The organism is Paenibacillus sp. DCT19, from assembly GCF_003268635.1.
In the GTDB taxonomy this organism is placed as follows: domain Bacteria; phylum Bacillota; class Bacilli; order Paenibacillales; family Paenibacillaceae; genus Paenibacillus.
In genome coordinates, this window is sequence record NZ_CP029639.1 from 3527593 (window position 1) to 3642935 (window position 115343).

Annotated in this window: 96 protein-coding genes, 12 pseudogenes and 1 riboswitch (2 of these 109 only partly in view); of the genes and pseudogenes, 46 read left to right on the top strand and 62 right to left on the bottom strand. The window is 42.6% G+C overall.

What is annotated here, in order from left to right; translation table 11 throughout:
• The 3 genes and pseudogenes from DMB88_RS16125 to DMB88_RS16135 all read left to right on the top strand — a co-directional run.
• Positions 1-79: the end of an SDR family NAD(P)-dependent oxidoreductase gene (locus DMB88_RS16125; protein ID WP_128102182.1), read on the top strand. It extends 689 nt beyond the left edge of the window; 79 of the gene's 768 nt are visible here — the last part of the coding sequence; its start codon lies beyond the left edge, outside the window; it ends in the stop codon at positions 77-79.
• A 213-nt stretch (positions 80-292) separates the two neighbouring features.
• A pseudogene (gene poxB, locus DMB88_RS16130) lies at positions 293-2019 on the top strand (ubiquinone-dependent pyruvate dehydrogenase).
• Positions 2020-2382: 363 nt separating this feature from the next.
• Positions 2383-3138, top strand: a complete 756-nt coding sequence (locus DMB88_RS16135; RefSeq protein ID WP_128102183.1) for an SDR family NAD(P)-dependent oxidoreductase — start codon at positions 2383-2385, stop codon at positions 3136-3138.
• Between the two features lie 139 nt (positions 3139-3277).
• Here DMB88_RS16135 and DMB88_RS16140 read toward each other — a convergent pair whose 3' ends face one another.
• The 4 genes and pseudogenes from DMB88_RS16140 to DMB88_RS16155 form a co-directional block, all read right to left on the bottom strand.
• Positions 3278-4456: an MFS transporter gene (locus DMB88_RS16140; protein WP_128102184.1), complete on the bottom strand. Its 1179-nt coding sequence runs from the start codon at positions 4454-4456 to the stop codon at positions 3278-3280.
• A 211-nt stretch (positions 4457-4667) separates the two neighbouring features.
• Positions 4668-4951: pseudogene (locus DMB88_RS16145) on the bottom strand (ArsR/SmtB family transcription factor).
• 218 nt (positions 4952-5169) lie between these two features.
• Positions 5170-5535 (bottom strand): ribosomal protein L7/L12, encoded by a 366-nt coding sequence (locus DMB88_RS16150; protein WP_128102185.1) that lies wholly within the window; start codon positions 5533-5535, stop codon positions 5170-5172.
• Positions 5536-5571: 36 nt separating this feature from the next.
• Positions 5572-6759 carry a cytochrome P450 family protein gene (locus DMB88_RS16155; RefSeq protein WP_128102186.1) on the bottom strand — a complete coding sequence of 396 codons (1188 nt, stop codon included), beginning with the start codon at positions 6757-6759 and terminating at the stop codon, positions 5572-5574.
• A 168-nt stretch (positions 6760-6927) separates the two neighbouring features.
• Here DMB88_RS16155 and DMB88_RS16160 point away from each other — a divergent pair, with 168 nt between their 5' ends.
• From DMB88_RS16160 to DMB88_RS16210, 11 genes and pseudogenes are all read left to right on the top strand, one after another.
• Complete coding sequence (locus tag DMB88_RS16160; RefSeq protein WP_128102187.1) at positions 6928-7905, top strand: aldo/keto reductase; 978 nt, start codon at positions 6928-6930, stop codon at positions 7903-7905.
• 249 nt (positions 7906-8154) lie between these two features.
• Positions 8155-9254: pseudogene (locus DMB88_RS16165) on the top strand (AAA family ATPase).
• On the top strand, positions 9242-11650 hold the full coding sequence (locus DMB88_RS16170) for a DUF5682 family protein (RefSeq protein WP_128102188.1): 2409 nt from the start codon (positions 9242-9244) through the stop codon (positions 11648-11650). Before DMB88_RS16165 ends, DMB88_RS16170 begins: the two are co-directional and overlap by 13 nt.
• Positions 11635-12837 carry a VWA domain-containing protein gene (locus tag DMB88_RS16175; protein ID WP_128102189.1) on the top strand — a complete coding sequence of 401 codons (1203 nt, stop codon included), beginning with the start codon at positions 11635-11637 and terminating at the stop codon, positions 12835-12837. Before DMB88_RS16170 ends, DMB88_RS16175 begins: the two co-directional genes overlap by 16 nt.
• A gap of 72 nt (positions 12838-12909) precedes the next feature.
• Positions 12910-16461: a DUF4132 domain-containing protein gene (locus DMB88_RS16180; RefSeq protein WP_128102190.1), complete on the top strand. Its 3552-nt coding sequence runs from the start codon at positions 12910-12912 to the stop codon at positions 16459-16461.
• Positions 16462-16465: 4 nt separating this feature from the next.
• Entirely contained in the window at positions 16466-18256 is a 1791-nt protein-coding gene (locus DMB88_RS16185; protein ID WP_128102191.1) for a hypothetical protein, read from the top strand.
• On the top strand, positions 18243-18524 hold the full coding sequence (locus tag DMB88_RS16190; RefSeq protein ID WP_128102192.1) for a hypothetical protein: 282 nt from the start codon (positions 18243-18245) through the stop codon (positions 18522-18524). Before DMB88_RS16185 ends, DMB88_RS16190 begins: the two co-directional genes overlap by 14 nt.
• 244 nt (positions 18525-18768) lie before the next feature.
• Positions 18769-19284: a sigma-70 family RNA polymerase sigma factor gene (locus DMB88_RS16195; RefSeq protein WP_128102193.1), complete on the top strand. Its 516-nt coding sequence runs from the start codon at positions 18769-18771 to the stop codon at positions 19282-19284.
• A 38-nt stretch (positions 19285-19322) separates the two neighbouring features.
• The gene (locus DMB88_RS16200; protein ID WP_128102194.1) at positions 19323-20690 is read left to right on the top strand and encodes a DUF4179 domain-containing protein; all 1368 of its coding nucleotides are present in this window, start codon (positions 19323-19325) and stop codon (positions 20688-20690) included.
• 228 nt (positions 20691-20918) lie between these two features.
• Positions 20919-23423 (top strand): WG repeat-containing protein, encoded by a 2505-nt coding sequence (locus DMB88_RS16205; RefSeq protein WP_128102195.1) that lies wholly within the window; start codon positions 20919-20921, stop codon positions 23421-23423.
• A 78-nt stretch (positions 23424-23501) separates the two neighbouring features.
• Positions 23502-24038 carry a hypothetical protein gene (locus DMB88_RS16210; protein WP_128102196.1) on the top strand — a complete coding sequence of 179 codons (537 nt, stop codon included), beginning with the start codon at positions 23502-23504 and terminating at the stop codon, positions 24036-24038.
• 229 nt (positions 24039-24267) lie between these two features.
• On the opposite strand, the gene DMB88_RS16215 is transcribed toward DMB88_RS16210, so the two are convergent.
• Together DMB88_RS16215 and DMB88_RS16220 are read right to left on the bottom strand one after the other, a co-directional pair.
• Positions 24268-24603, bottom strand: coding sequence for a ferritin-like domain-containing protein (locus DMB88_RS16215; protein WP_254438202.1), 336 nt, complete (start codon positions 24601-24603; stop codon positions 24268-24270).
• A gap of 131 nt (positions 24604-24734) precedes the next feature.
• Positions 24735-25181: a CBO0543 family protein gene (locus DMB88_RS16220; protein ID WP_128102197.1), complete on the bottom strand. Its 447-nt coding sequence runs from the start codon at positions 25179-25181 to the stop codon at positions 24735-24737.
• A 435-nt stretch (positions 25182-25616) separates the two neighbouring features.
• Between DMB88_RS16220 and DMB88_RS16230 the strand changes: the two genes are divergently transcribed.
• The 5 genes from DMB88_RS16230 (at position 25617) to DMB88_RS16250 (ending at position 29180) form a co-directional block, all read left to right on the top strand.
• Positions 25617-26774, top strand: coding sequence for a DKNYY domain-containing protein (locus DMB88_RS16230; RefSeq protein ID WP_128102198.1), 1158 nt, complete (start codon positions 25617-25619; stop codon positions 26772-26774).
• A 53-nt stretch (positions 26775-26827) separates the two neighbouring features.
• Entirely contained in the window at positions 26828-27040 is a 213-nt protein-coding gene (locus DMB88_RS16235) for a hypothetical protein (RefSeq protein ID WP_128102199.1), read from the top strand.
• A gap of 151 nt (positions 27041-27191) precedes the next feature.
• Positions 27192-27932 (top strand): type I methionyl aminopeptidase, encoded by a 741-nt coding sequence (map, locus tag DMB88_RS16240; protein ID WP_128102200.1) that lies wholly within the window; start codon positions 27192-27194, stop codon positions 27930-27932.
• A gap of 165 nt (positions 27933-28097) precedes the next feature.
• Positions 28098-28718, top strand: coding sequence for an NAD(P)-dependent oxidoreductase (locus DMB88_RS16245; protein WP_128102201.1), 621 nt, complete (start codon positions 28098-28100; stop codon positions 28716-28718).
• Between the two features lie 21 nt (positions 28719-28739).
• Positions 28740-29180 carry an Imm26 family immunity protein gene (locus DMB88_RS16250; protein ID WP_251382085.1) on the top strand — a complete coding sequence of 147 codons (441 nt, stop codon included), beginning with the start codon at positions 28740-28742 and terminating at the stop codon, positions 29178-29180.
• Positions 29181-30069: 889 nt separating this feature from the next.
• On the opposite strand, the gene DMB88_RS31285 is transcribed toward DMB88_RS16250, so the two are convergent.
• The 4 genes from DMB88_RS31285 to DMB88_RS16265 form a co-directional block, all read right to left on the bottom strand.
• On the bottom strand, positions 30070-30186 hold the full coding sequence (locus DMB88_RS31285; RefSeq protein ID WP_254438651.1) for a hypothetical protein: 117 nt from the start codon (positions 30184-30186) through the stop codon (positions 30070-30072).
• 65 nt (positions 30187-30251) lie between these two features.
• Positions 30252-30626, bottom strand: a complete 375-nt coding sequence (locus tag DMB88_RS31290; RefSeq protein ID WP_254438203.1) for a hypothetical protein — start codon at positions 30624-30626, stop codon at positions 30252-30254.
• A 57-nt stretch (positions 30627-30683) separates the two neighbouring features.
• A complete protein-coding gene (locus tag DMB88_RS32065) occupies positions 30684-31352 on the bottom strand; it encodes a helix-turn-helix transcriptional regulator (protein WP_128102202.1) in 669 nt (222 codons plus the stop codon).
• 35 nt (positions 31353-31387) lie between these two features.
• Positions 31388-31681 (bottom strand): cupin domain-containing protein, encoded by a 294-nt coding sequence (locus DMB88_RS16265; protein ID WP_128102203.1) that lies wholly within the window; start codon positions 31679-31681, stop codon positions 31388-31390.
• A 123-nt stretch (positions 31682-31804) separates the two neighbouring features.
• On the opposite strand from DMB88_RS16265, the gene DMB88_RS16270 reads away from it, so the two are divergent.
• The 3 genes and pseudogenes from DMB88_RS16270 (at position 31805) to DMB88_RS16280 (ending at position 35194) form a co-directional block, all read left to right on the top strand.
• Entirely contained in the window at positions 31805-33274 is a 1470-nt protein-coding gene (locus DMB88_RS16270; RefSeq protein ID WP_254438204.1) for a glycoside hydrolase family 1 protein, read from the top strand.
• A 24-nt stretch (positions 33275-33298) separates the two neighbouring features.
• Entirely contained in the window at positions 33299-34684 is a 1386-nt protein-coding gene (locus DMB88_RS16275) for a PTS transporter subunit EIIC (RefSeq protein ID WP_128102205.1), read from the top strand.
• A 64-nt stretch (positions 34685-34748) separates the two neighbouring features.
• Positions 34749-35194, top strand: a pseudogene (locus DMB88_RS16280) (PTS glucose transporter subunit IIA).
• Positions 35195-35462: 268 nt separating this feature from the next.
• Here the strand turns inward: DMB88_RS16280 and DMB88_RS16285 are convergent.
• The 9 genes from DMB88_RS16285 to DMB88_RS16325 all read right to left on the bottom strand — a co-directional run bounded on the left by DMB88_RS16285 (position 35463) and on the right by DMB88_RS16325 (position 46006).
• Positions 35463-35795 (bottom strand): hypothetical protein, encoded by a 333-nt coding sequence (locus DMB88_RS16285; RefSeq protein ID WP_128102206.1) that lies wholly within the window; start codon positions 35793-35795, stop codon positions 35463-35465.
• A gap of 498 nt (positions 35796-36293) precedes the next feature.
• Positions 36294-36839 (bottom strand): sugar O-acetyltransferase, encoded by a 546-nt coding sequence (locus tag DMB88_RS16290; protein ID WP_128102207.1) that lies wholly within the window; start codon positions 36837-36839, stop codon positions 36294-36296.
• 561 nt (positions 36840-37400) lie between these two features.
• Positions 37401-37931: a hypothetical protein gene (locus tag DMB88_RS16295; protein ID WP_128102208.1), complete on the bottom strand. Its 531-nt coding sequence runs from the start codon at positions 37929-37931 to the stop codon at positions 37401-37403.
• Positions 37928-38425: an SGNH/GDSL hydrolase family protein gene (locus DMB88_RS16300; RefSeq protein ID WP_128102209.1), complete on the bottom strand. Its 498-nt coding sequence runs from the start codon at positions 38423-38425 to the stop codon at positions 37928-37930. The genes DMB88_RS16295 and DMB88_RS16300 overlap by 4 nt, the downstream gene beginning before the upstream one ends.
• On the bottom strand, positions 38380-39417 hold the full coding sequence (locus tag DMB88_RS16305; protein WP_128102210.1) for an SGNH/GDSL hydrolase family protein: 1038 nt from the start codon (positions 39415-39417) through the stop codon (positions 38380-38382). The genes DMB88_RS16300 and DMB88_RS16305 overlap by 46 nt, the downstream gene beginning before the upstream one ends.
• 698 nt (positions 39418-40115) lie before the next feature.
• Positions 40116-41681 carry an extracellular solute-binding protein gene (locus DMB88_RS16310; RefSeq protein WP_254438205.1) on the bottom strand — a complete coding sequence of 522 codons (1566 nt, stop codon included), beginning with the start codon at positions 41679-41681 and terminating at the stop codon, positions 40116-40118.
• Positions 41682-41738: 57 nt separating this feature from the next.
• Positions 41739-42617 (bottom strand): carbohydrate ABC transporter permease, encoded by an 879-nt coding sequence (locus tag DMB88_RS16315; RefSeq protein ID WP_062834731.1) that lies wholly within the window; start codon positions 42615-42617, stop codon positions 41739-41741.
• A gap of 15 nt (positions 42618-42632) precedes the next feature.
• Positions 42633-43547 (bottom strand): ABC transporter permease, encoded by a 915-nt coding sequence (locus DMB88_RS16320; protein ID WP_254438652.1) that lies wholly within the window; start codon positions 43545-43547, stop codon positions 42633-42635.
• A 140-nt stretch (positions 43548-43687) separates the two neighbouring features.
• Complete coding sequence (locus DMB88_RS16325; RefSeq protein ID WP_128102212.1) at positions 43688-46006, bottom strand: glycoside hydrolase family 95 protein; 2319 nt, start codon at positions 46004-46006, stop codon at positions 43688-43690.
• A gap of 439 nt (positions 46007-46445) precedes the next feature.
• On the opposite strand from DMB88_RS16325, the gene DMB88_RS16330 reads away from it, so the two are divergent.
• From DMB88_RS16330 to DMB88_RS16340, 3 genes are read left to right on the top strand one after another with little or no spacing between them, the layout of a single operon-like run.
• Entirely contained in the window at positions 46446-47456 is a 1011-nt protein-coding gene (locus DMB88_RS16330) for a cache domain-containing protein (RefSeq protein WP_128102213.1), read from the top strand.
• Complete coding sequence (locus tag DMB88_RS16335) at positions 47453-48019, top strand: hypothetical protein (protein ID WP_128102214.1); 567 nt, start codon at positions 47453-47455, stop codon at positions 48017-48019. Before DMB88_RS16330 ends, DMB88_RS16335 begins: the two co-directional genes overlap by 4 nt.
• Complete coding sequence (locus tag DMB88_RS16340; RefSeq protein ID WP_128102215.1) at positions 47959-48747, top strand: AraC family transcriptional regulator; 789 nt, start codon at positions 47959-47961, stop codon at positions 48745-48747. The genes DMB88_RS16335 and DMB88_RS16340 overlap by 61 nt, the downstream gene beginning before the upstream one ends.
• Before the next feature lie 117 nt (positions 48748-48864).
• On the opposite strand, the gene DMB88_RS16345 is transcribed toward DMB88_RS16340, so the two are convergent.
• Positions 48865-49998, bottom strand: coding sequence for a glycoside hydrolase family 88/105 protein (locus DMB88_RS16345; protein ID WP_128102216.1), 1134 nt, complete (start codon positions 49996-49998; stop codon positions 48865-48867).
• A gap of 42 nt (positions 49999-50040) precedes the next feature.
• Positions 50041-50931, bottom strand: a complete 891-nt coding sequence (locus tag DMB88_RS16350) for a pectinesterase family protein (RefSeq protein WP_128102217.1) — start codon at positions 50929-50931, stop codon at positions 50041-50043.
• A 71-nt stretch (positions 50932-51002) separates the two neighbouring features.
• On the opposite strand from DMB88_RS16350, the gene DMB88_RS16355 reads away from it, so the two are divergent.
• The gene (locus DMB88_RS16355) at positions 51003-51887 is read left to right on the top strand and encodes a helix-turn-helix domain-containing protein (RefSeq protein ID WP_128102218.1); all 885 of its coding nucleotides are present in this window, start codon (positions 51003-51005) and stop codon (positions 51885-51887) included.
• Here the strand turns inward: DMB88_RS16355 and DMB88_RS16360 are convergent.
• The 4 genes and pseudogenes from DMB88_RS16360 to DMB88_RS16375 form a co-directional block, all read right to left on the bottom strand.
• Positions 51884-53446, bottom strand: a complete 1563-nt coding sequence (locus tag DMB88_RS16360) for a glycoside hydrolase family 43 protein (protein ID WP_128102219.1) — start codon at positions 53444-53446, stop codon at positions 51884-51886. The two genes, DMB88_RS16355 and DMB88_RS16360, sit on opposite strands and share 4 nt — an antisense overlap.
• A gap of 326 nt (positions 53447-53772) precedes the next feature.
• Positions 53773-54529 (bottom strand): annotated as a pseudogene (locus DMB88_RS16365) (SDR family NAD(P)-dependent oxidoreductase).
• Between the two features lie 65 nt (positions 54530-54594).
• On the bottom strand, positions 54595-55491 hold the full coding sequence (locus tag DMB88_RS16370; protein ID WP_254438206.1) for a transketolase family protein: 897 nt from the start codon (positions 55489-55491) through the stop codon (positions 54595-54597).
• A pseudogene (locus DMB88_RS16375) lies at positions 55469-56581 on the bottom strand (hypothetical protein); the annotation flags it as partial. The pseudogene DMB88_RS16375 and the gene DMB88_RS16370, both read right to left, overlap by 23 nt.
• Positions 56582-57316: 735 nt before the next feature.
• On the opposite strand from DMB88_RS16375, the gene DMB88_RS16380 reads away from it, so the two are divergent.
• The 3 genes from DMB88_RS16380 (at position 57317) to DMB88_RS16390 (ending at position 61747) form a co-directional block, all read left to right on the top strand.
• Positions 57317-57928 (top strand): TetR/AcrR family transcriptional regulator, encoded by a 612-nt coding sequence (locus tag DMB88_RS16380; protein ID WP_128102220.1) that lies wholly within the window; start codon positions 57317-57319, stop codon positions 57926-57928.
• A gap of 86 nt (positions 57929-58014) precedes the next feature.
• On the top strand, positions 58015-60243 hold the full coding sequence (locus DMB88_RS16385; protein ID WP_128102221.1) for an MMPL family transporter: 2229 nt from the start codon (positions 58015-58017) through the stop codon (positions 60241-60243).
• A gap of 421 nt (positions 60244-60664) precedes the next feature.
• On the top strand, positions 60665-61747 hold the full coding sequence (locus tag DMB88_RS16390; protein WP_254438207.1) for an IS110 family RNA-guided transposase: 1083 nt from the start codon (positions 60665-60667) through the stop codon (positions 61745-61747).
• 116 nt (positions 61748-61863) lie between these two features.
• Here DMB88_RS16390 and DMB88_RS16395 read toward each other — a convergent pair.
• The 3 genes and pseudogenes from DMB88_RS16395 to DMB88_RS16405 all read right to left on the bottom strand — a co-directional run.
• Positions 61864-62246, bottom strand: a pseudogene (locus tag DMB88_RS16395) (aldo/keto reductase); the annotation flags it as partial.
• Between the two features lie 483 nt (positions 62247-62729).
• Entirely contained in the window at positions 62730-63023 is a 294-nt protein-coding gene (locus tag DMB88_RS16400; protein WP_128102222.1) for an IS3 family transposase, read from the bottom strand.
• Between the two features lie 668 nt (positions 63024-63691).
• Positions 63692-64258: a TetR/AcrR family transcriptional regulator gene (locus DMB88_RS16405; RefSeq protein WP_164848706.1), complete on the bottom strand. Its 567-nt coding sequence runs from the start codon at positions 64256-64258 to the stop codon at positions 63692-63694.
• 113 nt (positions 64259-64371) lie between these two features.
• Here DMB88_RS16405 and DMB88_RS16410 point away from each other — a divergent pair, with 113 nt between their 5' ends.
• On the top strand, positions 64372-65421 hold the full coding sequence (locus DMB88_RS16410; RefSeq protein ID WP_128102224.1) for a sugar phosphate isomerase/epimerase family protein: 1050 nt from the start codon (positions 64372-64374) through the stop codon (positions 65419-65421).
• A 185-nt stretch (positions 65422-65606) separates the two neighbouring features.
• Here DMB88_RS16410 and DMB88_RS32070 read toward each other — a convergent pair whose 3' ends face one another.
• The 6 genes and pseudogenes from DMB88_RS32070 to DMB88_RS16435 all read right to left on the bottom strand — a co-directional run bounded on the left by DMB88_RS32070 (position 65607) and on the right by DMB88_RS16435 (position 69033).
• Complete coding sequence (locus DMB88_RS32070) at positions 65607-65717, bottom strand: IS3 family transposase (RefSeq protein WP_128102225.1); 111 nt, start codon at positions 65715-65717, stop codon at positions 65607-65609.
• Between the two features lie 113 nt (positions 65718-65830).
• Positions 65831-66097: pseudogene (locus tag DMB88_RS32075) on the bottom strand (IS3 family transposase); the annotation flags it as partial.
• Positions 66046-66363 carry a helix-turn-helix domain-containing protein gene (locus tag DMB88_RS16425; protein ID WP_174715296.1) on the bottom strand — a complete coding sequence of 106 codons (318 nt, stop codon included), beginning with the start codon at positions 66361-66363 and terminating at the stop codon, positions 66046-66048. The pseudogene DMB88_RS32075 and the gene DMB88_RS16425, both read right to left, overlap by 52 nt.
• Positions 66364-67041: 678 nt before the next feature.
• The gene (locus DMB88_RS16430) at positions 67042-67932 is read right to left on the bottom strand and encodes a KAP family P-loop NTPase fold protein (protein WP_254438208.1); all 891 of its coding nucleotides are present in this window, start codon (positions 67930-67932) and stop codon (positions 67042-67044) included.
• Positions 67933-67943: 11 nt separating this feature from the next.
• Entirely contained in the window at positions 67944-68087 is a 144-nt protein-coding gene (locus DMB88_RS31295) for a hypothetical protein (protein ID WP_254438209.1), read from the bottom strand.
• A gap of 511 nt (positions 68088-68598) precedes the next feature.
• Positions 68599-69033 (bottom strand): PadR family transcriptional regulator, encoded by a 435-nt coding sequence (locus tag DMB88_RS16435; protein ID WP_164848708.1) that lies wholly within the window; start codon positions 69031-69033, stop codon positions 68599-68601.
• 529 nt (positions 69034-69562) lie between these two features.
• Between DMB88_RS16435 and DMB88_RS16440 the strand changes: the two genes are divergently transcribed.
• Both DMB88_RS16440 and DMB88_RS16445 read left to right on the top strand, forming a co-directional pair.
• Positions 69563-70846, top strand: coding sequence for a cytochrome P450 (locus DMB88_RS16440; protein WP_128102227.1), 1284 nt, complete (start codon positions 69563-69565; stop codon positions 70844-70846).
• 270 nt (positions 70847-71116) lie between these two features.
• Positions 71117-72476, top strand: a pseudogene (locus DMB88_RS16445) (IS1182 family transposase).
• A gap of 141 nt (positions 72477-72617) precedes the next feature.
• On the opposite strand, the gene DMB88_RS16450 reads toward DMB88_RS16445, so the two are convergent.
• The 8 genes from DMB88_RS16450 to DMB88_RS16480 all read right to left on the bottom strand — a co-directional run bounded on the left by DMB88_RS16450 (position 72618) and on the right by DMB88_RS16480 (position 83280).
• The gene (locus tag DMB88_RS16450) at positions 72618-75269 is read right to left on the bottom strand and encodes a glycosylhydrolase-like jelly roll fold domain-containing protein (protein ID WP_128102228.1); all 2652 of its coding nucleotides are present in this window, start codon (positions 75267-75269) and stop codon (positions 72618-72620) included.
• Between the two features lie 114 nt (positions 75270-75383).
• Positions 75384-76955 carry a type 2 periplasmic-binding domain-containing protein gene (locus tag DMB88_RS16455; RefSeq protein ID WP_128102229.1) on the bottom strand — a complete coding sequence of 524 codons (1572 nt, stop codon included), beginning with the start codon at positions 76953-76955 and terminating at the stop codon, positions 75384-75386.
• Between the two features lie 62 nt (positions 76956-77017).
• A complete protein-coding gene (locus tag DMB88_RS16460; protein WP_128102230.1) occupies positions 77018-77887 on the bottom strand; it encodes a carbohydrate ABC transporter permease in 870 nt (289 codons plus the stop codon).
• A gap of 2 nt (positions 77888-77889) precedes the next feature.
• Positions 77890-78795 carry an ABC transporter permease gene (locus tag DMB88_RS16465; protein ID WP_128102231.1) on the bottom strand — a complete coding sequence of 302 codons (906 nt, stop codon included), beginning with the start codon at positions 78793-78795 and terminating at the stop codon, positions 77890-77892.
• A 152-nt stretch (positions 78796-78947) separates the two neighbouring features.
• Complete coding sequence (locus tag DMB88_RS16470; RefSeq protein WP_128102232.1) at positions 78948-80531, bottom strand: response regulator; 1584 nt, start codon at positions 80529-80531, stop codon at positions 78948-78950.
• A complete protein-coding gene (locus DMB88_RS32080; protein WP_368028197.1) occupies positions 80509-81156 on the bottom strand; it encodes a sensor histidine kinase in 648 nt (215 codons plus the stop codon). Before DMB88_RS32080 ends, DMB88_RS16470 begins: the two co-directional genes overlap by 23 nt.
• Positions 81153-82358, bottom strand: a complete 1206-nt coding sequence (locus DMB88_RS32085; RefSeq protein WP_368028198.1) for a sensor histidine kinase — start codon at positions 82356-82358, stop codon at positions 81153-81155. The genes DMB88_RS32080 and DMB88_RS32085 overlap by 4 nt, the downstream gene beginning before the upstream one ends.
• 643 nt (positions 82359-83001) lie before the next feature.
• Positions 83002-83280, bottom strand: coding sequence for a hypothetical protein (locus DMB88_RS16480; protein ID WP_128102233.1), 279 nt, complete (start codon positions 83278-83280; stop codon positions 83002-83004).
• 183 nt (positions 83281-83463) lie between these two features.
• Between DMB88_RS16480 and DMB88_RS16485 the strand changes: the two genes are divergently transcribed.
• From DMB88_RS16485 to DMB88_RS16505, 5 genes and pseudogenes are all read left to right on the top strand, one after another.
• Positions 83464-83706: a spore gernimation protein GerQ gene (locus DMB88_RS16485; RefSeq protein ID WP_128102234.1), complete on the top strand. Its 243-nt coding sequence runs from the start codon at positions 83464-83466 to the stop codon at positions 83704-83706.
• A gap of 11 nt (positions 83707-83717) precedes the next feature.
• A complete protein-coding gene (locus tag DMB88_RS16490) occupies positions 83718-84104 on the top strand; it encodes a spore coat protein (protein ID WP_095357838.1) in 387 nt (128 codons plus the stop codon).
• Positions 84101-85236, top strand: a pseudogene (locus tag DMB88_RS16495) (zinc-dependent alcohol dehydrogenase). Before DMB88_RS16490 ends, DMB88_RS16495 begins: the two are co-directional and overlap by 4 nt.
• A gap of 31 nt (positions 85237-85267) precedes the next feature.
• Positions 85268-85468, top strand: a complete 201-nt coding sequence (locus tag DMB88_RS16500) for a hypothetical protein (protein WP_128102235.1) — start codon at positions 85268-85270, stop codon at positions 85466-85468.
• Between the two features lie 11 nt (positions 85469-85479).
• Positions 85480-85776 (top strand): spore coat protein, encoded by a 297-nt coding sequence (locus tag DMB88_RS16505; RefSeq protein WP_128102236.1) that lies wholly within the window; start codon positions 85480-85482, stop codon positions 85774-85776.
• Between the two features lie 163 nt (positions 85777-85939).
• On the opposite strand, the pseudogene DMB88_RS16510 reads toward DMB88_RS16505, so the two are convergent.
• Positions 85940-86826 (bottom strand): annotated as a pseudogene (locus tag DMB88_RS16510) (LysR family transcriptional regulator).
• A gap of 117 nt (positions 86827-86943) precedes the next feature.
• Between DMB88_RS16510 and DMB88_RS16515 the strand changes: the two are divergent.
• The gene (locus DMB88_RS16515) at positions 86944-88332 is read left to right on the top strand and encodes an MFS transporter (RefSeq protein WP_128102237.1); all 1389 of its coding nucleotides are present in this window, start codon (positions 86944-86946) and stop codon (positions 88330-88332) included.
• A 213-nt stretch (positions 88333-88545) separates the two neighbouring features.
• Here the strand turns inward: DMB88_RS16515 and DMB88_RS16520 are convergent, their stop codons facing one another.
• Together DMB88_RS16520 and DMB88_RS16525 are read right to left on the bottom strand one after the other, a co-directional pair.
• Positions 88546-89955, bottom strand: a complete 1410-nt coding sequence (locus tag DMB88_RS16520; protein WP_128102238.1) for a glycoside hydrolase family 1 protein — start codon at positions 89953-89955, stop codon at positions 88546-88548.
• 17 nt (positions 89956-89972) lie between these two features.
• Positions 89973-91832, bottom strand: coding sequence for a glucose PTS transporter subunit IIA (locus DMB88_RS16525; RefSeq protein ID WP_128102239.1), 1860 nt, complete (start codon positions 91830-91832; stop codon positions 89973-89975).
• Positions 91833-92044: 212 nt separating this feature from the next.
• On the opposite strand from DMB88_RS16525, the gene DMB88_RS16530 reads away from it, so the two are divergent.
• Positions 92045-92980, top strand: coding sequence for a LysR family transcriptional regulator (locus tag DMB88_RS16530; protein ID WP_128102240.1), 936 nt, complete (start codon positions 92045-92047; stop codon positions 92978-92980).
• Between the two features lie 333 nt (positions 92981-93313).
• On the opposite strand, the gene DMB88_RS16535 is transcribed toward DMB88_RS16530, so the two are convergent.
• The 7 genes and pseudogenes from DMB88_RS16535 to DMB88_RS16565 form a co-directional block, all read right to left on the bottom strand.
• Complete coding sequence (locus DMB88_RS16535; RefSeq protein ID WP_128102241.1) at positions 93314-93742, bottom strand: NUDIX hydrolase; 429 nt, start codon at positions 93740-93742, stop codon at positions 93314-93316.
• A gap of 74 nt (positions 93743-93816) precedes the next feature.
• Positions 93817-93927, bottom strand: a riboswitch (TPP riboswitch).
• A gap of 117 nt (positions 93928-94044) precedes the next feature.
• Positions 94045-94878 carry an SDR family oxidoreductase gene (locus DMB88_RS16540; protein ID WP_128102242.1) on the bottom strand — a complete coding sequence of 278 codons (834 nt, stop codon included), beginning with the start codon at positions 94876-94878 and terminating at the stop codon, positions 94045-94047.
• Between the two features lie 40 nt (positions 94879-94918).
• Positions 94919-95599 (bottom strand): TetR/AcrR family transcriptional regulator, encoded by a 681-nt coding sequence (locus DMB88_RS16545; protein WP_128102243.1) that lies wholly within the window; start codon positions 95597-95599, stop codon positions 94919-94921.
• A 78-nt stretch (positions 95600-95677) separates the two neighbouring features.
• Positions 95678-96073, bottom strand: coding sequence for a hypothetical protein (locus DMB88_RS16550; RefSeq protein ID WP_128102244.1), 396 nt, complete (start codon positions 96071-96073; stop codon positions 95678-95680).
• Between the two features lie 25 nt (positions 96074-96098).
• Positions 96099-96917, bottom strand: a complete 819-nt coding sequence (locus tag DMB88_RS16555; RefSeq protein ID WP_128102245.1) for an oxidoreductase — start codon at positions 96915-96917, stop codon at positions 96099-96101.
• Between the two features lie 180 nt (positions 96918-97097).
• Positions 97098-97312, bottom strand: a pseudogene (locus tag DMB88_RS16560) (aldo/keto reductase); the annotation flags it as partial.
• A 229-nt stretch (positions 97313-97541) separates the two neighbouring features.
• Positions 97542-97679: a paeninodin family lasso peptide gene (locus DMB88_RS16565; RefSeq protein WP_128102247.1), complete on the bottom strand. Its 138-nt coding sequence runs from the start codon at positions 97677-97679 to the stop codon at positions 97542-97544.
• Between the two features lie 340 nt (positions 97680-98019).
• On the opposite strand from DMB88_RS16565, the gene DMB88_RS16570 reads away from it, so the two are divergent.
• The gene (locus tag DMB88_RS16570) at positions 98020-98454 is read left to right on the top strand and encodes an Rrf2 family transcriptional regulator (RefSeq protein WP_128102248.1); all 435 of its coding nucleotides are present in this window, start codon (positions 98020-98022) and stop codon (positions 98452-98454) included.
• 58 nt (positions 98455-98512) lie between these two features.
• Here the strand turns inward: DMB88_RS16570 and DMB88_RS16575 are convergent, their stop codons facing one another.
• From DMB88_RS16575 to DMB88_RS16605, 6 genes are all read right to left on the bottom strand, one after another.
• A complete protein-coding gene (locus DMB88_RS16575; protein ID WP_128102249.1) occupies positions 98513-98875 on the bottom strand; it encodes a VOC family protein in 363 nt (120 codons plus the stop codon).
• Positions 98876-99576: 701 nt separating this feature from the next.
• Positions 99577-100536: an NAD-dependent epimerase/dehydratase family protein gene (locus tag DMB88_RS16585; protein WP_128102250.1), complete on the bottom strand. Its 960-nt coding sequence runs from the start codon at positions 100534-100536 to the stop codon at positions 99577-99579.
• Between the two features lie 37 nt (positions 100537-100573).
• Positions 100574-101764: a glycine C-acetyltransferase gene (locus DMB88_RS16590; protein WP_128102251.1), complete on the bottom strand. Its 1191-nt coding sequence runs from the start codon at positions 101762-101764 to the stop codon at positions 100574-100576.
• Positions 101765-102288: 524 nt separating this feature from the next.
• Positions 102289-104676 (bottom strand): ABC transporter ATP-binding protein/permease, encoded by a 2388-nt coding sequence (locus DMB88_RS16595; RefSeq protein WP_217363745.1) that lies wholly within the window; start codon positions 104674-104676, stop codon positions 102289-102291.
• A 104-nt stretch (positions 104677-104780) separates the two neighbouring features.
• A complete protein-coding gene (locus DMB88_RS16600) occupies positions 104781-105467 on the bottom strand; it encodes a response regulator transcription factor (protein ID WP_128102253.1) in 687 nt (228 codons plus the stop codon).
• On the bottom strand, positions 105445-106902 hold the full coding sequence (locus DMB88_RS16605; RefSeq protein ID WP_128102254.1) for a sensor histidine kinase: 1458 nt from the start codon (positions 106900-106902) through the stop codon (positions 105445-105447). The genes DMB88_RS16600 and DMB88_RS16605 overlap by 23 nt, the downstream gene beginning before the upstream one ends.
• Positions 106903-107469: 567 nt before the next feature.
• On the opposite strand from DMB88_RS16605, the gene DMB88_RS16610 reads away from it, so the two are divergent.
• Positions 107470-108657: a winged helix-turn-helix domain-containing protein gene (locus DMB88_RS16610; protein ID WP_128102255.1), complete on the top strand. Its 1188-nt coding sequence runs from the start codon at positions 107470-107472 to the stop codon at positions 108655-108657.
• A 55-nt stretch (positions 108658-108712) separates the two neighbouring features.
• Here DMB88_RS16610 and DMB88_RS16615 read toward each other — a convergent pair whose 3' ends face one another.
• Positions 108713-109165: a MerR family transcriptional regulator gene (locus DMB88_RS16615; RefSeq protein WP_128102256.1), complete on the bottom strand. Its 453-nt coding sequence runs from the start codon at positions 109163-109165 to the stop codon at positions 108713-108715.
• A 179-nt stretch (positions 109166-109344) separates the two neighbouring features.
• On the opposite strand from DMB88_RS16615, the gene DMB88_RS16620 reads away from it, so the two are divergent.
• The 5 genes from DMB88_RS16620 to DMB88_RS16640 all read left to right on the top strand — a co-directional run bounded on the left by DMB88_RS16620 (position 109345) and on the right by DMB88_RS16640 (position 113228).
• A complete protein-coding gene (locus tag DMB88_RS16620; protein ID WP_128102257.1) occupies positions 109345-110226 on the top strand; it encodes an SDR family NAD(P)-dependent oxidoreductase in 882 nt (293 codons plus the stop codon).
• A 314-nt stretch (positions 110227-110540) separates the two neighbouring features.
• Positions 110541-111377 (top strand): alpha/beta fold hydrolase, encoded by an 837-nt coding sequence (locus tag DMB88_RS16625; RefSeq protein WP_128102258.1) that lies wholly within the window; start codon positions 110541-110543, stop codon positions 111375-111377.
• Positions 111378-111677: 300 nt separating this feature from the next.
• A complete protein-coding gene (locus DMB88_RS16630; RefSeq protein ID WP_128102259.1) occupies positions 111678-112139 on the top strand; it encodes a nuclear transport factor 2 family protein in 462 nt (153 codons plus the stop codon).
• Positions 112136-112717: a TetR/AcrR family transcriptional regulator gene (locus DMB88_RS16635; protein ID WP_128102260.1), complete on the top strand. Its 582-nt coding sequence runs from the start codon at positions 112136-112138 to the stop codon at positions 112715-112717. Before DMB88_RS16630 ends, DMB88_RS16635 begins: the two co-directional genes overlap by 4 nt.
• A gap of 31 nt (positions 112718-112748) precedes the next feature.
• Positions 112749-113228, top strand: a complete 480-nt coding sequence (locus tag DMB88_RS16640; RefSeq protein ID WP_128102261.1) for a DinB family protein — start codon at positions 112749-112751, stop codon at positions 113226-113228.
• Between the two features lie 94 nt (positions 113229-113322).
• Here DMB88_RS16640 and DMB88_RS16645 read toward each other — a convergent pair whose 3' ends face one another.
• The 3 genes in view from DMB88_RS16645 to DMB88_RS16655 are tightly spaced (at most 28 nt apart) and all read right to left on the bottom strand, a layout consistent with a single transcriptional unit that may run on beyond the window.
• Entirely contained in the window at positions 113323-114306 is a 984-nt protein-coding gene (locus DMB88_RS16645; RefSeq protein WP_128102262.1) for a glycoside hydrolase family 43 protein, read from the bottom strand.
• Positions 114307-114334: 28 nt separating this feature from the next.
• The gene (locus DMB88_RS16650) at positions 114335-115183 is read right to left on the bottom strand and encodes a carbohydrate ABC transporter permease (RefSeq protein ID WP_128102263.1); all 849 of its coding nucleotides are present in this window, start codon (positions 115181-115183) and stop codon (positions 114335-114337) included.
• A gap of 1 nt (position 115184) precedes the next feature.
• A protein-coding gene (locus tag DMB88_RS16655) for a carbohydrate ABC transporter permease (protein ID WP_128102264.1) crosses the window boundary here: on the bottom strand, positions 115185-115343 show its end. Its footprint extends 738 nt past the window's final position; only the last 159 of its 897 coding nucleotides appear in the window; the start codon falls outside the window, past its right edge; it ends in the stop codon at positions 115185-115187.

Here is a 115343-nt window from a genome sequence, read left to right on the forward strand (position 1 = left end):
TCTTGCGTCCGATCTTTCCTCATTTATTACAGGTGCATACATACCGGTTAATGGTGGCAATGTAATGCCTGCGATCTAATCCATCTATTACGTGCACATAACAGTCAAATAAAGCATTTCATCCCCCAATCCGTTTGTCCTATGACAGACGGATTTTTCTTATTGTATTCACTTATAATATATCTATACATACATATAAATTTGATTCGATATTCAAAACATTGGGGTATAAGAATAGGTATATTCATGACGTGGAAGCCTAACTCAAAATAAGCAATTAAAGGAGATCATCATGAAGAAAACAATCGCAGACGTTCTTGTCGAAGCCCTATTAAATGCCGGTATCAAGCGGATCTATGGCATTGTTGGTGACTCTCTTAATGCTGTCCTGGATTCGATCCGCCGATCAGGTAAAATCGAATGGATTCATGTTCGACATGAAGAAGTCGCCGCCTTTGCAGCTGGTGCAGATGCCGAAGTAAGCGGTAGTATTGCTGTGTGTGCAGGTAGTAGCGGCCCGGGAAACACACATCTAATCAATGGTTTATACGATTGTCATCGCAACCGTGTGCCGGTACTTGCCATTGCCGCCCACATTCCGAGCGACGAGATCGGGAGTGAATACTTTCAGGCCACTCATCCAGAATATCTGTTCCAAGAATGTAGTCACTATTGTGAAGTCATTACCACAGCCAAACAGATGCCTCGTTCATTAACGATGGCTATACAGACGGCAGTCGCTCGTTCAGGTGTTTCGGTTGTTGTGTTACCGGGGATGTAGCGGCTCTAGAAGCGGCAGATCTTCCTGTTCCTGAACATGTATACCATCCGACTAATCCTATCGTGTATCCTTCTGAGCCTGAACTAATCAAGCTTGCGGAATTCCTGAATCAAGATAAAAAAATAACATTGCTCTGCGGAGCCGGCTGTGCAGGTGCTCGTGAACCATTAATGGAACTATGCGAACGTCTTAAATCACCCATGGTCATTGCGCTACGAGGCAAGGAATACCTTGAATATGACAATCCGTACTCCGTCGGATTAACGGGGCTGATCGGATATTCTTCCGGCTATCATGCGATGATGGATTGTGATGTACTTTTGATGCTGGGTACAGACTTCCCGTATCGTCAGTTCTATCCTGAGGATGCAACGGTATTACAGGTCGACATTCAGTCCTCGCATCTTGGACGGCGTACGAAGCTCGACTTCGGTGTCTGTGGTGATGTGAAATCAACGATTGAAGCCTTATTGCCATATCTAACTAAAGAACACTCTGACAAACATCTGAAGAAAAGTGTTGATCGCTATGTCAAAGTACGTAAAGAGCTGGACGAGCTAGCCACTGGCAAACCGGGTAAAAAGCCAATCCATCCTCAATACTTAACGAAGATCATTAGTGACGCTGCAGCTGAGAATGCCATCTTCACCTGTGATGTAGGTACGCCTACAGTGTGGGCTGCTCGATATATTGAAATGAGCCGTAATCGCAGGCTGCTTGGTTCATTTAACCATGGCACAATGGCTAATGCGCTACCCCAAGCGATTGGTGCTCAAGTTGCGAATCCAGGTAGACAGGTCATCTCACTATCCGGGGATGGTGGTATCGCAATGCTTATGGGCGATCTATTAACGCTGAAGCAGCATAACCTGCCGATTAATGTGGTTGTATTCAACAATGGTGCACTGAGTTTTGTTGAACTGGAGATGAAGGCTGCTGGTTTTCTAGAATCGGGGACGGAACTTGTAAACCCTAACTTCGCTATGGTTGCACAGGCGATGGGTATAGAAGGAATCCGAGTGGAAGATCCGGCCGAGCTTGAAGGAGCAGTCCAGCGTGCACTTCAGCATGATGGTCCTGTCCTGATCGACGTTGTCGTGAATCGTCAGGAGCTCTCGTTGCCACCGAAGATTAATATTAAACAGGCTGAAGGATTCACGTTGTGGATGATGAAAGCTGTGCTGAATGGTCGCGGCGATGAGCTGATTGAACTAGCCAAGACTAATCTGCTACGGTAAGTAGCGCAGAGCTTGCAGAGAAGTGATATGTACCTTAACTAAGCTAACAGCTGAGTTTGCTAGAAACATATTTCTTGTTCCATCTCTGGAATAATTACAGGACTGATTGCTTGTTAAAAGGGAGTTAGCCATGCTTCGCATGAGTGTGGCGCTCCTTGTTTAATCACGTTGTATATGTCTATATTATCGTGCATCATATTATTTAAAATTGTTTTTATTTTGTAAGTCCTATAAAATAAATATTGTCAGATAGGATTATGTGTCTTTTTGACATACATATGTTGCATGATGTGTTACTAGCTGCTTCATATTCATTTATTGAATCCAACGACAAGATAATACACACACATGGAGGAGATCAGAATGAGTCATACAGGAAAAGTAGCCATTATCACTGGAGCAGGAAGTGGATTGGGACAGGCAGCTGCATTGAAGCTCGCTGAGAAGGGTGCATCTATTGTGGTCGTTGATCTGGTTGAAGCGACAGGCCAAGAAACGGTGAAACAGATTGAGGCGTTAGGCGGCAAAGCGATCTTTGTTCAAGCCGACGTAAGTAAGGCAGTAGATGTAGAAAACTATGTGAAGAAGACCGTCGAGGAATTCGGACGAATTGATATGTTCTTTAATAATGCGGGTATCTCGGGACCTGGCGTCAAATTAATCGAACATACGATTGAGCAATTCGATCAAATTATCGATATTAACCTGAGAAGTGTATTTTACGGTTTGAAATACGTGATTACTGAAATGCTCAAAACAGGCGGAGGTGCCATTCTTAACACTGCCTCTACAGCGGGAATTGTAGGCGTACAAGCCGTTGCTCCTTATGCAGCAACGAAGCATGGAGTCGTTGGATTAACACGTACAGCCGCAATCGAATATGGCAAAGATAACATTCGTGTCAATGCGATTGCACCAGGTACGATTGAAACTCCTATGGTTGTTCAGTTTGGTAAGGATAATCCGGAAGTGTTCAAAGCAACCGTGGATAGCATTCCATCCGGACGCTTAGGTAAGCCAGAGGAAATTGCGAACCTGGTTGCGTTCCTCCTTGGTGACGAAGCTCCTTATATTAATGGTGCTGTATATCCAATTGATGGAGCTGTAACTGCTCAGTAAGTTATCAAATATAATCTTACGTGCACCGTATATATGTTTGTTAAACACTAACATGATGAATACATAGAGGCATCTGTCTAACTGACAGTGCCTCTTTGTTCTTTGTATTCGGAAATGAGAACAGAAACTTTACTAGTGTTTAGGTAGCTTCAGGCGTACTCTCTTTAGTGTTAGAGGAAGCAGCATGATAGGAGATCATCATGATAACAATTGCCACAACTACACCAACAGCTCCAATCCACGTAATGGATTGGATGGAAATCTGACTGACTGCGATACCACCAATTCCAGCCCCAGCAGCCATCGCGAGTTGCATTACTGAACTATTTAAGCTCAACATAATACCAGAGGATTCAGGCGCCATCGTAACTAGTTTATATTGTTGTGTAGGTCCCGATGACCACGCAGCAAAAGACCATAACACCAATATAATAAGTAGAGCAATTGTTGATTGAGAACTGAAATTCAGTGAGATTAAACTCACGATGTGTAATGACATTCCTAGTAGAAGAGTACGTTTTACACCCCAACGATCTGTACTATAACCACCAATCTTAGATCCAATTAAACTGGCAATGCCAAATGCAAGTAAAGCTGAGCTAAGCAAGGTTTCATTCATATTAGCAACGGAAAGCAAGTATGGAGAGATGTACGTATAAGCGATGGAGTAACCACCTAACCAGAAAAATGTTACGAACAGTGCAAATAAGATACGTGGTTGCTTCAACAAAGCTAATTGTTTTTTCAACGGTATAGGTGCTTCCCCTTCAGATGATGGAATGGTCAATGCAATAACGATCATAGCGAGAATACCTAGAACAGAGATCCCTACAAAAATCAGCTTCCAGTCCCATGATGCAGCAACTAATCTGCCTAAAGGCACACCTATAATAAGAGATCCCGTAAATCCTGTAACAACTGTTGCGATTGCACTCGCTTGTTTCCCTTCACTTGCAATTTTGGCCGCAACCGTTAATGCAGTTACAACAACAACTCCAGCCCCAAGCGCCATGAATACCCGAGCAACAACAAAAAGTCCAAATCCAGGTAGGGCATAAGCAAATAGATTTGCTAGTACAAATAAACCAAGGGAATAGATGAGTAACTTACGTCGGTCAATCCGAGATGTCAGAGCCACAAGTAAGGGCGTACCTAATGCATATACAAGTGAAAAGATTGAAATAAGTTGCCCTGCAGCAACGAGTGAAATGTTCATGGTATCAGCAATCCGATCAAGAATACCTGCGATGACATATTCAGATGTTCCTACAAGAAAGCTAACCAGAGCTAGAACATAAATTTTCCAAGTGTTAGACATAAAAAAGATTACCTCTTTCTAATATAAATTTATATTTTTAGAAATATAGAAATAACTGCAAAAGAGAAGCCATAGATAACTACCATGTTGGCATTATATTCTTGCTTACTATGCTTACGGTTGATCGCTTTCCACTCTATTATTGCAGTAGTAATAGTGTTGAAATGATTGTTTTATATTTCTAGAATTATAGAAATAATATCTAAAAATTTTAAGTCTTTATAAGATAAGGAACAAACTTCTGTGCAGTCTCTGTATTCAAGCTGTAGTAAATATACGTGCCTTTTTTTGAGAAGTAAGCAGACCACAATCATACAATTGTTTTAAATGGTGGGACAAGGTGGATAGAGCAACTGTAACAAGACGATTTTCTAGGTCTGCCGGACATAGATTGCTTTCATTAGACAGAATCTGAATAATTTTGTACCGTGTCTGCTCTCCTAAGGCTTTATGAATTTTGACAGCCTGATCAATTTCATTAGTGTATTGTTGCATTTTCATGCTTCCTTTCATCTTTATTTCTTATTTCTAAAAATATTGAAATAACTGTACCATAGCTTGAATCAAAAGTAAACTCCCAGCTCAGATGGAGACTACTCCGTTAAAGTTAAACACCTTTTAACCGGAATGGATCCATCTTGCGGGGGAGTTTACTTTTGAAACATTGATGAGTGGAATTCCACAGCTAATTAACTACATCTCGGCCAAGTCTCTTAACGATCCAAGGATTCTACATAATCTTTGGCTTCTTTAAGAGATAATCCTCTAGCTTCACGAAGTCGCTTGATTGCCTTAATTTTCTGATCCTTCTGAAGCAGGGAGAGCAGTTCCTGATCTAATTCCGAAGGCGCTGCGTCTATTGTCGAAGATGAAGCAGTGAACGACGATGATGAACCTTGCTGCTGAGATAAGGATGAGGTTAATGGAGCTGAAACATTTGACGGCACACCGGCACCATTTTCCAAACGCTCAACATCTCTTTTCAATTCATTCACCTGCCGCTGTAAGCTGGCCATCCGGACTAGCGAGATTAACATGAATAGCAAAAATACGATGAATATCATTGTGTTCATTTCCATGATGCTGTGCCTCACTTTCAATTAAAACAAGGATTATTAGAGTTGTAACGGAATCTCTTTCACTCCGCGGACGATCATCCCGGGTCTCCATTCAAGCTGATCCACGTCAGCTTGAAGCTGCATATTAGGGAATCGACGTAGGAGTGTCATCACAGCGATCTCCCCCTCCAGACGGGCTAATGGAGCCCCAAGACAGAGATGAATTCCTTTTCCAAAAGCTAAATGTGGACTCTTCTCACGCGTGATGTCGAATACGTCTGCATCTTGGAATTGCTGCTCATCTCGATTCGCAGAATCCAGGGCAACTATCACAAGCTCACCTTGAGCAATATGTTGACCACGGAACTCTATATCCTCTAATGCCCAGCGCGATGTGCTAAATTCAACAGGTCCGTTATAACGGAGCATTTCTTCAATGGCTTGATGAATCAGCTCGGGTTGTTCAATAAGAAGGTCTCGCTGACTCGGGTGTTCTAATAAAGCTAGGATACCATTGCCAATGAGATTAACTGTTGTCTCATGTCCAGCAATAATGAGTAGCGCAACAACGCCTAACAGCTCGTTCTCTGTTAACTTTTCACCAGCTTCTTCCGCAACGACTAATTGACTGATGAGATCATTCCCAGGCTCTTTACGCACCTTATCAAACCAAGCATTTAGATATTCAATAAACTCTTGGGCATGCTGTTCAAACATCTCGGCGTGCTCAGAGCTCGTTGCATCAATGATTGTGTTCGACCACATCCGGAATTTATCCTGATCTTCCAGTGGAACACCGAGGATTTCACTAATCACGATGATGGGTAGCGGAAAAGCATAATCATCAATCAGGTTCATTTGATCCCTGGATTCTAGCTGATCGAGTAGATTGTCTGCGATAGATTGAATATGATCTCTCATACCTGCAATCCATTTGGGAGTGAACGCTTTCTGCACAAGTCCACGTAAACGGCGGTGATCCGGCGGATCGGAGAATAACATATTATTGACAAAAATGCTCTGGTTCTCAGCTCCATACCGTTTAGCCACATCTTTACTCAGACGTGAATCTTTCAGGATCTCAACAGCATCATCATATCGCGTAATGATCCAGCCGAACTCACCACTCGGGAACATCACTTTATAGATCGGATCGTTCTTTCTAAGATTTTCATATACGGGATAAGGGTTCTGTGTAAATTCTTTAGTAAAAAACTCCGGTTGAGAAGATTCATTCATGTTCAAATTGTAAATCTCCTTTCATCTACAAGCTTGAATTGTGATATTCTTGTTTAAGGAATTACAGGGAAGTTTTGCTCTTTCATACATAAAGTTTGATTCATGTATATATTCCATATTGAAATGCTGAAACCTGTCTTCAACTATAAAAATGTAACGGAGGCGAAATGTAACATGTCTAATCCTCAATTACCACTGCATCATCATCATATCCCTGCAAGTCCTCTTGTCCTTGGCTGTATGCGGTTTGGAGGCGAGTGGGATGGGCTCCCGATTACCGATGATCTAGTCTACGAGGGACACCAGGCCGTAGAAGCAGCACTTGAGATTGGCATTAATCATTATGATCTGGCGGATATTTATACACGAGGCAAGGCGGAGCATGTGTTTGGACGTATATTAACAGAGTCAGCCGGCTTAAGGGAACAGATCATCATTCAATCCAAGTGTGGCATCCGTCTCGTTGGTGATGATGATGGCCCCCAACGTTACGATTCATCAGGTTCACATATCCTGGCCAGTGTGGATGGTATCCTTCAACGTCTCGGTGTCGATTATTTGGATATTTTACTGTTACACCGTCCAGACCCGCTTGCACACCCGCAAGAGATTGCAGAATCCTTGGCTAAGCTCCATCATTCCGGTAAGGTAAGGCACTTCGGTGTTTCCAACATGGGCTCAGAGCAGATTCGTCTCCTGCAGTCCTATAGCAACATACCTTTTATCGTGAATCAGCTTGAGATGAGCTTAGATAAAATTGGTTTTGTCGAAGCTGGGGTTACCGTGAATCGCCCTCAAGCGCTTCATAATGTATTTCCTTATGGAACAATGGAGTTCTGTCAATCGGAGCATATTCAGCTCCAAGCTTGGGGTGCACTTGCTCAAGGACGTTTTACAGGAAGAGTGGTTGATGGGCAACGCCCAGAGATTGAAGCTACAGCTCAACTTGTTGAACGTATGGCGAAGGAACGTGGTGTTACATCCGAGGCTATTGTACTTGCATGGTTGATGAAACACCCTGCGGGTATCCAGCCTATTATCGGCTCGATCCGACCAGAGCGTATTAGAGCCTGCAAGGATGCGGTTCAAACCGAACTAACACGCTACGATTGGTATGAACTGTACTCGGCTTCTTGTGGACGGAGGATGTAGAACGTAGAATATAAAATTTAGAGTGAAAGATAGAGAGAGTTGTGAGCACAGGTTATTGCCTGTGCTTTTTTGGTGGATTTAAGTTCACATTTACACTCCTACCCATGTCCATGGACTTATATAAGAAGCCAGAGATGAAGGACGTTCCAACCATTTTTACCGTTTTCTACGGTGGTTCAGCGCATGCTGTGATAAAATGCCTATTATAAGAACATACGATCTGTTTATTCGAGAGGAGATATCTTGACGATGGAGATGCTTAAACCACCCGCCGAGACATTATATGAAACTGAATTACGGGCACTACGAGAAGAAGACACAGGGAAACGTCCTCCGCATTGGTTGTTATCTCCCGTATACGTCAGGGATTTTATTATAGGCAGGGATAAACCCGCCATATTGAATGGCGAAGAGATTCCCATTACACGTAAATTTTACGGTAATGATGTATTAATCGAACGGGCAGTCGTCACACTTGCGGGCAACCGAGGGTTAATGCTAGTAGGTGAACCCGGTACAGCGAAGACCATGCTTAGCGAATTACTATCCGCAGCAATCTCAGGGACGAGCTTAAATACGATTCAAGGCACAGCAGGCACCACAGAAGATATGATTAAGTATTCATGGAATTATGCCATGCTGCTTGACAAAGGTCCATCAGAAGCCGCCCTTGTACCGTCACCACTATATAATGGAATGAAGAAAGGGATCATCACACGTTTTGAAGAGATTACCCGTTGTCCAGCAGAGGCACAGGATAGCTTGATCAGTATCCTCAGTGACAAGGTGATGAGTATTCCCGAACTGGATGGTGGCGTTCTGTTTGCGCAATCCGGATTCAACGTTATCGCTACTGCCAACATACGGATAAAGGTGTTAACGAGATGAGCGGTGCATTGAAGCGTCGTTTCAATTTTGAAACGATCAAACCGATCAGCAATGTCAAAATGGAAGCCAAAATTATTGAGTCACAGGCTCGGAGCCTATTATTACATAGCGGTGTTGATATTGATATCAATACAGACGTGGTCGAACTGTTAGCCACAACTTTCATGGAGCTTCGCACAGGATTAACACGAGAAGGGTACAAGCTCGATACACCACAAGCAACGATGAGTACGGCTGAAGCCGTGTCAGTCTATGTTCAGAGTGCGATGACATCCTATTATTACGAAGATAAAGATATCGCTTTAGATCGCCTTGTTCAGAACATGCTTGGAACGATTGCTAAGGAAAATGAAAAAGATCTTTCGATTCTCAAATCCTATTTCTCGAAGATTGTGAAGGAACGAGCTAGGGATGAAGGAATCTGGAAGGATTATTATGAGGAGAAAAAATGGATCGGTTAGAAGAGGTTCGGCAGCAAGAGCTTGAACATGTCGAGACGTTGTTTGATTCTCAGGTGTACAACCTGAACAATGACACGATCTATTTTCCTATACGTCATCATAGTCCAGCGTGTTCTTATCATTTGCTACGATTAATAAAAGAGTATAAGCCGGATACCATCCTCATTGAAGGACCGGAGAGCGGTAATCCTTATCTTGAAGTATTAAGTGATGAAGCTACCATTCCACCGATTAGCTTGTATTACACCTATGAGACGGATCAAACGAGAGAAGCCTGCTATTATCCCATGCTGCGATATTCACCCGAGTATGTAGCTCTGAAGGAGGCCTCACGGCTTGGCATCCCAGCTCATTTCATTGACTTGGATTATCATCATTTCTCGAAACCGAGAGAACAAGAGCAACAGCACGTATCCGTTCAGGATGAAACATTGCTTGCAGGATCTGACTTTATTCTTCGGTTGTGCCACAAAACGAATTGTCGTAGCTTCGATGAATTGTGGGAGAAAGTATTTGAGATTGCAGGGCTTGAGAAAACAACGCAAGCATTTGTGCAGGATGTATTTACCTATTGCACACTATCTCGTATGTGTTATTCAGATGAGCAACTGCAACGTACAGGGGATCTCGCAAGAGAAGCTCATATGAAACAACGTATACAAGAGGCTAAGCTGGTATTTGACCGTGTGCTGGTGATTACGGGAGGGTTCCATACCTATGGGCTTGTTATGCCAGACACGAATTCAACCAGCTCCGATAACGCTAATATATCCCGATCTTCTCTCAAGCCCGAGACGGAACCCTTGCGGAAGCAAATGTATCCGATGGTTTATACATTCGCTGAAGCGGATCGATTAAATGGATATGCAAGCGGGATGCCTTATGTCAATTATTACGAACAGATCTGGAATCACATCCTTCGTCATAACCAGTCACCCTATCATGCAACGGCTGTGGAGGTTTTATCTAAACTTACACGCAAGCTTCGTGAAAATCATGAGTATGTATCTACAAGCGATGCAATTGAAGCTTATAGCATGATTCAGGGACTCGCGTCACTGCGTGGCAAGAGAGAAGGCGGAGTTTACGAGTTGATGGATGGTGCATTATCTGCTTTTGTAAAAGGTGAACTTACGTTAGCTACAGATAAACCGCTACAAGAGCTTCAACATGTGCTAACCGGGGATGTCATCGGCGCGGTTGCACCGAACCAATATAGTATTCCGATTGTTGAAGACTTCAAAGAGCGCTGCAATGAGGCTAAGCTCCAGCTTCGAACGACGGGCCAACACAAGAAAGTGTTAGATCTGTACGCGAAGCCTGAACATCGCAAGCTCAGTCAATTATTTGAATGTACGACGTATCTAGTCCCGGACTTTGCCAGACGTCAGGCAGGCCCGGATTGGGTTGCACAGCGTGATATGAATTTGGTTCGAGAGACGTGGGTGTATGCATATTCCTCCAGAGTCGAAGCACGTTTGATCGAAAATTCGCTATATGGAGGGACGATTCAGGAAGCGGCAACACGGAAGATGGAAGAAGCGATGAGTGACATTCCAGACCATCATAGCGGGGAGCTTGCGAGAGCGATGCTGCAAGCCATGCTGATGGGATTACAAAGTACCTCAAAACAATTGGTTGAGAAGGTGCGAAGTGCGCTCAGAACGGATGGTAACTTCCTATCCTTGTGTGCCAGTCTTCGAATTCTGCACCGTATTCATCAGCATCGCAGACTCCTTGGTCTATTCGAGGATCAGCAGTTGCCTGCTATGGTGCTCGAAGCATATAACAACGCTGTGGACAAGCTGTTACATCTCTCTAGAACGAACCCCGATGAGCATGAAGCAATCATTCAAGGGTTGAAGCTGCTTGCTATGCTGGCAGAATCCTCGGAGGAACGTTATCTAGATGACACATTCAGAATACATCTGAATGAACTATTAACGGATCATCAGCTTCCTGCTCAATTGGAAGGCGTATGTATTGCCATTTCTTCAGGACTTGGTGATCGGCCAAGGCATGAAATTGTAGAACGAGCACGTGGTTATATCCATGGGGCTCCGGAACAGATGCGCCAGACTGCTCTTTATTTGCAAGGTGTATTTGCCATAGCTCGTGATGCCTTCTTATATGAAGATGAACTATTACATGAACTAAATCTTCTAATTGAGCAGCTCCCACTGGATGAATTTATGAGTATGGTACCTGAGCTGCGGCTCGCGTTCACCTATTTCACACCGATGGAGACGGGTCTCATCGCTGATAGAGTCGCAAGTCTGCACCAAGTTCAATCCGAGGAATTAGGGCGAGCCCCAATAGATGAACAACTACTACAAGCGGCTAGATCATGGGATGAAGCGATGCGAAAGGAGTTTGGCGCATGGAAGCTGACCTGAATAAAGAGGTATCGACAAACGATGAGCTGCATGGTGTTGACGGATCTAAGGAGGTACGCAATACAACCGAGACCATTAACCGCTGGCGACTCATTCTTGGTGATTCAGCAGAGGAAGGTTTGTCTAATAACGAAGCGTTTGATTCCAAGAATTTTCATTATCACGAAGTTGATGAGATTCTAGGTTATTTGTATAACCGTGAGTATGGTGAGGAACAAGGGTACCGCAAAACAGGTGGACAAGGTGCTTCTGATCTGACGGTGCCCAAATGGCTTCATAAAGTTAGAGAGCTCTTTCCTAAAACGACGGTCGAAATTCTCGAAAAGCAAGCACTTGACCGTTACGGCTTAACGGAGTTATTAACCGACAAGAAGCTGTTAGAATCCCTTGAACCAAATATGAATCTGCTCAAAAACATCATGCAGTTCAAAGGTCGAATGAAGGGCGATGTACTTCGTAGTGCCAAAGAAATTGTGCGCACCGTGGTTGAGGAGCTTCGCAGTAAGCTAGAATCTCAGACCCGGGCTAGCATCCTAGGGAAACGCAGTCGTTACACATCTAGCTCGGTACGATCTTTGCGTAATCTGAATTTCAAACGAACGATCACCCGGAATTTGAAAAATTACGATAAAAATAAACGAAGATTCGTAATAGATCGTCTGTACTTTGACGGTTCGACACAGAACCATAACAAGTGGGACATTATCATTGCTGTCGATGAGAGTGGAAGTATGATGGACTCCGTCATCTATAGCTCGGTTATGGCAAGTATTTTCTATCGCTTGAATGCACTTCGTACGAAATTATTTATATTTGATACCCAGGTCGTTGATCTAAGTAACCGATTGGAAGATCCCGTGGATGTTCTCATGAATGTACAGCTTGGTGGGGGAACGCATATCGCCAAAGCATTAAGATACGGTGAGACGTTAATTGATAACCCTGGCAAAACGATCTATATTCTCGTCAGTGACCTGGAAGAAGGATTCCACATCAACCACATGTACCAAGCGTGTAAAGATATTATTGATGCGGGCTGCAAATTGCTCGTGCTCACAGCACTTGATTTCAATGGAGACTCAGTCTACAACAAACATGCCGCCCAGACACTCACGAATATGGGTGCGCATGTTGCAGCCATTACCCCGAATGAACTAGCCGATTGGATTGGCGAGATTATCACGTAAAAATGCTTGCAGGATAACATAGAACCACATCACGTTTGTTGTTGGTAAACTCAACCTTAAGGAGGAATAAATATGATTACAGTTGATCGCGGAGTTGAAGGTTTAGTCGAAAAGTTTGCAGTGATGTGCTCTCAAGACTATTCACTCAAAACAGACCGTAGTGATGAAATTATTGAATATGTTATGGGTCGTACAGACAAGTTTCCTGAGATGATGGGGAAATCAAGCCATTATGTTTATTATACGATTGATATGTTAACCAAGCTTGGTAAAAAGGATGACGGAGATGTGTTTTTCCGTGCAGGAGCTATAGTGATGCATTTGGAATCGAGCTATGCTAAACGTAATTCGTGGCGAACGAGTGCGTTTGAAATTTGTATTAGTGCGGCATTCTCACCGTATGGATTAGCTGGAAGAAGTCAGACTCCTGATCGTATGGATCAGTTAGTGCAACGATTGAACAAAATCAAGCAATTCGCTGGTGAAGAGGAAATCCTTGAAGAATTGAATGGCAGATTGAAGCGTGCACAGTGGCTCTTAAATAACAAAGAGAATCAGGGTAACTATCAGGATATCCTGCAAGCACTCATGTTATTACAACTGTACTCCAAGCTAAGTGACACTGCATCTCATGCTGCCCAGGTGCAACAATATAAGCAATCTCTGCCACCACTATTGCAATATGTGATGGAAGATGATTCGAAGAAGCTGCGGGATGAACTACATACATTAATTGAGCCTGCAATCGTGCGTCATATGCAAGGAAAGCATCACAGCTCTGCCAAAATACTGAAGGATGAGCCTATACAGCAAAAGCGCAGTCAGCTTATAGCTAAGTATTATCCGAATACTGAACTCTCTTCCAAAGAACAAGGCTCACATAGTGAGTTTCATCAAATGATGATACTGCTCAGCAGCGCTGTGCTGTATCTGATTAACATACATGGAGGCAAACAGCGATTCCTTGAGGCTGAGACAGAGACGGGAGCTGTTTTGCTAGATACCATCCAACGGTTACATGAAATATATCCTCTCGAAATTCGTCAGTTTTTGCTCGGCTTGGACTCCAGACCGAAGAATGCAAATGCGCTGCTTGAAGGACTGGTCTCCTTAAAGGAGCCTTACCAGTTGATTGAATTGTTACGTGATGAACTCAATGCATACATGATATCTTGGAATACGCTACATGCGGCTATTGTGAGTCAGCCTGAGCAAGCAGCACGAGCGTATGAGATCATCAAGACTCCTTTCCTCAAAGCGGTCATTCAAAAAATAATGGAAGATAACGGATTGGCATTAGCTAATCCTGAAGCGACGATGGAGGAGGCTGTGTTCAACGCTCTTCGTCAGCCTTTGGATGGAGGAAGACAGGGGCTTGCGATTGCCCGGTATTTAAATGGTGAAACGTCACTAGAAGAATATTGGGAAGATCCAAACAGTCGCGGACTGTTTAATCATCTGAATCGGGATCGAAAACGAATTAACAATCTGATCAGCATTAGCTTTCTGCCACTTGATTCGGAAGCGATGCGCCGGTTCGCCATCTTGACGACTCATCCGGATTGGACGCTGGATATTATCTCGGATATGTATAGTTCTTATGCTTTCAGTGGTGAGAAGCTGCTGCAACGTTATGGACAAGACCCTCAGGTGAAGCGTGAACAATTGCTTACTAGCCTGTTCTCGCTTAATGGGATGACGGATTACAGCTACAAATCGATGCCACATGATGAATATCGCCGTATCATTCAGCAGAATTTGGATTATGCGCTCTCACAATATAAAAAGCTACCTACAGATACGCGCATTTTGATACTTGAAATTGCTTTTGAACAACGTGACGAGCTTTCGAAGGAACAGCTGGCTGAGGCAATTCGTGCCGGACTACAGGATTCTTCCAAAAAAGCAACGAGTACTGCGTTAGCTGAATTCAACCGTATACCGGATCAAGAATTATATACGTTGATATATCGCTCAGAGAAAAAAGCAGCAATCAAAGAGATGGCTCTATCTGCAATCCGATCACTGGAAAACAGCAAGGCATTGTACGAGGAACTGTTCAAGAGCGAGAAATCGGCGGACTGGAAAAACCTTATTCAAATCCTGAAAGAAACTGCAGATCAGAGTCCAGAGTTTGCACACGCTGCGCTTGCTGAACAAGCAGATACCAAAAAGCTATCCAGACTCGGATGGTTATCTCTGAAAGATTTACCTGCACTAATCCGTTTAGAGGACAATCAGCCGCTAGATGACCGCATCAAACAGTATGCCTTGATACAATCGGTTGAACATACATCTGCTCCGAATGAACGACTTAATGAACTTCGCGAATATATTAGCGAGGAATCGTTGGCACGTTTTGTGAATGAGTTACTTCATGTGTGGATTCAAGATAGCGCTCCTGCGAAGGAGAAATGGGTGATGTACCTTGCAGCACTCTTTGGTGATATTCAGATTGTGAATATATTGGCTTCCCAGATCAAGGATTGGACTGAAAATAGTCGGGGTGCAATTGCGGCAGATGCTGTAAAAGTACTTGCTTACCTGAAAGAGCCTTCTGCTCTGATGGCAATTGACAAAATTAAACGTAGTGTGAAGAATCGTCAGGTTAAAGGTGCCGCAGAGGAAGCGTTACAGCTTGCAGCCGACAACCTGGGACTCACTTCGGAGCAACTGGAAGATCGATTGGTTACAACTCTCGGATTCGATGAGAATGGTACGTTACAGCTCAGTTACGGGGAGCGGTCATTCCTCATCAAGGTGAGCAGTGATCTGCAGGTCGTCGTGCTGAATGAAGAAACAGGCAAATCCGTGAAAAGTCTGCCTGCTCCAGGGCAAAAAGATGATGCTGAGCTTGCTGCTAAATCAAAGGCACGCTTTACACAGTTGAAGAAGGAACTTAAATCCATGGTTAATATTCAGGCACAACGACTTGAAGAGTCATTGTCCAAGCAACGTCTATGGTCTGCAGCGGACTGGAAAGACCTATTCGTTCGCAATGTCATCATGCGTAAATTCGCTGTTGGTCTGATCTGGGGAACGTATAAAGATGGAGAGCTTGTAGACACGTTCCGTTATATGGAAGACGGCACATTTAATACGGTGGACGAGGACGAATACGAGCTTGCTTCGACTACACGTGTTGGACTCGTGCACCCACTTGAACTTGAGGCAACTACGTTAGAAGCATGGAAGACACAACTAGAGGATTATGAGATCAAACAACCGTTTGAGCAGCTGGAACGTGAAGTACATGTCGTTGAGGATGATGACAAAAATAAAGTTGAATATGAGCACTTGCCAGAAGCCGAATTCTCGCCAACTGCTCTGCCAAAAGCATTGGAGAAGTACGGATGGATCAAAGGTCCAGCACAGGATGGTGGCTGGTATCATGAATTTTACAAGGAATATGGAGACCTCGTTGCAGAACTACAGTTCAGTGGCACTAGCATCACGTATTATGATGGGTTGGAAGAGATTACACTTGAAGGGCTACACTTCTTCAAGCCGGAGAATAACAGATCCTATTATTATGGCAATAACAAAGCCATTCCGCTCGGACAGATATCTGGACGCATATTTAGTGAGACCATCTATGATATTTTGAGAGCAACGGGGCGTTGATCAGGTGAGTTCATTTGAACAGAAGTTTCGGATATTCTCCAATCGATGTACCGAAGATTATTTGATTCGATATGCGAATAAAGGGTTGTATAAGCGATCTTTAAAAGAGTTGGATAACGGTGTAACGGTAGACTATACATGGAACGAAACATCCGTCAGTTGTGAGCTAAGTGAAGGGTCAACGTGTACGCTGGAAAATACGCTGGATCATTGGCAATGTTCATGTCCATCCGATCAGATCTGCAAGCATGTGTTAATTTCAATTCTCTATTATCAGCGGGAGCATGTGACAACAGACATAGAGAATTCGAGTGTACAAAGTGAAACAGAAGGCGTAACCGGCGTAACTCAGGCAGGAGTAACTCAGGAAAGTGAACTTGTTGAAATTAGTGCAGATCAAGCTTCATCGTCTATAGCAACAGTGTCTAGATTCAGCTGGATGCTTGAAGCTGATCTTACGAAACTGATTAAATCGCTGAGTTCTTCCGTCATTGAAGAAGTGCTGTTCCGTTTAAGGTATCCTGAAGCCATTAAAGTGTTGGAAGAATCGCTTCTTACGGTATACCTTGTGAGACAGAACATTGAAGTGTCATTTACGGAGGAGCCCAGTCTCGCCAAAGCTCTGTGCAAAGTGAAGCAAACAGCTGGAAATATAGCCAAGCTAGAAGCATTGCTTCGATACAGGATGCAACAAGGGATAGATGACACTGAATCTCTAAATACCAAAGCATTTGACCTAAAGTTCTCCCTACAGACGGTTAAAGAATGTCGTATTATCCTGGCTGATATGCTCAAAACAGGACTCGCACGGCTTCCTGAGTCCTATATAGCAGAGTTAGAGACGCTAGCGATCACAGCCCATAGCGGTAATTTGCCAGATATTGAGCGTAGCTTACGCGGCATTCAGGGAGAGCTACAGTTGTTTTTTAACCGACATGTGCGCTTCTCTATGCCCACATTGCTGAACCGAGTAAGTAAGCTGTACCTTGCACTTCACGTCCTTGAACAGGAAAAGGCGTCAGCCATTCAACAAAGCCAGCTTATTGGTCGATTCCGCAGTAAATATTATACAGTGCCGGAGCTGCATTTGTATGGAATCGGAGCAGATGCATGGGAGACACGTTCAGGCTACCGAGGCATCACATATTACTTCTGTGGGCTGGACGACCAGCAGATCTATACGTATAGCGATGTCAGAGCCACTTATTATGAAGATCAAGAGTTCTCTTATACAGAACATTATGGATCTTACATTCCATGGCTACCTCAAGTGACATTTCGTCAGTTTGCGGGCGAAGAAGTGCAATTTAACGCTGTCAAAGTCAATGAAGAACGCAGGCTATCTTCTGGAGAGGGAGCTAAGCTTACGATTCTCCCTCGGTCAGAAGTAGAGAATGTGAATTTAGAGTGGCTGGTTCAGGAAGCTTCATCAATTCTAGGTTATGATTCACAGGAAGTTAGCTTGTTCTCTGCTCCTAAAGAGCAACTTGCTATGGTTAAGGTCTCGCGCATTTTGGAACATCACTTTGAACCGAGTACACAGGATCTTATGCTTACGATGTTGACAGAAGCAAGCGAAGAACTCGTTCTGACATTACCTTATGCCTCGGATTGGGAAACGACGATTAAACGGCTGGAATCAGGCTATGGCGCGGCAGCTCTGGAGCATTTCTATGCCTTTGTTCGAGTAGAGCAACAGCAGATCGTCCCCATCAGTTTTCTGAAAGGAAACACCGTATTCAGTCTTAAGCTGGATCTGGGTTATGGAAGGATGAAGAGACTTGGAAGACTATAATTACCTCATGCAGAGATTCGAGAGTTGGTTGGAAGAGTTGTTATTGCGAGGTTTATCCCAGTTTAGTACCCGAGATCTAGATGTGCTGCAACCGCTGGCGGAGGAATCATTGCAGTTGCAGATGACGTTTTTACACGAGCTGGTTGAACATGTAATTCGGGAAGGGCGCCGGGTGGCTCTCGGAGAAGGCGATGAAGATGTATTGTTTTATCAGTTTTGCCGTCTGACCCAATATGTACAGCTTAGTATTAAGCAAGACAGCGTATAGAATAATAGTGGAGCTTACCTGAGCGGATATAGAGTATGATGCATCTGAGCATGTAGCTATAATCTATCAATGAATTTTATACGTTATAGAAACATATTAGAAGATTTGCAGTTGGCTCTTACCACTGCAAATCTTTTTTTATCATTTGTGTAAGTAAAAGACAATTTCCAATCGAATATAGTAAGGTCAGTACATATGGAAGTATGCTATCTCAACAGGACGGGAAGGGAGGGAGTCTGTCGTCGTGAACGAAGAACAGATTAGACATGCCATAGCAAGCGGTGATGCTGAAGCGATGGAATGGGTGATGAACCATTACGCTGGTTTGTTATGGAAAATCGTACATTCTATTCTCTATCAGGCATCGACTGAAGATATTGAAGAATGCGTAGCTGATACATTTTTTACATTTTGGCAAAATCCAGATGCATTTCAATCCGGCCGAAGTAGTCTCAAGAATTATCTGGCAACGATCGCCAAACATAAAGCGATTGACCGCTATCGAAAACTAAGTCGCAGATCAGAGCTTACATATGAAGAAGAGATTCATGCGCAGCATTCGGAAGACTTGCTCATCCAGGTGATTAGTAAGGAGAACGATGTGGAGCTTAAACAAATGATAGAGTCTTTTCCAGAGCTAGAACGTGAGATCATGAAGCGTCGATTTTACGATGGGCAACGCCCCATGAAATATCGAAGGCATTATCTCTGCACGTCAGGCAAGTTCACAATAAGCTGTATCGCTCCAGACAGCGCTTGAAAACATGGTGGATTAATAGGAAGTAGGGAGGCGACACGATGAAAGCATCCAACCAACCGTTCACGGAACAAAATCTTGCTAACATTAAGCGACTGTTCTATGAAAAAGTAGCGATGAATGAATCCGGAACGGATAAACCATCCGCTGTATCTCATGATTTCCCCATAACTCTAACACAGACCAGAACTCGGAAAAAAAGGGTTCGTAAAGCGATATTAATCCCTGTTACTGCTGCACTTTCCTTATGCCTGGTGACGGGGGCTGCTGCTTCTGTGGGAATGATAGATTTATCTTCAGTTCTACATTTTCTGGGCGAAGATCGTTTAAGTATTCTGAAGCCTGTGCATCAGGTCAGTGAGGATCAGGGGATTCGGATGGAAGTTATTGGTGCAGCTAGGGACGGGAACACCACGGAGATCTATGTTGCGCTCACTGACCTAACAGGGCATCGCATTGACAATACATTGGATATTTATGATTTCAGAGTATCTGGAGGAAGGGCAAATAACGCACAGGTTGTGCATTACGATGAATCGAAGCAAACAGCCATCGTTCGTTTTCTCATTCAAGGAAAAGTCAGCGCACAACGAATTACGGTTCGCATTAATACGATGATGTCAGGCGCAGCACGTAATGATGATTATCGTGTGCCTGTGGACTGGGACAAATTACTGCAAGAAAAGAACACCGCAAGCTACGATATTCTGGATAGAGAAACTGATTCTATCAACGGAGTCGGCGGTGAAGCCGGTAATGAGTTGTGGGAGATCGGCAAGATTCCTGTACTCCATCAAGATGTAACCCAGATCCATGTAGAGGGAATGGATTGGATGCACATTTCGAATATTGGCTTTATTGATGATCAGTTACACATTCAGACTAATCCAGACAAGGAGATCGGGGAGTACAATCATGGTCACTTCTACTTTACGAATGAGCAAGGAAAAAAGCTTGATATACCCGAATACTCCATTAGCTACGGGCATTATATGAAGGATGGCGTGGGATATGGAGGAGACTATATTGAGTACGTGTATGATCTATCTGCTCTGTCCAAAGCTGGTCAATTGCATCAGTTAAAGCTTAAGGGGAGCTTCACCAACATCACAGAAGTCTTGAAGGGAAACTGGACAACCACGTTTGACCTCAAAAAGGATGCTGTACGCAAAGTGGGAGCTATCCAGCTTTCTGATCCAGACGGTTCACAAGTTCCGATCTCTATTCAACTTTCTACCATCGGAGTTACTCTTACAGGAGAGAAACTAGAGAAGATTCCACTGAATGATCTGCGTATGGAGATTTATCTAAAAGACGGTTCGCGACTTAATGCCGTCTCCGGTTTTATTAGTCTGGATCAGGATCTCCTCAAGTGGATATCCCATCAACAATCCCGGTGCATGATGTGACTCATCTGCTTATCAATGGACAGAAGGTACCTCTGCAAGATGAATGATGAATCTAAATGAAGAAGAAGAATAAACAGAGAAGAATGTGTAGTCGTATCATAAGTTGATCAAGCTTGTTCCTCATCGTCTATGTAAACGTGGAAGTAAGTTATGGAAGTGAATTTCATGTCATATCCCTGTAGATGACGCATACCATTAGGCGAATGCGGTCATAAGGGAGGAACCAAAATGTCTATAAGCGAGCCGCTACTTGTTCAGATTGTCCATCAACATATCCCGGCTGGTGCAACAGTCGTCACAATTGATAAACCGGTGAAACATCCCGCCATTTATGCTGCTGACCTGACGGGAGATGGTATCCCAGAAATTGCTACAGTCTATCAGTTGAATGGTGAACTATACCTACTCGTTCTGAAGTTTTATAACGGTCAATGGATCAAGATGTCGCTTACCAAAGGACTGGGATATCGGGTTACGTTACTCACGGCTGCGCCAGTTACATCTACCTCTAGAAATAATCTTATTGTAGGGTGGCAGCTAGGTGCAATCTGGTCGAAGCTGGCTGTATACGATTGGACGGATTCTGGCTTAAAGGATCTATCACCAGAAGATGTCGTATTTAGCCATGCAGAGATTATTGATATGCCAGGACAGCATGGACGAGATGGCAAAGTAGAAATTGCACTATGGATTCATGATACAGGCGAAGCTTACCGGGTAGATATCATCCGCTGGCAAAATGGGAAGTGGGTATCTGCACCGGACGTCTATCCCTACTATTTCCCCAAAGTGGTGCAATATTATGAGAAGCTGACGCAGCATTATCCAGACTATATTTTCTACTGGAGTTATCTCGCAGACGCACAATATAAGGCAGGCATGTTCCCAGCTGCACTGGCTTCTGTCCAGAAAGCATTAAGCTTCACTGACCCCTATCCATCCAAAGAGGCATTACTTGCTCTTGAGAAAAGCATTAAGCAAGCCATGGAAAGTGGCAGTCATGCGCGCGAGGTCACGTGGTTATATCCCGTTTCCGTTAGAACCGTACATGGGACTCGGTGGGGGTACATGGATGAACAAGGTCATATTCGATTGGAGCCTGTACTAGACGATGCGCGTGATTTTCAACCGAACGGTCTGGCCGTTGTCGTGCAAAATGGGAAAGCTGGCGTCATTAATTTGAATGGACAATTTGTCGTTCAGCCACTTTACGATAGTATTAATTCGTATGTGGAAGGTCGAGCGATCGTTATCGATGCCCAAGGTTTCAAAATGATTGATGAACAAGGACATGTCTTGACCCGACGAGCCTATCCATTTATTGCGGATCTATCTGATGGTCGTGCTTTATTTTACGATACGGACAGCAGCACAGGCGGTGGAACCAGCAAATATGGTTATCTAGATCAATCAGGTCAAGAGGCCATTAAGGCACAGTTCCAGTCAGCCTATGATTTTCAGCAAGGGAAGGCCGTCGTGCAGATTAAGGAGAATGAGTATGCGTTAATTGACCTCAACGGTAACAGACTCGCAACGTATCCTTACCCGTATGTCGGCCCACTAGGCGACGGAATGCTTGCATTCCAGAAGGAGACAGCAGGCAAATATGGATATATCGATGAACGTGGCAATATTATCATTCAGCCCCAGTTCAGCACAGCACTTCCGTTTCATAACGGGCTTGCCATTGTTAACACCTCAGCGGACTACAAATCAACTTATGGTGTAATTACTCGGCAAGGGCAATTCGTCATTCAGCCAACCTATAACGATATTCGAGAGCTGGGAGAGCAGCGATTTGCGCTTGGTCAAGCGATTGATCCCGAACAGCCTTACATTGGTTCCTTGTATGCAATCGCGGATGAATCTGGGAAGTTACTCTCGCCATTCACGTATCGGGATGTGGGACAGTTTAAACAGGGATTACTTTCCGCGTCAGATGGCAAACGCACCTATTTGCTAGATCGCAGTGGTCAGCCCGCTCCAGGATATCCTCAGGTGGAAGGCTCGGGTACGCTTGAGGTTGTAGCTCCGAATTTGATCAAAGCATTTGTCGACCAACGTTTATCCTATGTGAATCGAAGCGGACAGGTGATATGGAAACAAAATACGATCGTGCCGCTCCATCCACCGTACCGTGTGCGTGAGGAAAAGTATAAGCCTAACCCGGATTATTTAGTTTATTATCCGCAAGTTGAAGGGATGGCAGATCAAGCCGCACAGCTTGGGGTGAATGCCAAACTAAAATCCTTATCACAGGTTAAGCCTATTCCTGCGGATCAGAAGTTAGATTATTCCTATACGGGCGACTTTGACATTACCTTCTACAAGCAGCAGTTACTTCAATTACAGCTCACAGGGTACAACTATCCGTTTGGTGCGGCACATGGCATGCCTACGATGATATACGCCATTATTAATCTAACGAATGGACGTATGTATGAGCTCAAAGACTTATTTAAAACAAACAGTGACTACGTCAAGGTTCTAAGTCGAATTGTAGCTGATCAGATCAAGAATGATCCACAATATTCGTATGTGTTTCCTGATACGTATGAGGGCATTAGCCCAGATCAGCCGTTCTTTGTGACAGCAGATGCACTGCATCTGTATTTTGCACCTTATGAGATTGCACCTTATGCCGCTGGATTCCCAACCTTCAACATTCCGTTTACCCAGATCAAAGATATCATCAATACCGAAGGCGAGTTCTGGAAGGCTTTCCATATGTAAATCCGTCCCATTCGCACAGGCAAGTCGTCCACCCAACGCGTAAACTGAAGTAAGTTCAGTGGAGCGAGGTGAAAATGCATGGCTAAACCAAATACAATACGCGTAAAGGCAGAGCGATATAAAGATCGTCCTGTATGTGTGACTCTCCATAATGGTGAAACGTATATTGGCTACATTAGGGATGTGAAACATGGAGGCGTGGTGATTGCCGGGGGAGGCAAGATATCGCACACTGGGGCAACCGACGGGAAATCCCATTCCGCCAAGCGTAGCAAAGTTAATCGCAGTAATGGTAAGGGTGTTCGTTCTAACAACCGCCGTAAACGGGTAAACAGCACAGGCAAGGCTTCCAACTATACGCGCACTACTTCAAACGCGCAGGTCTCATCCTTCATGCCAATGATGGGTTCACTAATGGGTGGGTTAGGAGGAGCGACTTCGGCTGGGAGTATGCTAGGCGGAGGTATGCGTCTGTTCGGTATGATTCAACGCTTCGTGCCAGTCGTGAAAATGGGCTACGGCATGATCAAATCCATCCAGCCATTTATGGGTGCGGTGCAGGGTCTAATGGCTCCTCAGTCTAACCCATCCGAAGCTGAGGCGGAGGAGGAATAATATCACATTCAAGCCCCGAGGAAGGAATAACGTAGCCTAAGGGGCTTCTCTTCTTTTTCATATCTTTGATTACATCATGCTGGAAATCCTTATCTCGGTAAGTTGTATGTTATTAAATTGTTGTATTTATCGGCATGTTTTTGTTCATCGAGTATAATTCCCCATACTGTATCCTTGTAAATTCCATAAGGCAGACCAAACCATATTTTTCGATATCTCTCAACAGCGCTTAATTCCCTTGAAAAGCAGTCTGCAGACCACTCAGATAAGAATCAACCGGTTCAGCCGTGGCCTGACTCTCCTGACCAATGTCCTGACCCGTTAAATCTTTATACATTTCTCTAAACATCTGATTATGTGCACGTTCATCATTTCGAATGCTCGTAATAATCATAGCCTGGTTCGCATTGGGAGCAAGCTTGATGAGAGCATCATAAAATAACTCATCACTTTTTTCCCCTTGAACTGCCATCTTCATTAATGCAAGAGCTTCATTCGCAGATGTTGCCCAGATGGGTGTAAAGCCTTGCCTGTAATAATAGTGCGCCGGATATGCCGTATACATAAGAAACCTCCCCAAAAACTTAATATGGGTTACGATATGCACGAATGCCTATGAGGGTTAATCATGAAGGGATTGATTATTTGTTTGGCTAAGTCCCAGTCTGTACAGGACAAGAGTTTTATCTGTAACCTTTACTTCAAAAAGAGATGTGCAAACACTTTGCTATAGGCATATGCGAGTACAAACGGCAGAAAATAAGAGCAGAACGTCCAAAAGATATTCCACCCATTAAAATAAACAACGTGCCCCATGATCTTGGCGATCCATTCAATTAATGTTAGGGTAGCTGCTGCCACAAGGATCGACGGCCAAGGCTTTTTCTTATGTACAAGAATATAGTACATCATTAGACAACCGGCCATCGGATAGATGCCTAAGTCCATCGGAAGAGCTGCATAGGATTGGTTCCTCGTGTTGGGAAGGATGTTCCAGAAAAAATTAAAGCCTACGCTGTTAATGCATGCTGAAGTGGCTATCCCGAGCGGATAATAAACGAAAATTATTTTAAATTGTCGCCTTAATATCCACCCACCTATAATAACAGGGATAACAAATCCCACAATAATATTAACTAGCATGCAAATCCCCCTTATTAATGACGATTTTCAATGATCTCAATGATCATCTCAAATGCAAATGTTAATGACTTAATTTCGCTTATTCTCTTGAAGTAGGCGGTCGACCTTATCCGTTAGGAGTTTTAATTTTTTGTCATAGTGCTTGTATGTAACAAAACCAATGATTGCTTTGACAACAAAAAAGAGTATTGCGGCAACGACGATTAAAACGTAATTATGTGCAACATGTCTGAGCCATTCGTTAATCGTATTGATGTGGTTCACCTCCCTTTACAACATGTTTAATTTGGTTAAGATGCCCAAAACAAATCCAAGTCATTCATTTTACGATAAATGGTTTTACTTTTTTTGCTTCTCTAGCTATACCGTTTGCCGAACAATTACAACCAGGTATAAAATGAGAATAATAACCAGTTTTTCTATGGGAGGTTGAAGATGACGAGCAACTTGTTTGTAACCGAAGCGAACCGTGTTTTGTTGAAGCAAGAAGAGGGGGAGCCTACACCGATTAAGGGCGGGATCACGAGTGAAGGCTTCTCCATCATTCATAGTTTCTATCGAGGATGGATCCCATTTGGCTATCTACGTGATGTTCAGGGTGTGTGGTGGTTTGACGGCCGCAAGACGAAAGCAACTTTGGTAACTAGAGATGTGGAACAATTCCAGGTACTGGGCGATGATTACGGGTTAGACGCCAAGCATGTTTATCTGGAGGACAAGCTAATCCCCGAATCGAATGCGGCAAGCTTCGAATTACTGCCAGGCTCGCCTTATTTTGCGAAAGACAAGCATCGACTGTATGTAAAGAGCGGAGATCGGTTTCATACGTGGGATGATATTGATGTCGATACCGCCGTGGCTCACATGGATTACTGTACTGATAAGGATCATGTGCTGCATTTATATCATTCGTTATCCTACGCTAATGGCAGTAGAGGTGAATTGCTCGCTTGGCTACAGGAAATTTATCCGCATGTACATGGGTGGTGGCAACCCGACTATAACGAATCAGAACATGGAGCAGAACAGATACAAGGCAATTGGTACAGGACAGATCAAGCAGTCTTTTATTGTGAGGAGATTGGTGGTTCTGGTCGGAGTCGGAATGAAACTCGGCAAATATATAATCTGGTACGCGGTGCAGATTCGGCATCGTTCGAAGTGTTAGATGATCAGTATGGTCATGATGCGGCAGGAGTCTACTGTACTTGGAGAAAAGTTAGCGATGCTGACCCACAAACATTCGAAGCGCTAGGCGGTTTGTTTGGGAGAGATGCTCAGAACATTTTCTATAATGGATATGCTGTCGTTGGAGCCGATCGTGACACATTTCAATGTTTGTTACCATCGGGGTCATTGGGGCTTTCGAAAGATAAAAATCATGTGTACCACGCACAGTTCGTTCGAACAAGTAGACCGTTTGGTCATCCGGATTATATTCTCGAACCAATGCCTGGCGCTGACGCGAAGAGCTTCACGATCTTGTCAGACAATGGAAGCTGGACAGTCGATCAAGATCACGTATATCAGTGGGGAAGCTTGGCTAAGAAGCTTGACCGTGCTAGCTTTACTTTTTTGTTTAATCAAGGGTAGAGAGCTGGGCTTACGACAAGCATGGGCTATACAATGCTAATGGTCGGCGTACAGTGAAGGGAATCCATGGTGAGACTTTCCAAGCGTTCAATCGTTATTGGGGGAAAGACGAGCACAACGTATTTTGCTTCATCACTGGTAGCGTACAGCGGGCAGCGGATGCAGCGACGTTCATCGTGACGGACGAGATCGGGGGAGCGGAGGACGCTAATTTTATTTATGTCATCAAAGACGATGGAACAATTAAAAAATCAAAGAAAAAATAGCGAGGAATAACACATAACCATTGATAAAAAAGTTGCGAAGCAGTGCCCCTTTAGATATGATGGTGTAATGCGGTGTTTGGGTGACATTACCTGAGTTAAGCCAATAACATATAATGATGAATCGATGATAAAAGATAGTGAGGTCTGAATAATGATTGCAAAAACAGAAGAAGATTTTAATGGATTGAAGGCAATTGGTAAGATCGTAGCGATGATTCGTGATGAATTAGTACAAAAAACCGTTCCTGGCATTACAACAAAAGAGCTTGATGATCTTGCGGGTGAGCTATTTGAAAAAGAAGGCGCCATTTCCGCTCCGAAAAGTGAGTATGATTTCCCTGGATTTACGTGTATCAGCGTTAATGAAGAAGTAGCTCATGGTATTCCCGGAGAACGTGTAATTCAAGAAGGAGATCTCGTGAACATTGATGTATCTGGATCGAAAAATGGTTATTTTGCAGATACAGGGATTTCTTTTGTCGTAGGTGAAGGGGATGATGTACGTACTAAGGTCTGTGAAGTGGCTAAACTGGCATTCGAAGCTGGTCTGAAAAAAGCAAAACCGGGTTCCAAAAAAAGCGGGATCGGTAAAGCTGTATTCCAAACGGCAAGGCAGAATGACCTAACGGTTATCAAAAACCTCACAGGACACGGAATTGGACGTACAATACATGAAGCTCCTGACCACATTTATAACTATAACGATACTTCGGATGATGAGTTGTTAAAAGAAGGTATGGTTATCGCATTTGAACCGTTTGTCTCTACCTTGGAAGAAGAAGTATTCCAGAAGCAAGATGGCTGGACATTTGCAACAGAGAAAAGTCATGTCGCTCAAATGGAGCATACCATTATCCTTACAAAACAAGGTCCAATTATCATTACACTTTAATATCGTCAATTGCATATCTATGTTCGATGATGTACAGGGTCGATTCCGTCCAGGAATCGGCTTTATTTTATAGTAATGATTATTTATAAGTTGCCCAATAGAATCGATATTAGTTATTTTGCATTAGCATCTAGTCAAATAGTCAGAATTCAGGAGGTTTTTCTTATGCACATTGTAATTCTTGGGGCAACTGGGCGAGTAGGAAGGCATATCGTTGATCTAGCGCTTATGGATGGACACCATGTCACTGCATTGGTTCGGAGCCCAGATAAGTTGAAGCTTGAAGATCGTAATCTAACTATGGTTCCTGGTAATGCACTAAATCAAGAGGATCTTGCACATGTCATCAAGGGGACAGACGTCGTGATTAGTGCATTGAACACAGATGGAACAACCACGCTGTCTGAGAGTATGCCACTCCTCATTGAAGCTATGTATATTGAAGGCATTCAACGTATCATAACGATCGGAACCGCTGGTATTCTGCAAAGTAGGATCTCTCCGGATCTTCTACGATATCAATCTAGTGAATCTAAACGGAAATCAACTCGTGCAGCAGAGGAACATCATCGTGTATATACATTGCTTCAACAATCTAAACTGGACTGGACGATCGTCTGTCCTACATATTTACCAGATGGAGAACGTATCGGTACGTATCGGGTTGAGCGGGATGTTTTGCCTGAAGGCGGCGTTGAAATATCTGTTATGGATACAACAGAATTCGCTTACAAGCAGATCACGGATCATTCGTATATCAAGTCTCGTGTGGGAATTTCTTATTAACGCTATAGAAAGGGGGATCGAATGATGAAAAGTATAAAACGTAGGAGAATAAAACTTGGAGAGGTGTATGCCATTGATTTGCCTAACGGCAAAGTTGCTTTTGGCAGAAGGTTCAAGGATACATGTATAGCTATTTATAGTTACATTGGGAGTTCCTATGAAGATACACCCCAGGAAGAGGATTATCAATTTGTAATAGGTGTGTATGATGATGTGTTAAAGTCAGGTCAATGGCCTGTCGTTGATCACCGTCCGTTTGCAAACGAAGAAGAAGCCTGGCCACCTCCGATGTGCGTCATCGACCAGTTGTCAGGTGAATATTCGTTGTACCATAAGGGTGAAATGCGACATTCGAGTCAGCAGGAATGCAAAGGCTTAGAAATCGCTGCTGTGTGGGAAGCGTATCACATTGTGGATAGAATAACAGGCAATGATAAGTGGCATAAAAATCCTTTAAGTTAAGATAGTTACGTAGAAGGGAGGTTGCAAATTACTATATAAGAAAGTTGAATAAGTACGTATAACATAAGGTGAAATATAAGAAAGTATATGTATGGAATACCATTAGCATATTTAACCATACAAAATGAGAAGAATCACGAGGGTTATATATGCCGATAGACACATTTATCCATATATTACGACCGAAATTTCAGATTTAATGGATGCCGATGCCGATCGATATTGTAAAAAAACTGATTGTGGATTGAAGAAGTAATAATATCAAGGAATTACAATAAAATGCATGAAAGTATTAACCGGTCTAAAAACTAATTAGTAAACCTATAGCAAGTTAAGTTTAAGTGATTTGGATAAATTGAGAAGAACTTATGAAATGACAACGAATTATGCATCAATGAAAGAAAATATCAGAAGTCGATCAATCAGTAATTGAAGAACGAAGAAACAAAAACACACTCCAAGCGTGCTTCATTGTTTAATACTGTTTCACAAAACTCGTATTTTGTACATATGTCAAAATCAATAAAAGTGGCCACTGTAGCATTAAATTTCAATGATTGATTCTAAACGGATTTTTAATTTAATTGCCCTCCCTTACCGAGATCAAGCGTATCATTACCTCTACTTACTATTAAGTATCGGCATCTGTACTTTCCCTATCATATCTATATTGTTTCAAGAAATCGTATAAAGTGTTCTAGTACCTGCATTTTGATATTGTCCTCAACTTGTGACAAAAACTTGGTTCCTTAAAACAAAAAAGCCGCAATAGTAGCGACTTTGAATGGAACAATATTCTTGTCCCGCGACAGATATTTAGTATTTCTTAGTCTTGAGTGAATCTTCCCTTCTGTATCATGCTACTTTTTCAAAATTTATTTAACATCTCTTATAAAAAGAACTCTGGAATCCCTTGGACGTAGAAAGAACGTCTTATCCTCTTTATCTTTAAGCCACGTTTCGTTATTCGTGTGCTTGTCGCTGTAAACTTCCCTGAACTAAAAATGCCAGGGTCAAGACCTGCAAACGCTAGAGTTGCTTTGAATCGCTAAACTGCCTGACATCGCCCATTTAAGCTACAATGACTGCCGCCTGCTTTATTCCAATCCCAGGAATACTTTTTACGAGTTCCACGTCAGGCAGACTCACGGCTACATCTTCCATTTGCTTTTCGAATTCCTCTAATTGACGTACCATCGTCAGCAGTAAGCTGACCATTCCGAGTCGCGCCTGGTTCTTTGGATTGCAACGAATTGACATGTAATACGTGTAGCCACTTCGATCCAGGTACGAAAACCAATGCACGGTGATAGTGTCTGTCGCTTTCAGAATCACTACTAAAGCCAACCATGTTTCGACCTGAAGCATGTCCATCATACCCGAAGTGTTCAAGCTTAAAACGATTCGAGAGGCTTTTGATGCCACGGCAATCAAAAATCGGAACATCTCACGAATCTTTTTCAGAGGAACTGTCGCACTTGCTTGACAATCCGTCCTTTGTAGTTATGTTATACGTGCATATATTTTTCTGTATTCGGACGGTGTTTTATTATAAACCTCTTTAAATTTATTATAAAAATAGGTAGGATTCTTAAGTCCAATTTGCTCAATAATCTCGCTAATTGGCAGCGATGTGTTAACTAGTAAGAATTCAGCTCGTTTCAATTGCTGTTGAAGTTTCAATGTAGAAAAGCTACTTCCTGTCATGGACTTAAGCAATTTAAAGATATAACTTGTTGAAAAATGGGTATGCTTAGTCAGATCTTCTAAAGAACAGTTTGAGAAGTTTCCTTCGATATAGTTTAAAATTTTCATCATGTTCTTTTGATTATCATCAATTAGATAATTACTCTCTGTATACTGATGAAGAGTATTAATTAATTCTAAAAACAGAATAGATAAATAGTGCTCCACGAGACTTGTATGACAGGTAGAAGGCCAATAATACTCAAATAATAACAAGTTTACGATAGAAAGAAACTTGGGATTATCTTGAGTTTGAAAAACTAGATAATTATCGTGTGATCTATTGTCGATGATTGCATTTAAAAAGAAATCCCCCAGGATCCCTTTATCAGCTATCTGAGACAAGAAATTTGAACTAAAGAATGATTTACGGAAAATGACATTAAATACAATATCATTCTCACCTTTAAACTTGGCGCTGTGCATGACGTCTGTGTCGATTATGCATAAATCTCCTGCAGTCAGTTTGAGTTCATTCCCTGAATATTAAAGGTGCATTCTCCAGAATAAACAATACTGAGTTCCATATCCTTGTGATAATGCAGAGGAATCTCAGTAAATCTTGACTCTCTTACAATACCTACCGAATTTTCTTTTAAAGTATTAACAAAATCAAAACAGTAGCATAGCTGATCGTTATAACACTCTTTTTTTAACTTATCATAGAAGGGGCTGAACCGCCCGGGATTTTCTAGATGCCATCTTTCACCAGATGAAACCCTGTAAATTTCTTTATAAAGTTCTTGGAGATCCATTCTTTTCTCCTCCCGTTTTATATTGAATATGATAATAAATTGTATCATAATTGCCGTTATTTTAAAGCGCTTTATTTTGTATGATAGCCATGTAAACAAATGAAATGAAAGGGAGAGATACACGTGGAGCGTACTGGATATAACAAAGATTTCCTTTGGGGAGGAGCCATTGCTTGTTCTCAGGCAGATGGAGGATTTAATGAAGGAGGAAAAGGAGTTTCCACACAAGATACGCGGTATTTAAACCCAAAATGGACAGCTAAGGAGATTGCAGATAAGCATCACAATCGCCCGTTCACTCTTGAAGAATTTAACGCAGCACTGCAAGATGACTCAACCGAGTTCTATCCTTTACGACGTGGAATTAACTTTTACAATAACTACAAAGAAGATCTGAAACTTATGGGAGAAATGGGTCTGAAAATTTTCAGAACCTCCATTAGCTGGTCACGAATCTTCCCAAATGGCGATGATGCAGTTCCCAATGAAGAAGGAATTCAATTTTATATTGACCTGTTTTCAGAATGCAAGAAGAACAACATGAAAGTTTTTGCAACCATGATTCATTACGATATTCCAGTAAACCTCGTTCTTAAATATGGTGGTTGGAAGAACCGTGAACTCATTACATTCTTCGAAAAATATGTAACCGTTCTGTATGAAAGACTTGGTGAGCTTGTTGACTTCTGGTTACCATTTAATGAAATCAACGCAGCTAAATTCTCTCCATGGGATGGAGTTTGCTTGATCCCAGGCAACGAAGAGCATCTGGATCAGGCCATCTTCCAAAGTTTGCACCATCAGTTTTTATGTAGTGCTAAAGCTGTACAATTGGGTCGGAAGATGGTACCAGGAAAAAAAATTGGTGCTATGATTGCCAGATTTACCACTTACCCTGCAACATGTAAGCCTGAGGATAACATGCAAGCTATTTTGGATGACCAATACTCCAACTGGTTCTACCTGGATGTTATGGCAAGAGGAGAATATCCTAAATACATTGATCGCTATTTCAAACAAATCAATGTTAACATTATGATGGAAGACGGGGATCTTGAACTCTTAAAAGACGGAACTGTTGGTTTTGTATCCTTCTCTTACTATTTCTCACAAGTATCCACTAATGTTGAAGGATGGGAGCAAACAGCCGGAAACTTAGTTATCGGTAAGAAGAATCCTTACCTGGAAGCTAGCGAATGGGGATGGCAAATTGATTCAATTGGCCTCCGATTTACATTAAATCAGGTATACGATAGATACCAATTGCCAGTTATTATTGCTGAAAATGGTCTCGGTGCTTACGATACCCTTACTGAAAATGGAGAAGTCCATGACTCATATAGAATCGAATATATGAGAAAACATGTTACAGAAATGAAAGAAGCCATCATTGATGGAGTTGAGCTTCTAGCATTTACTGCATGGGGAATTATTGATATCGTCTCCTGTGGTCCTCTTACTATGGACAAACGTTATGGTACGATTTATGTTGACCTCGATAATGGTGGAAATGGTTCCGGGAAACGATACAAGAAGGATTCCTTCTACTGGTATCAAAAATGCATTGCAAGCAATGGTGAAGATCTGGAATAATCCCTTTCGAAAGAAGGAAATTATATGAACAACAAAGAAACGGCACAGCAAGTTATCAAACTGCTCGGTGGTCGAGAGAATATTACAACACATCTGCATTGTGTTACTAGATTGCGGTTCAACGTAAAAGATGATAGCAAAACAGTTATGGATGAGATCAAATCAGTTCCTGGTGTAATGGGTACTGCAGTTCAAAATGGACAGTATCAGGTAATTATTGGAACAAACGTTGAACAGGTATTTAACGAAGTAGACCATATCTTAAAATCTGAAAATCTTTCTGATCAAAATGCCGAGCCCCAAATTAGTAAGCCTCAAAAACGAAAAATATCTTTGAATGCCGTTTTAGATGTAATTTCTGGCATCTTCGCCCCTATCCTACCTGCACTTGTTGCAGGTGGGATTCTCAAAGGAATAATAGCTATTATTCTTAGTTTGGGATGGGTTAGCGAGAGCAGTTCAACGCTAGCTTTATTTAATCTAATCTCTGATATTCCATTTTACTTTCTCCCATTCTTGTTAGCGGTTTCATCCGCGAGAAAGTTTAAAGTAAATGACTACTTGGGAATCTGCATGGCTGGTGCACTATTATATCCAAGTTTTGTTGACGCACTAACCAATGAAGACATAACCTTCAGTTTATTCAACTTGACTATCCCTGTTTTCAACTATGCAAATTCTGTTTTTCCTGTAATCCTTGGCGTTGGTTTAATGGCACTTATCTATCGCGCGGTCGATAAATTTACCCCAAGTGTATTGAAAATGGTGGTAGTACCTTCGGTTACTCTAATTGTGGCCGTACCAATTGCGCTTTTTATTATTGCTCCTATTGGTGCTTATGGAGGTATTTATCTTGCTGACGGGATTGTCTGGCTTTTTGATACCTTTGGCATATTTGCTGGTTTCCTTTTAGGATTCCTCACACCTCTTATTGTTTTAACTGGTATGCATCAATCTACATCACCAATACAAATTCAAAACATATCATCATTGGGATACGATTATTTGTTACCGATTTCATTCGTTCATAATATGGCTGAATCTGGAGCTGCCCTTGGTGCAGCATTAAGGATGAAAGACAAGAAGGTCCGTTCGGCAGCCCTTTCAACGAGCTTCTCAGCGTTTCTAGGTATTTCTGAACCAGCAATGTATACGGTAAACTTTGTTCATAAGACCCCGTTTGTAAGCGCTATGGTCGCCTCTGGTATTGGTGGATCATTGACAGTAATTTTCGGAGTCAAGTGTTTTGCATTTGTTATGCCTGGTGTTACATCCTTACCAGTATACGCAGATCCAAAAGGCGGATTAATGAACTTATTCTTAATGGTTGTCTCGGTCTTAGCTACTTTTGTAATTGGGTTTATTATTTCCTATTTAACCGGATACAAAATAGGAAGAAAAGTACAGTAATAAGAATTAATTTTAGGAGGCATAACAATATGTTTGGCTTCAAAAAAAACTGAAATATATAGAAATCCCTTTACCTCTTAAGGGGATTATTGTCCCTCTGGAGCAAGTAGAGGATGAAGCCTTTTCAAGCGGCGTGATGGGATTAGGTGTAGCTATTCAACCTGAAATCGGCAAGGTTTTCTCTCCATTCAATGGCAAAATCGCTCATATAATTAATAAGAGTAAACACGCCCTTATTCTAGAAGATGAATACGGTGTACAAATTCTCGTTCATGTTGGGATAAATACGGTGTCTCTCAAAGGAGAGGGATTTACCACTCACGTTGAAACGGGGATTTGATTACAAAAGGACAATTGCTACTCGAGTTCGACATAGATGCCATTAAGGATGCCGGCTGTTCTGCTATTACACCAGTAATTGTTCCAAACGGTCAGGATAAGGTGAAGAATGTAAAAGTTATTCAGGGTATTTCGACAACAGAGACAATACTTCAAATTCAATTGAGCTAACTATTGTAAAAAATATGACGAAATTCAATATATATCATACTGAATAGTTTATAAAAAAACCAATGAGTCAGCAGTCTGTTAACTCATTGGTTTTCTTTATTATTGGTTACTTAGTATTCTTCAGGTATAGCTTTTGATAATCAAAATCGCTAACGTTCCCCTCATCAAATAAAAATACTAATTGCTGATTATACTAGAAATAGAACGAACTGGTCTATCATGCTTTGAAAAGAACTCATAAAACAGAAAGCTGAAACCTGACCATACATTATGCTGGCTCTTTTTCCTTCTGATTCAGTTCCTCCAGAATAACATGAATCAACTCTCTAGTAAGTTCAGCCTCAGGAACATCAACCAGTTCGCTTAAACGCTGGGCTTTCATTTCAAAGATACCGGGTGGTCTGGTAATCCATGGTGCATGCTTTTTAAGGATATCTGCCGACTCTTGATGATCGAGGATATCGATCAACCTGGAGTTTTCGGTGAACGTCAACGTTAATCCTAACGGATTCGGATATTTAAAATGATAAGAACCTGAGCCAACATGTACTCGAATTCCTTCCGTCGTCTCCTCATAGGAATGTATGTCGCTCTCTACCATTAACTCCGCACCTTCATACACGCTGGATAATTGTGCATGAGGTAAAAAAATTTCAGCAGTCGCATTAGAGGGATCTCCACGTTTATTTCAATCTCTTGATGCGTAAGCCGCCAGGATGATTCCTTGGCTCGGGACAAGAACTTGTACCGATAAAATAAAAAAGCCGCTAAAATAGCGACTTCAATGGGACTATGTTCTTGTCCCTCGACATGACGGAACGTCTTTTGAAACTAAAAAGCGACTTCAATGGGAATATGTTCTTATCCCTCGACATCTTATCCCTCGACATCTTGTCCCTCGACAGCTACAAGCGGATTCCTTTGTCTATCGCCTCAACATCTCTCCACTAATTTTTGATGTCCGTAAAGGTATACAAAAAAGGATCGTTAGCATTTCTGCAACGATCCCTATTGTCATCCGTTAGTTGTAAACCGCAGTTGATCATGTTGATTAAGCTAATATCTCCCGTTAGTTTAATCGAATCTGTAAAGCCCTTTATCATTCTGTAATTTGCTTGATCACCTTGGCTGGATTACCCGCGACTATCGTGTTTGCTGGCACATCTTTTGTTACAACTGAACCAGCAGCCACAATGGAATTATTACCTATTGAAACACCTGGAAGAACTGCACAGTGCCCTCCAATCCAAACATTATTTCCTATCGTTATAGGAATACTGTAACCAGATTTATTTCGGTCCTTGGGGTTGACATTATGACCTGCCGTGTAAATGCCGACATTAGGTGCGATCATGCAATCATCACCGATATGAACCTCCGCCATATCCAATATGGTGCAATTGTACCCGGCATAGAAGTTACGACCAACATGAATGTTATAACCCAAATCACAATGAAAATTATGATCAATGCTAAAACCTTCACATACGCTGCCAAATAGTTCTCGAATCAATCGTTCTTTCTCTTGTCCATCTTCCGGATCGCAGTCATTATAAGCCTTCACAAGCTTTTGGGCCCGTATGCTTTTCTCTCGTAGTTCAACCGTTCCTCGTTCATAATAGACCTTTTCTTTATCTTCTTTCATTTTTTCCTCCAGGCAACATGGTTTTACTAATTATATACTAGCCAGTACCTAAGTTGAAACTAACCTGCCCGTTAGCTTAATGAAACCGATAAAGAATTTTATCAATATTGGTACCATATTCTTAACCTTTTCAACAATGAACTAGTTCTTTGCCTTTGGTCGAAAAAACCTAGTTCCTGAAACAAAAAATCGTTATTCAAGTGAAGTCTTATATTCATATGCTTTTATCCCGCCACAATAGTTCCACTTAGAACTTTTTAGATAACTAGCTAATCCGAAATGACACAATGTTCTTGTCCTCATCTCGGGACAAGAACTTGGTTCCTTAAAACAAAAAAAACCGCTAAAATAGCGACTTTGGATGGAACAATGTTCTTGTCCCTCGACAAACAGCGAATATATTAGCATTATACCTCACCTCACCATAAATAAATAATTAGCCTTGGTTCCTGGGATTGTGAATCACCAACCAAATATAAAAAAAAGGATGGACCTCCCGAGGTATCATGCCCAGAAAGTCGCTCCTTTCTTGATTGTTGTATTTCAAATCCACCTTGTTTATTACTCGACCGGATGCACCGACTCGGCTTTCAACACTGACAGATCGTTCTCCACTTCAATCGGGTGATACAGCACCCACATATAATATAATGATTTGGCGGCTTTCTCCCGGGTTACCCATGCCTTGGGTTCAAGTTCATAACCGTTTCGCACTTGCCCTCGTTCGATGCCCTTCTCGGAGCGCAACAAGCCCAGCGTATATGCTTTCTTCACTTTATTGTATAGAACCGGATGAATGTCAACTGTGTCTTGGAGCTGTTCGAATGAAACTAGCGGATAATACATCAGTCCCCGTTGATCCGGAGCCAGATGAGGGTCATATTCGGGGAGCTCTGGAATGATGGCCTCTCCGTTATAATCTGTCATGTAAGCCGGGAGTGCGTCCATACTAAACTTAGCATCAAAAGCATCTTGCAACATACTGCCCATAAGCTCTCTGGACAGTGTCCCTTCCGCCAAGTTCTGCTTTATTTCATCTGGGTCGAGATTCAACAATCGGGACAAGGCGAGCCTAAATTCACCGACGCTCATGATCGCTTCTGGATGAAAAAAAGATTGTTCATCCAGTCCCAAGATGCCCAGCTGTACCAGCTTCTCGATCTGATTCCGGTAATACGCCCCCGGCCTGTCATCGTGTCGGCAGCCTTCTCTGGATAGATGGCTGACCAATCCTGCTCCCGGATCGCCGCTTGCACTTCTGGCTTCAACCATGAAGCCACTCGGGCTGCATCCAATTCACCCTGTTCGCCAAGCTGTACAAGACATGTGGCCACGATACGGGCAAAAGGCTTGGAGAGACTTTCTTTGAAATGTGTACCGTCGATCTTACATGCAGGATGACCATTCGCAAAGCTGCCATCATTCGTTTTGGCCGGCGTCTCCCCTGCCTCGATGGACATGAAGACCGCTGTAGTACCCTCGATCCCGATCTCATTATAATATCGCAAGCTCTCGCGGTTTAGATCAATCAGTGGCACATTCAACTCTTCTGCCAATTCACGCATAATGACTGGAAATTTTCGCACGCGGAAAGAATCCCTATAAACATGTCCGGGGGAGCCTCGCCATCCACCCTGGCCATCGGTGTTACCAGCATCGGGATCATCTGTCTTGACCGAATCGCAGGGATGTAAAACTCGCGAATATATGTGCGGTACATCTCCTCAGTCGCGCCTCTTCCGAAACGATGGTCTTCATCATGTGATTCGTCATTGTGGCCGAATTGGATTAGCACCACATCCCCTGCATACCCCGTAAGCAAAATATCGTTGAAGCGCCCTTCTGTATATGCGCTCTTGAAAGAGCGTCCACCCATGGCATAATTGATTACGCTCACTTGCCTCGAATCAAACAAATCATCGAACACCTGTCCCCAGCCGCTCATCGGGGCTTCCATGAAAATGTAGGATTTCACCGTGGAGTCCCCCAACGTAAACAACGTTGGCCGCTTGCTCTCAGATCGCAGATATACGGGTATAGGCGTCAATACTAGCTCGGCGATGCCAACAGGACTTTGTAATCGGCGGGGTTCGATTTCGATGTCGATATACTCGCGTCCGTTCACATAGTCGTAACTCCATACATTTTGTTCTTGGAACACCCTTGTCCGGTTGGGTACAAGCCTGGCAGCATCCCAGTAATCTACATTCAGCAGATCATCCGCATTCATACCTGAAATCGCGATCCTTGTATCCTCAAGACTAGAGGTAGTACGTACCTGCACCCGGTAGGCTCCCGGCCCGGCTTTCACCCTAAAACATAGGCCAAAATGATTAAAATCATTCTCTCCGGCTTCCTCCCGATTCACAAACCTGGCCTCGCTGATGGTGTATCCCTCCTGCGATGGAACGATCTGTTCAACATGAACCTCTCTTGGCGGCTGAGCGCATGTTTTGTCTACGAAACCGTATCCTTTGACGTCGTCATAACGCGGAATGCTGTCTTGCTCTTCTTGCACAATGGAACGATACTCGCCCTTTGGTGAAACTGCAAAGTTGAACTGAATGCTTTTGACCATCTACGATACCTCCTTACCGATTCATTCCATATTACATTGAAATAAACTAGCTTCATTCGGCATATACACTCGAGGTTTAAGCAAAAATGATTACTACATTTTCGAACAGGAGTCTCCGATTCGCCAAATTAGTAGCTCCACCCTGCTGGCATCACTTGAGGTAGAAGGTTTCTTAGCGGACAACAGCGGTACTGAATCTCCGTGATCATCCTCGGATACCATATGCGGTCCTATCCCACATACTGAGTTACAGTCACAATAGTTACTACATTAAACGTGCGCTGTAAATGAGAATTAATTATAACTCATTGCTGACCTATCAATTTCATCAATTTCAATCGGCAAGTGTAGATGTTGTTCCACATAATCAAAGAATTAACGAAACAACATAAGTATTTCCAGGATCGTAATTATAACCGACAGTGCTAGCTCAAATGGTTGACTGGACATGTGGTTTTAACGAAACATATCCTCAGTTACATAGTATAAATAACGCTTAAATTTAACATTGGCATTGCATCAAGCGCGTGAAACATCAACCGCATAAGCTACGTCATCTGTGTCGCTGTAATAAAATACACCAGCAAGATGAACAGGGTTATAATAATAAATACAAGAACTAAAGGGATTAAGAATCGTTTATTTAGTTCATTCTTTTTTTGATCCAATGTTATTTCCCTCGTCAGGCATTGACTACTCTATCTTTGTTGGTAACGATCATAAGCTACTTGATAGATTTCGATCGCTTTTTCAATATTCATTTTTTGAAGCGTATCCTTATATGTGTCGAAGTTCTCCAGCGGTTCGTTACCCATCACGAACTTTAACAGCATTTCTTTCATATAAGTATCCACTTCACTCATAATTCTGCTGATTTCCTGACTTTCACTTCCACTGAACAAGAGCGGTGGCAGCAGCAGTGTGCGATCCGCATTGAACCATCTTTCATTAGCCTCCTTGGCTTCCGGATGCTCCAATTCAAATGAAGCCCAGGCATCATAACTCATCACCTTAACCATCCCTGAAGTCGGATAGGCATAACGCGAAACAGCTACTCGCGCTTCATAATTCGGGTCGTTCCATATAGCATCGGTGAATTTTTTCTTTCCATTCTCTATAACATAGCTCTCCCCTTCCAGGCCCCAGTTCTGCAGGTCACTCCCTTCCTCACTAACCATGAAGTCGAGCAACTTCATCACCTTCTCTGGATCTTTGGCCTGTGAGCTGACAACTGCTCCTTCAAGAGGAACGTATTGCGCAAGTTGTTCCGCTGCACTGAACGATTGGCCTGCAGGTCCAACCGGAGGTGAGACACCTACCAGTTTAAAATCGGGAACAGCCGCTTCCATTTGGTTTTTGTACGTATTTATGCCGGAAATGGTCCCCCCGTAAGCGCCTACAATATTATTTGAAAATTTCGCTTCAAAGCCTTTCTTGTCGGTAGCTGCGAATTCACTATCAATCAGGCCTTCTTTGTACCACTTATTCATCATAGCAAGATAATCTTTGAATGCGGGTTCATAGGGACCATAGGTGATCTTACCCGTCTGTGGATTCATCTGAAAGGTAACGAGTAGACCATATGCGGTGCTGAATGATGTAATGCTGCCCATTCCATTTTGATCACCGAGCGGAATTTCGTCATTCTTATCGCCGTTTCCGTTCATGTCATTTTCTTTAAAAGCTTTTAATGCGGTATACCATTCATCAATGGTCTTTGGCATCGGGAGACCTACCTGATCCAGCCAATCCTGACGTATCATCGTTCCGGCCCATGCGTTGCGTCTAAGATCAAGATTGACCTGCGGAAATTTGGCTATTGTACCGTCATCCAGCATAACCTGCTTTTTGATTTCCGGATTCTCATCAAGCAGTTTCTTGTAGTTGGGGGCATATTGATCAATCAGATCATTCAGCGGTATCGCGACACCGTCTTCAATAAGCTTGGCTACGCCTCCAGGGTAGTTGCTCGGAACATATATAATGTCGGGATAGGTTCCTGATGCCAGCATAATATTGAACTGGGAAAGATTGCCCGTATCATTTTCCTGGAAATTAATCGTGATACCTGTCCGTTTCTGAATCTCTTTGTACGCTGCCACATCACCATAGCCCTTAAGTTCTGGGATTTTACTGCTGAATTTACCGTTCCAGAGAAAACTGACTGCTTCGATTTTTGGGTCAGTTGTACCTTCCTGATCACCCGTTTTGACATCTCCGCACCCTGCTATTAACGATGCAGCCATCAGGATGCTTAAAGACATTTTTCCTACCTTCGTAACCTTCATACTCATCCCCATTATTCAGCTAGTATAAGGTACTCAGCCCTTCAGGGCTCCTATCATGACACCTTTTGTGAAGTATTTCTGGATAAATGGATACAGCACCAGAATAGGCAACGTAGCCACGATTATGGTAGCGTACTTGACCACTTCTCCAAGGAATGGATCTCCTGTCGCAGTGGACAGGTTAGTTGTGTCCGTCGTGCTGTTCTCAATGAGAATCTCCCGAAGAACAAGCTGCAGCGGAAACAGCTCCCGATCCCGCAAATAAATCAGAGCCCCTGTCCATGAGTTCCAATGACCTACGCCGTAGAACAGTGCCATCACGGCAAGTACAGGAACCGATAGAGGTAAGATGATCTGGGCAAAAATCCGAAAATCGGATGCTCCATCAATCTTTGCCGCCTCTTCAAGCTCAACCGGGATAGCCTGAAATGAAGTTCTCATAATAATGAGGTTCCAGGTGGCGATCAATCCGGGAATGATAAGAGCCCAGCGCGTATCGAGCATACCCAGGTTTTTCACCAAAATATAGCCAGGAATGAGACCGCCGCTGAAAAACATGGTGAAGACAACCATCATCATCATATACTTTTTCCAATACATATCTCTTCGTGATAAAACGAAAGCAAACAGCGCCGTAAAAAACACGTTTAGTGTGGTTCCAACCACTACATAAAACAGGGTGTTCTTATAGCCGGAGATGATCATCGGGTTTTTGAGCACTAATTTGTAGGCTTCTGGATAGAACCCTTTAGGCCACAGGAGAAGGCCGCTGTGTTTGACCAATTCTGACGGCACACTGAGCGATGCAAAGATCACATAGAGAAAAGGATAGAGAGTGATGATCATCAGCCCTGTCAAAAACACAATGTTTAATGTGTCAAATATTTTATCGCCCAAGCTGCGTTTTATCATGCCAGGTATCCTCCTCTACCATAGACTCGTATCATTGATTTTCCTACTAATCCGGTTTGCCAGAATCAGAAGAATGAAGTTAATGACGGAATTAAACAAGCTGACAGCTGTGCTGTAGCTGTAATTCGCCTCCAGAAGTCCACGCCTGTATACAAAACTGGAGATGACATCTGCCGTTTCGTAGGTTTGAGGATTATACAACAGGATTACCTTCTCAAAACCGACATCCATGATGCCACCAATGCGCAAAATCAGCAGTATAACGATCGTTGGCATGATGCCCGGTAACGTTACATGCAGCATTTGCTTCCACCGGTTCGCGCCGTCCACTGTGGCTGCATCGTACAGCTGAGTATCAATGGCTGATAATGCAGCGAGATAAATAATGGATCCCCAGCCGATACCCTGCCATATTCCCGAACCTACAAATATGGTTCTAAAAAGGGATGGATCCAGCAATAAATTTTGTGCTTCAACACCAAACCAGCTCAATATGATGTTAAACAGTCCAGCTTTTCTTGAGAAGTCTACAATCATGCCACTAATTACAACAATAGACACGAAGTGTGGCAGATACGTGATCGTCTGTGTCAACCGTTTGAAAAAGGTATGCCTTACCTCATTTAACAGCAGAGCTAATATAATGGGCGCAGGAAAGGCAATGAGCAGCTCGTAAATGCTGATGATCAGCGTATTCCGCAGTAACCTCCAAAAGTAAAAGCTTTGGAAGAAATCTACAAAGTTCTGAAAACCGATCCACTCGCTTCCCAAAATGCCTTTGACCGGTGAATAATTTTTAAAGGCAATGGTAACGCCATACATCGGTATATAGCTAAAAATGATGTAATAGCTAATCCCGAACAGTCCCAGAAAGTAAACAATCTTATGCTTCTGGAAGTCCTTACCCAGCATATTAAAATATTCGCCCATGCCCCGATTCCCGAACTTTCTATTCTGTCTCATAGCCAATTTCACAGTCTCACCTCCTTATGGGTGGATGTATAATGTTGCACGCCGAATATATCACTGGAAGGAAAACGTTTACAATATTCAATAATTATATACAATTTTTATATTGCACCTGCAGAGGCCAATGAATATACGGTATTTGCGGCTGTAGTGAATTCGGTAATATTCCCCTTACGATCTGTAGCTACCGGCAGCCCGTCCGTGGTAGTTACATGAATAGGTTGCTGCGAGAACAAACGAATGCGTCCTCCAATCTCAGAGCGTACGGACGCTGTCTTCATTTGTTGGTCAGCCCATGTCATGTCAATGACGAATCCTCCTCTGGCCCGCAGGCCTGTCACACTACCCGCTGGCCATACAGCTGGAAGAGCCGGGAGAAACTGAATGTAATTTAAATGACTTTGCAGCAGCATTTCCGCAATGCCTGCAATACCACCGAAATTACCATCGATCTGAAACGGAGGATGGTTATCAAATAAATTGGGCAGGGTTGATTGCCGAAGAAGTTGTTGTGTATGCTCATAGGCCTGCTCTCCATTCAGCAGCCTTGCCCAGAAGTTAATGATCCAGGCTCTACTCCAGCCCGTATGCCCTCCCCCATTTTCCAACCGCCGAATCAGTGTCATTTTCGCACCTTCTGCCAGCTCAGGCGTCAGATCAGGACTGATGGTTGAACCGGGATGAAGTCCAAACAAATGGGAGATATGACGGTGGCCCGCATCTGTTTCGTCATAATCCACCAGCCATTCTTGCAGCTGTCCATGCTTGCCAATTTTCATAGGCGGTAATTGTTTGATCATTTTCTCCCATTGCTCCCGGAGATCTTGATCAACGTTCAACACAAGGCTCGCTTCCACGCATGCCCTGAATAATTCCTCAATAATTTGCGTGTCCATCGTGGGACCATAACATAATGTTCCTGCTTCCCCACTCGGTAACTTATAACGGTTCTCAGGTGAAACAGAAGGATTGGTGACCAGATAGCCTTCAGGACTTTGAACAAGAAAGTCCACAAAAAACAACGCCGCTTCCCTCATTGTGTCATATGCTCGTTCCAAGAAAACCTTATCCGGATAAAATTGATAGTGTTCCCATAGATGGAGCGTAAGCCATGCCCCGCCCATGACCCACTGAGTTGCTGCAGCATAAATATCCTGGGGAGCGGTGTCTGCCCAGAGATCCGTATTGTGGTGGGCAACGAAACCTCTGCAACCGTACATCATTTGTGCGGTCACTTTCCCGTTGACCTTCATCCGTTCGACCAGTTCAATTAACGGCTCATGGCATTCTGCCAGATTACACGTCTCAGCGGGCCAGTAATTCATCTGGGTATTGATATTAATTGTGTATTTGCTATCCCACGGCGGTGTCATGGAGTCATTCCATATCCCTTGCAAATTGGCCGGAAGAGCGCCAGGCCTGCTCGATGAAATAAGAAGATACCTTCCAAAGTGGAAGTATAGTGTATTTAACCCGGAATCTTCGGCTCCTTTTTTTACAAGCTCAAGCCGCTTCGAAGCAGGCAATAGATGATGATCATTTTCCGAAAGATCCGCAAGCTCCAGCTTGACCCGTTGAAAAAACTGTTGGTAATCAAGCACATGTTCATTCTTTAACTTTTCATACGTTTGGACAGCTGCTTGGTCAACCCATTCACAGGCTTGCCGTTCTGGTTTATCGTACCGGAAGCCGGAAGCCACGGACAGAAATAAGGTTACTTGGTTCGCCCCTTGTACTTTCAAATGCTCCCCAATCGCCTGAACAGTCCCCCCTGAGGCAACGGCTTTTACCACGGCCGTATATGACGCTTCGTTAACTCCTCCGCATGGATTGGACATTATGATAGTATCTTCACCTTTTCGATAAGACAGCTCCATATGCCGACCCTTTTTTCGTTCGAATCTCGCCATGAAGTTCAAACTTCCCGGACGATCCGCATCCAGCTGAATCACCATGACCTGCGCAGGGTAGCTGCAAAATACTTCTCTGCTGAACCTGACGCCTTCATGCACATATTCCGTACGAACAAACGCCTGCTCCAGATTCAGTTCTCTCCTGTAATCTGCGGAATCCACAGGGTCTACAGCATGATTCATGCGAATCATCAAGTCACCGGCTGTCATATAGTGCCTTTGGCTGCAAGGCGTACCGGAAAGAGCTGCTTCCGCGAGTTCATGAGCTGCACTTAATTTACCGTCGAACAAGAGCTGCCGTATATGAGGCAGATGTTCCTTGGCATCCAGGTTATTCCGATTTCTGGGTCCACCAGACCATATCGAATCCTCATTAAACTGGATTTGTTCCTGCTTGATGTTTCCAAAAACCATTCCACCTAACCTTCCGTTTCCGATGGGTAGTGCTTCCTCCCAGTTGCGAGCTGGAGTATCGTACCACATCAAGGATTCAGATCTTAATCTCATTCACTTCACCTCTTTATTTGTTATTTAGTAAAGGAAAAACTCGCGGAATCGAATTGAAGCAGGTTTCCCTGCCTAATCCGCTTAAACCTTTAATGCAAAACGACCTTATCATAGTCTTGAAAAGGCTTACAATGCACAAATTTTATGTGCTTTTTTTATAAGCAATTTATCTGAGATCCACTAAATATAACTTTTCAGCTCTATAATCAAACTAATTGGTTAAATCAAATCCTAAATATTCGCCAGCCAACCATCGCTGCCATTACCTTTCTTAATTAAAAAGGAAAAAAAGGTAGATGTATGGAATAGAATCATTTAAACTAATGCTAATCACCTTGCTTGTCACTAACATGCTCACGTGCTATACGAGCTTCGCCAGGGAAGTTTGCTAAGAAATGAACGAGCGAACCAATACTCTTTCAGGGGGGGACTAAACGAGATGACCGACAACCATTCTTATAAAATCTTCATAAAATACCTGTTGTCCTACATCATCCTACTTCTGCTTCCCATCACCCTGATTGCGATGCTGGTCTATAGTTTCTTCGTGAGCCAACTGGAGGAGGAAGTGATTGCCGGCAATCTGAATACGCTGGATAACATGCGTGAATCCATGGACGAGCAATTAGGTAGGATCGAAGATACCACCAGGCAAATGTTAATTGAAGATAACAGTCTGTACCCTTATCGAATTTCAGATCAATGGGGTTATAAAGCTTGGGGAATTACACGGGAGTTAAAACGGTACCAACGAATGAGCCCGTTTATTCATGAAATCTGGGTGTATTTCAAGTCGGACCCTGCTGTTTTTACAAGCAGCGGTGTCTATTCATTGCCGATGATCTCCAATCAAATTTATCAATTTGAAGATTGGCCCGCATCATCCATGATTACCGATTTGCAGGAATCCAGGACAGCTTCTCTGCTCTCACCAGGTTATGATGAAAAATCGGATGAACGCTATCTGAGAATGATTCAACCGATGTTTCCGAATCAAGCTAAACCTTACGGAAGCATAGTGTATTTGATCAATGAAAAATCCATTCACCAATTAATGTCCACATATGAAAAAGCTGAAGGATCCATGTGGATCTTTGACCAGAATAATCAGCTCGTTACGTCTATTGCAAAAGAAGACAGCCCCTCCCGTTTAGCCTTATCGAAGGTTATTACGGAAGGTAATCACGCTCCTTATCAGGAGATTACACTGGAGGGAACCAATTACTATCTTTTCCTCATGGAATCCGAGCAGTCTGGATGGAAATATGCAAGTTTGCTTCCGATCCATGTCGTAATGGATAAAGTGAATCATGCCCAAAACTGGCTGACCTACGGAATAATAGCCATTTTGATTGTCGGCGGGGGCATCATTTATGTAAGCATGCGTTCCAATTATAGACCCATCCATTTGTTGCGCAAGGAAAGTCATCGTTTATTCCCCAAAAGATGAAATCACTGAATGAACTTGAAACCGTTCGTTATACGTTAACCAGCCTGGCCAATCAAAATAAAGATCTCGACAACCGTGTTAAAAATCACTCATCTGCTGTCAAAAAACAGATGGTTTTCGCGCTGCTAAAGGGTGAGATTCAATCCTTATCAGAAATCACTGAATATGATAGCAACATTGTAGAACTGACCGACGAGGCACAAACCCAGGTTATCATTATTGAAACTGCCGAGCATGTACATTCCATGAATAATCATACCGTTCAGGAAATGGAACAAAGCTATCCCGGGCCTCATCCCATTTTGGGAATTGAGCATTTTGAGACGGGTCGTTATGTATTTCTCCTGCTTATTCAAGAAACTTTTACTGATGACACGCCTGCCTGTATAGATCAATTCCAAGAACGATTACATGAACTATCAGGCGGGACGGTAACTCTTGGGTCGGTACCCGAACCTTGGTTTCAGAAAGTCCCCGTTCCTATCTTGAAGCGCAGACAGCCATGGATTATCGATTCATTCAGGGTGTTAACCGGGTTATTCGGTATCACGATATTCCGATGAGCTTCAATCACCAAGAGTCCTATCCCCACGCAGAGATGGAGAGCCTGCAGCGGGCTGTTCGTAAAGGCAAGATGGCTAAAATTCAAAGTGCCCTCTCGAATATTACTGATTTTATCCGGCAAAAGCAGGTACCTTTAATTATTGCCCGTAGTCTGTGCTACGATATTATTCGTTCCGTTAATGAGATGTGGATTGGACTGGGAATGAGCGAGCAACACTCCGCCCAATATCCCGATATATTTGTACTGGAGCGTCTGGAGACAATCGATGAATTCGAGCAATTGATTCATTCTATCAGTCAGGACTTGTCCCTCGCGTTTGAGAGACTGAATAAGGAAACATCTTCAAAAGAACCAGCATCCCGATCCCTCAACTTGATCACCCAATACATTGAGGAGCATTTTGACCAATGTGAATTTTCTCTTCAGGGAATGTCAGAGACATTTGGCATGGCTTTACCCAATCTGAGTCAATTGTTTAAGGAACAGACCGGTCAGACCCCAATTGAGTATGTGACCGAATTACGGATGAAGAAAGCTCAGCATTTACTGACCACAACTTTGAAACCGCTATCATCCGTAGCGGAGGAAGTTGGGTATTACAACGTGTCAAGCTTCATCCGCCGATTCAAACAGCTAAATAATATGACTCCCGGTGAATATCGAAATCGCGCCGGCGCACCTACATTGGAGAATAATCAAATCTCTACAGCGAAAAGCAAACCTTAAATTATACGGTTTAATCAATAACCGACAAAGAGGCCTCTCCAAATTGGGAAGGCCTCTTTGTTAGATAGACGTCATGATTAATGATTTTTAAAAGGTAAACTATGTTTTGCTTTAGCATCATGTTTTACTTCTGTTAACATAACGTTCCACTTCAAGGGAAGCAAGCAGATAGGGGGCCATCCCCATTGGAGCATCTTCAACGATTTCCTCCGAAATATAATAGTCGTAGGAACCATTTCGATCTTGGCTTAATCCTGCTCCATGGCATATTTGTTTTAGATGTATACCATGTACATCTTCTTCCGTGAGATGTTCTTCGATACCCTTATATCCTCTAAGCATCGCATTTTCAAATCCCGCTTCCAAATAACCACGCTCCAGTCCTTTTGCCAAGGCATAAACAAACATGCATGAACCGGACGCCTCTATGTAATTACCCTTCCGGCCGTCTTGATCGAGTACCTGATACCACAGTCCTGTTTCTTTATCCTGTACCTGAAGCAGGGCAAGGCACAACCTATGGAAAATACCAATAATGGTTCCACGCTTCGGATGCGTTATCGGGAAATGTTCAAGGCAGTCTACAAGTGACATCATGTACCAGCCCACTGCCCGACTCCAGAATTGCGATGACAAGCCCGTGCGGCTATCTGCCCATTTCTGTTCACGGGATTCATCCCAGCCGTGGTAGAGCAGACCGGTCCGAGGATCGCGAGTTTTACGCTCAATCAGCAATAACTGATGAGCCACCTCGTCCAGTAATTCGGGACGTGCAAATACCTTGGCATACTCTGCCAAAAAGGGTGAAGACATATACAGACCATCCAGCCACATTTGAAACGGATATACCTTTTTGTGCCAGAATCCACCTTCAGAGGTTCGAGGTTGACTAATAAGCTGTGCGGCGAGCAGATGAGCGGCCTCAGCATACCGATCATCTCCTGTTTCTTGGAGCAACCAGAACAGATTCTTCCCCTGATTAATCTGATCCAGATTGTACTCCTCCAGTGAGTAGGTCTGAATAGAGCCGTCCTTCTGAATAAAGGTGTCCATGTGACCCCGTACAAACGCCGTATAAGCAGGTTCGTTAAACCATTTTCCAGTGCGCATCATCGCCATCAACAGCATCCCGGGTACATAAGCCCAACGTTTCAAAACGTACTCATGCTCTCCCTTATCATTACACTGTCCTATAACGGTATCCGCAATTTTCCGGGCGTTGCTTGCAATTTTGGCCTCTATCTTGGTCATCTCCGTGACCTCCTGTCGTTTCAATAGTAAAGGTAATGCTGCTCAGTAACCTTCGGGATGCCATCCGTCCAAAATATTTATAATTTGATACTTCATCGTCTCCGATGATGTCATTTGCCGCGACCAAGAAACTCTTTCCGACGGATTGGCACCTGCGCCACCACTCTCGTATTCCTCATAACGACAAGTTTTCTCTCTATCAGGCTCCCCCCAATTATGCCAGCCCTCGCCTGTAATGGAACCATCCATAACTGTTCGCAGAAAAGCAACATGCCCATAAGGACGCCAAGGACGCCCAAGATACACATCGTGAACCCCTTCACCACTTGTAATACGGCAATCCAAAAAGACATATCCGAATGGTGTACCTTCCGGTGTAGATGCTGCCGTTATGTACCCTCTTGATCTTTTGTTATGAAGTTGGCAGTGATCAAAGAGCGCCGTTGCCGGACCAAAAATATAGTCTACATCCCCCTCAATATAACAATCGTTATAATACTGCTTTCCTGGGCCCGTATATAACGTATCCTGATCACCGAGAAAACGCACTCTGCGAAAGACGGCATGGTCTCCATCAACAAAAGCGGCTACAGCCTGCCCCGTCCCGGGTCCAGAGGCATTTTGGATCGTTATATTCTCGGCTGTAAACTGCTTCGCAAATATATTTATGGTCCCTGAGCGAAATGTTCCGAGTGGTTTTCCCTCTGCATCCAGTGTATGTGCATTATCCGACCAGCTTATAATTGTGGTGTCTGAATCTTCGCCGAGCAATAGAATGGGCGGAGCATCAGATGGGATGGTTACTTTCTCTTGATAGAGCCCTGGTTTGATTCGAATCGTAACCTCCGATTGATGCCCCTGAGAGATCGAATCCACAGCATCCTGGAGACTGGTATAATCTCCGTTTTGTCCAGCAGATACAGTAATCAACATACGTTTCCCCTTTCAACTTACTTTGGAGATAAACTATAATGGTAATAACTAAAGAGTGATAAGGAGCGGCCATGAAAAGTGTAAGCGTTTCCCAACCGAAATACCATGTGGCAAACGAGCAATTCAGCATCCAGCACATGAAACGTGCAGGCATCACAGCTATGCCCCGGGCTCACAGTCATCCTTTCGTTGAACTGTATTATCTTAAAGAAGGTCAACGTATTTATTTTGTAGATAGTCAAGTGGTCACGCTTCAAAAAGGAGAGATTATTCTTATCCAATCCGATGAGATGCATGCGACCGCAAGCTCCGAAATTGCTGAATTTGAACGAATTCTAATTAACTATAATCCAGCACTTCTGCCCACCCCGCTTCAGGATGATACGAAATGGTTTAACAAGCGCGGCTTTCACCTTTTTCGGCTGATGCTGCGCGAGCAGAACGAAGCAGAAAACCTTCTGGTACGTATGGTTGAGGAATGTCAGGAATGTCGGCCGTTTTACGAAACAAGCGTTCTAACTTTATTTGCTGAATTAATGATTCTCCTTCAACGTACAGAACCTCTCTCTCAGAGCGACTGCACGAAGCACCCACTGCACAACCTCGTTACCGATGTCGCTACTTATATTCGCAAACATTATGAGAAGCCACTGACTTTGGAAGAAACAGCTAGACAATTCTTCATCAGCTCTTCCTACTTGAGCCGCATATTCTACAGACTGACAGGCTTTCATTTTCGGGAGTATGTCGTGCACATTCGAATTCAACAGGCCAAGCGACTCATTACCCAATCCAATAGCAAAATCCAGGACATTGCCTCACTTGTCGGGTTTGAGCATCTGTCCCACTTTAACAAAACCTTCAAGAGGGTAACAGGTTACAACCCTTCACACTATCGAAAAGAAATCAAATTTCGTCAGGGGGAACGCCTGTTTCAACCTAGTAAAGAACTCTAATTCAAACCTTCATAATCAAACCAATCAAAGTCAGCAAACGTTGTACTAGGAGCTCCCTGAGAGCTGGCGTAAAGGCCGATGTATGTTCCTGTGAAACCTCCAGCCAGGTCAGTGCTTAACAGCCTTCCATCGACATTCGTGCAGAGTGTCTTCCACTCATCTGTCTCTTCTGTTCTAAAGTAGAAACTATAATCCTGATGACGCGCTTCCACTTTCAGCTGAACTCTGCCTCCATCACATCGGTTAGAACCAAGCTCTTTTTCTTCTCCCTCGAAGCGTTCGATTAGGCGAAGAATATACCTGTCACCTTCACGTGATAAGACAAAGCGGAAATGAAAGTTCGCGTTATGCAGCAGCACTAAGCCAGCCACTTCACCATTCGCTTGGGGTTCAAATATAAGACTTACTGCAGCGATAAAACTTAAATGCTGTTGGCGTCGTCCAATAAAAGAGGGGTTCCCTTGCTCTATTAACTGTTCCGGCTTCAGTTTTAAACGCAGATATCCTGGATGTTCAGTTAGACTCCAGAACTCACCACGGGGTGTTCGAAGGAAATTCCAAACGGGAGATAGTTCTGCGACATCAAAATCCTCTCTCACAGAGGGGATCTCCCACGTGTGTTCTGGCAGGTTCGGGGCAACCGTCTCAAACTCCAACATTCCTTTTCCAGGACTAACCACTGGCCACTCATTTTCCCAAATTACAGGTGCAAGAAACGTCTCACGACCAAGATTGCGGTAATAACCTCCCGCAGTGCGGGAAGCAAGACAAAACATCCACCACTCGCCATGTTGAGTCTCCACCAGTTCCCCGTGACCCACGTTGACAATTGGAAACTCTCTTCCAAGATGCCTGTGAGTCAAAATGGGATTAGCTTTGTGACCCTCATAAGGACCCTTGACGTTCCTGCTCCTTGCTATGGTGACTGCATGGGTGTGGCCAGTTCCTCCTTCTGCGACAGTAACATAGTACCATTTGCCAATTTTGTATAGATGAGCACCTTCTTGTGCATGTGCAACCTTAAGTGCTCCTTGCCAGATACTACACTTCTCTCCAACCAATCTACCTTGACTCAGATCGATTTCCTGCAACCAGATGTCCATGTGTTTGGGATATTCCTGCCCTCCTGGAGGAACTCGGTTGCCTGTATAATATACGCGGCCATCATCGAAGAACAGAGATGGATCAATACCGGGAGCATCTTCTAGCCAAACAGGGTCTGACCAGTCTCCGGCAGGATCGGTAGCCGTAACATAGAAATTATGCTGCTGTTTCTCATTATCGACGTAGGTTGTAATCATATAAAAGATCCCATTATGATAGCGGATCGTAGGTGCCCAGATTCCCATAGATGGAGCAATATGATCGAGATTCAATTGAGAAGGCCGATCCAGGATATGGCCTAGCTGACGCCAGTTAACCAAATCCTTACTATGAAACAAGGGCACGCCAGGGAAATACTCAAAGCTTGAAGTTACCAGATAATAATCCTCTCCCACTCTTATGGCTGATGGGTCAGGGTAAAATCCGGGGAGTACGGGGTTTTGAAATTTCCTCAATGTCAGCTCTCCTTCAGCAAATGTATTGTAAACACGCCCATTATAGTTCAATCAGATGTAAATTTCTTGCTTAATCCATGTTCAGTTCCCTTCTTTTTATACTTTCTTGCTCTGTATTGTATTGATTTGAATGAGTGACTCGAATATAAATCTACAGTTGATTAGGAGAATATCCTCGCGTGAGGACCTTTTCAACTGAGAAACCAGTGCCAACTCAGGGTGATCCTCGTTCATTATGCATACTAATAAAAGAACAAATATGAATTATAAATAACCACGCTATTCAGCGTGGTTGTTTTAGCCTCAATGAGGAATATTGTTTTACATCAATCCATATGGGAGCCACCGTTAATGTCGATTTCCTCTCCAGTAATATAAGATGCCTCCTTTGAGGCCAGGAAAGCGCGCTGACGCTATTTCTTCAGTTTCTCCCGGACGTCCCATTGGAATACCCGAAATTACACCGTTGGCTGTGTCCTGGTCGAGCGATTTCCAGATGTCTGTGTTCACCAATCCTGGTGCGATACAGTTTACAGTTATGCCGTTTGCAGCCACTTCTCGTGCAAGGTTCTTGGAGAATCCAAGCACGGCAGCTTTCGAAGCTGAGTAGTGGGCTCCACCGAAGACGCCACCACCACGTTTCGCTGATACGGATGACAAGCTAATGATCCGCCCATATTCTTGTTTTTTCATCTGATCCAGAACCGCCTGGGTACATAAGAATAATCCAAACATGTTTACGTTGAATACGCGGGTAATGTCCTCCAGCGTCATTTCCTCGACAGTTACTTTTTGGGAGATTCCCGCATTGTTCACTAGGATGTCGATTCTTCCATAGTGTTGAACCACCTGTTCAACCATAGTCCGGTTTGATTCCTCGCTGGTTACATTCAGTTCAATACCGAATGCTTCCCCGCCTTCAGCTCGGATAGCGTCGACTGTCTCTCGGATTCCTTCTTGGTTGAGATCCGCGATGACCAGCTTCGCGCCTTGTTTGGCCAGCGTCAAAGCAATGGTGCGTCCGATCCCCCGTTTTGATCCGCTTCCTGTGACAATTGCTACTCTGTTTTTTAATTCGAACATTAGTCAACACTCCTTTTAACTTTTATGGTTTGAATCAAGATGTTTTAGGCTTAACTTAAGCCTGCTTAACGGTGGACTTTTACAAGGGATTGCGCCGTTTGAACAATGTTTTTCACAGTAATCCCGTTCATTTCCAGCAACTTCTCATAAGGTGCAGACTCGCCGAATTTATCCTGTACACCGATTCTTCGGACGATGGCACCTCCTTCCCCGGCTACCACTTCGCTAACCGCGCTGCCAAGCCCATTCAAAATATTATGGTCTTCCACCGTAATAATCCGTCCAGTACGCAAGCACTCCACCACAGCTTCGCGATCAAGCGGTTTAATCGTATGCATGTCCAGCAACTTAACCGACACACCTGACTTTTCCAGTGCTTCCGCTGCTTCCAAAGCCAAATGAACTGTATCACCGTTAGCGATGATGGCGATGTCTTTTCCATCTTTCAGTTGTTTGGCTTTACCAATCTCAAATTCCTCGTCTTCACCGTAGATGACAGGAATCGTATCGCGTGTAAAACGGAGATATACCGGTCCATAATGTTCCGCAGCCTTGGCAACCAGCCTGCGGGTGGAAGTATAGTCTGCGCCCATAACAACTGTCATGTTCGGAATGGTGCGGAGCACGCCCATGTCCTCAATCGCCTGGTGGCTTCCTCCGTCGTTGGCTGGAGTCAAACCGCCATGGGAGCAGGCTATTTTTACGTTTAAGTGAGGATAGCACACCTCTTGGCGAATCTGCTTCGCCATGCGCAAGGAACCAAACACCGCATAAGTGCTAATGAAAGGAATTTTTCCTGTGGTTGCCAACCCTGCTGCAAGACCAGCCGCATTTTGCTCGGCAATCCCTACGTTGATATGCTGATTCGGAAGTTGCTTTGCGAACTCCGTTGTTTTGCACGATTTACCAATGTCGATATCCACGACGTAAATATCTTGGTTCTTCGTCAATGGCCAATGCACCGTACAAAACTTCATCCTTGCCATCACCATCTGCATCGAGGACACTTAAACTATGATTTCCCTGGCCTTGATACTCGGCTCCAGCTTCATCGGTATCGAAGGTCCAACGGTTCACCAATCCGCCACCGATGTAGTCGTAAGCAGCCAGTACGGTGCGTGTATAATATCCTCTGGCCATGACGACGCTTGGCGTCACACCATCCAAGTAGGCAATGCCTCCCAGAAATCGATCTACACGATTGCCATATGAATCGCCCCAAGCGCTAACATCACCTCGTTGCGGATCGTATTCCACAGTAGAAACAGCAGCTCCAGTTGCCCCGTCGAACAGTGTAAGATATTCAGGGCCCGTTAAGATATAACCGCTGGAGTTGCGGTAATCTTTTGTACCGTCACCGATAATTGTGCCTTGGCCATCCTTGGTCCCATCTGCAGTTTTAACAACGACTTCCGCTTTGCCATTGCCGTCCAGATCATAAACCATGAGCTGAGTATAATGTGCTCCCGCACGGATGTTGACACCTAAGTCAATACGCCACAGCTTCGTGCCATCCAGCTTAATGGCATCGATATACACATTCCCCGTATATCCAGAATTCGAGTTATCCTTCAAGTTACTTGGATTCCATAGAAAAACAATCTCGTACTCACCATCCCCATCAAGATCACCAACAGAGGCATCACTGGCGTGGTATGAGTAGGCTACCCCATCTTTCGTACGACCATCTGCTGGCTTATCCAGTGGAATTGGTAAATATTGATTATGCCAAACGGAAACTACACCTGGTTGCATTTCCTCCTTCCCCGCAACGATGGCTGAAATCTGATATTGAGAGCTGTCAAAACCAGTTGTATCCAAATAATTGGTCACATTGGTAATCGGTGTCGCATTTACTTTGATTCCATTTTTATATATATTGAAAGCGATTTCATTCGAATCAGTAGATAAATAACGCCAACTTAAAAATACACCATTGTCTACAAGAACAGCAACCAAACCTCGGCCAAGGTACTCTGCCTGACGTGGTTGCAAACTACTCGATGACTCAGCCCGCGCTGGGGAAGGAAAAATGGCAGAAGAAAGAGCCATTGTAAATGATAAAAAGAATACAAGCATTGATTTCAATACTGATTTCGCTTGTGAATCCATTTAACCAATCCTCCTGTCTAACTAATATAGATCAGTGCTCCCTTAATGTATGTTGCATGGTGCATTCATTTCAACCAGAGCCACCCTTTTGATAACGCTTACTTAAATGGACATTTGCTACTCTTCCTCATGTTCTTTAGCCTACTTTGAAGCATCCCCCCTCCCAATACCAATAAAAAAACGCGTATTCATTACTTTGAAATGTCGATAGGAAATCTGCTGCCCTAAGGCATCAATAAAGTCCTTAATTCCTACAGTACACAAAATGTGAAAAATTTTAATTGAGGGCAAGACACAATTGAAGTAATTAAAAATCTTTTTTGTTTAATTCGATTTTGTAAAGTAATTTTATCACTTCAAGGTTCGAACCCTAAATGGATAAAAAATAAAAACACATGTATATTTCACTCTTTATTTCTGGTTTATGTTTGTTACACATTAGCATCCACTGACTTTGAAGTTCCAATTTTGAACAAGCTTGTTCCTGTTTCTTATAAAAAATTTTATAAGGCTCCATTTTTTCCACTCAGTAACTAATAAATATAAAACCTCATTCCCTTCGTTGTGCATTGCTCATTGAGAATTAATTCGCAAAAGGAAACATTGCCTAATGAGCAATTTAGTGTTATATTTTTCCTGTCTTGATACCCTTTAAGAACGAGGTGAAACTTTGAAATGATGAAACAAAGCTTACGGGAAATGAAAAGAGAGGCAACTGCTCATGCCTTAGCCGAAGCCGCTTTCCAACTTGCTACTGAACGCGGTTTAGATGGATTCATAGTTGAAGATGTAGCGCAACGAGCTGGATATTCCCGAAGAACATTCGCGAATCATTATTCTTGTAAGGAAGAAGCTGTGGCCATGGCAGCCTTTCCATACCATGGATTCGATGAATTTGTCGATTTAGTTGAAAAAATGCCTGACAATTCCACACCACTTGATGCGATGTATCAGCTCACTAAAATGCAACTTACCGAAGGAATAATGCGAGATATGCGGCAACTTGTTTTGCTATCCAAAAGCTATCCATCCCTCGAACCGTATATTTTACGTGTTCTTTACCAGTTCCAAATAGCAACTCAAAAGTTGTTAGACCATTTATTCCAAGAACGTTACCCCAAAGAATACACCCATTTTCTAGCAGGTGCGATGGTAGCAGCAGTCAGCCCGCTTTTCACTGGAGACATTGAGGTGCTGCTCCCCTCTCAAACGAAAAAGGAAGAATCTAACAAGGTATTTGATCAGTACTTAGACAAACTCTTTGGTTATTTACGAAATGGATTTTAGATTGTAATTAAATCCTGATCCTCAACACTATTTATGTAATCTTTAGACAAACAATTAATTTTTTTGGACGGAGAGGGGTTATTTTCTTGGCAAAACAGTTATATCGGTTAGGATTGTGGGCAACGAATCATGCTAAGATGCTTTTTTTCTCAACCATTGGCTTATTATTGGTATTGGGTGCTGCTGTACTTCTTTTGTGGTTTAACTTTGATGATGATATGTCTATTCCAGGCACACCTGCCCAAAATACCATTGAACTATTAGAGCAAGAATTTCCTGAGGTAGGTAAAGCGGGGGCACAAATTCAAATCGTTTTTAAGTCACCCGAAGGGAAAACACTGTTGGATTCTGATGTGCAACAGTCCATTGATACATTGTTAGGAGAAGTGAATAAACTTGATGGTGTATCTACAGTATATTCGCCATCTATGTTAAATAATTATAATGAGGATCAATCTATTTCTTATGCAATGGCCATGTATGAGAAACCTTCAAAAGAAATCACATTTGATCAAGTCGATGCGTTGCGTGACACCCTTCACATTACAGAAGACAAGGGAATTCAAACCGAACTTTCTTCTTCTGATACCGAACTCTATCCTATTGACATTCATGTAACAACAGAAATTATTGGCGTCGGGATAGCATTTGTAATTCTATTTTTCACTTTCGGTTCTTTAATTTTAGCAGGAATGCCTATAATGACCGCAGGCGTCGGTCTCTTAATCGGACTCGGAGGTATCGTCTTAGCCAGCCACGCTGCAACCATTCCATTCGTGTGCATATCCCTAGCAGCCATGTTAGGCCTAGCAGTTGGCATCGATTACGCATTATTTATTATTTCACGGTTCAGACAGGAATACATCAAAGGTAACTCGGTAAAACAAGCCATCGCAATCGCAAATGGTACAGCGGGAACCGCCGTTGTTTTTGCTGGATTAACTGTAATTATTGCACTGATCGGTTTATCCATTCCTCAGATACCTTTTCTTTCTATGATGGGTTATACTGCCGCGCTAACCGTATTGCTTGCTGTTATTGTAGCTGTACTAGTCGTGCCTGCAATCATTTTCTTGCTGGGAGACAAAGCGTTACCACCTGTAGAACGTAACCAAACTCGGAGTGAAAAATTAGCGAATTACGTCAAATTTTCAGGGAAAATCATGTCAGGCTGGGCTAAGGCACTGGACAAGATGCCCGTTATGTTCGTATTAGTCGGAACCATTATACTGGGAGCTGTATCCGCACCCTTTTTCCATATGGAATTAGGTCTACCGGATGATAGTTTTTATGAAGAAGGAACAGATCAACGAGAAGCCTATGATTTATTAAAAGATGCTTATGGTGAAGGTTACCATGCTTCCCTCGTAATCGTCGCAAAAGCGCTAGAGGGAAACGATGAAATCCTTAGTAAATTAGATTCCTTACAAGCTGATATTATGGGTATGGATAATGTAGGCTATATCACAAATGTAATTCCTAAAGAAACTGGTGATATGGCAGTCGTTACTCTTAATCCAAAAACTGGCCCGAATGATCCGAAAACAAAAGAATTGGTTCATTCACTGCGAAATTCCAACTATGATGGGATGACACTTCATGTTACCGGAACAACAGCAATGAACATCGATATTTCGGAAAAACTGGGAGAAGCTCTCCCTGTATTCGCTGCTTTAATTATCGGATTAGCATTTATTATTTTTGTCATTGTTTTTCGTTCCCTCTTGGTTCCATTAAAAGCCGTGCTAGGTTTCGTATTGTCTCTAGGAGCAACATTGGGGTTTGTCACGTGGGTTATCCAAGACGGCAACCTGTATGAAATCTTTGGTTTTGCAACCAGTGGCCCCGTCCTGAACTTCTTACCTATCTTAACTATTGGTATCTTGTTCGGCTTGGCTATGGACTACGAAGTGTTTCTGGTTAGCCGTATGCGGGAAGAATTTACACATTCAGGTGATGCACGAAAAGCTGTACTCACTGGTATTCGAGATAGTGGCGGAGTTGTGACTGCCGCTGGATTAATCATGATTGCCGTGTTTACTGGGTTTATGATGGCTCCGGATCCGATGACGAAAGTTATTGGGCTAGCATTGGCATTCGGGGTATTATTTGATGCCTTTGTAGTTCGCATGATGATCGTCCCAGGCGTGATGTTGTTAATGGGTAAAGCGGCATGGTACATGCCAAAATGGCTAGATCGAATTCTACCAAATATTGATATTGAAGGCGAATCCGTAATGAAAGAAATAGAGGCGTCTGAACAAGGGAATTTGGGTAAAACCAAGCTCGCTGTGTCAAACACTGTGTCTCGTTAATCTTTAACTAATTCATAGGATCTATAAAAACGTGCAATTACAGTCGGTTAGTTCCTAGGTTTCTCCCTAGATATAGGGAGAGACTTTTTCGTATTATCAGGTTAGCCAGTAATTACTGGTTAGCCTTTTTTGTGGTCGTTTTACGATGGGGGAAGCCGGGAGAACGTGAGTCTTTTAGGGGCTTGGACCTCGTAATAAAAACTGTTCTCCCACGACCTCCAAAATACCATGTTTGAGCTGGTAGGGGCGATGGATCTCGTATAACAAGCGAAGCTATGGGTTTGGAACCATCGTGGAAAGGCCGGCGAATTTCAAAACAAGGAGTGAGGAAATTGGAACCTGTTGTCGGTGTGGATGTTGCGAAAGGTGCGAGCGTGGTGCAGGCGTTTAGGAATCGAAATGAACCGTTTGGCAAGACATCGTGCATGAAAAGAGCGGATACGAACAATTCTCGCGTATGTTAGAGGAGCTTCAGGTCGAAACCGGGCTTGCTCCAGTCATCGTTCTGGAAGCGACAGGACACTACCATCGCGCCTGGGTTTCGTACCTGGAACGAAGCGGTTACACCTGCTACATTGTTAATCCGCTGCAATCCAAACGTGCCAAAGGCACGCAGTTACGCAAGGTGAAAACGGACGCGGTGGATGCCTGGCATCTGGCTGAGATGTACTACCGTGGCGATGTGAAACCCCACCGGACTTGGGAAGAAACGTTTACAGAACTGCAGCATTTGACCCGACAGCACGAATTCGTCACAGGGATATTCGTACAGGCGAAGTTGAACAGCAGAGCCTTATTAGAACAAGTATTTCCAGCGTATGAACAGGTATTTTACAATCTGTTTTCACTCACGTCATTACAGGTTCTATCCCGTTGTTTAGAGGGAACTATGGAAAATTGGGATGAAGTAATTGAGGAAGGTAGCAGGAAATCTCATTCCAAGCGATGGGTGAGTGAAAAAGTCAAAACATTGGAGGACGTGCTATGTGACTGGAGAGAGACCCGGAGGAGTTCTTCTCAAAGCAAGGCGTTGCTCGGGATGGTCACGTTATTGCTAACGATGGTACGTCAATTAGAGGATCTCGAAAGGCAAATGGAAGACGTGGCTGTGAGTCTACCTGAAGTGGAACTCGTGAAAAGCATTCCTGGGATTGGAACAAAATTAGCGGCAGCCATTGTAGCTGAAATGGGCGATGTCAGGCAGTTTAACGATGCGAAGCAACTCGTGGCGTTTGCAGGTCTTGACCCTGGGATTTTTAGTTCAGGAAAATTTACAGCAACAAGTACGCGAATAACGAAACGAGGATCTAAAAGACTTAGACGTTCGTTGTACCTGGCTGTGCAATGTGGTATACGGAAGAGCGCAAATGCAAAAATCTGTGCGTACTATGAGAAAAAAAGAAAAGAGGGCAAGCCCTACAAGGTGGTTGTGATCGCCTGCGCAAACAAGCTGTTACATCACATCTTCGCCATCTTGCAAAAGGGAGAGCCCTACCAAGCTTAAACCATATTTAACCAAAATCTCCATAGCCGTGGAGGTTATTTGTGTTGGTCGGAAAAAGTATATCACGAACAGAGAACTTATCCAACCTGAAATGCTTGACAAACATTAGCTGGTTTTTGTTTGTACAGATGCTCTAGTGCTCTCCAACTTTCGAGGGATTTTCCCTCGATCTGCCAATGGATCAAGTAAAGATCCAAATAGTCCAATTGCAATTTCTCCATACTGGATTCAAAAGCATGTAGCGTCGAGTCGTACCCTTGATCACCGTTTCCCACTTTTGTGGTTATAAATATATCTTCTCTAGGAATATCTGACTCAGCTACAGCCCTGCCCACCTGCGTCTCATTTTCATAAGCCGATGCTGTATCAATACTCCGTATCCCATTTCCAAAGCCTGTTTAATGGCTTCGGTAGCATCATCACGTTTGGGCGTCCAGACACCAAGTCCGATCCATGGCATCTGCACTCCATTTCTAAGTTTGGTATAGCGACTGTTCATTAGATATATCCCTCCTGAATATTTTTACAATAACCTCCTGGATCAAAAATCCAAGAGGTTATTGTAATGATACATATCCATAATTATATCGTGTCTAATGATTCTAGTCTAAGTCGGAACCCTTGGAAGTAATAACTTTCTTGTACAGCTTTCCTTCCTTATTCTTCTTAGCGTCCTTTCACCAGCGTTATCTTTATTAACATAGATATATCCGTACCGTTTTTTTATTTCTCCCGTGGATGTGCTAACTGCACGGCTCATAAAATAATTGAAACCAATGTAATCTACAGGGTAACTCTTTAAAAATTCATCATCCCCAGGCTCAGTTTCAAGCACTACGCCGTTATCTTCGAAAAATTGCGTGACATGTGAAGGGTATCCCCTCTAGCTTGTACATCTCCGAACTTGGATTGTCAACATTAAATCAAACGACTTTTTAAGGGCTGTTTGGGGATACTGAACAGACGTTAAATACCTCAGTGATCAATGAACTCGGTGATTGTTAATCCAGTTGACGTAGTCATAAAATTGCAATTCCAATTGACGGAGCTTTCGAAATTCCATCCGATAAATCAACTCCGTTTTTATGACCGTGTAGGTGGCTTTGGCCACGGTGTTATCGTAAGGACATCCTTTCTTGCTGAGTGATCGACCAATACCAAATGTGCCTAGAAGCTGGTTTATCTTGTGGTTCTTAAACTCACTCCCACAATCCGTATGAAATAACTGGATTTGGCTCAGATTGCCTTCTCTCATTGCAAAGGCACGTGAAACCATATCAGCGTCCTTATGTGAACCTGCACTATAGCCAATGAATCTCGCGAATTGATCAGGTCAATTTGGACACAAGCGTAATGCCACCGATACCAAACCTTCACATAGGTTAGATCGTTCACCACGAAACGCTTCGCTTAACTCTCGACCCAGTTCGTTCGCTGTTGTTGCCTCATTACAGAACGTTTTGTGTGGCTTAAACTGGGCAACAGTGATGTGGAGACGAGACCTTGCTCCTGCATGATTCAACCAATACGACATCTAGAGATGGTGAATTCTCGTTGCTGAAGCTTGACTTTTACCATTGACTTTTCGATTGTTGTGGAATATCTCGACAATAGCTTCCGTGAGCTCATCTTCATTTGGCTTTTCCTTTGCTTCATATCTGAAGTTGCTTTTGGCGATTTCGAGGACGTTACACATTGCTGATACTGAGTATGTATCACGGCTATTCTGGATAATAGCTACTTTCGTCCCATAATAAGCGCAACTTGATAAGAAGAACGTTTCAATAACAAATGGAGTTTAACTCCGTTATAAGCAAGTGTCATTTACATAAGAAACGTTCTCATGTTAGAAAACTTATGATAATTAAATGATCTAGTTAGGGAATACAAAACAATATAGAAAATTAGTAAATATTCAAGGTAGTATCGAATAATCAGGTGCGATTATCTATTACCAATTGTTCTTCCAGCAATTTTTAAAATTAATTTTGCCTCTTCTTCCGGTGATTTCAAGCAATCTGAGAGAATCCACTCTTTGATAAGTCTTACTATTCCATACTGAACATACGAAGCAATCGCCTTTTTTTCCTCCAAATCCAAATTGTCTGGTAAATGTTTAATGACCATAGAATCAAACTGTGGTAAAGAAATTGTGATGTGGGAGATTAAATCATAATTTTTTAGGTCTAATACAAGTTTAGCAAATTCAACATTTTCTTTTATATATTGTAGTATCCCAGACAGGCATTCGTCGATATTTTTGCCTGCTTCAATATCATTTATAACGGTAAATGAAGTGCTTTGTATGTATGTCTTAGCAATTTCATTTAATACATCATATTGACTTCCATAGTGATTATAGAATGTAGTACGATTGACTCCTGCAATTTGGCATAATTCCCGTATAGAAATTTTATTAATATTTCGTGTCTCTAACATTTTTAGTAAAGCCTCACCAATTAAGCGTTTTGTTAACGCAACCCTCTGGCTGAGTTTAATTTTTTCTGACATAGAGCCTCCATAGTATTCGACATTTCCAAAGAATCTGTCGGTTGTAAAATAGACAGATGTTGATAATATTGTAAAGTACAAATGAATTATGTCAATGAAACGGAGATGTGAAAATGAAAAAAAACAGAAAAAAAATATTAACATTAATCCTTGCGTGCATTAGTCTCGTGATCATACTTATTGCTGGTTATGAAATTAAAGAAAATGTCCGAATTAATAAAATTGTAAAAGCACACAAAATGGAGCAGAGTTCGATACAAAATGATGATGTAAAAAATGTTGATGAAAAATATTCTGAGCATGTTACAACTGCAGTTCAACAGATCATGATAGGAACAATGAGTAATAATTACGATAATGCTTTACAGACATTACTTGCTATCAAAAATGCAGGTTATGAATCTATCGAGTTAAATGATTTTATGATACACAAGTCTTCTTTACTTATAAAACTAATGACAAAGTTCTCAGGAATGTCTATTGGCAATGGTGGCAAGCTTGATTGGCCAAAACTGATTGAAGAAAGTGGGCTAAAGGTGGTAAGCCTACACAGTAACCTGGGGAGTATTGAGAATGATGCGAAAGCGATCGCAGATGAAGCCAAAAAATTTGGGACTGATACTGTGGTTATTACCGGTATGTACAAATTTAATTATAGTCGTTTAGATGACGTGGAAGAACTTGCCGAACGTCTGAATCAGGCTGGAAAAGCACTTTCGGAAGAAGGAGTACGTCTTTTGTATCATAATCATAATGTTGAACTTCAAAAGGTAACTTCTGAAAAAACGGCATACGATATTATAATTGAAGAAACTGACCCTGCTTATGTCAATTTTGAGTTTGATAGTTACTGGATGACTGATGGCGGTGCTAATGTTCCCGCTTTAATGGAAAAACTGGGGAGTCGAATGAAATTATGGCATATAACTGACCGCGGTTATACCAAGTCAGGTCCTTACATGACACCTATTCTGAAAGAAAATGTTACTGAATTAGGATATGGAAATATGGATCTGGATACACTTTCAGCCATTGCTATAAAACACGGAGTAGAAGGCGTTATATTAGAAACTCATAAAAATTGGGTAGATAACGATCCTATTAAAAGTCTCCAGGTTAGTGCAGAATACATGCAGGAGAAGTTTGGTGACAAAGATAAATAAGAAAAAACGAAGTACCAGGAACATATGATCCAGATCTATCATCAGAAAATGATGTTTAAATTAAAAGATTTCACCAGCCTTTTGTCAAGACCCCATTTAATAGACATTATAAAAAGATTCTAGGCTGCAAACTGGCGTCGGTACTCCACCGGCATCAGTTTTTTTAGTTTCCGTTGTGGCCGTTTTCAGTTGTAAAAACGGATAGATTTCTCGATTTTGTTTTGTGCTTGGGTGACCGTTCGGATATGATAAGGATAGAGTCCTTCCGTTTTGAGATGCGAGAAGAAACTCTCCATCGAAGCATTGTGATAACAATTTCCTGCGCTGCTACATACGAGCTACTGGAGCGTCGTTTACGACAGATTTGAGATTGGACACCGAGCATTTGCATTAGGCGGAGCACCTTTTTGTGGTTCATCCAAATCCATTGATCTTGCCAAAGGAACAATTGAAGTTGTCGATAACCATATTTCCCTTCATAATGTTGATAGGTTTGAAGTATTTGCTTCTTCGCTTTTGCATCTCGATCGAATCTTTTACGTTTTATATAGGTATAAAATCCACTTCGGGACACACCAAACACATGGCAGAGTTTCTGGACATCACCACATCCTGCTGCCTTTTCTATGATCTGAAATCGTTCTTGTTTGCTTCCTCCTTCCAGATGACCAAGCACTTTTTTAGCAACTCATTCTCCCGTTTTAGCTTTTGTACATAGCGTTCTTGATCCAAGTATTCTTTTCGTCGACCTCGCTGATCCATCAGTCCAAACTCGCCTTGTTCTCGATGTTTTCGCATCCAGCGCTTCATTCGTCCCGGGTCATAAATTCCCAAATGCTCATTTATCTTTCGGTATGTCCACCCCTCGACCGTATGCAGACGAATAGCCTCTTCTTTAATCTTCTCCGAATACGTTTTAAACTTTTGCCCTTTAATCGCCATAAAAAAATAAACCCCCTAGAATTTCATCGGCTAAACCAAGGGGGGGGTTCCAATGTCTATTCTAAGGGGTGGATTTCACCTTCTATCTGGACTCTATTTATTTTTGAACCCGAGGCATCACCAGTTCATTACCATTTTCATGTGAAGGAATATACAAAAGTGTCATAAACGTCGCCAAGCCAAAAGTCATCCTCTTTACCTAAACCTTATTTCCAAAATTGAAACCTTCGCCTTATTCTTCTATACTGCATAAAAGGAAGCATATTCTCTAACCACATTCAGAGTATATAATTTGCGCTCTATCTAATTGCGGCCAAGACTAAAGCATTTTCAACGTCAACTCCCTACCCTGAGGAACATTTCTGTAATTACCTAATTCAATGCAAGTCGTTTTGCAAACTCCCCTGCCTGCTCAGGTTTCAACTTTAGAACAGTTACTATAACCTCCCCAACTGTGAAATCACGCTCCGGCTCATAACTGCCAAAATACCGATTAGATATACGCCTAATCGGCAATCGGAACAAGTTCTTGTCCATCTCGGTAATCGGTACAAGTTCTTGTCCTTGCCTCGGGACAAGAACTTGTACCGATAAAATAAAAAAGCCGCTAAAATAGCGACTTCAATGGGATCATGTTCTTGTCCCTCGACTCCTGTCCGAGGACAAGAACTTATACCGTTAAAGGACAAGAACTTGCATTTGCTTTGCTACGATTAAACGATCTTTAATCTTATCAGCAAGGTGAGGTTTATTTTCAGAGATTAGAGTATAATCTAATGTGAAATTCAAAATATTACTGCTTCTTTTTTCTTTTATGAAATCCATTATCTCTTGAAATTCCTCGTTATTTAAATCCTTTTCAAATAATAGGCATGTTATGTAAAACTCGACTTCTTTTGAGTTAAGTCTGGGGATCCTGATTGGATACTGTACAATTTTCTCTAAATATTCTTTACCGATATCAATCTGTTGTCCCTCAATCTTTTCAAATTTTCTTTTCACTGCATAAGAGATATGTCTTTCATCTGCTCCAATAATGAATATCGAGTTACCTGCAAAGAGAAATAATCTAATTGCTTCTAAGGTCTCTAAAATCGTATCTGGACTGCAACGATCAAGTTCATCTATAAAAATTACTAGTCTTTTTATTTTAGTTTCATCCAATAAATCTGAGAAGTTTTTCTGAAATTCTTTTAAATCCTCCCTAATCTCTTTGTTACTCAACTCATCACGAACGGCTGTGATAATTTCTGACTCATTAACCCCATCAACATTACCCTTAACTTTTTCAGCTATTCCCTTTATAGTTATGTCAGCTAGCGTCCCTATTCCACCTGTTAAAAAAATATCAGTACCGTATTTTATTCCGTTTTTTAACACTTTTAATTTATCAACACTTTTATACAAACCTGATATAGTTTTTTTAGCTTTTTCAGTTAACGTTGTTTGTTTTTGAATTTCATCAAGAATGCTTCCCATTAATGCAGTTTTTGCATCCTCATAGCCTTCGAATAACCAACCATTAAAAACAAGACATATTGTGCCCTCGTCCTGTTCAACACTCTTCATACTAATTCTTATTAGACTAGATTTTCCACTCCCCAATCCCCATAAACACCAACACTTGAAGGTAATAGAGACTCATTAGAAATAATCTCTCGTAACATATAGATTAAATAGTCAAAATCCAAAAAATCAAGTTCCGTTTCACTATCTTTCCACATTTGTTAACCCCCTTATTTGGCACTAATTGTCATAACATGATTCGACTAAAAGCTACATTATTCCTTCTTTTTTTAAAAATTGAAAATATAAATGAAGATCTGTACAACATATTAAACATGTGCAAAATTAAACCTTATTCCTACGTATAACTTGAGTTATACGTAGGAATAAGGTTTAATGCGGTCTAGAATTGACACAAAGTTCCCTACTTTAGAGCCCCTTCCCCAGAGGTGTCAAAAACTTGAGCATTGTTCAATTGCCCCGTTATCGTAAAAAACAGTTAATCTATCTTGTCAGATTAACTGTTTTAAATTTTTTTGAATTTGAATTTGTTTTCTTCTTATAGAGCATCATAAAATCATCGTTATTGATTAGTTATTCGTACTATTTAATGTAAAATCTAGCTTTCTAACACTCTGCTCTGAACATAATGCAACAACCTCTTAAGCCAAAGTATATCATTCTGAATTGAGTGGTAGGCATGATCACGCATTAATAACAGTACATCTTTCAGGTGTTCTTGCATATCAGTCCCTGAGATGTATGAAAATCAATATATTCCAGCTTCTTATTCATTTTTTCAATAATATCCTTAATCAAGTAGGTGATCTTATGATTATCTACTTTGTCTAGATGGATCAATGCAGCATATAAGGACTGCACATTCGTAAACTTCTGGAACACCTGATATATACTCTCTTCTAAAGACTCAAGCCCTTTTTCGGTGATTCTATATGTCGTTTTATCCGGTCGGTTTTCAGTCTGGATGGTTTCTATCTTTTCAATCAAACCTTTCTTCAGTAATACTTCAAAATTATAATAGATCGTGCCTTCAGTAATTTTGGCGTCCGTTTGGTTCAGATGTTTACCAATTCTTTTCTTAATATCATAGGGATAATAATTCCCCTCACTTAGTGCGCCAAGTATAAATATTTGAATCGACATTGTGACTGCCCCCATTCAGCTAATTCAAGGATATGGCTTCTTTCTGATGCCTATCGTAATTAAATTTTATTTTATATCATAATTGGCTGTTGTACAGTTTCCGATAGGAAACTGTTTGTTTAGCTCAAAGGTATGATTGATTACAAAGGCCTCAGGCGTATCAGTACCAGTCCAACTGTACTTTATAACATCTTTCCTACACCTTTTAGAATATTAAAAATAAGATACATTTAATAATATCGGGCTGATCTGATTCACGGATTTTGATATTCGCCATAATCCTCTGTGAATTGTGCGTCAAATTGATATAAATTAGCTGAATACCTATCTATTTTTTCAGTATTCTCCCTTCACAAACAAAAATATGGTAAAGCTTTTGATCGCTATCGACATAAACAATTGCAAGCTGTGTTCCATTCAAAGTATGTTCTTCACTTTGTACTCCATTTTACCATTTTTAAAAATACTTGAATTAAAGTACTTTTATTTGATATATTTGTCAGTGGAACCAACTAAGGAGGCGTAGCGAATGACGAAGAGCTCCATTATTTCTCTATCTGAAATCACGAATTTTCAATCGAAAGAAGAAGAATTCAGTCCCTATCGTTGGTATAGCAGCATGTTAAATCAAGAACCAGTCATCTACAATGAAGAAACCGATTCCTGGCATGTGTTCAGGTATGATCTAGTCAAAACCGTGCTAAATGACCACAAGAACTTCTCCAGTGTAAGAAAAAGATCAATTGTTAACGTGGGATATTCAAGTGAAGAAGAGGGTGTGGGCAGCCAGCATCACATACCAGACAAGCTTGATATTCACAATGTAGATCCTCCGGAACACCGCAAGCGGAGAGCCTTACTTGCCAGTGCATTTACACCAAGAAGTCTCAAGCTCTGGGAACCGAGAATCGAGGCCGTGGCCGAAGAATTAATTAGAACATTTGAACATCAACCCCAAGTGGATATTGTTGAAGCTTATACGAGTATGTTTCCTGTCATTATCATGTCTGACCTGCTCGGAATTCCTTCCAAAGATCGTCTTCTATTCAAGGATTGGGTGGACACCATGTTTATGCCTACGACCGATGCCACCTTTGATCAAATTAACCAATTAAAAAAGATTGCCGGTGAAGAATACTTCAAGTACTTGTATCCCTTCGTGGTATCTAAACGATCTAATCTTGGAGAGGATATCATATCTGACCTGATTCAGGTTGAATTGGATGGGGAATTTTTTACGGATGAAGAGATTGTGCGAACCACCATGTTTATTCTGGGAGCTGGCATCGAAACGACCAGTAATCTTTTGGCCAACTCGTTCTATGCCCTTTTATATGACCACCCAGAATTATATGCCGAACTCCGGGACAACCTTGACCTTGTCCCGGCCGCGGTAGAAGAAATGCTGAGATATCGCTTTCACATTAGCAAAATGGATCGTATGGTTAAAGAGGATAACGACCTGCTTGGGGTTAAGCTCAAAAAGGGAGAGGCCGTTGTGGCATGGATGAGTGCAGCCAATATGGATGAGAAAATGTTCGAAGATCCGTTTACACTGAATATCCACCGCTCGAACAATAACAAACAACTTGCATTTGGTTTTGGTACGCACTTCTGTCTAGGAGCTCCTCTGGCACGCTTGGAAGGCAAAATTGTATTGACTACATTTTTAAAAACATTTACCAGAATTGAGCCAGTAGAAGGATTCAACCTAGAAGAAAATCTTACCCCTTCTGCAGCTGGACAATCCTTAAGAAGCCTTCCTCTAAAGCTATATAACGTAAATAGAAATGAATTAAACGATGGTTTATGAATAATTAAGATTCGCTAGTTTTTTAAACTGAAAAGAGCAGTGCATACTGTTGGCCAGCATTAACCATATTGTACCTTTATTTTGTGTTAAGTTATAAAGAGCAACTACCTGCCTGTTAACTTAACAAAACAGCCGATCTCTAGGATCGGCTGTTTTCAGGCTGTCGAGAAAGTCTCGACAGCCTTCTTTATGTGATTTTAATTTCACACTACACCGCGTTAATATCGTATAATATAGGTAACTATTTTATAGAACGGATGGTGTGTCAGCATGCTGCGTTCCAATCAAGAAAAACAACAAGCGTACGAATTTGTATCTATTGAAGACTTGGTTCCTCAGGATCACTTGCTTCGCAAAGTGGATAAATATATTGATTTTTCATTCATTGATGAGAAGGTTAGACCTCTTTACTGCTCGGATAACGGACGCCCTGCGATTAATCCCGTTGTGCTATTTAAGATGATTTTTCTGGGATACTTCTACGGCATTCGTTCCGAACGCCAGTTAGAGCGTGAGGTTCAAACGAATTTAGCTTACCGCTGGTTCCTCGGGCTGGGGTTAACCGACAAGGTTCCCGACCACTCCACCATCAGTTGGAATCGGCGAACGCGATTTAAAGATACCCACATTTTTCAGGATATTTTCGATGAAATTGTTCTCCAGGCGATTTCACACCGGATGGTAGGTGGACGTGTCCTTGTTTCAGACTCTAGTCACGTGAAGGCGAACGCGAATAAGCATCAATACACCAAACAACAGGTGCTACAAAATACCAAAGATTATATGGACGAGCTCAACGCTGCCGTAGAGACAGACCGGAAAAACCATGGAAAAAAGCTCTGAAACCTAGAGAGGAAGTGAGCGAAGAAAAAGAAATTAAAGTGAGCAAGACCGATCCCGACAGCGCTACATGATTCGAGACGGTAAACCGGAAGGATTTTTTTATCTGGATCACCGGACGGTGGATCTAAAATACAATCTCATTACGGATGTCTATGTCACGCCCGGAAATGTCCATGATTCCGTGCCGTATTTGTCGCGCCTGAACCGCCAGCAGGAACGTTTTGGATTTGAAGTGGAAGCCGTTGCACTCGATTCAGGGTATTTAACAACACCGATTTGCCGAGGTCTGCAAAACCGAAATATCTTTGCCGTTATTGCTCACCGGAGATTTCATTCGAAGCAAGGGCTTTTTCCAAAATGGAAATTTTTCTTTGATGCTGAACGAGAACGGTACGTGTGCCCTGCTGGCCAAGAACTGAAGTACCGAACGACGGACCGGAAAGGCTACCAGCAATATGCGTCCGATCCGGAGCAATGTAAAGGTTGTCCGTTTTTAAACCAGTGTACGCAGTCCAAAAACCACCGGAAAGTGGTGACCCGGCATGTTTGGGAGGACAGCAAGGACTGGGTCCGGAATAACCGGCTCAGCCAATCGGGCAAACAGTTGTACCGCAAACGAAAAGAAACCATTGAGCGAAGCTTCGCGGATGCTAAAGAGCTCCATGGGTTTCGCTATTGCCGGTTGCGCGGACTGCCAAATGTCAGGGAACAAGCACTGATGACGGCAGCCGTGCAGAACATGAAGAAGATAGCAATCCACTTGGATCGCTGGGAAAAACGGGGATAATCCCTCGCTTTTCCGTTTGCAGGTCAACATTAACAAAAAAAGAAACCCAGAGCCACTAAAGAACCCGGGTTTCTCGACACTCTGAAAACAGCCGATCTCTAGGATCGGCTGTTTTGTTGCTTGTATTGTTCTATTATTCCTTTACTTATTACTGCTTATCCAAATTGGACCCATAAGTCCGCTTGGCTCCTGTTGAGCAAAAGAGGATAAAAAATCTTGCTTATCTTTTACTAGCGTATTCGTTACTTCAATGGTGAGCATATTTAATCCCTTCTTCAAGAGTTCATTTAATTCAAAGTGATAAGGCGGACAAATTCGCACGCCTACATGTTCTCCGTTCAACCATACTTCTGCGGTTTCATACACCTTACCCAAATCCAAAAGAGCATGATTTACGAGGTATTCCCATTCAAATTGGGTTTCATAGCGAAACGTTCCGGAAAAATACGGCAGATAATCGGGCGAGCTCATATTGGTTAACGTACTTAATTGGCCCCACTCCACAAAATGAGGGTAGTGTTCGGCGTCCGCCGTTGACACCATCCACTTGGCATGAAGATCACTGATTTGGTTGAACTCCATATCCGCTGGATCTATCGCATAACTATCGAAGTTATTTCCATGAAGCAGAACGATGGATTCATATGGACATAGAGTCAGTGACACAGAATTCAAATCAGTGTCTAAAAGATTCAAACATCTCAAACGGTTCAGAAAAGCATCATACGCATAGATAGCACCTTTAACAGGTAAAACAACCTCTGTACGAATCGTGTTATGCGGACTCTCGTTAAAAAACATAAATACATCCAAATCAGGATGAACATAGTGATAATGCCGCAGATAAGGTTCATGCGAACGCACCTGAATATCGAAATATCCATTGCTAACCAGATCCTGCGACAATTTGTTCAGCGCTACCTTCTTAACGTTCCTATGACTCGCAAGACATAATAGCTCACCAGCAACTTCAATGCCTTCGCTGGAACGCTTGGGCATTCCGTCAACAAAATAAATGGCCAGCCCCTGATCCGCAAACCGAACTAAACGCTGCAGCAGTGCCGCAGGAAGCGCATCCGCATTAGGCAGGATCAGGCATGTATAATCTTCTAGATGCACATGCAGTCTGCCATCCCTCACACTCGCTCCGTCCAGAAGAACATCGATCGGAAGAATATCGCAGTCAATCTGATGCTGCATCAATTCCTTGACGGGCTCCTGAAAATACATAGCTTCCCCTGACCACTCAGCTTCAGCGTGATACACAACACCTGCAGTCGCCATGTGCCTTCCACCTGAAATCAGGTGGCTAATTCGGTTCATATATTGATTTAGATGTTTGTAGTATCGATACTGCGGATTTTTACCGCCTGCATACATATGCGGTGGGCAATCCGGATCCAGAAAGGGTTTCTGAGTAAAGGCATGCGGGACGAAGTAGTTAACCCCGCGCACCAGCATATGGTCAGTAAGCCACTTCATCAGCTTCAAGCCTTCCGTCCAGCCATAGGCTCCATACAATTCGCACATCGTCCGACCTTGTTTTTTGGGATCAATGTGCCCGAGCGATACAGCCAGCTTCGCCAGGCCGTAGTGGAAGAACAGACTGTCCGTCTCTCCTGACGTCGTTCGGAAACTCAGTTGGTCAAAGCCGGGTACGATCTGCCATAACACTACATCAAGACCCGACATGTCCTGTCCCCAAAGCGAGCGGAAGAAGTGACCTGCACCGGGACCAAGCCTAGCATGAACATTGTTGTCTTCGAGAACATGTCCGATATATTCAACTCCGCGAGCTCGGCACCAATCCCCAATTTGATTGCAGAAGTTGTCTGCGTAGAGCTTGCTAACGATATTCATATAAGTGTACCGTATAGTATGAGATCGCTCTTTCTCATTCTGCCAGAGAAGATAGAGATCCTTACGATAGTCCTCACCGAGAGCCTGCTCCAGCAGAGCCGGTATTTCAAGGCTCCAGGGAAGCGACACCCCTGGTTTGCCGGGTCTTGAATTGAAGTCGAAGGTGATCGGGTCATTATAGAATCCTGGTTCGTCCGAAAAGAAGCCCGCAAAAGTCTTACCGAAATCCGCTTGATAACGTTCATAGACCGCCTCATAAACCGTATTGATCAGAATCCGTACAGAAGCCCGATCCAGCGGGTTCAGGTAATCTTCCTGCGCCTTGCTGCCTCCCTCCTTATTGGCAGAAATTATAAATACGCGCCAGTATCCTTCGGGGATGTCCCAATACAGAATGCCGTCCTGCACATGTTCAGTGATGTCGACGCAGTCGCTCATTAATGTTCCCTTGGACGGATCCCGGCGGACTGCAACAGCGGAAACCAGTTGGTTTTTCCCTTTTGCATGTTGACGATACGATATTGTAGGGCGAAGCCCAGTCATCAGCAATGTATCCAGCAAAAAAGAGGCACCTTTTGCTGGACCCAGAGTATCAATATAACGCTCACCCAAAAACAAGCGGTGAAGCTCTTCCGGAGCTTCCTGTATTTTGCCTGCCGCATGCCCCGTTGGAAAATGATCGTCATCCAGCAGCCATACCTTCATCCCGCGCTTACGGGCTTCATCCATAATAATGTCCATGTCTGTCCACCATTTCGGTCCCAGAAAATCAGGATGCGGCCGAGCTTCAACACACACAGCACCGATGCCTGCCTCATCCACACGGGCCATCTCTTCCCGGATCACCTGCTCCTCCTCCCCATGCTGCCATAGAAATGGGAGGATATAATTATGTTCCTCACCCTTGAGCACTTCCATTAACCGATTTGTCATGATTCCCTCCTGGTCTGGCTTCTATTTCAAACCGTAGATTTGTACCTGCACGTCAGATCATATTAAAATTCGCCCGCCTTCAACAGAATGCGGGCGAATATCTTCGTTAATTCATTATTTCTGGACCTTGGCGTACCAATCTCTTGCGCGTTTGGTCACTTCTTCCCCGCCTGATCTGTTCCATTTATCTACAAACTCATCGAACTTGCTGATTGGGTACTGTCCCAGAATGATTTTCGTGGCGTATTCCACGTATAGCGTTCGATTATTAATGTCCGGGAAGCTGTCATACACGCTGGCTGGCATACCGTCACCGGCAATGACTTTCGCGTATTTCTGGGCTTCCTGCATATTACGGGTCACCTGGTCGATCGCCCATTGACTGTCTTCTGATGATGTGCTATTAAAGAGGTCTATCGTAAAATCAAGCGTCGCCAAAGTCGAATACGGATTCAAAAGTTGATTTTCCTGACTGCTCTTGTCATCGGGAAGTTTAACGGCTTTGCCGTCTTTCATCTCATAGTGCATGCCTTCCACGCCCAGGAACAGATCCTTCCAGTTCTTTTTATCATACATATTGTTCAGCAGCTTCAGGGTAGCCATCAGCTTGTTCTCATCCTTGTTGTTCTTGATGACCCACTGCGGAGGTGCGAATCTCTTCATTGAGTAGAAACCTTCATATCCTTCAACTTTCGGTACAGGAAGCACGGTAAAGTTAGCCTTCACGCCTGTGTTCTTCTCCAAATTCTCCAAAATCATATTGCCGTGCTCGACCCAGTGAAAATAGTTTCCTACCTTGTCAGATTGAATTTTGCCATCCCACTTATCCTTCGTGTTCAAAAGTGACTCCTTGTCGATTAGACCTTCCTTATACAGCTTGGCCGCGAATTCCAGAGCTGCCCTCATATTCGGAGTCACTGCAGAATAAGTCAGCTCGCCGTCGTATATATCCCACTCCGGATAGCCTTCGAACATCGCTACCCCGTACATAGCAAACAAGTGGTCCATCCACCGTGCCTGCTCCCTGCCCCCGGTAGGAAGCTCATCCTTCTGGCCGTTGCCGTTAGGATCCTTATCCCGAAACGCTTCAAGTACCTTAACATATTCATCCTGCGTCTTCGGCATCGTCAGCCCCTGTTGATCGAGCCAATCCTGCCGGATCATGCCCGCGTATCTTCCGTATTCCACAACCCCAGGAATATAGTAGATTCTTCCCTGTCCTGTAGGATCATTTGCCTTGACTACATCCCACATCTCCTGCGGGATGGCTTCCCATACATTTGGCGCATATTTAGGCAGCAGGTCGGTCAGGTCGGCAATGGCACCATTTTTAGCCAAACTGTCTTCAATGCCCTGCTGAGGGATGAACAAGTCAGGCATTTCATTGGCGGCAATTTTCAGGTTCAGTTGGTTCAGATAGTTGGTGCCTCCGTTCCATTCCACATACGGATGAATTACACCTACACCAAGCTTCTCCTTATAAAACTCATACAACTGGCTACCCTTGGTAATCGGTTTATAACCGATGTTCGTTCCCCATACTTCGATATCGACTGTTCCATCCTCATTGGCCGAAGTCTGTCCAGCAGCGGAAGAATCGCCCGTTGAGCTTGAATTACAGCCGGTAATCGTGCTTATCGCAAGAACACCTGCAGCCATCATTAAACCCATTTTTTTTAGAATCATAGCTAATCCCCTTTCAATCATTTGATATTCTTATAGATTCTTCTGATCATTGAAAAACGAGATCAACCCTTCACAGAGCCAAGCATGGCTCCTTTGACAAAATACTTTTGCAGGAAGGGATACACAATGATGATCGGAATCATCGCAAAAATGACGGTTGCTGCTCTCAACGTCCGCTCATTATAATTCAGATCCACTGTTGAAGCAGCGCCTGCCATCATAACGCTATCGTCGGTGATAAACTGCCTGATCTTGATCTGCAGCGGAAACCAGTTGGTATCCTGTAGAAAAAATAACGGATGCTGAAATTGATTCCACAACACGACACCATAAAATAAGGCAAGGGTTGCCATTACAGCTTTGGACAAGGGAAGAACGAAATGGAACAGCATGCGGAAATAGCCGCAGCCTTCAAGAAAGGCTGCTTCCTCCAGTTCTTTGGGAAATTGTTTAAAGAAGGTTCTCATGATGATCAAATTAAATGGATTCAGAATATGCGGCAAGATCAAGACCAGTGGATTATCATAGAGTCCAATACTGCGAACCGTCAGGAAATACGGAACAATCGGCGCTTTGAAGATCATTGCAATAACAACACATAACATAATCACGGATCCCCATCGGAACTCTGATTTCGACAGTGGATACGCGAACAAGGCTGTCATCAGTAGAGCTAGTACTGTTCCAATCACGGTCGTACCTACTGTCAGAAAGAAGGATCTCCACAGATCCGGACGATCAATGATGTATTTCCATGAATCTAGCGTAAATTCCTTTGGCCATAGTGTCACCAGGTTCATGTCCACGACGCTTTTGGAACTAAATGAGGTGGAAATTACAGAAAGTAGCGGAATGATGGCTGCAATGGAAAACAGGATGAGAAAAATGGTAACTCCGGTAACAAATGCTCGCTCTCTTCTCGCTTCAACCATTTTTACCAAAGCCCCCCATCCGACACTTTTTTGGACAGTTTATTAAATACAAATACCAGGATAAAGCCAATGACCGACTGAAATAACCCGACCGCTGTTGCAAAACTATACTGCCCTTGCTGAATACCGGTTCGGAACACGTACGTATCCAAAATATCTCCCACACTGTATGTCATTGGGGTGAGCATATTAAATACCTGATCAAATCCGAGATCCAGGAAGTTTCCAATTTCGAGCAGGAAAAGCACAAGCACGGTTGGTAAGAGCAGCGGGAACGTGATGTGACGAATCTGCCTTAGTTTTGATGCCCCATCGATCATTGCTGATTCGTAGAGTTGCGGGTCAATCGCGCTAATTGCTGCCATATACACCACAGTTCCCCACCCGGCGTCTCTCCAGATGGACGAGATGGCATAGATGGGTCTGAAATAGTCACTCTCCTGCATAGCCAGCACAGGATCCAGCCCAAACCACCCGATAACGATATTGAACAATCCGCTTAAAGAAAAGAAATCGAACAATATCCCGCCAACGATAACCCAGGATAAAAAATGAGGGATATACAGTGCCGTTTGGATTCCTTTTTTTAACGCTGATTTGCGAATCTCGTTAATCATCAGAGCCAGTAATACAGGCACCGGAAAAACCAACACAAGTTTCAAAAATCCGAGCATTAGCGTGTTTCCAAATACCCTTGCAAAATCGGGATGTTCGATTAAAGTTTTAAAATGTTTGAGTCCTACCCACGGACTGTCACCGAACCCTTGAAATACCGAGTAATCCTTGAACGCAATGATTGCACCGCCCAGCGGGACAAATTTAAACACTACGAGAAAAACGATACCCGGAATAGCCATCACGTATAGTGGCCAATACACTTTCATTCGATGAAGAGCAAAAACCTTCAACTTATCCCCCCCCAGTATCCTCTAATGAATCCGCTTACATTTTAACTATACAGCCAGAATAATCCTCACTCAATTAGGCATTTTTAAGTTAAAACAAGTGTTTTTTAAGAAAATGAATGCCACTTCGTTATGAAGTGGCATCCCCTTGATTTTTATTGTTTTGCAAGACTTTTTCGATATTCCCTTGGTTTGAATCCAGTCCATTTTTCGAACATGCGTGCAAAATGCTGCGCATCCGAATAACCTACCTTATGGCAGATTTCATACACTTTCAAATCAGTCTGTTCAAGCAATTCCTTCGCTTTGCTGATCCGTATGTGGGTCAGAAAATTCAAATATGTTTCACCTGTTTTTTGTTTGAAATATTGGCTTAGGTAATACGGGTTCATATAAAAGCGAGCAGCTAATTCGGCTAGGCTGATAGGTTCATCATAATGGTCTGTGACATATTCCTTGATCTCTGAGATCATGTCCTTTTTTTTGGGAGTACGTTGTTCCAGCAAAAATCCAATGATTCCAACAATGACTTCCACCATCCATTGTTCCAGAGACGCTAGCGTTTTAAACCGTGAAATACCCTCCAAAGATAACAGCTGAAGACTTAATAACCTGTTCTGCTGAAGCTGCTGAAAAGATACTTTCCGAATGCTCAGCAAAAGGATATTCAAGCACTGCAGCTGGAGATCTGCAGGACTAAAACTTGTTTCAGTTTCTATTCTTCTAAAGATGCGGTGGATCATATCCACGCTTTCCTTTTCATTCATGTTATCGATGGCAACCTCCAGGTCTTCGATCATCTCCTCTGTAACCAGCTCGCTTTTCCCTGTCAGATTCGTGATCTGGGTAAACGAAATGACGGGCTCTGCACCCTTGATGACTTGATAGCTAAGGGCACCTCGCGCCTCCTCAAAGGATTGGCTAATACCACCAGGCCGATTCTGAACGCTGCCGATGCCAATCACGCTGGAGACGTTCAATTGTCTGAACAGAACATCATGAAGGCGCTGAACCGTGTCAACCATATCTCTGCTCTCCAAAGCTGCATCGTGCATCACAATCACCGCAATTTGTGCACCTGAATAGCGAAAGCGATACACATTACTGTACTGTCTGAAGACCAGATCAATCTGTCTAAATACAGGATCAAACCCGAGCTCTTTTAGACCGACTGCTTTACTGCGGATTTCAATCAGGATACACGTAAATTGCGTACCCTCCTTAGGCATGCATCCGATCCTTTGTAGCTCCTCTGTCATTTCGGTATCATCGTTACCCATATCCAGAATATCTCGCAAGCCATCTTCCTGGATGCGTTGATGTGATGCCAGTTTTAATGCATCCATTTCCTGGACCTTGTTTCGCTCTATGCGAATTGTATCCATGACCTGACAAACACAGTCACGCAATTCCTGTTCTTCAACCGGTTTATTGATGTAAAAATTCACACCAAGTTGCATGCCTTTTCGGGCATATTCAAAGTCCGCATATCCGCTTAACAAAATGAATCTGCTCTGAATGTCGACCTCTTTAAGCATTTGGATCATTTCCAGTCCTCCAGCCTGTGGCATACGAATATCAGTAATAACGATGTCTGGCTGCCATTTTTGAATCAGCTCGAAGCCTTCTCGTCCATTGTAAGCTGTTCCGACCACTTCACATTCTGGAATATAGCGATCTATCATTTTTTTGAGTCCTTCCAATATCCCTTTTTCGTCATCTATCAAAATAAGTTTCATTTCTCTCACCTTCCTTTTTAGCATCGAAACTTATATTCTCAAGCTTGACTATGCCGGGAATCCGAATTTCGATGGTCGTGCCCTTCTCGATGCCAGATAGCACTTTAATATAATATGAATCTCCATAATGGAGCTTAATTCGTTCTGCAATATTGATCAGTCCTAGACCGTTCTCTCCATGGTCATCTTGGTTTTCCAGACTGTATCGGTTTGAACCCGCCTGTTCCAGCAATGAATTCAGTTCCGTCCATTTCTCCGGCGACATTCCAGTTCCATTGTCCGAAATTCGGATCAGAATCTCACCGTTATCCGTCCAGCTCCCCTCAATCTTAATAATTAAGGCTTGACTGTATCCTGCAAAACCATAATTGATGCTATTTTCAACAATAGGCTGAAATACCAACGGAATGATGCTGCAATCCAGCATTTCATCCGGCATATTGACAGACAATGTGAACATATCATCGAACCGGATGTTTTGAAGCAGCAGATAGTTCCCTGTGTACTCCAGTTCATGCTTAATCGAGTGATGTCTCCCTTCTTTTCCAAGTGTTAACCGGAACATTCGAGCCAGAATTTTAATCATCCCTGCCGTATCCTCGTCATCTTTTACCAATGCCTTCATCCGAATGGATTCCAAGGTATTGTATAGCATATGGGGTTAATCTGATGTTGAAGAGCGAGGAACTTGGCTTGCCGCTGCTTGATTTCGGCCAGGTACACCTCTTCTATTAACGTTCTGATCGTAATAATCATTTTGTTATAGCTGTATACCAGACTTCCAATTTCATCACTGGTCTGTTCTTTCTCTATGGGAAGATATTGGCCTACCTCAGCCTGCTTCATGCTTCTTCGAAGTGCCTTGATGGGTCTTGTAATTGTATAACTGAGCCACAGCGAGATCAGGAAAATAATCAGGCAACTTGTCATGATCACAATCATAGTAAGACCTTTTATCTGATTGATTTTTTGCAGCAATTTGGCGCGGGGTATCTCGGTTTTAATGAATAATTCCCCTTGGGTCGTGTGTTCCGATAAAATAATCCGATCTTCATTTCCGCTGTCTCCCGAAGGCTCGAATTCGGAATGGAGCACCTGCTCCCATGTAATCCGGCCACTGGCAGCTTCGGAATGATAAACTATCTCTCTACGATCATTGCTTATAATCACGCTAATGCCATATTTATCACGGGCCTGCAAAAACTCATGCTCAAGCTGAAGCAGCGTAAAGGGATCGAGATCGATTAGAAGTATGCCGGCATATGCTCCTTTCGAATTAAAGAGTACTCTTCCCACGGTCACAACGGCGCCTGCACCCTTATCCTCGTAATAAGAACGATCGTGCAGACCGCTAATAAAAAAGGTCTGATCCGAATTGCGGAGCTGCTTATACCAATTCTGGGATAACAGTCTGCTCTCATCGACTCGACTGGTCGTAGTCGTGTATTGGTACACGCTATTATCGCGGCTGATCAGCATTACGGTGCTGATTTCGGATTTGAGCAATGACACCCTCATAAGAAGTTGCTGAACGGCCACCCGCTGGTTAACCTCCTCGTTCATGGGTATGCTTGACCCTTCTCCAAGTCTGTAGATTAATTCGTTTTCCACTAATACTGACTTCGTAATCTTGTCATATTCCTTGATAAATTCATTCAAAGAGGACTTGATCTGGGATGTATACAAGGAGGCAAATTCTTGTGAGGATTCTTCCAGCCCGTTGGCTGATTGATGAAATATGAATACGCTTACAATTAATAATGGAATGATACAGGCTAGAAGATAACTCAACATCAATTTGTTTTGAAACCTCAACTTTTTTATCATGGGCATCCCTTCCTTCGGTGCTCATCTAAATCTACTTTCCGTCCATAATTGGGTTAACTTTAACGCTCCGACCCCTATCTTGTAAAGGGATTTTTCTGCCTCCAAGCATAGTTTACAGCAGAATGAGGCCATGGATCATGCTCAACATGTATTGTCTTTAAAATGACTATGTATTACCTTAAAAACAACCTGTTGATAGCGAAAATGATATATTCTTTTTGCACCGAGTCCCCAAAGAAGAAGAACTCTATATCCGCTAGTCCCCTAATAATAAGCATTAAACCTAGAATGGCAAAGCTGCACAACGGGTTAAGACTCTTACTTTTACAAAACGATGTACCCCCCCTCCAGTAAATCGGCTAAACTTCGTATCGGCGTGTCAAGCTTCATTTGTCGCTTCAAACAGCTTAATGATATGACTCCAGGTGACTATCGAAATCGTGCCAGAATTTTTGAAATTGTCCGATACATCTAAAAATACAAAAACTTCGGCTTACGCCGAAGTATGTCGACAGTAACGATATGCTTTCTAAAAAATGCTTCCTCTGATCGTCAACGCAGGGTAATTCCCCATGCAGAGAGTATCGGCATAAATTCGGATAAGAAGGAAAACTCTGCCGTGCTTATCAGTACCACAACCATTTTATTGTTGGTTCGGCAGACGTAATGCGTTTGCTGAAGTTTGCGCTTGATCTAAAAATCCCTCTGCTCGGGTCAACTGCTGCCGTGCCTTCTCCAACGCTTGTGAATCTGTTGCATTAGATTCATTTAACGAGCTTATTGCTTGATTTAAAGCCGTCTGCACTTCAGAAACGGCGTTAGATGCATGCTGCTCCAGTGCATTTCCATTCGAGTTAAGGGCACCTTCTGCCGGTTTTCTTGCATTTTCGGTGGCTAGATCAATTTTGTTTTTATTGGGCACAGTGAGTCCTCCTCCCTATTTCAAATCATCTAAAACAGAAATAAGTATCGGATTAAGATTTTGTTTATATTCCTGCAATGGTATGGGAATATTCGGATCTTCCTCTTCCGCAATCCATTTTAGTATAAGATCCAATTCGTTGGAAAATCTAACGTTAATGAAAAAGGAGGTGATCATTTCTCCATGAACAAGCCAACACTAGCGCCGCACGAGTCGATGGAACTGCATGAAGCTTTAAACTTTAAAACGCTATGCATCGCTAAGTCAAAACTGATGCAAGGCCTGGTTTTTGATCAAGAACTAAAAGCTTTAATGCAAAAAGACGTCATTCAGTCCATACAACAGATCGCTGAACTGCAAGCCATTTACGCGAAAGCTCCTTTCCAAGCACCTGTTCCGAGTAGTCCGACACCTATAACACATTAAGGGGAGCTCAAATGAATACCGATTATTTAGACCCGATTAACTCATTAAATATGCCGGAAATGGCAGACATGACTTTTGCTATGGACTTCCTTATTCGTGCCAAGGAAGGTGTGCGTAATTTGTCCATCGCCCTGACGGAAACGGCTTCACCAGATGTAAGAGCCCTGCTGCACACTCAGCTTAAACAAGGGATTGCTATGCACCAGGAAATCTCGGAGCTCATGATTCGCAAAAAGTGGTTCCATCCTTACGAGCTGAATGAACAGTACCAACTTGACCAGCTATCGGCGAATAATACGGTGATGATTGGGCAGATGAATCTGTTCCCAGGAGATACGTCGCGTAAAGGGATGTTTGATCGGACCCCAGATGAACATATTGGAGGACATAAAGCATGAAGGCGGTAACGTATCAAGGGGTTAAAAATGTCGTGGTCAAAGAGGTTCCGGATGCGAAAATTGAGAAACCGGACGATATGATCGTAAAGATCACCAGTACCGCCATTTGCGGTTCTGACCTTCATCTTTTTCACGGGATGATCCCTAACCTTCAGGAGAATTATGTCATCGGACATGAGCCGATGGGGATCGTAGAAGAAGTAGGCCCTGGCGTGACAAACCTAAAAAAAGGCGACCGTGTAATCATCCCGTTTAACATCGCATGTGGAGAATGCTTTTTTGCAAAAATCAGTTGGAAAGCCAATGTGACAATTCCAACGAGAACGGAGATATGGGCGCATATTTCGGCTACTCGGGAACGACCGGCGGATATTCTGGCGGGCAAGCTGAGTATTTACGGGTTCCGTTTGCCAATTTCACCCACTTTAAAATTCCTGAAAACTGTGAACAACCGGACGAAAAGCTAAGCTTGATCGCTGATGCCATGACCACGGCTTTCTGGAGCGTAGATAATGCCGGCGTAAAAAATGGAGATACGGTCATCGTTCTCGGATGCGGCCCAGTCGGACTCCTGGCTCAGAAATTCTGCTGGCTGAAAGGAGCAAAGCGGGTCATAGCCGTTGACTATGTCGATTACCGCTTGCAGCATGCGAAACGAACGAACAACGTCGAAATCGTAAACTTCGAACAAGATAAGAACATTGGCAATACGCTCAAGGAAATGACCAAAGGCGGCGCCGATGTTGTGATTGATGCAGTAGGAATGGACGGCAAAATGAGTGATCTTGAATATTTAGCCAGCGGTTTGAAACTGCAAGGTGGCACCATGAGCGCTTTTATCATTGCATCTCAGGCTGTCCGCAAAGGCGGAACCATTCAAGTTACTGGGGTATATGGCGGGCGCTATAACGGATTCCCACTCGGTGACATCATGCAGCGAAACGTGAATATCCGTTCCGGACAAGCTCCGGTCATTCACTACATGCCATATATGTACGAGTTGGTTACGTCTGGCAAGGTGGACCCTGGCGACATTGTTACGCACGTCATTCCGCTCAGCGATGCCAAGCGGGGCTATGAAGTGTTCGATACAAAAACGGACAATTGTATCAAAGTCATCTTAAAGCCTTAAATATGGGTAGATACATGGGAGGACAATTCGAATGAATTCTAAATACGCATTGCATGAGGTGCTCGAGGTGCATGAAATTGCTACGTTCAAAACGGTTTGCTTGACTAAATCCCAGACCATGCAAGCTCTGGTAACCGATCCGGAACTCATGCAAATTTTGCAACAAGATGTGACATTATCACAACAGCAGCTTCAGGAGCTCAGTGAAGTGCTGTCTAAAGCGACTGTATAGGAGATAAAATAATGAACCCAATATTAGAACATATGTCAGGCCTTCATACGCTTACTGATGACGTGATTGCAATGGATTTGTTGATAAACGCCAAAAGCGGAGTCAGAAATTACGCCATGGCTGTGACCGAATGTGCCACTCCAGAAATCAAGCGAATTTTGATGAAACAGCTCGATGAAGCTATAGACTCTCATGAAAAGATATCACATTACATGGTACAGCATGGCTTGTACCATCCATATCATATTCCAGAGCAAATCCAGCTCGATCTGAAAAACATTCAAACTGCTATGAACATTCTGTCCTGATACCGATTAACCATTACGGGGAATTTTCGGAGTGCAAAATGTACCTATGTCCATAATCCAGCAATGAAACAAGGGCGAATGCACTCCGCCCTTGTTTCTGCTGCGTCACGAAACATATTTAAACAAGCATTTACATCCTTTTTTCCCTTTAACTATCGGATAATTAAATGGTCTGTTTGGATATCGTTCCGAAATATTCTATAACTACCTCACGGAATTCGAGAGCAGCCCGCGAAATGTACCGACTCTTGTGCCATAGCAAAGCGATCTCCCGCACCAACTCATGATTCTCTACTTTGAGATATTTGATATGTTCCCCAGAATATCTTGCCGTACTTGGTATAAAGGCTATGCCAATTCCCGCTTCTACTAGAGAACTTAGCCTTGCAGGTTCATCACCTTCATACACATATGTAGGTATAAATCCAACCGATTTGCATATAGAATCCACCAGATCACGAGTACCGTAGCCTCTTTTTACACCAACAAAACTTTCATCTCTTAACTCAGTCAAAGATATGCTGTTTCGGTCAGCAAGCCAATGCCCTTTGGGAACAGCTACAAGAATGGGGTCTATGAACATGATTTGACATTCAATGTCTTCCCCCTTATAGGAGGTGAGGACAAGCAAAAATCAACCTCTCCTCTATGAAGAAGCGTAACCATTTCCTGTGTGGTGAGCATTTGCACATGAAATTGGATATCGGGTCGCTTGTTTCGAAACTCTCGAAGGATCTGAGGCAATGTGCTTGCGGTGGTCACCGCCAATTCGAGTGTGTCATGTTCTGGACTGGACAAATCGCTAATCTCATGCTTCCCCTGCTCCAATTCAAACAATGCTCTTTCTGCACGGCGATAGAATCTGCTTCCAAACTCATTCAATCGCAGTTTCCTCCCTATTCGATCGAATAACGGGACTCCCAAATCTTCTTCTAAACGCCCAATTGTTTTGCTTAGTGATGATTGAGTGACATGCAGACTTCGTGCTGCTTCTGTCATATGTTCCACACGAGCTACTTCGAGAAAATATTTCAGTTGAAGAAGTTCTATTTTACAACCCTCCACTCATTCCTTTGAGTCAATGAAATCATAACATAAAATGCATTGGAATAAATAAATGATTTCAAGTACGATGATGACACTAACATACAGATCAGGGGGATTGAAATGAGTATTCGCAATAGGTGGTTGATGATCTCCGTTGGACTAGGAATTCTATTGAACCCCTTAAATTCTTCAATGATTTCAGTTGCAATTCCAAGGCTGCAAAATGAGTTCCAACTCGATTTCACCGTGGTATCATGGATTATTTTTTCTTTCTACATTGCGAGCGCTATCGCTCAACCTATCATGGGAAAAGCTAGCGATTTATTCGGACGGAGGAGGATATTTCTTACGGGACTTGTTGTATCCTTCGTTGCATCATTATTAGCTCCACTATCTTCAAACTTTGGGTGGCTCATCGTATTCCGCATTGTACAATCCATCGGAACAAGCATGATGGTTGCGGTTGGAATGGCCATTGTGCGAATACATATTACGGAGAAACAAGCGACTGCACTGTCATTTCTGAGCATATTCCTATCCGGAGCGGCAGCGATTGGCCCCTTTATTGGTGGAGTCATCATTCACTGGTGGGGCTGGCCTGCTATCTTTTTGGTTAATATTCCGTTCGTAGTGACAAGCTTTTTATTAGCTTGGAGGCATATTCCTAAGGATATTCCGACTACGACATCCGTTGCTCACAACATGTCCTTACGCAAATGGTCTGATTTGATTGATGCGCCAGGAGTTCTCCTATTTACCATGGGTCTGGTTGCTCTACTCGTTGGATTATTGTCCACAAAATCGTCTGGTCAAATTTCATTAAACAACGTTATTGTGGGGCTAATTGGCTTCGTTGGACTGGGAGCTTTCGTGCGACATGAGTTAAAAGCGAAAGCACCTTTTATTCCTATACGCACATTCGTTAAATATCCTGCAATGACTTGGGTCAATGTCGAATTCTTGCTCTTTAACTTGCTTTTTTACTCTCTCTTTTTTGGACTTCCGTCCTATTTGCAAATCGTTCGTCATATCAGCGAGTTCCATACAGGGATGCTCATGCTAAGCTTAGGCTTGTGCTCGCTCGTTACTTCTCCAATGGCAGGACGATGGATCGATAAATCAGGTCCCAGGCCAGCATTGCTTATGTCCGGAATGCTTATGACATTTGGATCCGTGTGGATCGTAACACTGGATCAAACTTCACCAGTTATCAGTGTGTGTCTGGCTTTAGCTGCATTCGGTATTAGCAATGGGTTGAACAGTGTCGCTATGCAAGCGGCCTTATTCAAAAGTTCACCAAAAGAAATTATAGGTGTAGCATCTGGAATATTTAATACCTCCAGATACCTGGGAACCATTCTCTCTTCTATACTGATTAGCAGTGTAATGGGAGATAACTTCAGCTTCGAAGGATTTCGAGTACTTGGGATTATCCTCACGTTAATTGCATTGTCATTGGTATTCATAAATTGGCGGCGCAAGGAGAAAGGGCAGTTGCATGGATCCTAGTTATCTGACAGATGTAAATTAATCCTGACTGAACTGTGGGACAATTCTTTATTAAAGCTCCTCCGTTTTTGTGATCAATGTTTAGATATACATCTAATCGGAATTCGGACTATGTTCTTGTCCCTCGACAGATCAACCCCCTTTTTCATCCCTTTTCATTTCCAATAAAACATAAAGCCGATCAGATTGATCGGCTCCATTTGAATTAGTATGTTAAAGACTTTCTCCATTTGTTTTTATTACATTTTGATAGTAGTAGAATGAATCCTTTTTGGTTCGGTTTAAGGTTCCGTTACCTTCTCTGTCTAGGTCTACATGAATGAACCCGTAACGCTTTTCAATATCAAAAGTGCCCGCAGAAATAATATCAATTGGCCCCCAGTAAGTGTACCCCATGATGGATACACCATCTTTAATCGCTTCCTTCAGCGCAATAAGGTGTTGCCTCAAATAATCGATGCGATACTCATCATGGATCTTTCCATCAATTATTTCATCTTTGGCACCCATGCCATTTTCAACAGGAATCAAAGGCACTTGATAGCGATCCCATAATTCATTCAAAGTAAACCGGAATCCAAGAGGATCTATTTGCCATCCGAAGTCACTTGTTTCGAGATATGGGTTCGGCGTGCCAATATCTCCTCCAGTATCGCCGAAATAAGGTTGTCCTTTCTCATGTGTGGTCGTTCTGTAGTAACTGAAAGCCAAGAAATCGTTCGTGTAGGATTTCATGAGTTCTAGGTCCTCATCGTGCATTTCGATATGACAATCATTCTCTTTCCAAAGACGATAAACATATGTTGGATAATATCCTCTTAACATGACATCGGGAAAGAACAAAGCTCTTCTTCGAATGTCCTGCGTTTCAAATACAGCGACCGGATCGCACGTATGTGGATAGATATTACTCAGTGACATCATACAACCAATTTGTGCATTTGGGATGATTGCACGACACAGTTTAATCGCCTTTGCATTTGCCACAAACATATGATGACTGGCTTGATAGATCGCTTGCATGCGATTCTCATTTTCTTTATAGATGATTCCACCCACATAAAATGGATTTCTTCTCATATTGTTAAGTTCATTGAATGTCATCCAGTATTTCACTTTGTTTTTATATCGATTAAAGATGACTTCACAGTACCGCTCGTAAAAATCAATTAATTTTCGATTTCTCCAGCTGTCATATTTCTCTACGAGATTATATGGCGTTTCATAGTGTGAAATGGTAACGAGTGGTTCAATTCCATATTTCAACAGCTCATCGAACAGTTCATCGTAAAACTGCAATCCCTTTTCGTTTGGCTGGTCGTCATCGCCATTAGGAAATATTCTGGTCCAGTTGATAGATGTTCTGAAAATTTTAAAACCCATTTCTGCAAACAGTTTAATATCTTCCTTGAATCGATGATAAAAATCAATTCCTTTTTCCAGCGGATGATATTCTCCTTGTTTTGGTACACTGAAAGATCCTACGTCAGATAATCCTTTCAAAAAGCAACTGGCCAAGTCCAAGCCCTTGCCATCTACCCATCCACCTTCTGCCTGATTGGCAGCAATCGCTCCCCCCCACAAAAAGTTCTCAGGAAATTGATCTTTATACGTGTTGTTCATGTTGTGCACTCTCCCCATTATTTAATCTCGGCTACTGGGTTTTGCCCATTTAGCACTTCTCCGTATCCCAACAACTGAATTTCTTTCTCTTTCGGATCTGTAAAAATGAGTAATACCGACAAATCCAAGTTGGTTGTTTTCAAATAGTCCAAATCAAGTGTGACAAGTTCTTCTCCAGCTTGTATACGTTGGCCCTGCTGGACCTTTATGTTAAAGCCCTTGCCCTTCAGAGACACGGTATTGATTCCGATATGAATCAGGATTTCAACTCCGTCATCCCTTGTTATTCCATAGGCATGACCTCCTTTAAATACTGTTGTCAATACGCCACTACAAGGTGAAACGACGACGTTATCTTTTGCAGTAAAGGCAATTCCTTCTCCCATTGCTTTTGTAGAGAAAACTTCGTCTTTCACTTCCGACAACGGGAATGAAACACCATCGACAATGGAGACTATTTGTGTTTCAGACTCGCTAACCCGTGGGGTGGACGTAACATTATTTTGCTGTTTCAGCTGCTCACCTTCATCGATACCTAAGATGAATGCCACAATAGCCGAAACAACGATTGCCACGATACAGGCTATAAGCATAGTGATCAGCGTTTCTTGGAAAATTGGCATTGCTAAAATGGTTGTTTTACCCATGATGTATGCTCGTGCTCCAAATAAACCTGCAACAATACCACCCACAGCCCCACCAGCCATGACTCCAATAAGCGGTTTTTTGTATTTCAAAGCAATACCGTAAATAGCTGGTTCTGTAATTCCTGCAAAAATAGATCCAAATCCAATTGCCAAAGCCTCTGAACGCAGAGTTTTGCTCTTAGCACGGAGACCTACCCCGATAGCAGCCCCTCCTTCTGCCATTGCATGAAGAATCAACGCCGGTTTGAAATACGGATCATACCCTGGATTCGCGAAACTCTGTACCATAAAAGGAGCAATTACAGTATGTGTACCAGTCATTACCAAGAACGGCAAGAGGGCCGCTAACAAACCAACAACAACAGGACCAATAGTTCCTTGTGTCCATAAAAATCCACCAACAACAATGTTGCCAATCAAGTTACCGAAAGGTCCAAACACAACAAAAGTTAAAATAGACGCTGTTAAAACCGTCAACATACCAACCAAAACCGATTTTAAAATACCTGGAATAATCTTGTTGAAAAATTTTTCAAGATAATAAACAGCTACAGTAGAAAGTAACGCAGGAATCATAGTGCTTGAATATTTGATCAGTAAAACAGGCAAACCAAAGATATGAGTTGTTCCTCCATTTTCCACCAATGCTACAAACCCGGGATATACTAATACACAAGCAACAAAAATGGCATAAATCGGATTTGAACCAAGTTTTCTTGAAGCCCCGTATGCTACAAAAATAGGCATAAAGTAAAACGGAACATCAGCTAGAAAATTGATTAATGAATAGGACTCAGTTTTGTCGAATGAAGGTAAAATCATTACGATGATCATAAGCATAAGCTTCAGCATTCCACCTGCAATCAACCCGGTAATCATCGGGCTCACGGAACCTGCAATGAAATTTATCAGATCAAGAAGAAGGCTTTTAATCGTTCTTGGCTTCTTCTCTTTTTCTGGCATAGAGCCGCCTTCCTCACCAGAAAAGCGGTATTTTTTCATGATCATGTCATAAGCAGGTAACAAATTCTTACCCATGATGACTTGAAGTTGCCCGGCACCGAATACTGCCGAAATCACACCGTCAATCGATTTGAGTCCTTCCAGATCAGGTTTCTTCTCATCTTTCACGATAAAACGTAGACGGGTCATACAATGTGATAAAGAAACAATATTCTCTTCTCCACCACTTTTTTGAACGATTTCATCTGTGATTTTTTTGAAATCCATAAAGGTTCCCCTTTTCGTATAATCCATGATGTTTAAAATGCATGTTAATTAAGCAAAACCAATAAAGCAATTGGTATAAAATTTAAATATAATCATCAGGCCCTGTCTGATTACGCTTTCATTATAAAAGTCCTATAGAAGATTGTAAAACCGATATTTGTAATATAAAATATCGATTAATTGGATATTTAATTCAAAGGGGAAATTGATTTATGAATCATGAGGAAATTGAAACTTTTCTAGCTGTCGTCGAACATGGAAGCATTCTGAGAGGATCTCAGTCCCTGTATATCAGTCAAAGTACTGCAACAAACAGAATTCAACAGTTGGAGGGTAAATTAGGAACAAAGCTTTTTTATCGACAGAAAGGAATCAAGTCACTTACTTTAACTCCCCAAGGGCAAAACTTCTTATCCATTGCAAAACAATGGTCTGTTCTTTGGCAGGAAGCACAAAATCTGAATAGTTTTGAAAACTATACTGAATTACGAGTTAGTGCAGTAGATATGATCAACAGCTTTATGTTCGTTGAAGTTTATAAAAAGATGATGAAGAATCATGACCATATTGTTTTAAACATACAAACTAATCATTCAAGCAAAATACACCCTATGGTTGATAAACAAATTTGTGATATCGGTATTGTGTCAGGTCTCTATAATTATCCAAGTGTTAAATTTGTCCCTTTGTATCAAGAGGATATGGTATTGGTGTATAACCAATATTCTTTATACGCTCAAACCCTTGATAATAGAGACCTGAAATCAGAAGACGAAATTTACTTAACTTGGTCAGAAAAATTCACTCTTTGGCATAACCGTTATTTTCCATACTCAAAAAGAAAAAAGATCATTTTAGGCACTGCATCAATGCTGTTAAGTTATTTTGACGAAGTAAATAATTGGTCCATTATTCCCATGAGTCTCGCAAATAAACTCATGAAATTAAATCCATCTATCACGTATTCTTTGTTTGATAACCCTCCGCCACAGAGAATGATTTATCTCCTCATCAATCAATATTTGAAACCGGATATTCAAGAGGCGATTCAAATTTTTGTTGATGAAATCGTTAGTGAACTGGAGCAAAACGAAGGTTTAACTGTACTTATCAAAAATTATGAAAAGGTTCAGAACCTAATTAATTAATTTGTTTAATATAAGTTGAATTAACATCTAAATCCGATAACAAATACAACACTGATTATGTTCACCGAATTAATTATCAATATGTCAGTGCAGTGACTCCAGTCATCCTACTTGAGGTACATAGTACTATCTCTGAAAGATGACATCTTATTGCACAACAGCCGATCATGTTATTTTTGCAACTTTCATGTTTTTTGAACTAACCTGCCTGTTAATTTATTGAATTAGCGCTACGTTCCTGCCCGTTAGTTGAACAAAAGCAGCAGATCGAGTTGATCCGCTGCTTTCTTTGTAGTATTGAACTATCGTTTCCCGTTAGCTTAACTCGTTTAGTTAGAATTTCCCTTCATCAATGTATGATACGTGAACGTTGTTTCTTACTATCTCGCTAAGTCCATTCTGATGATAGTAAGGCATCAAACTATCGGCCTGTTCAACATCGATCCACGATATTTTCATTATTTCATCTGGCCTATTAATTTTTTCCTTTCCGCCTATTATCGAGGATCTAAACGTAACATAAACAATGTGCTCTGATTCCTTTTCAACTTGATATTCATTTAATGCAACTACACCTATTAATCTTATGTCTAGTCCAGTCTCTTCTTTAGCCTCCCTAATGGCCGCTTCTTCAAACGTTTCATTTTTTTCCACTGCTCCTCCAGGAAGTGTCCATCGGCCTCCATCTCTATTTTGAACCATTAAGATTTTAGTGTTTGTTTGATCAGTGATTAAGGCATATGCTACATCGATTCTTTTCAAAATACCGATCTCCTTTCAAATAAATAAAAACGCTGTACCTGCAGGAGCAAGTACAGCGCACGTTAACATGACAAATAAGCGCAAAATGTGCTTCCCTACGATGGCATTACCCAACAGGTATTTTCGGTCTACGACGGTTTAGTCGTACTCTCAGCCTGATCCCACAAGCTCCCGCATATATTTTATTTTACATTAAATGAGTTTACTACAACTCGATGAAGATAATCAACGAATGCTACGCTAACCTACCGATTAGTTACACGACTTTTAGCAGATCGACCAAGTGCCGCTATATTTTCGATTCAATTTTCAAAATCTGTTGAAAGAGCTACCTCCTTCTGCTCCTCTAGCGCAGCCAAACGTGAAGCCAAACTTTTAGAAACCAATTCATAGGCATCACTCCCCAGTGTTAGACGAAGAGTAGTTTCCTCGGAATCAGCTGCATTAATGATCGCCTGTGCCATTTTTACCGGATCACCAGGGAATTGGTTATCGCCCGCCTCTTGTGACATTTGGCGAATATAGCCTACAGGCGTATTTTCATATTCACTCATAGGCACACCTGCCATCATACTGCTGCCACCAAAGTTAGTTCGTGCACTGCCCGGTTCAACAAGCGTTGCTTGTATATTAAACGAAGCTACTTCCTGAACGAGAGATTCGATAAATCCTTCCATAGCCCACTTGGTTGCATGATAGATACTTAGAGCCGGGAACGCAACTTGACCACCCATACTGGAAAGTTGGAAGATTCGGCCTCCCCCTTGAGCACGAAGGTGTGGTAATGCTGCACGAATCACCTGGATAGACCCGATAACATTGGTATTGAACTGATGAATAATTTGTTCATCACTTACTTCCTCGGCTGCTCCAAACAGCCCATATCCTGCATTGTTGACCACAACATCAATTTGTCCTAGTTCCTCAAAAGCTTGATTAACCACGTTTTTAATGGCCGGAGTGTCGGTTACATCCAACGTAGCCACCCATAATTGATCTCCATAGCGATCTTTTAAGTCATGTAGCGCATTTTCTTTGCGAACCGTAGCTGCCACACGATCACCACGTTCCAACAACAACTCTGTAAGACTACGTCCAAAACCACTCGATGTTCCTGTAATAAACCATGTTTTCATATAATAACGCCTCCATTTTAGTTTTTTATACTCTGCTTGCTCATTGTGTGTCTTTATTCATTTTAGAGATGTAATTCATATGGTATCCGTCCAGATAACAACTCATCGTTTTCAGAACATCCTCGTTGAAGTTGCGTTGAAGTCCATCCAGACCGTTCTGCTTGATTATCTCCATGACCTCTTCGGGTAATGTGGCTGATAGCTTGCAACCTGTGATGATGGATGCTTCGGCTTGAAGAATTTCCATGACATCATCGGGTGTTACTGCATTTTCTGCACAAATCATAGTCACAAGTTCGGACATTAACGTGTACAGATTCAGTTTATGATTCAGCATGGTTTCAGCATCTACATTTTTTTCAAAAACAGCAGTTCTCATCGATTCCAATTTGATGTATAGACCATTATCCTCAATCAGTTCTTTGAGTTCAGTCATCAACAGGTGTTTAAAATCAGCGAAGCTGTGAATGGACACTTCTTTCACCAATTCAGTTAATGACGCAAGTCGCTTCTCATACTCTCTGCATAACAGACTGAAGAATAACGCTTCCTTTGTTTTGAAATAAACAAATAAAATTCCGTTGGACATCCCCATTCTTTTAGCGATATCTGACATTTTTATTTTTTCGTACTCGGAGGTCAAAATAAGTTCAGCAGCCTGATCCATAATAGCTTTAGCTTTTAATGCTTTGGCTTCTGGTGTCATTGCTCGTTTAGCCATAATACCAATCACTCCATTCGATTCTTTTTAGATTGCTCATCGATCTGGAGTTACAATCCAAGCAGAATGGTCTGTCGTTTACTCCTTGAAAAATGCTTTTACCGATTCATCATAATCATTACAAAATGCTCGTGACATTTTCTCCGCTCCATGGCTTCTGGTCAGCCGGTTAATTTGCATCGTAGCAATTGCATCATTGGTTAATGTTGCGACTTTTTTGGGCATAATATAATCAAATTCCGCTGTGACTTCCATCCATACCTGATTGGCTTCCTGAGTCCAGGCTCCTTTTGCTTCACGATTGTTAATGACGATTGCCGTTGTGTTTTTATCTCGATGAGCGTCTTTTAACAATTCTCCAATCGCATGTATTTCATCCATATTCAGCATGAAGTTTGTGTGTTTGATAAAGAAAATCCCGTCTTCTTTCCAATACGTTGTTGTTTTTGGTAATTTCGAATCAAATGTAGACATGTTAGACACACTCCTCTATTTTAAATTATCCAAACATTTTAATAATTCTGTCGTAAGCACGATCTCCAAATACATTTTTCATAAATACCATCGGTTTTGCCATAAATCCTACCAGATAACGTGTTTTCGGTCTTCTTACCGTCACGGCTTTACCAATGGTACGTGCGATAAGTTCCGGTTTTGAAAGCTGATTGCCTGTATAGTTTTTGATCATACCCTCTGCTGACTTGTTTGCGGCTTCAGCATATGGGCCATTCGCTGATACTTTTTTCAGATGCTCGGCAGCAATGATACCCCAATCTGTTTTGATACCGCCCGGTTCTACCACAATCACGTCAATGCCGAAGGGTTCAAGTTCCAGTCGCAGGCAATCCGAAAGACCTTCCACTGCAAACTTGGTCGCATGGTACCAGGCACCGAAGTTAGTCCATATCTTCCCGCCCATTGAAGATACATTCACAATCTTACCGAACTTGTTTTTTCGCATGCTTGGTACGACCAGCTGAATCAGTCTCGCAAGTCCGAACACATTAACTTCCATCTGCCGCCGCGCTTCTTCCATGGGAACATCCTCAAGCGCACCGTAAGACCCGTATCCGGCATTGTTCACCAGTACATCAATTCGTCCTTCTTTGCTTAAAATCTCATTGACCGCCGCAATCATGGACTCTTCATCCGTTACATCCATGGAAATAGGACGAATACCTTTGTTCGCAAGATCCTTCATTTTGTCAATCCGGCGAGCTGCAGCATATACCGTAAAACCTTTGTCTTTCAGTTCAAGCGCAGCTTCTTTACCGATTCCTGACGATGCACCTGTAATTAAAGCAACTTGTTTACTCATGTTGTATAACCTCCACATATTTATTTGATTTTGAGTCAATTATATTTGACTTCGAATCAATTGTCAATCATGTTTGTTTTATTTTTCTCGCGGTTCCGATATTGCTATTCATTTGAATTTTTTTATTCGGATATCGTAAAGGGATCGTCCGATTACAGACGATCCCTGGATCAATATTGCTTATTGATTAGCTGAAGACACTTTCTTTAGAAGCGTAGCTTGTTGTTTATAAAAAGATAAATTGTCTGGATGGGGGACATACGCCTCCTCCGATTTCTCAATCTCCTCTGTACTTAAATGGATGTCCAACGATTCAATGGCATCCATTAAATGATGTTCCTTTGTAGCCCCAACAATTGGACAGTAACGGTATCCTTCTGCAATACCCATGCTAAAAATTCAGCTTCTAAGAAGAAGCTCTCTTGAATCCTCTGATTGAAATCCATTTCTTGCTCTACAAGAACTTGTACCGATAAAATAAAAAAGCCGCTAAAATAGCGACTTCAATGGGAATATGTTCTTGTACCTCGACAAACATGTTCTTATCCCTCATCTGAGCATCGAAAAAGCCGCCCACGGGCGACCTTTTGACAAGAATACGATTTTCAATTTGAAGGATGATCATCAGGACGTTGGATCATATAGGTCTGCATCATGTTCTTCGATCCAATCAATTTGCCTGTATCCATAGCCAGCCATCGTTTGCTGCACATCCAGCACCTCTAATTCCGGTGCCTGCCAAGGCGTTTGTTTCGTTTCCATCGGTCGTCCCCTCCTTTCTACAAGAACTGGAACCAAGATGCGAGCACTCTTACATTACTTGCGCGTTACAAACAACTTAAGATACGATATGTATCTTCACGAAAATTATAAGACACAATACGTATCTGAGTAAACAACTATTTCATCCCTTTCTATGGGTTAAGTATTTCCCTGTAGCGCTACTGACCCAAGTTAAAGCCCACTCGCCTCTATAAAGTGTTTTTCTGGGACAAGGCTAGCGTATAGTGACCGAAACGTTCCGCTTGTTTTCCTGCTGAAAAACTGTCGATTGACCTGTTTTATAAATGGAACTATACTTTGTAGCAAAGAAGGTGAATAGATGAAACAAATAAGCAGTCGCTTTTCGATGGCAGTCCATATTCTGTCGATGATTACGTTGGATCCCATATACAGTACGGGTGATCGAATTGCACGTAGCATCAATAGTAACCCTGTTGTAATTAGAAGGATTATGGCACAACTCAAAAAAGCAGGGTATATTGAAACAAAACCAGGAGTTGCGGGAGCCTCCCTTCTGGTATCTCCTGAAAGATTAACCCTGCTCGATATCTTTCAAGCGGTCGAATCTGTGGAAGGAAATCAGCTTTTCAATTTTCACAAGAATACTGACCCCAATTGCTCTGTAGGTATGAACATTGAATCGATACTATTACCAAAACTCTCTAATGCGCAGAAGGTCATGGAGCATGAACTGGCTTCTGTTACCCTAGCTCAAATTGTGGAGCAAATCCGAACAGAGGCAAATGTAAAATAAAGCTACTCCTACGGTGTATGGAGTAGCTTTATTTTACATTTTTTTAATTTTTCATCAATCAAACAGTAGCTTGCACGGGCTCTACATATTCAATAAAACTGCCGTCGGGGTGCTGCACAAAAATGCTTGGACCAATGGGACCATACTGATCCCTTATTATAATGGTGTTTTGTTTTTTTAATTCTTCCTTCAGTTCATTCATGGAATCCACATATACCACGGCACGGAGTGATTTAGCAGGCTCCATGGCATCGGGACTTCCAGATACAATAACGTAAGGATAGACTGTGGCTAAAGATAAGCCAGCTTCAGGAATGTCCCACGTCCGATCCATAGATCGGTTAGCAAGAGATTCATAATAAGCGACGGTTGATTCAAGTTGCTCGGTGAAAACGGGGATAAAATGATTTAAGATTTTCATGTTAGCCTCCAATTCTTTTTTTGATTATAACCACTATGGTTATAACTATTTCAGTTATACAAAAACATCTTAATTCTGTCAATATTTTTGATAAGTATTTTGATCATTTTGCAGACTTCAATGAGAATATAATCTTGGCTGTCAGCATCGATTTGAGTTCTGCGTGTTCCTTGTCCTGTTCCTTGTCCAGTTCCTTGACTGCCCCACAGCCTGATCTCAGGTAGTTTTATAAGCTTTTGAAACACTTCGCTTTATTTCAACTGTGTTGACCCAATGAAAACTCCCACGACGGGAATCTAGATAAATTTGTCTTAATTGTGGATAGTCTTTTATACTCGCTTCTCTGATTAGCACCAGATCAAGCCCCCTATCTTCTATGCATAGATTTACAATATACCAATTCCTCAATCAACTGAATAAATGTTCTCACTTAAAAATCATAGAAAGAAGGTGGTGATGAGATTAGTCATTTAGCGATTCTGATTGAATGCTGATGCCTTCCTTTCCTAACTGCACGGATAACTCAGATGACAGACGAAGCGTTATGCCGTGTTCTTTATCTGATAAGCTACAGATCACGAAAATGACTGGGTTAGTGGATAAAAAAAAGAAGCTGCAACCAATGGTTTGGGTAATGCCAAACCTCTTGATGTAGCTTCTTTTGTATTTCTACTCGATGTGCAGAGCGAATTCATAATAACTTAAGCTTTGCGAAGCATTTGTCTCTCGCTTAGCTGTGAAATCATATCCTTCGTCATGGCCTTCAAGTCGTAGCAGGCATGAAATCCCCATTCTGTTTTCGCTGCCGTTGCATCTATGGAATGTGGCCAGCTATCCGCAATTGCCTGTCTCTTCGGATCAACATCATAATCGAGAATAAAGCCGGGGATCTCTTCCCGAATCGCTGCAGCGATCGCCTCCGGATCTACACTCATAGCGGTGACATTAAATGAGTTTCTGTGCTTCAACCGGGATGAATCCGCTTCCATTAAATTGATGATAGAATTCAGGGCATCTGGCATATACATCATATCCATGTTTGAGTCTTTGGCGATATACGACGTATACCGGCCAGCCGATACGGCTGCGTAGTAAATTTCCACTGCGTAATCCGTCGTTCCTCCGCCAGGAGGCGTTATATAAGATATCAAACCCGGGAATCGCAATCCCCTAGTATCCAGGCCGTATTTGTGAAAATAATAATCGCAAAGCAGTTCGCCAGACACCTTGCTCACGCCGTACATCGTATTAGGCCTCTGGATCGTATCCTGCGGGGTATTGTCTTTGGGAGTCGAAGAACCAAAAGATCCAATCGAGCTTGGAGTAAAAAATTGGCAACCGAGTGCTCTAGATATTTCAAGTGCATTCATCAATCCGCCCATATTCAGATTCCAGGCAAGCAACGGTTTCTCCTCTGCGGTAGCCGACAGTAGTGCAGCCAAATGCATGACAGTATCCACTTCGTACCGCTTGGCAATTTCAAACATCGCCTTATCATTCGTCACATCCAGCAGCTCGAATGGCCCGGATCGGGTAATTTCGTGAGCTGATGACCTGAGATCCGTAGCAACTACCTGATCCGCACCATAAATCTCTCGTAATCTAATAACTAACTCAGAACCGATTTGGCCCAGTGCTCCGGTCACCAATATCTTTTTCATAAGACATTCCTCCCGAAATAGACTCCCGTAGGTGCAACTAAATCAGCTTCATTTCTTTGCCAACTTTCTCGTAAACGGAGATCACCTGACCCAGCATCTCCTTGGAATGAACAGCTGTCGGCATGTTGCGTATTCTTCCGGTTCCTTTCGGAACCGTGGGAAAAAGGATAGCCTTGGCATAAACGCCTTCCTCATAGAGCCGTTTGCTGAACTGTTGGGTGGTTACTTCATCGCCAATGATACAAGGCGTGATCGGCGTTTCGCTTTGGCCTACATCATATCCAAGCCGGCTTAAGCCATTTTTCAAATAATTGCCGTTCTCCCACAGCTTCTCGATCAGTTCTTTGTCGTTCATCAAAATGCTGACAGAAGCACTACATGAAGCGATTACACCCGGAGGTAGCGATGTTGAGAACAAAAAAGGACGGCTTCTCAGCTTCAACCAATCGATCAGTTGTTTTTTTCCCGCCACATAACCGCCGACGACACCGATCGCCTTGGAAAGAGTACCAATCTGAAAGTCAATGCGGTCGGACAATCCAAAATGCTTCACGGTTCCTGCCCCTGCTCCGAGAACGCCCGAACCGTGGGCATCATCCACATAAGTAATCAGATCGAATTCTTCTGCTATTTTCACGATTTCGGGCAGCTTTGCGATATCACCATCCATGGAGAAAACCCCGTCGGTAATGACCATAATTTTAGTGTATTGACCGGATTCCTTGGCCTCTTTCGCCCGCTGTCTTAAATCATTCATATCTGAATGCTTAAAGCGAATCACCTTGGCTTTCGACAGGCGGCAACCATCAATAATTGAAGCGTGGTTCAGCTCATCTGATAAAATCGCATCATGCTGATCCATTACCGCAGATATAGCAGCCATATTACAGTTAAATCCCGATTGATACACGATAACGGCTTCCGTTTTTTTAAAACGAGCCAGTTTTTCTTCAAGCTCAATATGAATATCCATCGTACCATTAATTGTTCTCACAGCCCCTGCGCCTGCCCCGTATGTCTGCGCTGCCTTAACTGAAGCATCAATCAGTCGGTAATCCGTTGCCAGTCCCAAATAGTTATTAGAAGACAAGTTGATCAGGGACTTTCCGTCGATCCGAATAACAGGGCCATTTGCACCCTGCAGCGTATCGATGACGTTATATAGACCTTTGGTCTTAAGATCTTCGATGTTCGAATCTAAAAATTGATCCAACGCTTGACTTGACATTCTATTCCCTCCTCGATATACGAATGTCCTTGTACAGGAGACGTGTTATCCCCATAAAAAACCTTGATATGAAAGGAGTTATACTGATTTCAATGTAGCATCTTTTTTACTCTTTGTACACATGTGGAGGACAAAAATAAAAAATATCCGCAAATATACATAGCGATTGCTTCCCCCATTCCCGGAAACAATCGCTACTACGTTTTTATTTATATTCTATTTCTTATTCCTTTCCATGTTCTTGTTCCGCGACATTCGTCCCTGGAAAGATGTTCCGATGTTTACTATTGCATCTAGTACCTCATACACCCACAGCCAATTTGTTAGAAAACAAAGATAACTCGGGAAGTTCGCATCTATGTGGACTTTATGAAAGCTAAATGGAAGCTGATTTTTATATAATCTTCTTAGATATACATCTAATTGTTAAACGAACATTGCTCAATAAGATATTGGATTAAAAAATCCCGACCTAGAGTCATCTAGATCGGGATTTAAGATTTCCCCCCAAAGATTTTACCGATTTACTCTGATCTTAAAGCAATGACAGGATCCTTTTTGGTCGCTGCTCTAGCCGGAATCATTCCAGCAATTAACGTGAGAAGCATGCTTCCAATGATGAGAACCGCTGAATGGATAACTGTTAGTTGCGTAATGCCCTCAATGTTGAGCAGATTGGCGATAACGCTGTTGACAACCAAGGTCAGGAGATAAGAAATCACGATACCCAGCGTTCCAGCCACGAATCCAACGATTAACGTCTCCGCGTTAAACAGACGGGAAATGTCTTTTTTTCGTGCCCCGATGCTACGCAATATCCCAATTTCCTTGGTACGCTCCAATACAGAGACATAGGTAATAATTCCGATCATAATGGTTGAGACGACGAGAGAAATTGCAGCAAAACCAATCAATACATACGATACTGTATCCAGCACCGTCTGAATGGCCGATCCGATCATCTCGGACATGTCCGTGTATACGATCTGATCCTTTTCCAATTTTCCATCATTATACGCGTCCAAGTATTGTTTAATTTCATCTTTGCTACTAAAATCTTTTGGATAAATGCTAATACTCGACGGTGTCGTGACGGCACCCAATGCTCTTAAGCGAGCATCCCTGGCCTGTTCATTGGCAAAAGGTGTATTCAAAACGACATCCCGATCAGAAGCCTGCTGAGCCAAGGAAATCGCCGATTCTGCAGAGTCGTTCACAATGTAATCTGTCAGCTTCGGTGTGTACACTAATCCTTCAGACAAATAACCGCTGGATGATGCATTCCCGTCTTTCAGCCTCAGAATTCCAGTGATTGTCAATTCCATACCGATAGCATCCTCGTACAATGAAGAATACGTTTCAGCCGTTGCCGGAGCAAAAATGCCATTCTCTTTTTCGGTATAAAAGCTGTCGTTCTGAACGACCTTCAACATTTTCTTGCCGATAAAATCGCTAAGTTTATACTCTTCCTCATCTAAAAAGATACCCAATTTCTCGAAAAATGCTCTATCCAATCGATTGTAAGAATCTACAACGATGGCTACTTCATTTGCCGCCGTCGGGTAACGGCTATCCTCGCCAATCAAATCATAAAGAGACGTGATGAATTCTTTGTTTTCCGGAAGCTCTTGCCAATACGTTGACGCTGATCCGAACCCGGGTGGCATTTCAGGCGAAGGAGTCGCTGCTGTCTCGAATTTCACGACATCCTTGTCCCCTTTGGCCAATACATTCATGTTGACGTCACGCCCAAAGGATACCGCATTTACAGCGTCTGGTAGTGCTTGTCCGATGTTGGCGATATATTCGAAATAATCTGTAGTTAATACGTTGGTATGTTGTTGTGTGTTAGCAGCGCTGTCGTGTGAATAAAGAACATCGCCGCTTGGGAACTCGTCATCTTCCCCATCGTTGTCTCCTGTGAGGAAACTGCCTGCCTGATCCGGCGGGCCTTCAATTTGTTGTACATTTTCGGAAATGGTCAGTGGGAATCCAGCCAGCGTTTCGGATTGCATTTTAGATATGTAATTGGATAAGCCCGTAGATAGAGCTAACACAAGAGCAACGCCGATAATTCCGATACTACCTGCAAACGAAGTGATGAGTGTCCGTCCTTTTTTCGTCAGCAAGTTTTTAAAAGATAACGAAGCCGCCGTCATCAGCGACATTGAGGTTTGGCTCAAGCTAAGCTTTTCTCCTCCGGACGGGCTCAGCTGTCCATTTTTGTCGTTCAACATCGGATTACTGTCCGACTGTACTTCACCGTCTCGCAGATGAATGATTCTGCTGCTATATTCTTCAGCCAAGTCGGCGTTGTGGGTGACCATGATAACTAATTTTGTTGTGGAAATGTCTTTGAGGATCTCCATGACTTGAACGCTGGTTTGACTATCGAGTGCGCCGGTTGGTTCGTCAGCCAAAATAATGTCCGGATCGTTGACCAATGCCCTAGCAATGGCAACCCTCTGCATCTGTCCGCCTGACAATTGATTCGGTCTTTTGTCCAACTTGCTTCCAAGACCAACAGATTCCAAAGCTACTTTGGCTTTTTGTTTTCGTTCCGAAACAGATACACCAGACAAGGTCATGGCAATTTCCACATTTTGCAGAATTGTTTGGTGAGCGATCAGATTATAATTTTGAAACACAAACCCGATGGAATGGTTGCGGTAAGCATCCCAATCTCGATCTTTGAAATGTTTGGTCGATCGCCCGCCAAGCGAAAGATCCCCTTCATCGTAACGATCCAGTCCGCCCACGATGTTAAGCAGCGTTGTTTTGCCGCAACCTGAAGGCCCCAGAATCGAAACAAATTCGCTTTCTCTAAATTCCAAGGATATCCCCTTTAACGCCTGTACGGTCTCACCGCTGTGGTATGATTTCTTGATGTCTGTTAGCCTTAACTTGCTCAATAGGACTTCCCCCTTCATTTGATGTCTAAACCCCATGATAACAGCAGAATCTAAACTGACAGGGAGAAAGAGTTTAATAAAAGGTAAACCAATGTTCAAAACTCCTATAACCTGAATCGATAACCTGCACCCCAGATGGTCTGAATGTAAGTAGGGTTCTGAGGGTCTTGTTCAATCTTTTCGCGCAGCCGATTAATGTGTACGGCAACCGTCTTGAGATCGCCAATCGCATCCATCCCCCATATTCGTTCGTACAACTGTTCTTTACTGAACACGATGTCTGGATTCGAAACCAGGAACAATAACAACTCAAATTCTTTGTTTTTGAACTCAACCTCCTGCTGATATACAAAAACCCGATGCGTTAACTTGTTGATGCGAATGGGACCCACTTCGACTTCACGAGCGTGCTTGGTTCCTCCATCAGTTAAACGGTCATATTGGGACAAGTTGGCCTTTACGCGGGCAATCAATTCCGTTGGCGAAAACGGCTTGGCAATGTAATCGTCCGCGCCTAGACCGAGCCCACGCACCTTGTCCGATACTTCATTTTTGGCCGTAACCATGATAATGGGAATATTAGTCTTTTCGCGGATGGCTCTGCACAAGTCATATCCAGACATGCCGGGTAGCATGAGATCTAGAAGAATCAGGTCATACTCTCCAGAAGCCAGGAGCAGGCCCTCACGCCCGTCGGTCGCAATGCTTGTTTCAAACCCTTCAATCTCCAAAAAATCCCGCTCAATTTCGGCAATAGCCATATCGTCTTCAATGATCAAGATTTTTTTCATAGTTCTCTCCTTTTGCGCTCTTATATTTGGGAATCGTTATGATCACCGAAAGTCCGCCTGTTGGCGCAAGTTCCGCATGAATGCGCCCACTTAACCGTTCGATCACTTTGCTAGAGATGGCCAAGCCCAAGCCGCTGCCCAAATCAGGTCTTTTCCGTGATGCATCGCTGCGGTAGAACACGTTAAATAACTTGTCCAACTCTAGAGCAGATACCCCAGGGCCATTGTCCATCAAACGGATCTCCACCCATTGCTCATCCTCTATACAAGTGACGGTAACGTCGACATGCTCTTTGTCTTTATACTTGAGGCTATTCTCCAGAACATTTTGAATCACATTGCGGAATTGCACCACATCAATCAGTATCTCAGCATGCGGGAACTGCTGTCCATAGTACAAATTTAGCCCTTTGGGCCTGTATTCAGCTTCAAAAGTTGTCATGGTTCTTTTCATTTCCACGCTAATGTCCACAAGCTCCAGGTACAGCGGAAAATCTCCGATATCCAGTTTGGAGAATAAGAAAAGCTGGTTAATGATGTGTTCAAGACTTGCCGTTTTGGCCTTTATCGTATCAAAATATTTCAATTTCATCTGTGGGGTAGTCGCTACACCTTTCTCCAAACCTTCAAGGTAAGCTTTGATAGACGTTAACGGTGTCCGTAAGTCATGCGAAATACCCGCGATTAGCTCCCTGCGGTTAATTTCGTTTTCCGTCCGTTCTTCGACCATATAGGACAACCGCTCTGCCATTTCATTAAATTCTGTGCACACGGAAGCAAACTCATCCTGTTTATCATATAATATCCGATATTTTAAATTTCCGTCTCGAAGCTGATGCACGCCTTCCACGATGATCTGTATTGGATGCATGATGCTACGGAAAACAAACTTGGTAAGTGCCCAGTTCGTCACAATGGCTACGATGATGAGGATTGTTAACATCAAGGTGCCAGCGTAGATCCTTTTATCAAAGGTATCATGGTTATTGACCGTAAAATTAGAATCGCTCAATACAAGTGTGTATTCCCCTGCTTCAGCCCGGTAAACAGCGAGCTCGTCGGTCACGATAATCACGTTAGATTGGGAAAAGTCCATATCAGGCATCATTCCTTCATACAATGACACTGGATAAACCTGCTGATGGCCTTGATACAGGGTTAAGTTCATTCCCGTTCCCTCGTTCTGACGATTGAATTCGTCAATATCGGACTGAATGCGTTTCTCGCTAGTGGCAGATTTTTGTTTGAGGGCTATTTCTTCGACCTTTTCCATACGTTTCGCAAAGAGTTCTCCAACGTTCAACGGAGGTTTCTCGCGAATTCCCGTAATACCTGTGTAAATTAACATTAGGCAAATACTGGTTAAGATCAAAAGCAAGACTGGCATCACCAACATCAGGAAGTTGGAAATGTAGAGTCGGCGTTTTACGCTCATGTTTTATTCATCTTCCTCTCACGAAAGGTATGTACATTATAATGTTAAATGGTAAACCGTTCGGGAACGAAACGTAAACTAACGGTAAACTGCATTAATTCATCTATCTTAACATCACTCGGACATATAAAATCCATGATCTTTGTGATAACTCCACAAAGAGATTTTAGTTGAATAAAAAACAGCCGATCACTATGGCCGGTTGTGTCCTTGTTCGTATTGAACTATCGTTTCCTATTAAGTGGCTGTACTGTATGAAGACAATTCAGCTTGGGACAAGAACTTGGTTCCTTAAAACAAAAAAGCCGCTATAGTAGCGACTTTGAATGGGAATATGTTCTTGTCCCTCGACATGAATAAAGCTCACCTTCTCCCCCATTAGTATCCTTAACTGCTAAGCATTCCATACTGAACGATTCATTCCCCTTTTACACTCTAACAAGAACGTACGTTTGTTTTTTTCTTTTCTTTGGAGCATATATTTTGTATGATAATATGATAAAAAAGAAGTGAATAATAGATGAGGAGTTTGGATATATCGACATTAGACTATAGGTAGGTGCAAACATGATCCAATTAACAAACCGCCAGGCACGACAATTTCTGTTGTTGAAGCATGGACTTTTGGGCGAATATAAATTTACTGATAAGCAGGGCGTATTGGACTTTGTTAGGCAGGTCGGCTGCATTCAATACGACCCCATTGATATTTGTGGAAAAAATGCCGAATTAGTGCTACAGTCGCGAATCGAGGGATTTACCAAGGAAATGCTCGCCGATTTGCTATATGAGGATAGAAGCCTTATCGATTATCCAGACAAGAACCTGGCCATTATCTCTGTAGAAGACTGGCCGTATTTTGAGCGATACAGGCAAGCTGCCCGACAACATGGTGAGCGCTATCCCGAAATGCAAGCGTTGACAGCGCAAGTACGGGCTCATATCCAAAATCACGGTGCACTAAGTTCGGATGATTTAAAATTGGATGGCGATTTCTCTTGGCAATCGGCTATCCACTGGAGCGGTGGAAACAATTCATCTAGATCGGCGCTGGAACAGATGTATTCAACGGGCGAGTTGATTATCCATCATAAAAAAGGAACGCGTAAATATTATGATATAGCCAAGAAATACATACAGCCAAATCTGCTAAATGCATCAGAGCCACTGGAGAATGAGCTGGAGCATTATAAGTGGCGGGTACTGCGTCGAATCGGCTCTGTTGGTCTCTTATGGAATCGCGCGTCAGATGCATGGCTGAATATATGGGGGTTGAAAGCAGCACAGCGTACCGAGGTTTTTCGCCAGCTATTACACGAAGCTCGCATTGTTGCTGTTGCCGTGGAACAAATGAAGGATACGTTGTACTGCCTCGCGGAGGATTTACCGCTTATAGAAGCCGTGTTACAAAATCAGGAGTCGAAATTGCGTTGCGAGCTTATCGCCCCTTTAGATAATTTCATGTGGGACAGAAAACTTATCAACGAATTGTTTGGCTTCAATTATACCTGGGAGATTTACACGCCTGCAATTAAACGAAAATTCGGCTATTATGTGCTGCCTCTATTGTATGGAGAAAGCTTCATTGGACGAGCCGAGATAATCGTGGAGAGAAAAACTGGAACGCTCGTTCTTAAAAACATTTGGTATGAGAATAGTGTGAAACCAACAACGCAATTGCGAACATCCTTGAACAGTTGTCTCCAAAAGTTTGCAATATTCAACGGGTGTGAGACGATCTCGGCAGAGCTGTAACTCTAATAAACCCACTCGGTAATCTGACCATGTCATACCCGCAGTCTCATAATGACTAGTGTTTCTGCATCGCCCGACTTAGATTTAGCTGCTTAGGTATGTTTTCGGAGATGTTGTCTTGCACTTCAGTCGTCCAATCTCGTCGATATCTTCCCTTCTCTAACTTCTTATCAATAAAATCAACGACCTGTTGCAGAGAAATGATTTGCCCCATAATATTTTCCCGGTGCCTTTTGAATAGTTCCACTAACTCAGGATATTCTGCGGGATCAGCATCGGAGGAGACCCCTAGAAATGGACGTATTTCATCCAGCGACATTCCCGTTTTTTTCAGACAAGATAATAGACTAATCATATCAATATCCTCTTGACCGTAAACACGATGCCCGTTACCCTTCCGTTCAGCCCGTGGGAGTAGCGAAATCTTTTCATAGTATCGAATCGTATCTTCAGATATGCCCGTATGTATGGCAATTTGTTTTATCGTATAAGTCTGAATTTTCTTCATCCGATCTCCTTCCGTAACGATTGGGTTTATTTCGCATTATACATCTTGAAGCTGGCTCCAAGTCAACTCTCTGACCCTTTGGGAATTTTTCAAAATTTCTTCGTCTTGACTTGGAGTCTACTCCAAGTTATATAGTATGCCTCGTTAGGCAATTGCTCTATATGAGGAGGAAACACACGATGAATAAAAGCCACATTGAAAATATTGCTGCTATATCGGGGGCAAACGCTGGCATCGGACTAGCCTTAACCCGTAAATTTCTATTGGAAGACTGGCAAGTGGTTGCGATCATTCGCTCAGACTTCCCAGCGGACGACACACTAATCCAAGAAGCAGTCCATACGGGTAAGCTACGTATTTATAAAACGAAAGATCTATCTGACTATTCCAGCTTAATGCGACTGATTGGAGAAATAAAAAGCAATGAGCAGCGGATTGATATTTTGTTCAATAACGCCGGAGGCTCTTTTCCCACACTGAGCTATTCCAAACAAGGACGTGAAATTCATTACGAGCTAATGACAGTCGTACCGTACATTATTCTGATGGAATTGAAGGAACTTATAAAAAAGGGACACTTCAAAACGGTGATCAACACCTCATCGGAAGCGATTAAATTCACAAGAAAATTCACTATTGAAAACCTTGAGCACCCCAAAGTCTTTCGCAAGCTCATCGGTCCTTATGCCACGTCTAAGTTAGCACTCTCACTGTGGACCCAAGCCATCGCACCACAACTTGCCCAGGAGAATATCAAGATCCGAAGCGTTGACCCTGGTGGTACCAATACACTAAGGAAAGAAACCAGTTCTGGATTACCTTTATTGGTTCTTCCATTAATGAAGTTATTTTTTTCTCCTCCGGCTCACGGTGCCAGCAGGCTTTATGAAGCTGCTCTGGGGCAACACCAGAATGAAACCGGCGTGTTTTTGATAAAAGGTAAGATTACGGAATTAAAATTCAAAGATCAAGCGAAGAATGTCCTGAAAAGGATCAATGAAATTTACGAACATGACTACGGTTATTATCTTGAAGCCACACATATCTCAAATCAAAAGTGAGTGGTTTATCATTTCAGTTTATGATCTGTACCTACTTGAGGTAAGGTTCATTCCGATTCATCTACACTGCGAAATAGAGCTGCTCTCCACCAAAATCAATCACATGGACTTCACGATATTTAGCTAAAGATATCTGATATGTTGTTAACTAAAGGAGTACACACACTTAAATATGCACTTGCAAGTACATACCGATCGGTTTATACTGATACAAACGGTATATAAAGTGAGGCGATCGATGAACAATCCCCTTCATGTTTCTGAGCCAGATAACTTGTGTATAAAAAATATAACAACTAATGGAGGTATTTAACATGGCCAAAGTAAATGTAGGTACAGAGAATGAACAACCAATTGAACTGTATTATGAAGATCATGGTGCGGGAAAACCAATTATTCTGATTCATGGCTGGCCTTTGAGTGGACGATCCTGGGAGAAGCAAGTTCCAGCCCTGATTGAAGCTGGCTACCGTGTGATCACATATGACCGTCGTGGATTCGGTCAGTCTTCTCAACCTTGGGATGGTTATGAATATGATACCTTTGCTTCGGATTTGCATAAATTGATTTTGCACCTTGATCTGCATGATGTCACACTAGTGGGATTCTCCATGGGTGGCGGCGAAGTTGCACGTTATGTGGGAACCTATGGAACAGAACGCGTATCTAAAGCCGTATTTGCGGGAGCGGTTCCTCCCTACCTCTATATAACCGAAGACAATCCTCAGGGAGGATTGGATGATGCAACCATTGCCGAATTCCAAAACGGGGTAAAAACGGATCGGCTAGCATTCCTGGATGGTTTTACAAGCAACTTTTTCGCTGCTGGAGACCGTACAGACCTTGTGAGTGAACCATTCCGTATCTATAACCGTGATATTGCAGCTCTGGCTTCACCTAAAGGCACATTGGATTGTATCGCTGCCTTTGCCCTTACTGATTTCCGTCAGGATCTGGAGAAATTCAACATTCCAACACTGGTTATCCATGGCGATTCCGATGCCATCGTGCCTTTGGAGGTAAGTGGACAACGTACTCATGAATCCATTCCTGACAGCCGTCTCGTCGTTGTCGAAGGCGGACCACACGGATTTAATGCGACGCATTCTGAACAATTTAATGCAGCTTTGATCGAATTTTTGCAGGGTTAAATTTAATTCGACTGATGATTTTAGCAAAAAGAACATAATGAGAGAAAAAGCAGTGCGCCTCCTATACAGTAGGATGTCCTGCTTTTTCATTATTTCATAGGATATGCATATGAAGAATGAATACCCTCTTGAGCATTGGTAATACACCAAAAAAGCCACTATGCATAGGATTGATGGCTACTTGGTACATTATGAATCTGAACCGATTTGAAATGAGTATTGAAATCGGGATATAAACTTGCATTTATAAACCGATCGGTTTATACTGATACAAACAGTACAGAAAGCGAGGAAAATGTAATGAATAATTTAACTCCCCCATTCACTCTTGAGACAGCAATCCAAAAAACTCGTATGGCAGAAGACAGCTGGAATAGCCGAGAACCTCAGCGCGTCTCACTTGTGTACACAGAGGATTGTTATTGGAGAAATCGGAGCGAATTTATAACAGGCCGCCAAGAAATTGTCTCTTTACTAACTAGAAAATGGGCCAAAGAATTGGACTACCGGTTGATCAAGGAGCTTTGGTCATACACAGATAACCGTATTGCCGTTAGATTCGCATATGAATGGCATGATGATAGTGGCAATTGGTTCAGATCATATGGTAACGAGAACTGGGAGTTCGGAGATGATGGCTTGATGCAACGTAGATTTGCTTGCATTAATGACATGCCAATTAAGGAAGAGGAACGAAAATTTCACTGGCCGCTCGGCACACGTCCCGCTGAACACCCAAGCCTAAGTGAGTTAGGCCTATGACTCGCACTGTTTTTGAAAAATCTGATGTCATCCCTCTCGTTGCCGAGGTATTTCGTGAGTTAGGTTATGAAGGTGCATCTTTGAGTAAAATTACAGCCCGTACGCGTCTATCTAAAGGAAGCCTATATTATTTCTTTCCGGGCGGAAAAGATGAGATGGCTGCTGAAATTCTTGCTCATATTGATCAATGGTTTATCAAGAACATTTATGAACCGCTCGAAAATAATGAACCCCTGGCAGCCATTGATCATATGTGGCAAGAGGTCGATACTTATTTTAAATCTGGTCAGCGTATATGCCTTATCGGTGCATTCGCTTTGGACGAAACAAGAGATCGATTCGCTGCTGTAATTCGGCAATATTTTGTAAGATGGATTGAAGCCTTCAGCGCGGCACTAGTTCGAGCAGGCATCTCCAAAGAGACAGCCGACCAAATTTCAGAGGAAACAATTGCTGGTATTCAGGGGGGATTAATCCTGAGTAGAGCACTTCATGATGAATCCTTTTTTGAACGTTCATTGGCCAATCTGTCACAACGAGTCTCAGCTTATATTTCGAAAAGCAACTCTGGTCACTGACAGAAAAGTGTTTTAATAGGAGGTTAATATCATGAGCAATTTTGTCGCAGATCAATTGGGATTTGTTCGCCGTCAGGCAGTTGATTATGTGAGGAATATAAATGACTCTGCCTCAGAAATAATTCCAACAGGTTTGAAAAACAATATCAAATGGAATCTAGGCCACATGTATGTTATACATGAGAAGTTCGCTTTCCAACTTACTGGGGAAGAAACCAAATATCCTGCTAATTTTAGTAAGTTGTTTGATCCAGGAACTAAACCGTCTGACTGGAATCTAGAGCCTCCGACCTTATCTCAAATAATCGACTTGTTAACGGAACAGATTGAACGAGTTGAATCGATACTTTCAAGCAAATTGAAAGAAGAAATCAATCCTCATTACAAGTCTTCTACAGGACTTATCTTTACAAATGTAGAACAATTACTGGGTTTTCTGATTTACCATGAAGCAATGCACTTTGCAACAATTAAAAATATGAAGAGCATAATTGAAAGTCAGGATTCGTAAAGAATTCGTCCCTTCACAAAAACGAACAAACCGACCTTAAATCCTACTGAAATTGGATTAAAGTCGGTTTGTTTTTTAAGTTTGAGGCACCTGTTCACTGTATAGAACGTGCAAGTGCTGCAACAGAGCCGCGGAAATCGGGTCTGCCGTCTGCCGTCCACAAAAGCTCCGTCACAAATGTATGGCGATTCGGATCGTACAGCGGATCTCCTATAATGTTCTTGTATGTTCTTGCGTGAAACACAAATAGCGTCTTTTCGTCGTTCTCTGACATCGTGAACGAATTATGACCGGGACCATACATAGAAATGCTCTCATCTGTCGAGAGAACCGGTGCTTGTGACTTGCGCCATGAGGTGGCATCAAGCAAATCAGCATCCGCATCGGCTTCAAGTAAGCCCATGCAATAATTATAATCAGTGGCGCTAGCCGAGTAAGAGAGGAATACCCGATTACCCTTGCGAAGAAATGCCGCGCCTTCGTTCACTTTATAACCAATGATCTCCCAGTCATATTCCGGCTTCGAAATCATCGCCTGCTGCCCAGTAAGCGTCCACGGATTGCTCATTTTAGATATATACAGATTAGAGTTACCTTCGATATTCGGATCCTTTTGTGCCCATACGTAATAACGGCTGCCATTATGCTCAAAGGTAGTGGCATCGAGGGCGAAGCTTTCCCACTCGGTACGAACCTGCCCTCTTTCCGTCCAACTGCCTTCGAGCGGATTGGCATTTTCATTCTCTAGCACATACATCCGATGGTCGAACAAGCCTTCATTCGTTTCCGTCGTGTGTGCGGCAGCGAAATACACGTACCATTTGTCATCAATAAAATGCAGTTCGGGTGCCCAAATATTGGCACTAAGAATACCCGTCTCGCGCTTTCTCCAGATCACTACGGGCGTTGATGTAACAAGCCCCTCAAGGTTCTGGGCTCTACGGATTTCAATTCGATCATACTCCGGAACAGACGCTACGAAGTAATAATAACCGTCCGAATGACGGTAAATAAAAGGATCTGCTCTCTGCTCAATTAAGGGTTGAATGTCGTGTGACGCTCGTTGCTCTATTTCCATCTTATCACCTGTTTCATCATAATATATGCTACCCTTTAACAGCACCTGCAGTCATACCGTCTATGAAATATTTCTGGAAAGCAATAAATAGGATGAAAATTGGAATGATGGAGAAGAAAGAGCCCACGATCAATAGGTCATAGTTATTGCCATAAGGAGTTAATAGCGTTTTCAAACCGATTGGAAGTGTATATTTACTCTGATCTCCGAGCACCATGAATGGCCACAATAGATTATTCCAGCTATTCATACCATTCAGAATGGCCATTGCTGCAAAGGATGGCTTCATAATCGGCATAATTAGCCTGAAATAAATCGCATACTCGTTTGCGCCATCAACCCGCCCAGATTGAATAATCTCTTTGGGTATGCTTCGTAGATATTGCCTGAAGAAAAATATTGTCGCGGCATTGGCTATACCGGGCAGAATGATTGCCGAATAGCTATTCACCATTCCCAAATCATTAATTAGGCTATACAAAGGAACCAGCAGTATTTCGAAAGGCACCATCATAATGAGCAAAACACATATAAAGAGAAAGTTCTTACCTTTAAAATCATATGCCGCAAAACCATATGCAACAAATGCGCTTACAAAAAGTGTTAAAACCACTTGAGCGATTGTTAAAATCATACTGTTCCAAAACCACACAAAATAATCATGTTGTCCAGTAAACAGATAGATGAAATTATCAAAACTCATGATTTCAAAATCCAAACTTAGGTTAAGACCATATCTAACTAATGATTCACCTGGTTTAAAGGAAGATAGGGCCACTGCATAGAATGGGATCATAATTATAACGAATAGTACAATGAATAAACAGATAATTACTATTCTAGAGATGAAATCACTCCTCGTCTGACTTCTGCCCACTTTAATCCTCCTCCTTTTTGAACATTCCACTAAATTTCAACTGCGTTAAATTGATAACCATAGCAATGACTAACAGGACGATACCAACTGCAGCTGCATAACCCAGCTTATTCTGCTCAATCCCTTGTCTATACAGGTATCCAACAATGGTTAAACCAAT

Coding starts and splice junctions, on each gene's coding strand:
- DMB88_RS16175 (WP_128102189.1), top strand. CDS start 11,635: ATGGAAGCTGACCTGAATAAAGAGGTATCGACAAACGATGAGCTGCAT.
- DMB88_RS16250 (WP_251382085.1), top strand. CDS start 28,740: ATGATGAAAAGTATAAAACGTAGGAGAATAAAACTTGGAGAGGTGTAT.
- DMB88_RS16545 (WP_128102243.1), bottom strand. CDS start 95,599: ATGGCTAAACGAGCAATGACACCAGAAGCCAAAGCATTAAAAGCTAAA.
- DMB88_RS31290 (WP_254438203.1), bottom strand. CDS start 30,626: ATGTTCCGATTTTTGATTGCCGTGGCATCAAAAGCCTCTCGAATCGTT.
- DMB88_RS16470 (WP_128102232.1), bottom strand. CDS start 80,531: ATGAAACTTATTTTGATAGATGACGAAAAAGGGATATTGGAAGGACTC.
- DMB88_RS16645 (WP_128102262.1), bottom strand. CDS start 114,306: ATGGAAATAGAGCAACGAGCGTCACACGACATTCAACCCTTAATTGAG.
- DMB88_RS16630 (WP_128102259.1), top strand. CDS start 111,678: ATGAATAATTTAACTCCCCCATTCACTCTTGAGACAGCAATCCAAAAA.
- DMB88_RS16305 (WP_128102210.1), bottom strand. CDS start 39,417: ATGGTCAAAAGCATTCAGTTCAACTTTGCAGTTTCACCAAAGGGCGAG.
- DMB88_RS16205 (WP_128102195.1), top strand. CDS start 20,919: ATGTCTATAAGCGAGCCGCTACTTGTTCAGATTGTCCATCAACATATC.
- DMB88_RS16570 (WP_128102248.1), top strand. CDS start 98,020: ATGAAACAAATAAGCAGTCGCTTTTCGATGGCAGTCCATATTCTGTCG.
- DMB88_RS16585 (WP_128102250.1), bottom strand. CDS start 100,536: ATGAAAAAGATATTGGTGACCGGAGCACTGGGCCAAATCGGTTCTGAG.
- DMB88_RS16605 (WP_128102254.1), bottom strand. CDS start 106,902: ATGAGCGTAAAACGCCGACTCTACATTTCCAACTTCCTGATGTTGGTG.
- DMB88_RS32065 (WP_128102202.1), bottom strand. CDS start 31,352: ATGCACAGCGCCAAGTTTAAAGGTGAGAATGATATTGTATTTAATGTC.
- DMB88_RS16350 (WP_128102217.1), bottom strand. CDS start 50,931: ATGTTGATTACTGTATCTGCTGGACAAAACGGAGATTATACCAGTCTC.
- DMB88_RS16530 (WP_128102240.1), top strand. CDS start 92,045: ATGAATCATGAGGAAATTGAAACTTTTCTAGCTGTCGTCGAACATGGA.
- DMB88_RS16525 (WP_128102239.1), bottom strand. CDS start 91,832: ATGGATTTCAAAAAAATCACAGATGAAATCGTTCAAAAAAGTGGTGGA.
- DMB88_RS16315 (WP_062834731.1), bottom strand. CDS start 42,617: ATGATAAAACGCAGCTTGGGCGATAAAATATTTGACACATTAAACATT.
- DMB88_RS16430 (WP_254438208.1), bottom strand. CDS start 67,932: ATGAAGAGTGTTGAACAGGACGAGGGCACAATATGTCTTGTTTTTAAT.
- DMB88_RS16625 (WP_128102258.1), top strand. CDS start 110,541: ATGGCCAAAGTAAATGTAGGTACAGAGAATGAACAACCAATTGAACTG.
- DMB88_RS16575 (WP_128102249.1), bottom strand. CDS start 98,875: ATGAAAATCTTAAATCATTTTATCCCCGTTTTCACCGAGCAACTTGAA.
- DMB88_RS16220 (WP_128102197.1), bottom strand. CDS start 25,181: ATGCTAGTTAATATTATTGTGGGATTTGTTATCCCTGTTATTATAGGT.
- DMB88_RS16245 (WP_128102201.1), top strand. CDS start 28,098: ATGCACATTGTAATTCTTGGGGCAACTGGGCGAGTAGGAAGGCATATC.
- DMB88_RS32070 (WP_128102225.1), bottom strand. CDS start 65,717: ATGGAGAGTTTCTTCTCGCATCTCAAAACGGAAGGACTCTATCCTTAT.
- DMB88_RS16615 (WP_128102256.1), bottom strand. CDS start 109,165: ATGAAGAAAATTCAGACTTATACGATAAAACAAATTGCCATACATACG.
- DMB88_RS16640 (WP_128102261.1), top strand. CDS start 112,749: ATGAGCAATTTTGTCGCAGATCAATTGGGATTTGTTCGCCGTCAGGCA.
- DMB88_RS16610 (WP_128102255.1), top strand. CDS start 107,470: ATGATCCAATTAACAAACCGCCAGGCACGACAATTTCTGTTGTTGAAG.
- DMB88_RS16290 (WP_128102207.1), bottom strand. CDS start 36,839: ATGAAAGAAGATAAAGAAAAGGTCTATTATGAACGAGGAACGGTTGAA.
- DMB88_RS32080 (WP_368028197.1), bottom strand. CDS start 81,156: ATGAAGGCATTGGTAAAAGATGACGAGGATACGGCAGGGATGATTAAA.
- DMB88_RS16230 (WP_128102198.1), top strand. CDS start 25,617: ATGACGAGCAACTTGTTTGTAACCGAAGCGAACCGTGTTTTGTTGAAG.
- DMB88_RS16490 (WP_095357838.1), top strand. CDS start 83,718: ATGAATACCGATTATTTAGACCCGATTAACTCATTAAATATGCCGGAA.
- DMB88_RS16310 (WP_254438205.1), bottom strand. CDS start 41,681: ATGTCTTTAAGCATCCTGATGGCTGCATCGTTAATAGCAGGGTGCGGA.
- DMB88_RS16515 (WP_128102237.1), top strand. CDS start 86,944: ATGAGTATTCGCAATAGGTGGTTGATGATCTCCGTTGGACTAGGAATT.
- DMB88_RS16265 (WP_128102203.1), bottom strand. CDS start 31,681: ATGGATCTCCAAGAACTTTATAAAGAAATTTACAGGGTTTCATCTGGT.
- DMB88_RS16180 (WP_128102190.1), top strand. CDS start 12,910: ATGATTACAGTTGATCGCGGAGTTGAAGGTTTAGTCGAAAAGTTTGCA.
- DMB88_RS16440 (WP_128102227.1), top strand. CDS start 69,563: ATGACGAAGAGCTCCATTATTTCTCTATCTGAAATCACGAATTTTCAA.
- DMB88_RS32085 (WP_368028198.1), bottom strand. CDS start 82,358: ATGATAAAAAAGTTGAGGTTTCAAAACAAATTGATGTTGAGTTATCTT.
- DMB88_RS16170 (WP_128102188.1), top strand. CDS start 9,242: ATGGATCGGTTAGAAGAGGTTCGGCAGCAAGAGCTTGAACATGTCGAG.
- DMB88_RS16565 (WP_128102247.1), bottom strand. CDS start 97,679: ATGGAAACGAAACAAACGCCTTGGCAGGCACCGGAATTAGAGGTGCTG.
- map (WP_128102200.1), top strand. CDS start 27,192: ATGATTGCAAAAACAGAAGAAGATTTTAATGGATTGAAGGCAATTGGT.
- DMB88_RS16550 (WP_128102244.1), bottom strand. CDS start 96,073: ATGTCTACATTTGATTCGAAATTACCAAAAACAACAACGTATTGGAAA.
- DMB88_RS16410 (WP_128102224.1), top strand. CDS start 64,372: ATGAAAAAAAACAGAAAAAAAATATTAACATTAATCCTTGCGTGCATT.
- DMB88_RS16425 (WP_174715296.1), bottom strand. CDS start 66,363: ATGGCGATTAAAGGGCAAAAGTTTAAAACGTATTCGGAGAAGATTAAA.
- DMB88_RS16345 (WP_128102216.1), bottom strand. CDS start 49,998: ATGACCAAGATAGAGGCCAAAATTGCAAGCAACGCCCGGAAAATTGCG.
- DMB88_RS16140 (WP_128102184.1), bottom strand. CDS start 4,456: ATGTCTAACACTTGGAAAATTTATGTTCTAGCTCTGGTTAGCTTTCTT.
- DMB88_RS16355 (WP_128102218.1), top strand. CDS start 51,003: ATGAAAAGTGTAAGCGTTTCCCAACCGAAATACCATGTGGCAAACGAG.
- DMB88_RS16380 (WP_128102220.1), top strand. CDS start 57,317: ATGATGAAACAAAGCTTACGGGAAATGAAAAGAGAGGCAACTGCTCAT.
- DMB88_RS16400 (WP_128102222.1), bottom strand. CDS start 63,023: ATGGTTTCACGTGCCTTTGCAATGAGAGAAGGCAATCTGAGCCAAATC.
- DMB88_RS16215 (WP_254438202.1), bottom strand. CDS start 24,603: ATGTATACGGCATATCCGGCGCACTATTATTACAGGCAAGGCTTTACA.
- DMB88_RS16505 (WP_128102236.1), top strand. CDS start 85,480: ATGAACCCAATATTAGAACATATGTCAGGCCTTCATACGCTTACTGAT.
- DMB88_RS16405 (WP_164848706.1), bottom strand. CDS start 64,258: ATGTCAGAAAAAATTAAACTCAGCCAGAGGGTTGCGTTAACAAAACGC.
- DMB88_RS31295 (WP_254438209.1), bottom strand. CDS start 68,087: ATGTGGAAAGATAGTGAAACGGAACTTGATTTTTTGGATTTTGACTAT.
- DMB88_RS16555 (WP_128102245.1), bottom strand. CDS start 96,917: ATGAGTAAACAAGTTGCTTTAATTACAGGTGCATCGTCAGGAATCGGT.
- DMB88_RS16485 (WP_128102234.1), top strand. CDS start 83,464: ATGAACAAGCCAACACTAGCGCCGCACGAGTCGATGGAACTGCATGAA.
- DMB88_RS16330 (WP_128102213.1), top strand. CDS start 46,446: ATGACCGACAACCATTCTTATAAAATCTTCATAAAATACCTGTTGTCC.
- DMB88_RS16620 (WP_128102257.1), top strand. CDS start 109,345: ATGAATAAAAGCCACATTGAAAATATTGCTGCTATATCGGGGGCAAAC.
- DMB88_RS16320 (WP_254438652.1), bottom strand. CDS start 43,547: ATGGGCGAATATTTTAATATGCTGGGTAAGGACTTCCAGAAGCATAAG.
- DMB88_RS16500 (WP_128102235.1), top strand. CDS start 85,268: ATGAATTCTAAATACGCATTGCATGAGGTGCTCGAGGTGCATGAAATT.
- DMB88_RS16200 (WP_128102194.1), top strand. CDS start 19,323: ATGAAAGCATCCAACCAACCGTTCACGGAACAAAATCTTGCTAACATT.
- DMB88_RS16285 (WP_128102206.1), bottom strand. CDS start 35,795: ATGGTAGAGAGCGACATACATTCCTATGAGGAGACGACGGAAGGAATT.
- DMB88_RS16295 (WP_128102208.1), bottom strand. CDS start 37,931: ATGAGCGTCGGTGAATTTAGGCTCGCCTTGTCCCGATTGTTGAATCTC.
- DMB88_RS16275 (WP_128102205.1), top strand. CDS start 33,299: ATGAACAACAAAGAAACGGCACAGCAAGTTATCAAACTGCTCGGTGGT.
- DMB88_RS16450 (WP_128102228.1), bottom strand. CDS start 75,269: ATGACAAATCGGTTAATGGAAGTGCTCAAGGGTGAGGAACATAATTAT.
- DMB88_RS16520 (WP_128102238.1), bottom strand. CDS start 89,955: ATGAACAACACGTATAAAGATCAATTTCCTGAGAACTTTTTGTGGGGG.
- DMB88_RS16335 (WP_128102214.1), top strand. CDS start 47,453: ATGAAATCACTGAATGAACTTGAAACCGTTCGTTATACGTTAACCAGC.
- DMB88_RS16150 (WP_128102185.1), bottom strand. CDS start 5,535: ATGGAAATGAACACAATGATATTCATCGTATTTTTGCTATTCATGTTA.
- DMB88_RS16325 (WP_128102212.1), bottom strand. CDS start 46,006: ATGAGATTAAGATCTGAATCCTTGATGTGGTACGATACTCCAGCTCGC.
- DMB88_RS16135 (WP_128102183.1), top strand. CDS start 2,383: ATGAGTCATACAGGAAAAGTAGCCATTATCACTGGAGCAGGAAGTGGA.
- DMB88_RS16460 (WP_128102230.1), bottom strand. CDS start 77,887: ATGGTTGAAGCGAGAAGAGAGCGAGCATTTGTTACCGGAGTTACCATT.
- DMB88_RS16600 (WP_128102253.1), bottom strand. CDS start 105,467: ATGAAAAAAATCTTGATCATTGAAGACGATATGGCTATTGCCGAAATT.
- DMB88_RS16540 (WP_128102242.1), bottom strand. CDS start 94,878: ATGAAAACATGGTTTATTACAGGAACATCGAGTGGTTTTGGACGTAGT.
- DMB88_RS16340 (WP_128102215.1), top strand. CDS start 47,959: ATGGATTATCGATTCATTCAGGGTGTTAACCGGGTTATTCGGTATCAC.
- DMB88_RS16455 (WP_128102229.1), bottom strand. CDS start 76,955: ATGATTCTAAAAAAAATGGGTTTAATGATGGCTGCAGGTGTTCTTGCG.
- DMB88_RS16210 (WP_128102196.1), top strand. CDS start 23,502: ATGGCTAAACCAAATACAATACGCGTAAAGGCAGAGCGATATAAAGAT.
- DMB88_RS16435 (WP_164848708.1), bottom strand. CDS start 69,033: ATGTCGATTCAAATATTTATACTTGGCGCACTAAGTGAGGGGAATTAT.
- DMB88_RS16590 (WP_128102251.1), bottom strand. CDS start 101,764: ATGTCAAGTCAAGCGTTGGATCAATTTTTAGATTCGAACATCGAAGAT.
- DMB88_RS16635 (WP_128102260.1), top strand. CDS start 112,136: ATGACTCGCACTGTTTTTGAAAAATCTGATGTCATCCCTCTCGTTGCC.
- DMB88_RS16160 (WP_128102187.1), top strand. CDS start 6,928: ATGTCTAATCCTCAATTACCACTGCATCATCATCATATCCCTGCAAGT.